The 111,927-nt window shown below is 68.6% G+C and carries 113 protein-coding genes and 2 pseudogenes (1 of these 115 cut by a window edge); 64 read left to right on the plus strand and 51 right to left on the minus strand.

The window, feature by feature from the left end; all coding sequences use genetic code 11:
* A partial coding sequence (locus ACFSJG_RS04375; protein ID WP_378483985.1) for a YdeI/OmpD-associated family protein occupies positions 1-539 on the minus strand: 539 nt, incomplete at its 3' end.
* A 102-nt stretch (positions 540-641) separates the two neighbouring features.
* Between ACFSJG_RS04375 and ACFSJG_RS04380 the strand changes: the two genes are divergently transcribed.
* The 9 genes from ACFSJG_RS04380 (at position 642) to ACFSJG_RS04420 (ending at position 9,180) form a co-directional block, all read left to right on the plus strand.
* A complete protein-coding gene (locus tag ACFSJG_RS04380) occupies positions 642-1,079 on the plus strand; it encodes a VOC family protein (RefSeq protein WP_378483986.1) in 438 nt (145 codons plus the stop codon).
* Positions 1,080-1,093: 14 nt separating this feature from the next.
* On the plus strand, positions 1,094-1,588 hold the full coding sequence (locus ACFSJG_RS04385) for a hypothetical protein (RefSeq protein ID WP_378483987.1): 495 nt from the start codon (positions 1,094-1,096) through the stop codon (positions 1,586-1,588).
* Between the two features lie 100 nt (positions 1,589-1,688).
* The gene (locus ACFSJG_RS04390) at positions 1,689-2,357 is read left to right on the plus strand and encodes a DUF6891 domain-containing protein (protein WP_378483988.1); all 669 of its coding nucleotides are present in this window, start codon (positions 1,689-1,691) and stop codon (positions 2,355-2,357) included.
* A 435-nt stretch (positions 2,358-2,792) separates the two neighbouring features.
* A complete protein-coding gene (locus ACFSJG_RS04395) occupies positions 2,793-4,325 on the plus strand; it encodes a long-chain-fatty-acid--CoA ligase (RefSeq protein ID WP_378483989.1) in 1,533 nt (510 codons plus the stop codon).
* Between the two features lie 106 nt (positions 4,326-4,431).
* Positions 4,432-5,667, plus strand: a complete 1,236-nt coding sequence (locus tag ACFSJG_RS04400) for an ABC transporter substrate-binding protein (RefSeq protein WP_378483990.1) — start codon at positions 4,432-4,434, stop codon at positions 5,665-5,667.
* On the plus strand, positions 5,664-6,509 hold the full coding sequence (locus ACFSJG_RS04405) for an ABC transporter ATP-binding protein (RefSeq protein ID WP_378483991.1): 846 nt from the start codon (positions 5,664-5,666) through the stop codon (positions 6,507-6,509). Before ACFSJG_RS04400 ends, ACFSJG_RS04405 begins: the two co-directional genes overlap by 4 nt.
* Positions 6,506-7,219, plus strand: a complete 714-nt coding sequence (locus ACFSJG_RS04410; RefSeq protein WP_378483992.1) for an ABC transporter ATP-binding protein — start codon at positions 6,506-6,508, stop codon at positions 7,217-7,219. Before ACFSJG_RS04405 ends, ACFSJG_RS04410 begins: the two co-directional genes overlap by 4 nt.
* Positions 7,220-7,234: 15 nt before the next feature.
* Positions 7,235-8,119, plus strand: a complete 885-nt coding sequence (locus ACFSJG_RS04415; RefSeq protein WP_378483993.1) for a branched-chain amino acid ABC transporter permease — start codon at positions 7,235-7,237, stop codon at positions 8,117-8,119.
* The gene (locus ACFSJG_RS04420) at positions 8,116-9,180 is read left to right on the plus strand and encodes a branched-chain amino acid ABC transporter permease (protein ID WP_378483994.1); all 1,065 of its coding nucleotides are present in this window, start codon (positions 8,116-8,118) and stop codon (positions 9,178-9,180) included. Before ACFSJG_RS04415 ends, ACFSJG_RS04420 begins: the two co-directional genes overlap by 4 nt.
* Before the next feature lie 307 nt (positions 9,181-9,487).
* Here ACFSJG_RS04420 and ACFSJG_RS04425 read toward each other — a convergent pair whose 3' ends face one another.
* The 5 genes from ACFSJG_RS04425 to ACFSJG_RS04445 are packed head-to-tail and all read right to left on the minus strand — an operon-like array spanning position 9,488 to position 14,096.
* Positions 9,488-10,426 carry an SMP-30/gluconolactonase/LRE family protein gene (locus ACFSJG_RS04425; RefSeq protein ID WP_378483995.1) on the minus strand — a complete coding sequence of 313 codons (939 nt, stop codon included), beginning with the start codon at positions 10,424-10,426 and terminating at the stop codon, positions 9,488-9,490.
* Between the two features lie 28 nt (positions 10,427-10,454).
* Positions 10,455-11,828, minus strand: coding sequence for a phosphotransferase family protein (locus ACFSJG_RS04430; protein ID WP_378483996.1), 1,374 nt, complete (start codon positions 11,826-11,828; stop codon positions 10,455-10,457).
* A complete protein-coding gene (locus tag ACFSJG_RS04435) occupies positions 11,819-13,003 on the minus strand; it encodes an acyl-CoA dehydrogenase family protein (RefSeq protein WP_378483997.1) in 1,185 nt (394 codons plus the stop codon). Before ACFSJG_RS04435 ends, ACFSJG_RS04430 begins: the two co-directional genes overlap by 10 nt.
* On the minus strand, positions 13,000-13,428 hold the full coding sequence (locus ACFSJG_RS04440; protein ID WP_378483998.1) for a nuclear transport factor 2 family protein: 429 nt from the start codon (positions 13,426-13,428) through the stop codon (positions 13,000-13,002). The genes ACFSJG_RS04435 and ACFSJG_RS04440 overlap by 4 nt, the downstream gene beginning before the upstream one ends.
* 26 nt (positions 13,429-13,454) lie before the next feature.
* Positions 13,455-14,096 (minus strand): TetR/AcrR family transcriptional regulator, encoded by a 642-nt coding sequence (locus ACFSJG_RS04445; RefSeq protein WP_378483999.1) that lies wholly within the window; start codon positions 14,094-14,096, stop codon positions 13,455-13,457.
* Between the two features lie 107 nt (positions 14,097-14,203).
* Between ACFSJG_RS04445 and ACFSJG_RS04450 the strand changes: the two genes are divergently transcribed.
* From ACFSJG_RS04450 to ACFSJG_RS04470, 5 genes are all read left to right on the plus strand, one after another.
* On the plus strand, positions 14,204-14,770 hold the full coding sequence (locus ACFSJG_RS04450) for a VOC family protein (protein WP_378484000.1): 567 nt from the start codon (positions 14,204-14,206) through the stop codon (positions 14,768-14,770).
* A 24-nt stretch (positions 14,771-14,794) separates the two neighbouring features.
* Positions 14,795-15,433, plus strand: coding sequence for a carboxymuconolactone decarboxylase family protein (locus ACFSJG_RS04455; RefSeq protein ID WP_378484001.1), 639 nt, complete (start codon positions 14,795-14,797; stop codon positions 15,431-15,433).
* Between the two features lie 5 nt (positions 15,434-15,438).
* Positions 15,439-16,959, plus strand: coding sequence for an acyl-CoA synthetase (locus ACFSJG_RS04460; RefSeq protein WP_378484002.1), 1,521 nt, complete (start codon positions 15,439-15,441; stop codon positions 16,957-16,959).
* Between the two features lie 129 nt (positions 16,960-17,088).
* A complete protein-coding gene (locus ACFSJG_RS04465) occupies positions 17,089-17,424 on the plus strand; it encodes a DUF1801 domain-containing protein (RefSeq protein ID WP_378484003.1) in 336 nt (111 codons plus the stop codon).
* A 64-nt stretch (positions 17,425-17,488) separates the two neighbouring features.
* The gene (locus ACFSJG_RS04470) at positions 17,489-18,370 is read left to right on the plus strand and encodes an acyl-CoA thioesterase (protein WP_378484004.1); all 882 of its coding nucleotides are present in this window, start codon (positions 17,489-17,491) and stop codon (positions 18,368-18,370) included.
* Here ACFSJG_RS04470 and ACFSJG_RS04475 read toward each other — a convergent pair.
* Positions 18,367-19,071, minus strand: a complete 705-nt coding sequence (locus ACFSJG_RS04475; RefSeq protein WP_378484005.1) for a DUF427 domain-containing protein — start codon at positions 19,069-19,071, stop codon at positions 18,367-18,369. The two genes, ACFSJG_RS04470 and ACFSJG_RS04475, sit on opposite strands and share 4 nt — an antisense overlap.
* A gap of 291 nt (positions 19,072-19,362) precedes the next feature.
* On the opposite strand from ACFSJG_RS04475, the gene ACFSJG_RS04480 reads away from it, so the two are divergent.
* Complete coding sequence (locus ACFSJG_RS04480) at positions 19,363-19,821, plus strand: hypothetical protein (protein WP_378484006.1); 459 nt, start codon at positions 19,363-19,365, stop codon at positions 19,819-19,821.
* 15 nt (positions 19,822-19,836) lie between these two features.
* Here ACFSJG_RS04480 and ACFSJG_RS04485 read toward each other — a convergent pair whose 3' ends face one another.
* The 6 genes from ACFSJG_RS04485 to ACFSJG_RS04510 all read right to left on the minus strand — a co-directional run bounded on the left by ACFSJG_RS04485 (position 19,837) and on the right by ACFSJG_RS04510 (position 27,425).
* Entirely contained in the window at positions 19,837-23,997 is a 4,161-nt protein-coding gene (locus ACFSJG_RS04485) for a molybdopterin-dependent oxidoreductase (RefSeq protein ID WP_378484007.1), read from the minus strand.
* 162 nt (positions 23,998-24,159) lie between these two features.
* Entirely contained in the window at positions 24,160-25,143 is a 984-nt protein-coding gene (locus ACFSJG_RS04490; protein WP_378484008.1) for a pseudouridine synthase, read from the minus strand.
* 56 nt (positions 25,144-25,199) lie between these two features.
* Entirely contained in the window at positions 25,200-25,766 is a 567-nt protein-coding gene (locus ACFSJG_RS04495) for a hypothetical protein (protein WP_378484009.1), read from the minus strand.
* 4 nt (positions 25,767-25,770) lie between these two features.
* Positions 25,771-26,208, minus strand: a complete 438-nt coding sequence (locus ACFSJG_RS04500) for a hypothetical protein (protein ID WP_378484010.1) — start codon at positions 26,206-26,208, stop codon at positions 25,771-25,773.
* 110 nt (positions 26,209-26,318) lie between these two features.
* A complete protein-coding gene (locus ACFSJG_RS04505) occupies positions 26,319-26,588 on the minus strand; it encodes a GlsB/YeaQ/YmgE family stress response membrane protein (RefSeq protein WP_378484011.1) in 270 nt (89 codons plus the stop codon).
* A gap of 57 nt (positions 26,589-26,645) precedes the next feature.
* Entirely contained in the window at positions 26,646-27,425 is a 780-nt protein-coding gene (locus tag ACFSJG_RS04510) for an alpha/beta fold hydrolase (protein ID WP_378484012.1), read from the minus strand.
* Positions 27,426-27,470: 45 nt separating this feature from the next.
* Between ACFSJG_RS04510 and ACFSJG_RS04515 the strand changes: the two genes are divergently transcribed.
* Positions 27,471-29,237 carry a GNAT family N-acetyltransferase gene (locus ACFSJG_RS04515; RefSeq protein ID WP_378484013.1) on the plus strand — a complete coding sequence of 589 codons (1,767 nt, stop codon included), beginning with the start codon at positions 27,471-27,473 and terminating at the stop codon, positions 29,235-29,237.
* A 120-nt stretch (positions 29,238-29,357) separates the two neighbouring features.
* Positions 29,358-30,935, plus strand: a complete 1,578-nt coding sequence (locus tag ACFSJG_RS04520; RefSeq protein WP_378484014.1) for an MFS transporter — start codon at positions 29,358-29,360, stop codon at positions 30,933-30,935.
* Between the two features lie 39 nt (positions 30,936-30,974).
* Here ACFSJG_RS04520 and ACFSJG_RS04525 read toward each other — a convergent pair whose 3' ends face one another.
* Positions 30,975-31,391 (minus strand): hypothetical protein, encoded by a 417-nt coding sequence (locus tag ACFSJG_RS04525; RefSeq protein WP_378484015.1) that lies wholly within the window; start codon positions 31,389-31,391, stop codon positions 30,975-30,977.
* Positions 31,388-31,765 (minus strand): VOC family protein, encoded by a 378-nt coding sequence (locus ACFSJG_RS04530; RefSeq protein WP_378484016.1) that lies wholly within the window; start codon positions 31,763-31,765, stop codon positions 31,388-31,390. Before ACFSJG_RS04530 ends, ACFSJG_RS04525 begins: the two co-directional genes overlap by 4 nt.
* Before the next feature lie 111 nt (positions 31,766-31,876).
* On the opposite strand from ACFSJG_RS04530, the gene ACFSJG_RS04535 reads away from it, so the two are divergent.
* Positions 31,877-32,344 (plus strand): SRPBCC family protein, encoded by a 468-nt coding sequence (locus tag ACFSJG_RS04535; RefSeq protein ID WP_378484017.1) that lies wholly within the window; start codon positions 31,877-31,879, stop codon positions 32,342-32,344.
* 22 nt (positions 32,345-32,366) lie between these two features.
* Here ACFSJG_RS04535 and ACFSJG_RS04540 read toward each other — a convergent pair whose 3' ends face one another.
* Positions 32,367-33,158 (minus strand): phosphatidylethanolamine N-methyltransferase family domain-containing protein, encoded by a 792-nt coding sequence (locus ACFSJG_RS04540; protein WP_378484018.1) that lies wholly within the window; start codon positions 33,156-33,158, stop codon positions 32,367-32,369.
* Between the two features lie 195 nt (positions 33,159-33,353).
* Here ACFSJG_RS04540 and ACFSJG_RS04545 point away from each other — a divergent pair, with 195 nt between their 5' ends.
* Positions 33,354-33,914: a dihydrofolate reductase family protein gene (locus ACFSJG_RS04545; RefSeq protein WP_378484019.1), complete on the plus strand. Its 561-nt coding sequence runs from the start codon at positions 33,354-33,356 to the stop codon at positions 33,912-33,914.
* Between the two features lie 6 nt (positions 33,915-33,920).
* On the opposite strand, the gene ACFSJG_RS04550 is transcribed toward ACFSJG_RS04545, so the two are convergent.
* A complete protein-coding gene (locus ACFSJG_RS04550; protein WP_378484020.1) occupies positions 33,921-34,397 on the minus strand; it encodes an SRPBCC family protein in 477 nt (158 codons plus the stop codon).
* A 2-nt stretch (positions 34,398-34,399) separates the two neighbouring features.
* On the minus strand, positions 34,400-34,732 hold the full coding sequence (locus tag ACFSJG_RS04555; RefSeq protein WP_378484021.1) for an ArsR/SmtB family transcription factor: 333 nt from the start codon (positions 34,730-34,732) through the stop codon (positions 34,400-34,402).
* 174 nt (positions 34,733-34,906) lie between these two features.
* Between ACFSJG_RS04555 and ACFSJG_RS04560 the strand changes: the two are divergent.
* Positions 34,907-35,680: pseudogene (locus tag ACFSJG_RS04560) on the plus strand (ADP-ribosylglycohydrolase family protein); the annotation flags it as partial.
* Between the two features lie 165 nt (positions 35,681-35,845).
* Complete coding sequence (locus ACFSJG_RS04565; protein ID WP_378484252.1) at positions 35,846-36,355, plus strand: O-acetyl-ADP-ribose deacetylase; 510 nt, start codon at positions 35,846-35,848, stop codon at positions 36,353-36,355.
* Positions 36,356-36,375: 20 nt separating this feature from the next.
* On the opposite strand, the gene ACFSJG_RS04570 is transcribed toward ACFSJG_RS04565, so the two are convergent.
* Positions 36,376-36,996 carry a hypothetical protein gene (locus ACFSJG_RS04570; protein ID WP_378484022.1) on the minus strand — a complete coding sequence of 207 codons (621 nt, stop codon included), beginning with the start codon at positions 36,994-36,996 and terminating at the stop codon, positions 36,376-36,378.
* A gap of 197 nt (positions 36,997-37,193) precedes the next feature.
* Between ACFSJG_RS04570 and htpG the strand changes: the two genes are divergently transcribed.
* On the plus strand, positions 37,194-39,131 hold the full coding sequence (gene htpG, locus ACFSJG_RS04575) for a molecular chaperone HtpG (protein WP_378484023.1): 1,938 nt from the start codon (positions 37,194-37,196) through the stop codon (positions 39,129-39,131).
* 60 nt (positions 39,132-39,191) lie between these two features.
* Here the strand turns inward: htpG and ACFSJG_RS04580 are convergent, their stop codons facing one another.
* Both ACFSJG_RS04580 and ACFSJG_RS04585 read right to left on the minus strand, forming a co-directional pair.
* Entirely contained in the window at positions 39,192-40,364 is a 1,173-nt protein-coding gene (locus tag ACFSJG_RS04580) for a PrsW family intramembrane metalloprotease (RefSeq protein WP_378484024.1), read from the minus strand.
* On the minus strand, positions 40,361-41,023 hold the full coding sequence (locus ACFSJG_RS04585; RefSeq protein ID WP_378484025.1) for a hypothetical protein: 663 nt from the start codon (positions 41,021-41,023) through the stop codon (positions 40,361-40,363). The genes ACFSJG_RS04580 and ACFSJG_RS04585 overlap by 4 nt, the downstream gene beginning before the upstream one ends.
* Positions 41,024-41,131: 108 nt before the next feature.
* Here ACFSJG_RS04585 and ACFSJG_RS04590 point away from each other — a divergent pair, with 108 nt between their 5' ends.
* Complete coding sequence (locus ACFSJG_RS04590; RefSeq protein WP_378484026.1) at positions 41,132-42,469, plus strand: WS/DGAT domain-containing protein; 1,338 nt, start codon at positions 41,132-41,134, stop codon at positions 42,467-42,469.
* A gap of 247 nt (positions 42,470-42,716) precedes the next feature.
* Here ACFSJG_RS04590 and ACFSJG_RS04595 read toward each other — a convergent pair whose 3' ends face one another.
* The 3 genes from ACFSJG_RS04595 to ACFSJG_RS04605 all read right to left on the minus strand — a co-directional run bounded on the left by ACFSJG_RS04595 (position 42,717) and on the right by ACFSJG_RS04605 (position 45,227).
* Entirely contained in the window at positions 42,717-43,838 is a 1,122-nt protein-coding gene (locus ACFSJG_RS04595; RefSeq protein ID WP_378484027.1) for a winged helix DNA-binding domain-containing protein, read from the minus strand.
* A 38-nt stretch (positions 43,839-43,876) separates the two neighbouring features.
* Positions 43,877-44,260 carry a nuclear transport factor 2 family protein gene (locus ACFSJG_RS04600; RefSeq protein WP_378484028.1) on the minus strand — a complete coding sequence of 128 codons (384 nt, stop codon included), beginning with the start codon at positions 44,258-44,260 and terminating at the stop codon, positions 43,877-43,879.
* A 64-nt stretch (positions 44,261-44,324) separates the two neighbouring features.
* Positions 44,325-45,227 carry a sigma-70 family RNA polymerase sigma factor gene (locus ACFSJG_RS04605; protein ID WP_378484029.1) on the minus strand — a complete coding sequence of 301 codons (903 nt, stop codon included), beginning with the start codon at positions 45,225-45,227 and terminating at the stop codon, positions 44,325-44,327.
* 74 nt (positions 45,228-45,301) lie between these two features.
* On the opposite strand from ACFSJG_RS04605, the gene ACFSJG_RS04610 reads away from it, so the two are divergent.
* Together ACFSJG_RS04610 and ACFSJG_RS04615 are read left to right on the plus strand one after the other, a co-directional pair.
* Positions 45,302-45,757: a carboxymuconolactone decarboxylase family protein gene (locus tag ACFSJG_RS04610; protein ID WP_378484030.1), complete on the plus strand. Its 456-nt coding sequence runs from the start codon at positions 45,302-45,304 to the stop codon at positions 45,755-45,757.
* Positions 45,758-45,811: 54 nt separating this feature from the next.
* Complete coding sequence (locus tag ACFSJG_RS04615; protein ID WP_378484031.1) at positions 45,812-46,063, plus strand: hypothetical protein; 252 nt, start codon at positions 45,812-45,814, stop codon at positions 46,061-46,063.
* Between the two features lie 103 nt (positions 46,064-46,166).
* On the opposite strand, the gene ACFSJG_RS04620 is transcribed toward ACFSJG_RS04615, so the two are convergent.
* Positions 46,167-47,864 (minus strand): fumarate hydratase, encoded by a 1,698-nt coding sequence (locus ACFSJG_RS04620; protein WP_378484032.1) that lies wholly within the window; start codon positions 47,862-47,864, stop codon positions 46,167-46,169.
* A 124-nt stretch (positions 47,865-47,988) separates the two neighbouring features.
* Between ACFSJG_RS04620 and ACFSJG_RS04625 the strand changes: the two genes are divergently transcribed.
* Positions 47,989-48,720, plus strand: a complete 732-nt coding sequence (locus ACFSJG_RS04625; RefSeq protein ID WP_378484033.1) for a CPBP family intramembrane glutamic endopeptidase — start codon at positions 47,989-47,991, stop codon at positions 48,718-48,720.
* Here the strand turns inward: ACFSJG_RS04625 and ACFSJG_RS04630 are convergent.
* Together ACFSJG_RS04630 and ACFSJG_RS04635 are read right to left on the minus strand one after the other, a co-directional pair.
* Positions 48,707-48,982 carry a PLDc N-terminal domain-containing protein gene (locus tag ACFSJG_RS04630; RefSeq protein WP_378484034.1) on the minus strand — a complete coding sequence of 92 codons (276 nt, stop codon included), beginning with the start codon at positions 48,980-48,982 and terminating at the stop codon, positions 48,707-48,709. The two genes, ACFSJG_RS04625 and ACFSJG_RS04630, sit on opposite strands and share 14 nt — an antisense overlap.
* Before the next feature lie 254 nt (positions 48,983-49,236).
* A complete protein-coding gene (locus ACFSJG_RS04635; RefSeq protein WP_378484035.1) occupies positions 49,237-49,458 on the minus strand; it encodes a maltose regulon activator MalT in 222 nt (73 codons plus the stop codon).
* A 233-nt stretch (positions 49,459-49,691) separates the two neighbouring features.
* On the opposite strand from ACFSJG_RS04635, the gene ACFSJG_RS04640 reads away from it, so the two are divergent.
* Positions 49,692-50,420 carry a DUF1906 domain-containing protein gene (locus ACFSJG_RS04640; RefSeq protein ID WP_378484036.1) on the plus strand — a complete coding sequence of 243 codons (729 nt, stop codon included), beginning with the start codon at positions 49,692-49,694 and terminating at the stop codon, positions 50,418-50,420.
* Between the two features lie 22 nt (positions 50,421-50,442).
* Here ACFSJG_RS04640 and ACFSJG_RS04645 read toward each other — a convergent pair whose 3' ends face one another.
* From ACFSJG_RS04645 to ACFSJG_RS04660, 4 genes are all read right to left on the minus strand, one after another.
* Entirely contained in the window at positions 50,443-50,937 is a 495-nt protein-coding gene (locus tag ACFSJG_RS04645; RefSeq protein ID WP_378484037.1) for a hypothetical protein, read from the minus strand.
* A 202-nt stretch (positions 50,938-51,139) separates the two neighbouring features.
* A complete protein-coding gene (locus tag ACFSJG_RS04650) occupies positions 51,140-51,673 on the minus strand; it encodes a nuclear transport factor 2 family protein (protein WP_378484038.1) in 534 nt (177 codons plus the stop codon).
* Between the two features lie 52 nt (positions 51,674-51,725).
* Entirely contained in the window at positions 51,726-52,061 is a 336-nt protein-coding gene (locus ACFSJG_RS04655; protein ID WP_378484039.1) for a hypothetical protein, read from the minus strand.
* Positions 52,062-52,168: 107 nt separating this feature from the next.
* The gene (locus tag ACFSJG_RS04660; RefSeq protein ID WP_378484040.1) at positions 52,169-52,939 is read right to left on the minus strand and encodes an Rv1157c family protein; all 771 of its coding nucleotides are present in this window, start codon (positions 52,937-52,939) and stop codon (positions 52,169-52,171) included.
* Positions 52,940-53,268: 329 nt separating this feature from the next.
* Between ACFSJG_RS04660 and ACFSJG_RS04665 the strand changes: the two genes are divergently transcribed.
* The gene (locus ACFSJG_RS04665) at positions 53,269-54,618 is read left to right on the plus strand and encodes a mannosyltransferase (protein WP_378484253.1); all 1,350 of its coding nucleotides are present in this window, start codon (positions 53,269-53,271) and stop codon (positions 54,616-54,618) included.
* On the opposite strand, the gene ACFSJG_RS04670 is transcribed toward ACFSJG_RS04665, so the two are convergent.
* A complete protein-coding gene (locus ACFSJG_RS04670; protein ID WP_378484041.1) occupies positions 54,563-54,850 on the minus strand; it encodes a 4a-hydroxytetrahydrobiopterin dehydratase in 288 nt (95 codons plus the stop codon). The two genes, ACFSJG_RS04665 and ACFSJG_RS04670, sit on opposite strands and share 56 nt — an antisense overlap.
* A 15-nt stretch (positions 54,851-54,865) precedes the next feature.
* On the opposite strand from ACFSJG_RS04670, the gene ACFSJG_RS04675 reads away from it, so the two are divergent.
* A complete protein-coding gene (locus ACFSJG_RS04675; RefSeq protein ID WP_378484042.1) occupies positions 54,866-55,282 on the plus strand; it encodes a (deoxy)nucleoside triphosphate pyrophosphohydrolase in 417 nt (138 codons plus the stop codon).
* Between the two features lie 6 nt (positions 55,283-55,288).
* Here the strand turns inward: ACFSJG_RS04675 and ACFSJG_RS04680 are convergent, their stop codons facing one another.
* The gene (locus ACFSJG_RS04680; RefSeq protein WP_378484043.1) at positions 55,289-55,465 is read right to left on the minus strand and encodes a hypothetical protein; all 177 of its coding nucleotides are present in this window, start codon (positions 55,463-55,465) and stop codon (positions 55,289-55,291) included.
* Positions 55,466-55,770: 305 nt separating this feature from the next.
* Here ACFSJG_RS04680 and typA point away from each other — a divergent pair, with 305 nt between their 5' ends.
* The 6 genes from typA to ACFSJG_RS04710 all read left to right on the plus strand — a co-directional run bounded on the left by typA (position 55,771) and on the right by ACFSJG_RS04710 (position 62,678).
* Positions 55,771-57,666, plus strand: a complete 1,896-nt coding sequence (gene typA, locus ACFSJG_RS04685; RefSeq protein ID WP_378484044.1) for a translational GTPase TypA — start codon at positions 55,771-55,773, stop codon at positions 57,664-57,666.
* A 122-nt stretch (positions 57,667-57,788) separates the two neighbouring features.
* Positions 57,789-59,624: an ABC transporter family substrate-binding protein gene (locus tag ACFSJG_RS04690; protein WP_378484254.1), complete on the plus strand. Its 1,836-nt coding sequence runs from the start codon at positions 57,789-57,791 to the stop codon at positions 59,622-59,624.
* Positions 59,621-60,517 carry an N-acetyl-1-D-myo-inositol-2-amino-2-deoxy-alpha-D-glucopyranoside deacetylase gene (gene mshB, locus ACFSJG_RS04695; RefSeq protein ID WP_378484045.1) on the plus strand — a complete coding sequence of 299 codons (897 nt, stop codon included), beginning with the start codon at positions 59,621-59,623 and terminating at the stop codon, positions 60,515-60,517. The genes ACFSJG_RS04690 and mshB overlap by 4 nt, the downstream gene beginning before the upstream one ends.
* 90 nt (positions 60,518-60,607) lie before the next feature.
* A complete protein-coding gene (locus ACFSJG_RS04700; protein ID WP_378484046.1) occupies positions 60,608-61,987 on the plus strand; it encodes a glutamate decarboxylase in 1,380 nt (459 codons plus the stop codon).
* Between the two features lie 81 nt (positions 61,988-62,068).
* A complete protein-coding gene (locus tag ACFSJG_RS04705) occupies positions 62,069-62,224 on the plus strand; it encodes a hypothetical protein (protein WP_193749568.1) in 156 nt (51 codons plus the stop codon).
* A gap of 25 nt (positions 62,225-62,249) precedes the next feature.
* The gene (locus ACFSJG_RS04710) at positions 62,250-62,678 is read left to right on the plus strand and encodes a hypothetical protein (protein WP_378484047.1); all 429 of its coding nucleotides are present in this window, start codon (positions 62,250-62,252) and stop codon (positions 62,676-62,678) included.
* On the opposite strand, the gene ACFSJG_RS04715 is transcribed toward ACFSJG_RS04710, so the two are convergent.
* The 4 genes from ACFSJG_RS04715 to ACFSJG_RS04730 all read right to left on the minus strand — a co-directional run bounded on the left by ACFSJG_RS04715 (position 62,608) and on the right by ACFSJG_RS04730 (position 66,696).
* A complete protein-coding gene (locus ACFSJG_RS04715; protein WP_378484048.1) occupies positions 62,608-63,810 on the minus strand; it encodes a DUF2235 domain-containing protein in 1,203 nt (400 codons plus the stop codon). The two genes, ACFSJG_RS04710 and ACFSJG_RS04715, sit on opposite strands and share 71 nt — an antisense overlap.
* A 131-nt stretch (positions 63,811-63,941) precedes the next feature.
* Complete coding sequence (locus ACFSJG_RS04720) at positions 63,942-64,661, minus strand: uracil-DNA glycosylase (protein WP_378484049.1); 720 nt, start codon at positions 64,659-64,661, stop codon at positions 63,942-63,944.
* Positions 64,658-66,220 carry a PH domain-containing protein gene (locus ACFSJG_RS04725; protein WP_378484050.1) on the minus strand — a complete coding sequence of 521 codons (1,563 nt, stop codon included), beginning with the start codon at positions 66,218-66,220 and terminating at the stop codon, positions 64,658-64,660. The genes ACFSJG_RS04720 and ACFSJG_RS04725 overlap by 4 nt, the downstream gene beginning before the upstream one ends.
* Complete coding sequence (locus ACFSJG_RS04730) at positions 66,217-66,696, minus strand: PH domain-containing protein (RefSeq protein WP_378484255.1); 480 nt, start codon at positions 66,694-66,696, stop codon at positions 66,217-66,219. The genes ACFSJG_RS04725 and ACFSJG_RS04730 overlap by 4 nt, the downstream gene beginning before the upstream one ends.
* 150 nt (positions 66,697-66,846) lie before the next feature.
* Here ACFSJG_RS04730 and ACFSJG_RS04735 point away from each other — a divergent pair, with 150 nt between their 5' ends.
* The 7 genes from ACFSJG_RS04735 to ACFSJG_RS04765 all read left to right on the plus strand — a co-directional run bounded on the left by ACFSJG_RS04735 (position 66,847) and on the right by ACFSJG_RS04765 (position 74,696).
* Positions 66,847-66,999, plus strand: coding sequence for a hypothetical protein (locus tag ACFSJG_RS04735; protein ID WP_378484051.1), 153 nt, complete (start codon positions 66,847-66,849; stop codon positions 66,997-66,999).
* Positions 67,000-67,070: 71 nt separating this feature from the next.
* The gene (locus ACFSJG_RS04740; protein ID WP_378484256.1) at positions 67,071-69,605 is read left to right on the plus strand and encodes a bifunctional FO biosynthesis protein CofGH; all 2,535 of its coding nucleotides are present in this window, start codon (positions 67,071-67,073) and stop codon (positions 69,603-69,605) included.
* Positions 69,602-70,381, plus strand: coding sequence for a hypothetical protein (locus ACFSJG_RS04745; protein ID WP_378484052.1), 780 nt, complete (start codon positions 69,602-69,604; stop codon positions 70,379-70,381). Before ACFSJG_RS04740 ends, ACFSJG_RS04745 begins: the two co-directional genes overlap by 4 nt.
* Before the next feature lie 108 nt (positions 70,382-70,489).
* Positions 70,490-70,813 (plus strand): ferredoxin, encoded by a 324-nt coding sequence (gene fdxA / locus ACFSJG_RS04750; RefSeq protein ID WP_050063124.1) that lies wholly within the window; start codon positions 70,490-70,492, stop codon positions 70,811-70,813.
* Between the two features lie 18 nt (positions 70,814-70,831).
* Positions 70,832-71,929 carry a succinyldiaminopimelate transaminase gene (dapC, locus tag ACFSJG_RS04755; protein WP_378484053.1) on the plus strand — a complete coding sequence of 366 codons (1,098 nt, stop codon included), beginning with the start codon at positions 70,832-70,834 and terminating at the stop codon, positions 71,927-71,929.
* A 167-nt stretch (positions 71,930-72,096) separates the two neighbouring features.
* Positions 72,097-73,740: an L-glutamate gamma-semialdehyde dehydrogenase gene (gene pruA, locus ACFSJG_RS04760; RefSeq protein WP_378484054.1), complete on the plus strand. Its 1,644-nt coding sequence runs from the start codon at positions 72,097-72,099 to the stop codon at positions 73,738-73,740.
* A gap of 2 nt (positions 73,741-73,742) precedes the next feature.
* The gene (locus ACFSJG_RS04765; protein WP_378484055.1) at positions 73,743-74,696 is read left to right on the plus strand and encodes a proline dehydrogenase family protein; all 954 of its coding nucleotides are present in this window, start codon (positions 73,743-73,745) and stop codon (positions 74,694-74,696) included.
* Here ACFSJG_RS04765 and ACFSJG_RS04770 read toward each other — a convergent pair.
* A complete protein-coding gene (locus tag ACFSJG_RS04770) occupies positions 74,659-75,969 on the minus strand; it encodes an oxygenase MpaB family protein (RefSeq protein ID WP_378484056.1) in 1,311 nt (436 codons plus the stop codon). The genes ACFSJG_RS04765 and ACFSJG_RS04770 overlap by 38 nt on opposite strands.
* A 109-nt stretch (positions 75,970-76,078) precedes the next feature.
* Here ACFSJG_RS04770 and ACFSJG_RS04775 point away from each other — a divergent pair, with 109 nt between their 5' ends.
* The gene (locus tag ACFSJG_RS04775) at positions 76,079-76,720 is read left to right on the plus strand and encodes a TetR/AcrR family transcriptional regulator (protein ID WP_378484057.1); all 642 of its coding nucleotides are present in this window, start codon (positions 76,079-76,081) and stop codon (positions 76,718-76,720) included.
* 19 nt (positions 76,721-76,739) lie between these two features.
* The gene (locus ACFSJG_RS04780; protein WP_378484058.1) at positions 76,740-78,140 is read left to right on the plus strand and encodes an acyl-CoA synthetase; all 1,401 of its coding nucleotides are present in this window, start codon (positions 76,740-76,742) and stop codon (positions 78,138-78,140) included.
* A 469-nt stretch (positions 78,141-78,609) separates the two neighbouring features.
* Here the strand turns inward: ACFSJG_RS04780 and ACFSJG_RS04785 are convergent, their stop codons facing one another.
* Together ACFSJG_RS04785 and ACFSJG_RS04790 are read right to left on the minus strand one after the other, a co-directional pair.
* Positions 78,610-79,383, minus strand: a complete 774-nt coding sequence (locus ACFSJG_RS04785) for a hypothetical protein (protein ID WP_378484059.1) — start codon at positions 79,381-79,383, stop codon at positions 78,610-78,612.
* Between the two features lie 423 nt (positions 79,384-79,806).
* Complete coding sequence (locus ACFSJG_RS04790) at positions 79,807-80,055, minus strand: hypothetical protein (RefSeq protein ID WP_378484060.1); 249 nt, start codon at positions 80,053-80,055, stop codon at positions 79,807-79,809.
* A gap of 675 nt (positions 80,056-80,730) precedes the next feature.
* On the opposite strand from ACFSJG_RS04790, the gene ACFSJG_RS04795 reads away from it, so the two are divergent.
* A complete protein-coding gene (locus ACFSJG_RS04795; RefSeq protein ID WP_378484061.1) occupies positions 80,731-82,230 on the plus strand; it encodes a DUF1254 domain-containing protein in 1,500 nt (499 codons plus the stop codon).
* 42 nt (positions 82,231-82,272) lie between these two features.
* On the opposite strand, the gene ACFSJG_RS04800 is transcribed toward ACFSJG_RS04795, so the two are convergent.
* Positions 82,273-82,773, minus strand: coding sequence for a MarR family winged helix-turn-helix transcriptional regulator (locus ACFSJG_RS04800; protein WP_378484062.1), 501 nt, complete (start codon positions 82,771-82,773; stop codon positions 82,273-82,275).
* A 106-nt stretch (positions 82,774-82,879) separates the two neighbouring features.
* Between ACFSJG_RS04800 and ACFSJG_RS04805 the strand changes: the two genes are divergently transcribed.
* The 14 genes and pseudogenes from ACFSJG_RS04805 (at position 82,880) to ACFSJG_RS04870 (ending at position 97,040) form a co-directional block, all read left to right on the plus strand.
* Positions 82,880-84,085, plus strand: a complete 1,206-nt coding sequence (locus ACFSJG_RS04805; RefSeq protein ID WP_378484063.1) for a DUF3089 domain-containing protein — start codon at positions 82,880-82,882, stop codon at positions 84,083-84,085.
* Between the two features lie 300 nt (positions 84,086-84,385).
* Positions 84,386-85,537: a TetR/AcrR family transcriptional regulator gene (locus tag ACFSJG_RS04810; protein ID WP_378484064.1), complete on the plus strand. Its 1,152-nt coding sequence runs from the start codon at positions 84,386-84,388 to the stop codon at positions 85,535-85,537.
* Positions 85,538-85,677: 140 nt separating this feature from the next.
* Positions 85,678-86,871: a lipid-transfer protein gene (locus ACFSJG_RS04815; RefSeq protein WP_378484065.1), complete on the plus strand. Its 1,194-nt coding sequence runs from the start codon at positions 85,678-85,680 to the stop codon at positions 86,869-86,871.
* Complete coding sequence (locus ACFSJG_RS04820) at positions 86,868-87,329, plus strand: MaoC family dehydratase N-terminal domain-containing protein (RefSeq protein WP_378484066.1); 462 nt, start codon at positions 86,868-86,870, stop codon at positions 87,327-87,329. The genes ACFSJG_RS04815 and ACFSJG_RS04820 overlap by 4 nt, the downstream gene beginning before the upstream one ends.
* On the plus strand, positions 87,329-87,739 hold the full coding sequence (locus ACFSJG_RS04825) for a MaoC/PaaZ C-terminal domain-containing protein (RefSeq protein WP_378484067.1): 411 nt from the start codon (positions 87,329-87,331) through the stop codon (positions 87,737-87,739). The genes ACFSJG_RS04820 and ACFSJG_RS04825 overlap by 1 nt, the downstream gene beginning before the upstream one ends.
* Positions 87,740-87,852: 113 nt before the next feature.
* Positions 87,853-88,680: an SDR family NAD(P)-dependent oxidoreductase gene (locus ACFSJG_RS04830; RefSeq protein WP_378484068.1), complete on the plus strand. Its 828-nt coding sequence runs from the start codon at positions 87,853-87,855 to the stop codon at positions 88,678-88,680.
* Positions 88,681-88,690: 10 nt separating this feature from the next.
* Positions 88,691-89,845 (plus strand): acyl-CoA dehydrogenase family protein, encoded by a 1,155-nt coding sequence (locus ACFSJG_RS04835; RefSeq protein ID WP_378484069.1) that lies wholly within the window; start codon positions 88,691-88,693, stop codon positions 89,843-89,845.
* A gap of 25 nt (positions 89,846-89,870) precedes the next feature.
* Complete coding sequence (locus ACFSJG_RS04840; protein ID WP_378484070.1) at positions 89,871-91,400, plus strand: AMP-binding protein; 1,530 nt, start codon at positions 89,871-89,873, stop codon at positions 91,398-91,400.
* Entirely contained in the window at positions 91,393-92,232 is an 840-nt protein-coding gene (locus ACFSJG_RS04845) for an enoyl-CoA hydratase/isomerase family protein (RefSeq protein WP_378484071.1), read from the plus strand. The genes ACFSJG_RS04840 and ACFSJG_RS04845 overlap by 8 nt, the downstream gene beginning before the upstream one ends.
* A complete protein-coding gene (locus ACFSJG_RS04850; protein WP_378484072.1) occupies positions 92,232-93,752 on the plus strand; it encodes an acyl-CoA synthetase in 1,521 nt (506 codons plus the stop codon). The genes ACFSJG_RS04845 and ACFSJG_RS04850 overlap by 1 nt, the downstream gene beginning before the upstream one ends.
* Positions 93,753-93,804: 52 nt before the next feature.
* Positions 93,805-94,659, plus strand: coding sequence for an enoyl-CoA hydratase (locus ACFSJG_RS04855; protein ID WP_378484073.1), 855 nt, complete (start codon positions 93,805-93,807; stop codon positions 94,657-94,659).
* On the plus strand, positions 94,656-95,753 hold the full coding sequence (locus tag ACFSJG_RS04860) for a CaiB/BaiF CoA transferase family protein (protein WP_378484074.1): 1,098 nt from the start codon (positions 94,656-94,658) through the stop codon (positions 95,751-95,753). Before ACFSJG_RS04855 ends, ACFSJG_RS04860 begins: the two co-directional genes overlap by 4 nt.
* Positions 95,750-95,938, plus strand: a pseudogene (locus ACFSJG_RS04865) (MaoC/PaaZ C-terminal domain-containing protein); the annotation flags it as partial. The gene ACFSJG_RS04860 and the pseudogene ACFSJG_RS04865, both read left to right, overlap by 4 nt.
* A gap of 334 nt (positions 95,939-96,272) precedes the next feature.
* On the plus strand, positions 96,273-97,040 hold the full coding sequence (locus ACFSJG_RS04870; RefSeq protein WP_378484075.1) for a hypothetical protein: 768 nt from the start codon (positions 96,273-96,275) through the stop codon (positions 97,038-97,040).
* 105 nt (positions 97,041-97,145) lie between these two features.
* Here the strand turns inward: ACFSJG_RS04870 and ACFSJG_RS04875 are convergent, their stop codons facing one another.
* The 3 genes from ACFSJG_RS04875 to ACFSJG_RS04885 all read right to left on the minus strand — a co-directional run bounded on the left by ACFSJG_RS04875 (position 97,146) and on the right by ACFSJG_RS04885 (position 100,939).
* Positions 97,146-98,075 carry a universal stress protein gene (locus tag ACFSJG_RS04875; protein ID WP_378484076.1) on the minus strand — a complete coding sequence of 310 codons (930 nt, stop codon included), beginning with the start codon at positions 98,073-98,075 and terminating at the stop codon, positions 97,146-97,148.
* A gap of 176 nt (positions 98,076-98,251) precedes the next feature.
* On the minus strand, positions 98,252-100,456 hold the full coding sequence (locus ACFSJG_RS04880; RefSeq protein WP_378484257.1) for a heavy metal translocating P-type ATPase: 2,205 nt from the start codon (positions 100,454-100,456) through the stop codon (positions 98,252-98,254).
* Positions 100,457-100,501: 45 nt separating this feature from the next.
* A complete protein-coding gene (locus ACFSJG_RS04885; RefSeq protein ID WP_378484077.1) occupies positions 100,502-100,939 on the minus strand; it encodes a carboxymuconolactone decarboxylase family protein in 438 nt (145 codons plus the stop codon).
* Between the two features lie 60 nt (positions 100,940-100,999).
* Between ACFSJG_RS04885 and ACFSJG_RS04890 the strand changes: the two genes are divergently transcribed.
* Entirely contained in the window at positions 101,000-102,025 is a 1,026-nt protein-coding gene (locus tag ACFSJG_RS04890) for an NADP-dependent oxidoreductase (protein WP_378484078.1), read from the plus strand.
* Positions 102,022-102,402, plus strand: coding sequence for a DUF2568 domain-containing protein (locus tag ACFSJG_RS04895; RefSeq protein WP_378484079.1), 381 nt, complete (start codon positions 102,022-102,024; stop codon positions 102,400-102,402). Before ACFSJG_RS04890 ends, ACFSJG_RS04895 begins: the two co-directional genes overlap by 4 nt.
* Here the strand turns inward: ACFSJG_RS04895 and kynU are convergent.
* From kynU to dapD, 5 genes are all read right to left on the minus strand, one after another.
* Positions 102,399-103,628 carry a kynureninase gene (gene kynU, locus ACFSJG_RS04900; protein ID WP_378484080.1) on the minus strand — a complete coding sequence of 410 codons (1,230 nt, stop codon included), beginning with the start codon at positions 103,626-103,628 and terminating at the stop codon, positions 102,399-102,401. The genes ACFSJG_RS04895 and kynU overlap by 4 nt on opposite strands.
* The gene (locus ACFSJG_RS04905) at positions 103,625-104,644 is read right to left on the minus strand and encodes an amidohydrolase family protein (RefSeq protein WP_378484081.1); all 1,020 of its coding nucleotides are present in this window, start codon (positions 104,642-104,644) and stop codon (positions 103,625-103,627) included. Before ACFSJG_RS04905 ends, kynU begins: the two co-directional genes overlap by 4 nt.
* A 1-nt stretch (position 104,645) precedes the next feature.
* Positions 104,646-105,500, minus strand: a complete 855-nt coding sequence (locus ACFSJG_RS04910) for a tryptophan 2,3-dioxygenase (protein WP_378484258.1) — start codon at positions 105,498-105,500, stop codon at positions 104,646-104,648.
* A 59-nt stretch (positions 105,501-105,559) separates the two neighbouring features.
* A complete protein-coding gene (locus ACFSJG_RS04915) occupies positions 105,560-106,975 on the minus strand; it encodes an amino acid permease (protein ID WP_378484082.1) in 1,416 nt (471 codons plus the stop codon).
* A 66-nt stretch (positions 106,976-107,041) separates the two neighbouring features.
* Positions 107,042-107,995 carry a 2,3,4,5-tetrahydropyridine-2,6-dicarboxylate N-succinyltransferase gene (gene dapD, locus ACFSJG_RS04920; protein WP_378484083.1) on the minus strand — a complete coding sequence of 318 codons (954 nt, stop codon included), beginning with the start codon at positions 107,993-107,995 and terminating at the stop codon, positions 107,042-107,044.
* Between the two features lie 99 nt (positions 107,996-108,094).
* On the opposite strand from dapD, the gene ACFSJG_RS04925 reads away from it, so the two are divergent.
* Together ACFSJG_RS04925 and ACFSJG_RS04930 are read left to right on the plus strand one after the other, a co-directional pair.
* Complete coding sequence (locus tag ACFSJG_RS04925) at positions 108,095-109,012, plus strand: SMP-30/gluconolactonase/LRE family protein (RefSeq protein ID WP_378484084.1); 918 nt, start codon at positions 108,095-108,097, stop codon at positions 109,010-109,012.
* 106 nt (positions 109,013-109,118) lie between these two features.
* Complete coding sequence (locus ACFSJG_RS04930; protein WP_378484085.1) at positions 109,119-110,063, plus strand: SMP-30/gluconolactonase/LRE family protein; 945 nt, start codon at positions 109,119-109,121, stop codon at positions 110,061-110,063.
* Positions 110,064-110,082: 19 nt separating this feature from the next.
* Here the strand turns inward: ACFSJG_RS04930 and ACFSJG_RS04935 are convergent, their stop codons facing one another.
* Both ACFSJG_RS04935 and ACFSJG_RS04940 read right to left on the minus strand, forming a co-directional pair.
* A complete protein-coding gene (locus tag ACFSJG_RS04935; protein WP_378484086.1) occupies positions 110,083-110,607 on the minus strand; it encodes a carboxymuconolactone decarboxylase family protein in 525 nt (174 codons plus the stop codon).
* Between the two features lie 56 nt (positions 110,608-110,663).
* The gene (locus ACFSJG_RS04940) at positions 110,664-110,963 is read right to left on the minus strand and encodes a hypothetical protein (protein WP_378484087.1); all 300 of its coding nucleotides are present in this window, start codon (positions 110,961-110,963) and stop codon (positions 110,664-110,666) included.
* Between the two features lie 88 nt (positions 110,964-111,051).
* Between ACFSJG_RS04940 and dapE the strand changes: the two genes are divergently transcribed.
* Positions 111,052-111,927, plus strand: partial view of a succinyl-diaminopimelate desuccinylase gene (gene dapE / locus ACFSJG_RS04945; RefSeq protein ID WP_378484259.1) — the 5' portion only. It continues 210 nt past the right edge of the window; 876 of the gene's 1,086 nt are visible here — the first part of the coding sequence; its start codon is at positions 111,052-111,054; its stop codon lies off the right edge, out of view.

Raw genomic sequence — 111,927 nt, forward strand, 5'->3', positions numbered from 1 at the left:
ACGATGCCTGCGATCCGCCGAGTCTTGGTCGCCGGCTGCTTCGCGAACGCGATCTGGCTGAGGGCGAACTTGCGGACGCTCGGCGGCCACGCGTCCCAGTGCGCACGGGCCTGCGGATCGGCATCGAGGGCCGCGGCGAGTTCGGGCGACTCGACGAGCGCCTCGGCGTCGTCGAGCAGCGTCCACAGGCCGCGCTGCTTGGCGTCGTCGATGACGGCCTGACCGGCCGGTTGCATCCGCCCCTCGGAAAGAAGATCCGCGACACGAGCCTTGTTCGAGGCGGCCCACGCACTGTTGCGGCCACGCCGCGTGAACCACATGCCTCGACGGTGCTCGTCGATGGTCCGGGTGTGCCCGTCCACCCAGCCCCAGCACAACGCCTCCCGCACGGCCTGGTCGTAGTCGAGTGGCGTGTTGCCGGACTCCTTGCGCCAGAACACAAGCCAGATTCCGGCTGAGCTGTCGTGGTTCTCGCGCAGCCAGGCCTGCCACTCGTCGAGGGACACGGGGTGCAGGTGTTCGGCGTTCGGGTCGGCCATGAGGCAAGGCTAGGCGGCCACCCCGACAACGGGGCCGATCACGCGCGGAGAAGTCGATGCACGAGCGGGCGCAGGGGCGGCCTGCCCGCTAGCGTGGGCCACATGGCAATCAAACTCGAGAACGTCGGCATCGCCGTGGAGAACCTCGACGCGGCGATCGCCTTCTTCACCGACCTCGGCCTCACCGTCCTCGGCCGCGACACGGTCAGCGGCGAGTGGACGGACACCGCCGTCGGCCTCGACGGCAACCACGCCAACATCGCGATGCTCCAGACGCCGGACGGCCACGGCCGCCTCGAACTTTTCGAGTACATCCACCCCGAGGCGATCGCGACCAGTCCGACCCTTCCCAACGAGATCGGCATGCACCGCGTCGCGTTCTCCGTCGACGACATCGACGAGGCCCTGGCCGTCGCCGCGCGGCACGGCTGCCACCCGCTTCGCGGCGTGGCCAACTACCAGGACGTCTACAAGCTCACGTACGTCCGCGGCCCGAGCGGGATCATCGTGATGTTGGCCGAGGACCTGACGAAGAGCTGAACGCGACGACCACGGTGCGTACCGCCGACGCCTTCATCGACCACCTCGTCTCGGCGGGCTGGACGTTCGAGCCGCCACACGAACCCGCCGTCTCGTCCGCGCTCGCGGCGGTGACCGATGCCGCGATTCCCGCCGCCCACATCGAATTTCTCCGGAGGTTCGGGGCGCTCGCCAGCGGCGACGACTCTCGATGGTTCCTGTCCGCCCTCGACTACGCGGGTCGCACCGACAGTGCCTTCGCGTGGGACGAGTTCCGCGCGATCGGACTCGGCGCGGCGGACACCGTCGCCGACCGCGTGCGTGTCGAGGCGTTCTGGGCGGAGTGCCTGCCGATTCTCGTCGGTGTGTCCGGCGACTACGAGTTCCTCGCGATCAGCCGGACGAGCGGCGCCGTCCTCCACGGCGCCGAGCCCGACTTCGAGGAGGCGACGGTGGTTGCATCGGGGCTTCCGGAGCTGATGGACGGCGTCGTGCGGGGGAGTCTTGTCGTGCCGCTCCTGCGCGGTTGACCTCTCGGGAGCGCTGCGACGGAAGTCTGTCGGCATTCATGGCTACCATCGTCGCCGCCGGGCAGTTGGCCCGATTTCGCTCGAATCCGGAGGTGGCGTTGTGAGTGCGGTGTCGAACAATCCGAATGAGATCCCGTCCTATGCAACGCTGCCCGAGCTTCCGCTCGACGAGGGTGCCCGTGCCGAGCTGACCCAGCAGATCTGGGAACACCTGATCACCGGCCGCGACGACGTCGAGGACTTCCTCGACATCTACGGCGAGGACTACGACCTGACCGAGGAGCAGCTCGCCGCGGCATTCGGCGCACTGCGCACGGCGCGGCTCCGCCAGCAGAAGGAGATCGGCGCGTACACGTCCCGCACGATCGCCGCGTTCGACGAGCTGAATTCCCACGGAGTGGTCGCCCGCGCCAACTTCTCCTGCTGCGGAACCTGCGCGTCCGGCGAGATCTGGGGCGAGCGCGACGACACCCGCCACTGGCAGGGATACACCTACTTCCACCAGCAGGACACCGACCGCCTCGTGGAGAGCGGCGAGACGTACATCGGCTACGGCGCGTTCCCGCCCGCGGACTTCGACGAGGACGCCTACGACGACCTCAGCGAATCGGTCAAGGAAGACCTCTACCGGACCGACGTGCTGCGACTGCTCGACGACGTTGTCTTCCCCGTGCTGCGGCGGCACGGCATCGAGCCGGAATGGAACCGCGACCTGGGCACGCGGGTGCTGCTCACGAACGCGGACTGGTACGACCCGATCGAGGCGTAGCGACGCTCGTCCGCCCGGTCACGCGTGCCCCCTGACGGGGGACCGATCTCGTGGTTCGAATGCCCTCGGGTAACTCACCCGGGGGCATTCGTGTCTTCGAATACGGCTGCGGTGCAGTGGTGTTGACCTGGTTCTCCCGAGTTGGAGATCGGATCGGGGTCGTGTCGAAGGCCACTCCGGTTGATGTGGGCCGGCCCGGTATTGACACGGACAGTGCTGTCGATCACAATCGTCGCAGAAGTTGACATGACTGTCACGTCACAATCGCACCCGCGAGGAGGAGGCACCCATGGCAGTTCCTCTCCGTATGCGCGAGCTCGTCGACGAGGTGGGGGATCGGCGTCGTGTGTTGTCCTGCGGCTTCCATCCGCTCGCGATCCGGTGAGCGCCCTGGCCCTCCGGCTCCACCACCATTGATTTCAAGGAGAGTTCGACATGCTGGTCAGCGACATCGTCGAGTACGGCGCGCGCAAGCATCCCGATCGCATCGCGCTGCGGTTCGAGGACGAGGCGGTCAGCTACCGCGAACTGCGTGACCGCAGCCGCCGGCTTGCGAACGCCCTGCTCGAGGTCGCGGCGCCCGGAGACCGGGTCGCGATCCTGTCGACGAATCGCACCGAGTACTTCGACTGCTACTACGGCGTGCCGATGGCCGGAATGGCCTTGACGATCCTCAACTACCGCTTGCACGCGGAGCAGATCGTCGCACTCGTCGAGCACTCCGGCGCAACGGTTCTCGTCGTCGAGCAGGAGTTCGCCGAGCTGGTCTCCGGAATCCGGGACCGGATCCCGGACGTGCGCACGATCGTCGTGATCGGCGGGTCCGACGACTCGACCTCGTGGGGCACGTTCGTCGGTGGCGCATCCGCCGAGGTGCCGTCGGTGCTCCCGACCGAGGACGACATCGCCTGGATGGTCTACACGAGTGGGACCACCGGCATGCCCAAGGGCGTGATGCTCAGCCACCGGAACCTCGTCAGTGGCATCACGTCGTCGGCGCTGCAGTGGGCGCTGCCCGAGGGCACTGTGTTCCTGTTCTGCTTCCCGCTCTGCCACGTGGGCGGATACGTGACGCTGCTCAACCATCTGATGGGCAGCACGGTCGGCATCCTCCGCGCCTACGACAACGCGACCTTCCTCCGTCTGGTGGAGGAGTGGAAGGTCACCCAGACCGGTCTGGCACCCACGATGATCAACTTCCTGCTGCAGGATCCCGCCCTCGACGACCACGACCTCGGCACCCTCGAGGCGATCGGATACGGTTCCTCGGCCATCCCTGCGCCGGTGCTCCGGGAGGGCCTCGAACGACTCGGTTGCGACTTCTACCAGGGCATGGGCATGACCGAACTGGCGGGCAACGTCCTCCATTTCGACCAGGAGGCGCATCGCAGGGCGGCGAACGGGGAGACCGGACTGCTCGCTGCAGCAGGAAAGCCGATGCGGCTCGCGAACATTCGTGTCGTCGACGATGAACTCGTCGACGTCCCGGTCGGGGAGATCGGTGAGATGATCGTCCGCTGCGACCAGGTGATGGCGGGGTACTGGCGCGATCCCGAGGCCACTGCGGCGGCGTTCACCGACGGCTGGTTCCACACCGGTGACCTGGTGAAGCAGGACGACGAGGGCTTCGTCTACATCGTCGACCGGAAGAAGGACCTCATCATCAGCGGCGGCGAGAACGTCGCATCGCTGTCCGTCGAGCAGGCCCTGTACCGCCATCCCGGCGTCGCCGAGGCCGCCGCGATCGGCGTGAAGGACGACACCTGGGGCGAAATCGTCTGCGCGGTGGTCGTTCTCCGTGACGGCGCCACCGCGACCGCAGAGGACATCGTCGCCACCTGTCGTGAGCAGCTCGGCGGCTTCCAGGTGCCGCGACGCGTCGAATTCGTCGACACCCTGCCCAAGAACGTCACCGGCAAGATCCTCAAGCGCGACCTGCGCGATCGGTTCTCGCCGACACCTGCCTGAACAACCCCACACTGCGACCGCCCCCCTCCACCGCACGTCTCGACGTGCGGCGATCGGTCGCGCCCTCGTGTTCCACCACCCTCACCCCCCGAGTTACGGAGCAACCATGAAACGCACCATCGCCGTGGGCCTGACCGCCCTGTGTGCCACCGCAGCCCTGACCGCCTGTTCCAGCCGCGAGACCACCGCGGCCGCCGGTGACTGCGATCCCGGCATCACCGACACCGAGATCAAGTTCGGTACGAGCCTGATGCAGTCGGTCGCCGGTCCGCAGGCCACGGCCGCCACGGCGCTCTTCGACGAGATCAACGCGGCAGGCGGAGTCGCCATGGGCGACGGCAAGTCCCGCAAGATCTCGTACACCGCGATGGACGACGGCTACGACCCGGCACGAACGGTCGGCAACGTCCGCACGCTCGTCGAGCAGGACCAGGTTTTCGCGATCCAGAACCTCATCGGCACCGCCTCCACCCTCGCGGTCGCCGACTACCTCAACGAGCGGAAGGTGCCGCTCGTCTTCCCGATGACCGGCAGCAACGAACTGCTGGACAAGGTCGACGACTGGCCCGTCGTCGCCGGAGCTGTCACCCCGCAAACCGATTGGGAGGCCTCGGAGGTCGCACGGTGGATTCTCCGCGACCACCCCGCCGGGAAGGTGGCGGTGCTCTACCCGAACGACGCGATGGGCAACGGCAGCCGTGAGGCGCTGAAGTCCGCGCTGGAGGGCAGCGGAGTCCAGATCGTCGCCGAGCAGACCTACGAGCAGACGACACCGTCCGTCGACTCGCAGATGGTCAACCTCGCGAACTCCGGTGCGGACGTGTTCGCGAACTTCGCGACCGCCAGCTTCGTCACGCAGTCCCTCAAGAAGGCGACCGAGCTGAGCTGGAAGCCGGACACCTTCATCTACTCGGGCGCGACCGACACCAACTTCGTTCTGACGCCGGCCGGCCCGGGTGCGGCGGAGGGAATTCATTCCTTCTACTGGATCTACGACGTCAGCAGCCCGAACCACGACGACAAGCCCGGCGTCCAGAAGTGGCGGGCCTTCGCGGACCGCAACTCCGCCAAGATCAAGTCCACCGACACCATCGCTGCGACCGGATACAACACTGCCCAGCTCTTGGTGGCCGCACTCGAGAACACCAAGGGCTGCACCCGGGCCGATTTCCTCGACGCGGTGAAGAACATGACGGACGTGACCACGGACCTGGCGATCGACGGAATCTCCTTCGACACCACCCCCGACTACCCGTACGTGATCACCTCCATGGCACCGATGACGTTCCGCGGAGGCAGCTGGCAGTACGACGCTGTGGTCACCCGCAGCGCGCAGGGATGACCACCGTGCCGAGCGCGTCGGACGACACGGTGCCGAGCGCGTCGGACCGAGCGGTGCCGGGCGCGTCGGTCACCGGCGTGCCCGCCCTCCACGTGGACGAGATCCGCCTCCGGTTCGGTGGTGTCGTCGCCCTGGACGGGCCGTCGTTCTCCATCGAGCCCGGCCACATCGTCGGGCTGATCGGGCCGAACGGCGCGGGCAAGACGACTCTGTTCAACTGCATCAGTCGTCTGTACCAGCCGGATTCCGGTCGGATCACGTTCGGCGACACCGATCTCCTGTCTCTGACCGCGGACGGTGTCGCGGACGTCGGCATCGCCCGGACGTTCCAGAACATCGGGCTGTTCCCGACGATGACGGTGGTGGACAACGTCCTTACCGGCGCGTACTCGCGGACTCGTGCGGGATTCGTCCGAACGGCGCTCGGGTTGCCCTCGAGCCGGACCGAGGAGCGGCGCGAACGCGCCGAGGCCTGGGCGCTGCTCGACTCGATGAACCTCGCGCACGTCGGTCGCGAACCTGCGGGCAACCTGCCGTACGGCACGCTGAAGCGGGTCGAGTTGGCCCGCGCGCTCATGCAGCGTCCGAAGCTGCTGATGCTCGACGAGCCGGCCAACGGACTCATCCACGAGGAGGTGCTCGAACTCGCGGAGACCGTGCGGGCGCTCCGCGACGAACGCGGCTTCTCCGTGCTACTGGTCGAGCATCACATGGCCATGGTCATGTCGATCTCCGACCGCGTGGTGGTGCTGAACTTCGGGCAGAAGGTGACCGAGGGCGAACCGTCCGAGGTCGCCGCTCACCCCGAGGTCGTCGAGGCGTACCTGGGAGGTGCGGCATGAGTGCGAACCTGCTCGGCGTGGAAGGACTCCACGCCCGCTATGGCAGCGCGGAAGTGCTGCACGGCATCGACTTCGTGGTGCCGCAGGGGGAGGTGACGGTCGTCCTCGGCGCGAACGGCGCAGGCAAGACGACCATCCTCCGGTCCATCTGCTCGATGGTGCGGACCAGCGGCCGGATCGTGTTCGACGGCCGCGACATCGCGGGCATGCGGACGGACAGGATCGCCCGCCTGGGCATCGCGCACGTCCCCCAGGGGCGGGGCACGTTCGGTGACCTCACCGTCGAGGAGAACCTGCGGATCGGCGGCTACACGACGTCGTCCACGGCCACGGAACAGGCGATCGACCAGTGGTACGAGTTCTTCCCGCGATTGCGGGAACGGCGCCGCCAGCTCGCGGCCGGGCTCAGCGGTGGCGAACAGCAGATGCTTGCGATCGCCCGAGCGCTCGTCGCGCGGCCGCGACTGCTACTGCTGGACGAGCCGTCGCTCGGCCTCGCACCCCGCATCACCCAGGAGGTGTTCCGCGCTCTCGGTCGGATCAACGAGGACACGGGCACAACGATTCTCGTCGTCGAGCAGAACGCGCACCTGGCCCTCGAGATCGGGTCGTCGGCGGTCCTCGTCGACGCCGGACGGGTCGTCTCCCAGCGCCCCGCCGAGGGACTCGCCCACGACGAGTCGGTGCGGCGCGCCTACCTCGGCTACTGAGCACAGGAGTTCTTCATGCAGGTCTTTCTTCAACAAGTGGTGGACGGGCTGACGTGGGGTGCGCTGTATGCCGCATTCGCGATGAGCATCGTCCTCGTCTACCGGGCGTCCGGGATCGTGAACTTCGCCCAGGGTGAGATGGCGATGATCGCGGCGTTCTGCGCGTGGCAGTTCCATCAGTGGGGAGCCCCGCTGTATCTCGCGATACTCGGTGCGATGGCGGTGGCATTCCTGTTCGGCGCCGCGACCGAACGGGTACTCATCCGTCCGCTCGCGTCCTCCACCAACCACATGCCGCTGGTCATCATCACCCTCGGCCTGATGCTCGTGCTCAACAGCGCGGCGGGGTGGATCTGGGGCGTGCAGAGCAAGGAGTTCCCGACGATCGTGTCGGGGCCCGTGGTCACCCTCGGGCCGGTGGCGATGTCCCGACAGGCCTTGGTCATCGTCGGTGCCGTCGTTCTCGTCGCCGGATTCCTGTTCGTCCTCTTCCAGCGGACGCAGGTCGGATTGGCGATGCGTGCCGCCGCGGGCAATCCGGACTCCGCGCAACTGATCGGCGTTCCGGTGGGCCGGATGCTCATGATCGGGTGGGGGCTCGCCGCAGCAATTGGCGCACTCGCGGCATCCCTGGCGGCGCCCCAACTGTTCCTCCAGCCGAACATGCTCACCGCATCGCTGATCTACTCGTTCGCCGCTGCCGTCCTCGGCGGACTCGACAGCCCCGTCGGCGCGATCATCGGGGGACTGTGCGTCGGCGTCGCGGAGAACCTCGCCGGCACCTACGTCTCGTGGATCGGCCACGACTTCAAGCAGGCCGTCGCACTGGCCCTGATCCTCGGGGTGCTGCTGCTCAAGCCGGAAGGCCTGTACGGCACCAGGAAGGTGGCCAGGGTATGAGAATCCTCGATGCGCTGCGCAGACCGCGCGCGGAACTCGACGCGCCGGTGTGGCTCTCGCGGGCCGCTGTCGTCCTGGTGATCGTCCTCGCGGCGGTGGCGCCGTTGGTGTCCGCGCCGTACGTGAACTTCGACCGCTCCATGGTGCTGGTGTACGTCGTCGTCGGGCTCGGACTGAATCTGTTGACCGGCAACACCGGGCAGATCTCGCTCGGCCACGGCTTCTTCTTCGCGGTGGGCGCCTACCTGAGCGCGGTGCTGATCGAGAACCACGGGGTGCCCTACCTTCTGCTCATCCCGCTGGTCTTCGCGGTCTGCTACGTCATCGGCTACCTCTTCGGGTTGCCGGCGCTGCGGTTGCACGGTCTCCAGTTGGCGCTCGCCACACTGGGACTCGCGCTGGTGACCCCTGCCGTGATCAAGCGGTTCTCCGGTGTGACGGGCGGGCACGCGGGAATCAACATCTTCGGTGCGGAGGCACCCGAGTTCACCGGACTCGCACGCGACCAGTGGGTGTACTACCTGTGCCTGGTCGTGGCGCTCGTCGCCTACGTCGTGGTGCGGCGCCTCTCGATCGGCCGAGTCGGACGTTCGCTGATCGGGATCCGTGACTACGAAGCGGTCGCCACCACCCTCGGCGTCCCCGCGACGCGGACGAAGACGACCGTGTTCGCACTCAGTGCGGCGCTCGCCGGAGTCGGCGGCGTTCTCTACAGCTTCGTGGTCCAGTACGTGGGTCCGGAGGCGTTCGGTCTGCCCCTGGCGATCGCGTTCATCACGATGATCGTGGTCGGTGGCCTGGCCACCGTCCCCGGAGTCGTGTTCGGCGCGTTCTTCGTGGTGTACGTCCCGCAGTGGACCGCGGACATCAACCAGTCGGCGGCCGGCATCACTTACGGCGCCACCCTGATCCTGTTCATCTTCGTGCTCCCGTACGGGCTGATCAGTGTCTTCCGGTGGGTTCTCGGCCCGCTGGTGGCCCGGATCCCCGGACGGCGCAGGGACGTCCGCTCCGTGGTGTCCTCCCGGCCTGACTCGCGGGACCTCGTCACCACCCCCTGACGGGTCGACCGCCGAACATGGGCGCCCCCGGCTTCGGCCGAGGGCGCCCACGTTCGTGTCAGCCGCCGAGCGAGCCGCTGAAGAAGTCCAGTGCGCTGAAGGCGTCGGAGAAGGCGCCGAAGAGTTCGGACAGGTAGCTCAGATCCACAGTGATCACCTTTTCGGTCGAAACGTGTTGCGCTGTTGCGCAGTCACACTGTGCTTTCCGAACCTGGCCGGAGCGTTGGGTGGGCCTGGCATTCGGCTGGCAACGACGAAACAAGGGGCCCGTCCGCATCTGGCGGACGGGCCCTTCGTGTGTGGACGATCAGGCGGTGGCCGTCTGGTGTGGGAGCCCGAGGCCGGCGCGCGGCCAGTCGAAACGCAGGACCTTGCCGGTGCTCGACGCCGTGACGTAGGCAGTGCGCATGCCCTCCCCGCCCCAGCAGATGTTCGTGATGCCGGGGTCGCCGTCGGTGTCGATGGCGACGAACTCGACGAGTTCCCCGTCCGGGCTGATCACGCAGATCCCCGGGGTGGCGAGCGATGCGACGCAGATGTTGCCGTTCTCCTCGACGCCGAGTGAGTCGAAGTACCGGAAGTCGGGCGATCCGTACAGGAAGTTGCCGCCGCCGGAACCGGCGAGCGTCCGACCACCCGTGATCTCACCCGGGGCGGTGACGGTCCACCACCAGACACGGGCGGTGTATGTCTCGCTGACGTAGAGGCGTGATCCGTCGGGAGAGAGCCCGATGCCGTTGGGGCCGTTCATGTCCTCGGCGACCAGCCGGATCGACCGGCCGTCGGCAGTGGCGTAGTACAGCCGTCCTCGATCGCTCGCGGTGCTGTCGCTCTTGCCGTGGTCGGTGAAGTAGAAGCCGCCGTGGGCGTCGAACACGATGTCGTTCGGGCCTCGCAGCTGGCGGCCGTCACACTCGGTGTACAGCGTCTCGATCTCGCCGGTGTCCAGGTCGACGGCCTGGATGCTGCCGCCCGCGTAGTCCTCGGGGATGCCGCCGGCGAAGACGTAGCCGTACACCTCGGTGCCGATCATGCCGCCGCAGTTGGCGACGTAGGCGCGGCCGTCGGGTCCGATCGCGGCGCCGTTGGGTCCGCCACCCACCTCGGCGACCACCGTGGTGGTGCCGTCGGGGGCGATGCGGGTCAGAGTGCCGCCCAGCACCTCGACGACGAGCACGTCGCCGTTCGGGAGCGCTACGGGGCCTTCGGGGAATTTCAGACCTGTGGTGACCACGGTGAAGGACATGGGAACTCCTGGTGTGCGAGGGGTGCGATCAGTGCGACGTCACTGCATGGCGGGGGTTGGCCACCATGAGCCGGGTGAGCACCGCGGTGCCGACGCAACGGCGGACCGCCGGGTCGGTGTAGGGCAGAACTCCTGCTCGAATGCGCTGTGCGAGATCGGCTTCCGACGCGCAGTCCAGCGCGCCGAGCAGGTCGGCGGCCGGGCCGTCCGCACCTGCGTCGAGTTCCCGGCCCGCGATCCCGAGCAGGTTCACGCAGATTCGGAGCAGATACCGCTCGCGTGCGTGGGCCGTGTCGAGTGCGGGGGCGACCTCGTCGGACAGGGTCTCGGCGACGAGCGCGACGATTTCGGTGAGGGCGGGGCGGTCGTGCACCGTCGGGGCCGTGGGCGCAGGCTCGGCCGGTGGGACGGCTTCGCCGAGCAGATCGAGGATGAGCAGCAGGTCGTACTCGGATTCGCAGACCCGTCGACCGATCGCGGCGAGTTCGAGTGAGTGCTCCGCGCCGCTGAGATGCCGGTTGGCCTGGAACCGGCTGAGTACCAGCCAGCGCAGGGTGCCGAACGTCTCCCACCAGTGGAGTTCGGCGTCGCTGGGCCGAACTCCTGTCGCGCGTTCGTAGCCGTCGAGCAGGTGCTCGCGGGTGCCGATCCCCGCCACCGGGGGCTGTGCACCGAACCGCCACGCCCGGACACAGAGCCAGCCGAGGTCCTCGATCGGATCCCCGAGATGTGCGAGTTCCCAGTCGAGGACACCGCGAATTCCGCTCTCGTCGACGAGGACGTTGCCGAGGCGGAAGTCGCCGTGGACGAGCGCCGCGGTCCGGCGAGCCGGGCGGTGCTCACGGAGCCAGCGCAACCCGATCTCGACGGCAGGACGGGGATCGTCCAGGCCGAGGTAGATGTCCTCGAGAGCGTCCAGGGGGTCGCGGTCGTCGAGCATCGTCAGCTCGTCCACCGCGCTGCCGTGGATCTGCCCGAGTACGAAGCCCATCTTCTCTGCAAGTCTCGTTCGCACCTGGGCGAACTCCGGATCGCGTTGCAGCTTCCGGGGAATGGACTCGCCGTCGACCCGCTCCATCAACAGGAACGGGGCGTCGATTCCCGGCGCGTCGTCCGCCGAGGCGAGGAGGGCCGGGACGGGCACTCCGACGGCCGCGGCGGCGCGCAGGCACGCTGCCTCCGCGCGCATGCGGTCCGCGTCGCCGTGACCGGGCGGATCGCGGCGCAACACCACCGGCACCACCGTCCCGTCCGAGGTGCGCGCCTGCGCTGCCCACACCTGCCTGCTGGCTCCGCCGGTGAGTTGGCCCGGCTCGTCGACCGAGACGTCCTCGCCCAGAGCCTCGCTCAGGATCGCACGGATGCCCTCGTGCAGGGGCCGGACGGTGTCGGTCACAGCCACGGCGCAGCCTGGGGATCGCGAAGCAACCTGCGGGCGGTCGACATGCGGTGCACCTCGTCGGGGCCGTCGTAGATTCGCGCGTACCGAGCGTGGCGATACATCTCCTCGAGCGGGGTGTCGCCCGTCAGGCCGAGCGCGCCGTGCACCTGGATCGCGCGGTCGATGACGTTGTGCACCATGCGCGCACCCCAGAACTTGATCAGGCCGATCTGGACCCGGGCATCCTCGCCGGAGTCCAGGACCCGGGCGGCGTCGAGGGTCATGAGCCGGTGCGCGTGGATCTCCGCCGCGGATTCGGCGATGTACCGCTGGATCTCGCCCTTCTCGGCGAGCAGCGACCCGTGTGCGACGCGGGTGTTGGCGCGCTCGCACATCAGCTCGAATGCGCGCTGCGCCTGCCCGAGCCACCGCATGCAGTGGAAGATCCGGCCGGGTCCGAGCCGGTCCTGCGCGATGGCGAATCCCTTGCCTCGCTCACCGAGCAGGCTGGTCGCGGGCACCCGGACGTCGGTGAGCCGAACCTCGTAGTGGTCGCTCGGGTCGTGGCCCATCGTCGGGATCGACCGCACGATCTCGAAGCCGGGGGTGTCGGTGGGCACGAGGATCGAGCTGATCCGGGAGTGCCGCGGTACGTCGTCCGACTCGGTGCGGGCGAAGACCGAACAGTATCCCGCGTCCGCGACACCGGTGGTGAACCACTTGTGTCCGTTGACGACCCACGTGTCACCGTCGAGTTCCGCCGTGGCCTCGATCATCGTGGGGTCGGACCCGGCGGCGTCCGGCTCCGTCAGTCCGACGGACGGCAGGAACTCGCCCGCGACGAGCGGCGGAATCCACCTCGCCTTCTGCTCCTCGGTGCCGTGCTTGCGCAGCATGATCACGTCCTGCATCGACACCGAACCGACCGCCAGCTGGCCGAACTCGGAGCGCCCGATGATCTCGTTCAGGTAAACGAAGTCGAGGAACGGTACTCCGCCACCGCCGACGTCCGCCGGATGCCCGAGTGCCCACAGGCCGAGCTCCTTCGCACGGGAACGCAGGGCGTCGAGGGTCTCCCGGGACGCGTCGTCCTTGCCGGCGAGCATCTTCTCGGCGGGGATCACCTCGCCGTCGACGAACGCGCGCATCCGGTCGCGGAGGTCGGCGATCCGTCCCTCGGCCTGGTTCACTGTCATGCGATTGTTCCTTCGGTCGTGGATGCGAACGGCGTCGCGATGTCGTGTTTCGCGCCGGCCGATGTCGCCAGGAGCGGTGCAATTGCGGCGGAGTCGACGTACTCGTCGATCCGGGTGATCCGGCCGCCCGTGACGCGGACGAACAGGGCCGCAGGTACCTCGAGGAGGCCGTGCCCCGGGAGGACGGCCCGCAGGACGTGCTGCTGGGCGAACCCGGTGGGCAGCGTGTGCCTGCGGACGTCCTCGTACCGGAAGTCCTCGAGTGTGCGTGCGAGCCAACGGAGTACCCGGAGGTTCTCCTGGACGGTCTGCTCCCTGCCGTCCTCGTTGTGCCAGATGCGTGCGTCGGGTGCGTACAGCTCGGTGAGCGTGTCCACGTCACCGCCGCAGACCGCGGCGAAGAAGCTGTCGGCGAGGTCGTCCATACGGAATGCCTCTTTCTGAGATGGTGTTACACGGAATCGATTTCGAGGCCGAGTGCGCCGAGGCACATCAGGTCGAGGGTGTCGAGCAGCGCGTCCTCGTCGGCGTCGTCGCCCTGGACGATCCAGAGGTAGAGCGTGTGGTCGACCATCGCCGCCATTGCTCGCGCCGCGAGGGCCGGGTCGAGCTGGGCTCGCACCAGGCCGTCCTCCTGCCACCGCGCGATGGCCCGTGCCGTCCGTTCGGTCAACTGCTGCCGATGGTTGTGCCGGAGTTCGCGGAACTCGTCGTTGAAGGTCGCGACCTGCTCGACGATCGCCATCAGTCGCGCGTTGCGTCGGTACGCCTGGTAGTAGGACCGGTTCGACGCGACAAGTTTCGCGGCGGGGGAGAGGGCGGCGTCGGACGGGATGCGCTGGTGTACGTCCTCGAACAGTCGGGTGCTCAGCTCCCGGAAGATGTCTTCCTTGGACTCGAAGTAGCGGTAGAACGTCCCGTACGAGACGTTCGCCTCCTGGCTGATCTGCTCGACCCGGGTGTCGGGGAACCCGACGGTCTCGAACACGGTGCGTGCCGCATCGAGCAGGGCGTCGCGGGTCTTGCGGCCGCGCGCCGTCAGGGTCTCGACCGGAGCGGGTGCGGACGACGTGTTGACAGATGACTTGGCCACGTACAAACTATCCAAGAAGATGACATGACTGTCAAGTCACTTTCACGGCCACTCTCGTGTCACGCCGTTCCCACATTCTTCCTCGTCATCGCTCCGAAAGGACCGCAATGAACGCCACAAATCCGAAGTACGAGCTCCGCGGTATCAACCACCTTGCGTTGGTGTGCGCCGACATGAAGCGCACGATCGAGTTCTACTCGGGCACGCTGGGCATGCCGCTGGTCAAGACGCTCGACCTGCCCGACGGGCTCGGCCAGCACTTCTTCTTCGACTGCGGAAACGGCAACACGGTCGCGTTCTTCTGGCTCGCGGACTCGCCGGACGCCGCACCCGGGATCGCCGCACCGAAGGGCCGGCCCGACGAGGGAGAACTCGCCAGTGCGGTCGGTTCGATGAACCACGTCGCCTTCGCCGTGCCTCCGGAGAAGTTCGACGAGTACCGGGCGCGACTCGAGGAAGCGGGGGTGGCGGTCAGTCGCGTCCTCAATCACGACGACAGCCCTTCCGGGGTGTCGCGGGACGTGCATCCCGGCACGTTCGTTCGATCGTTCTACTTCCAGGACCCCGACGGCATCCTCCTCGAATTCGCCTGCTGGACCCGCGAGTTCACCGAAGCCGACGTCGCACACGAGCCGCGGACCGCCGCCGAGCGTCGCGTACCCAGCGCCTCCTGACCGCGACCACCGGAAGGATTCACCATGCCCCGTCTACGGGAGATCCCGCGCGCCGAAGTCACCGACGAGAAGATCCTCTTCTTCTACGACCGGCTGTTCGGCCCCGACAAGGACCCCGCCGTCGATCACGGCACCATTCACGCGACCCCCGGCGACTGGTGGACCGTGTTCGCCCAGTCGCCCGACGTGTTCCGGCACGCCGTGCGCGGCTTCGCGCTGTACCGCAACGCGAGTCTCGACCCGTTGCTGCGTGAACTCGGACAGGGCCGCGCCGGCTACGCGCGCGGCAGTCAGTTCGTGTTCTCCCAGCACTGCAAGCAGATGCGCTCCCTCGGCATGGCCGAGGACAAGATCGCCGCGATCCCGGCCTGGCAGGTGAGCGATCTGTTCTCGCCGCTCGAGCGGGCTGTGCTCGCGTACACCGACGGACTCGTCCACGACGGCGGCCGAGTGGCCGACGAGGTGTTCGAGGTTCTGCGGGCGCACCTGTCGGACCGTGAGGTCATGGAGCTGACCTACATCACGTGCATGTACGACATGCACGCCACGATCTGCCGCGCACTGAAACTCGAGTTCGACGACCGGCCCGAACCGGTCGAGGAGGTTCGGGTCCCCGAGGGCGTCGAGGTGGCGGACCTGTCGGCCGACCTCGCGGGAGCCTGACCGCCGTGTTCACCGACGCCCGACGTGTCGTCGACCCGGACAAGGCCGCGGTCGTCGTGGCCTCGACGGGCGCGACCGTCACCTACGCGGAGCTCGACGCCCGCTCCGCCCGCTTCGCGCGGTGGATGTTCGAGGCGGGACTGCGGCGTGGCGACCACATCGCGGTCCTGTCCGACAACGATCCCGTCGTGTTCGAGCTGTACTGGGGCGCGATCCGTTCCGGCCTCTACATCACCGTCGTCAATCATCACGGCACCAGCGACGACCTCGCGTACGTCGTCGCCGACTCGGGTGCCCGCGTCCTCGTCGCGTCCGCCGCGCTGCGCTCAACCGCACAGGCCCTCGTCGGTCGGATTCCCGACTCGTGTCTACGGCTGGCCTTCGGTGGCACGGTCGACGGGTACGACTCCTACGCGGACGCGGTCGGTTCGGTGTCCGCCGAGCCCCTCCCGACCCAGCCGCGCGGCGCGGACATGGTGTACTCCTCGGGCACCACCGGGCGGCCGAAGGGCATCAAGTCGCCGTTGCCGGACAGGCAGATCCACGAGTCGCCCGGCGACCCGCTCACCGCGATCGTGGAGACGTACTACGGATTCGGCCCGGACACCGTGTACCTCTCGCCAGCGCCGATCTACCACGCGGCGCCACTGCGGTACTCCGCCGCCACACAGTCGCTCGGTGGGACCGTGGTGATGATGGGACGCTTCGACGCCGGCGACGCACTCGCCGCGATCGAGAAGTACCGCGTGACGCACTCGCAGTGGGTGCCCACCCACTTCGTCCGGATGCTCAAGCTGCCCGAGGCGGAACGGAACCGGTACGACCTGAGCTCGCTGCGAGTCGCCGTCCACGCGGCTGCGCCCTGCCCGGTGGAGGTCAAGCAGGCGATGCTCGACTGGTGGGGCGACATCCTGTTCGAGTACTACAGCTGCTCCGAGAACAACGGCTCGACCCTGATCGACAGTGCGGAATGGCGCAGGAAGCCGGGAAGCGTCGGCCGGGACGGCGTGCAGGGCATCGCCCACGTCTGCGGGGACGACGGCCGGGAACTCGGACCCGGTGAAGTGGGGCTGCTCTACTTCGAGCGCGACGACTGGAGCTTCGAGTACCACAACGACCCCGACAAGACGGCCGCCGCACGACATCCCGCCCACCCCACCTGGACGACGGTCGGCGATGTCGGGTACATCGACGAGGACCGCTACCTCTACCTGACGGACCGGGCGACGTTCATGATCATCTCCGGTGGCGTCAACATCTACCCGCAACAGATCGAGAACTGCCTCGCGGTGCACCCCCTGATCTGGGACGTGGCGGTGATCGGGGTTGCCGACGCCGAGATGGGGCAGTCGGTGCAGGCCGTCGTTCAACTCGTTCCGGGCACCGCTCCGTCCGACGACCTGGCACGGGACGTCATCGGGTACGCGCGCGACCGGCTGGCTCACTACATGTGCCCGCGGGAGGTGCGGTTCGTCGACGTGTTGCCACGCACCGAGACCGGCAAGCTCGCCAAACACCGGCTGTAGGCGAGCGGGCACCGCCTACGGGTTCACCGGACCGGGCGCGCGTGACGCCCGTGCACCGGGGGTGTGGAGTCCGGCAACGTTGTTCCCGGGATCCACCTCGTGACGGCCGAGTGGACGTATCGTGACCGCATGGCGGAGGACTGGCGGGGTGAGAGGGTCGACGACGTGCGGCAACTGATCCGGCGTGCGGAGCCGGACGTCGTCGAGGAAGTGAAGTGGCGCAAGCCGTCCAATCCCGACGGCGTCCCGACGTTCTCCCTCGACGGGCTCATCTGCACCGTCGAGACCTACAAGGACAAGATCAAGGTGACCTTCGCGAAGGGCTCCTCCCTGCCCGACCCGGCGGCACTGTTCAACGCCGGCGCCGGGGTCAGGAGGGCGATCGACCTTGCAGAGGGCGACCCCCTCGATGCCGACGCGTTCGTCGCGCTCGTCAGGGCCGCCGCCGAGTTCAACCGAACCTGAGTCGCTTGGACATCGACGGGCGTGCTGCACCCGTCGCCGCCCCGGACTGGAGACGATCCGACACATGAGTCAGAACGCCGTGGACACCCCGTGGACGCTGGAACTCCTCCTCGGCCTGTTCGACGTCACCCCCGCCGACGCCGACCGGTTCACGGCGGACACCGGAATCGCCGGTGACGAGGGCCGTGTCGTCGTCGAGGGCACCCAGGTCCTCGCGCAGGCGATCGTCGCCGCCGCCAAGCGGTTCCCGGACAAGTCGATCCGGTCCGCGCAGGCGGTGTTCGCGCGGGTGGTGACGGTCGGCCCCGTCGTCGTGTTCGACGTCGACGTCGTCCAGGAAGGTCGGTCCACCGCGACCGCCGTCGTCACCGCGAGCCAGAACGGCAAACGGTGCGTGACGGTGACGGTGCTCGCCGACGTCCCGACGGCGGACCTGATCACCCACCACCGCCCGCGTGCGGACGTGGTGCCGCCGGACAGTGCCTTCGACGGCCGGATGCCGTTGCGGGGACGCGACATCCGCGTGGTCGAGGTCGAGGACGTCAACAGCCCGGACGAGGTGGGACCGCCCGAGCTGCACGCCTGGCTGAGGTACGACCCGGTTCCGGACCGCGCCGACCTGGCCAAGGCGCTGCTGGCGCACTTCACCGGCCATCTCGGCATCTCGACGACGATGCGCGCGCACGCCGGGATCGGCACCAGTCAGGCACACGTGACCGTCTCCACCGCACCCATGACCCTCGCGATCAGCTTCCACGAACCGGTCCGATGGGACGGGTGGATCCTGTACTCGCACGAGAGCACCCAGGCCGGCGCGGGAATGTCGTACGTGCGCGGCACGGTGCACACCGAGGACGGGGCACTTCTGGCGTCGTTCGCGCAGGACGGACTCGTCCGCCCGCTGCGGGCTTCCGACTCCGCGGTCGAGTCCACGGCGAGGCTCTAGGGCCGCCCGGGCCGAGGCTCGCGGGGTCGTGCGGGAAGCTCGGCGCGGACCTCGGCCTTCGACGGATCGAAGCTGAGAAACCCGCCGATGGCACTGCTCTCCGGTAGCGCCGATTCGTAACTCCAGGCGACGTTCTCGACGATCGTGTCGCCGACGACCGCCGTCCAGTACGTGGCCGGTCCCTTGTAGTTGCAGTACGTCGTCAGGTCGCTGGGACGCAGATACTCGGTGAGAACGTGCGTCGGCGACACGTAGAGCACCGGATCGAGCGCCGTCTCGAACAGGATGACGGTGTCCGCGGTGTCGACCAACGTCACACCGGCGACGTCGACTCGGAGGGCGCGGGTCGTCGGGCGGCAGTCGACTCGGTGGTACGGGTTCGGTGGGTAGTGAACGAGCTTCCTGCCCTCCTCGTACCAGCTGTCCACGGCGTCCCAGGGCACCCGCACGTAGCCCGGGGCTTCCGGCTCGGGTTCGGTGGGCAGGTCACCGGTCTCGCCGGTGGGGAACACGTAGGCGAGCGCACTGCCCGCCCGGTGCACCATCAGCGCCCGCTCCGTGTCGATGACGGCCTCTCCGTCGCGGACAGCCAGGATGCGTCGCGGATGGGGCTCGACCAACACCAGGCCCTCCGGGACGTCGGCGGAGAACCACCCGGCCGGGTCCGCGCTCAGCGGTCCCCGTCCGGCGGTGAGGGTCATCGGATCCCCTCGGCTCGTGGAGGAAGACCATGTGCCCGAAAACGCTCCTGGATCATCGCCGCTTCACCCTCTCGGATTGGACACCCATGACGGCGTGACGCCGTTCCCTCTCGTGTCGTCACTGTCCGCGCCCACGATATTGGGTGGGTCGCCCGGACGACAGGGCAGTGCCCACGGAGAGCTCGCGGAGCCGGTGGAATCGGAAGCGGCCCGTCGACTGTCGCGACGGGTAACGATGCCTCGGCGGGAACCGACATGACTTGTGCCACGTGTGCGGTGAAAGGCGATCTCATGACGTCACGAGCCCGAGCAACCCGATGGTGTGCAGTCCTGCTGTGCGGACTGCTCGCGGTGGTGTTCCCGGCCACCGCGACCGCGGAATCGATGCCCCGTCACGTGTGGTCCGGGCCTCTGTACACCATCGCGGACGGCCCGCTGTGCGCCGGACCTGTCCGATTGCTGACCACGCCGAGAGGGCCTGACTCCGCCTCCGTTCAGGTCACCGGCGGCTTCTTCGGGGTCTCGGGCACCGGTGCACCGTGCACGGTCGAGGTCAGTGTGCACTGGCGCAATCTCGACACAGGTGGTGGCGGCGTGGAGCGCGGGACGGTTGAGGGTCTCTGGATTCCGTCGGCACCGATTCGCGTCATGTACGCGACCGTCCGGACGGGCCCGGGTCTCGTCGAGATGTGGATGGAACCGCATCGCCCGCACAACCCGATCCCGCCCGTGTATCTACAGGTGCCCTGAAGCGTTGCGGGTGCGTCAGTACACGTCCCGGACGTACCGCTTCTCCGCCGCGAGGGCCTTCACATAGGCCTCTGCGCTGCGGGGTGCGAGCTTGCCGTGCTGCGCGACGATGCCGCACAACGTCTCGTCGACGTCCTTCGCCATCCGGTTCGCGTCACCGCACACGTAGAAGTGGGCGCCGTTCTGCAGCCACGCCCACAGTTCCGCACCGCGGGCCCGCATCCGGTCCTGCACGTACACCTTCTCCGCTTGATCGCGGGAGAACGCAAGGTCGAGTTCGGTGAGGAAACCGTCGGCGTGCATCGCCTCGATCTCGTGGCGGTAGTAGAAGTCGGTGGCCGCGTGCTGTTCACCGAAGAACAGCCAGTTCGGGCCGGTGTGACCGAGGGATCGGCGTTCGTGCAGGAACCCGCGGAAGGGAGCGATGCCGGTCCCGGGACCGACCATGATCATCGGCGCATCCGAGTCGGTCGGGGGCCGGAAGTGGCTCGACTTCTGCACGAACACCCCGATGTCGTCGCCGTCGGCATGGTCGGCCAGGTACGTCGAGCACACCCCGCGCCGCGGCACCCCCAGCAGGTTGTAGCGCACGGGGGAGACCGTCAACTGCACCTCCCGCGGATTCTCCTTCGGGCTCGACGAGATCGAATACAGCCGGGGCTGAAGCGGTTTGAGGACACCGAGCCAGTCCTCCACGGAGGCCCGAACCGGCGACTTCGTGAGCACGTCGAGGGACTGCCTGCCCCACGACCAGTCCTTGAACGCGGACTTGTTCTCCGGCGACAGGAGAGCTTCGAGCTCGTCGTCGCCGGTGCGGTCGTGCACGAACCGCAGCAGGTCGCCGGTGACCCGGGTGATCTCGAGCCGCTCCTCGAGGGCCGTTCGCAGCGACATCGAGCCGTGTCCGGCGATGTCGACGGCCGCGGACCCGTCCAGGCCGGTGCTGTCGAGCCAGGCGTCCACGACGTGATCGCTGTTCCGCGGCCACACGCCGAGCGCGTCGCCCGCCTCGTAGCCGACGGTGCCGTCGGGCAGGTGGAAACCGAGCTGCCGCACGTCCTTCGTCGACCCGGGCAGGGACAGCGTCACGTTCCGGCTCAGGGAGGTGATCAGTGGCGACTTCTTGTTGTACGACGGTCCGCTTCCGTTCGATCCCGCGCCGGAGGGGGCGGTGCGCGGGGTCGGCGTCGTCGACGGACCGGTCGCGGGATCCGAGAAGGGCGCCGACTGCAGTGCGGTGGTCACCGACGCCAGCCAGCCGGCGGCGGAATCCTCGAAGTCGGGTTCGCAGTCGACACGGTCGAGGATCCGGTCGGCGCCGAGTTCCGCGAGCCGGCCGTCGACCTTGCGGCCGTGCCCGCAGAAGTCGTCGTAGTTGGAGTCGCCGAACGCGAGGACCGCGAACCGGGTCCCCGCCAGTCGCGGCGCGTCCGCCGCGGACAGCGCGGACCACAGGGTGCTGCCGTTGTCGGGGGCGTCGCCGTCCCCCGTGGTGCTGGTGACGACCAGCAGTTCCGCGGTCCCGGCCAGCTCCTCGACCGTGAACTCGTCCATGCCCCGCACGGTGACCGGCACCCCGGCCGAGGTCAGCGCAGTCGCGCACTCGGCTGCGAACTCCTCTGCGGTTCCTGTCTGCGACGCCCACAACAACACCACCGGTGCCCGTTCCGGCGCGGGGGCGGTGGCCACTCCGCCCGCAGCCCCCGGTCCACGTGAGAACAGTCCGGCGAGCGTGCCGTCCACCCAGGCGCGGGTGTCCGCTGCGAACGGGGCGGTGGCCGGCAGGACCGGCACACCCACAGTGTCGACGGCGGCGTCGGTGCGCAGCGCGGCGAGGAACCCGGCGAGGTAGGTGCGTTCGGTCGGTGCGAGCTGCGGGACCGGATGGTCGGCGACATCGAAGAGGCCGGTGAGGGTGTCGAGCGGGGACACGGTGACCTCCTGAGTCGACGGTCGGTCGGTCGCGGGCGAGTCGGCGGCGTCCGGTTCGGACTTCGCGGCGGAGGCCACCTTGGTGAGGGTCACCGCGCACGCCTTGAACTCGGGTTGCTGGGAGGCGGGGTCGACGGCGTCGTTGGTGACGGCGTTGATGGCGAGATACTCACCGAAGACGTCGTTCCAGTGGAAGGGGGCGAAGACATCCCCGGGGCGGACACGGTCACTGACCGCGGCGGGCAGCACCGCGCGACCGCGCCGGGACGCGACCTCGATCCGGTCTCCGGTGCGGACGTCGAGGCGAGCGGCGTCGTCCGGGTGCAGTTCCACGAACGGACCCGGGTTCAGCTTGTTCAGCTTGGCGACCTTGCCGGTCTTCGTCATCGTGTGCCACTGGTGGGCGAGCCGTCCCGTGTTGAGCAGGAACGGGTAGTCGTCGTCGGGCATCTCGGCGGGCGGCATGTGCGGCCGCGCGTGGAACACCGCCCGCCCGGTCGGGGTGGGGAAGGCCAGCCGGGGCACGGTGCCGTCCTCGCGGACCAGCAGCGTCTGGCTGACCCCGTCGTTGAGGTAGCGGATCGGGTGCCGGTCGGTGGTGACGTCGGGCGGGCAGGGCCACTGGATCGGCGTCTCGCGCAACCGCGCGTAGCTGATGCCGCGCAGGTCGTAGCCGGTCCGCGGGTTCGAGAACTGCTTGATCTCCTCGAACACCTCCTCGGCGGAGCCGTAGGTGAACGCGTCCGCGTACCCCATCTCGCAGGCGACCCGCGCGATGATCTGCCAGTCCGGCAGCGCCTCGCCGACCGGGTCCAGGGCCTGCGCGAACAGCGTGAGGTTGCGTTCGGAGTTCACCATCACGCCGTCCGCCTCGGTCCACAGCGCCGCGGGGAGGAGGATGTCGGCGTAGTCGTTGGTCTCGGTGTGCAGATAGGCGTCCTGGGTGATCACCAGGTCCGCCTTCTCCAGCCCGGCGAGGACCGTGCGGCGGTTGGCGACGGTGGCAACCGGATTGGTGCAGACGATCCAGCAGGCCTTGATGTCGCCGTCGGCCATGCGGGAGAACATGTCGATCGTGCCGCCGCCGACCTCGGTACGCAGGGTGCCGCGCGGGATGTTCCACGCGTCCTCGACGAACTCGCGGTCGGCGTCGACGAGAACGGCTCGCTGACCGGGAAGACCCGGGCCCATGTACCCCATCTCGCGGCCGCCCATCGCGTTCGGCTGCCCGGTGAGGGAGAAGGGTCCGCTTCCCGTGCGGCAGATCGCGCCCGTCGCCAGGTGCAGATTGCACAGCGCGTTGGTGTTCCAGGTGCCGTGGGTGGACTGGTTGAGGCCCATCGTCCACAGGCTCATCCAGTCGCCGGCCTCGCCGATCCAGCGGGCGGCCGTGCGGATGTCGTCCTCGGGGATGCCGGTGATCTCGGCGACTCGGTGCGGGGTGTGGTCGGCGAGGAACTCGGGCATGGTGTCCCAGCCGTCGGTGAACTCGGCGATGAACTCGGGATCGGTGTGACCGTTCTCCACGATCAGATGGAGGAGGCCGTTCATCAGCGCGAGATCGGTGCCGGGGGCGATCTGCAGGAACAGGTCCGCCTTGTCGGCGGTGGCGTTGCGGCGTGGGTCGACGACGATCAGCCGGGCGCCGGACTTGACCCGTTCCATCATTCGCAGGAACAGGATCGGGTGGCAGTCGGCCATGTTCGCGCCGGTCACGAAGAACACGTCGGCGTGGTCGAAGTCCTGGTACGAGCCGGGCGGGCCGTCGGCGCCGAGGGACTGCTTGTACCCGGTGCCTGCACTGGCCATGCACAGCCGTGAGTTTGCCTCGATCTGGTTGGTGCCGATGAAGCCCTTGGTCAGTTTGTTCGCGAGGTACTGCGCCTCGATGGACATCTGACCCGAGACGTACATCGCGAACGCGTCGGGGCCGTGCTCGTCGACGACAGCGCGTAGCCGGGCGGCGGTCTCCCGGATCGCTGCGGACATCGTGGTCTCGGCGATCGGCCCGCCGCGTTCGGACCGCAGGTGGGGGGCGTCCATCCGGCCGGGGGCGGCGAGCATGTCGGCCGTCGTGTTGCCCTTGGTGCACAGGCGGCCGGAGTTCGTGGGATGGGAGGGCGTGCCCACCGACTTGGCGGCGCGGCGTCGGCCGGTCGCCGGGTCGGTGATGATCTGCAGGGTCAGGCCGCACCCCACGCCGCAGTAGGCGCAGAGTGTGTCGACCGTGTCGACGTCCCCCAACGTGACCTCCCGGAGTTCTGGAGCGGAGCCGTCGGAGCTGTGTGCCCCGATACCGGGAGAGTGTCGGCAACGAATGTTTCCGTTCGACGCGTGAAATATTGCGTGAAGGTGAAACGGTACGAGGATCGCCAGGTCCGGGCCCGTTTTCGAGCGTCGGATCCGTTACCCGGACGGCGGTCGGTCGGCGGGTGCCTCCGCCAGGGTGCGGCGCGTGACGAACCGCCGCGGCGCGCCCGACAGAGGGTCGGTGAACTCCAGTTCCCGCGCGAGCAACTGGAGTGGGAGGGTGTGGTCGTCCGGTGCCTCGGGCAGCAGGTCGGGGTACCAGCGGTCGCCGAGGATCCCGGCGCCGAGCGCCGCCAGATGAACCCGCAACTGGTGCATCCGGCCGGTGCGCGGTCGCAGGAGTGTGTGCAGCACGGCGCGCCCGGAGTCGCTGACCCCACATCCCTGCAGCTCGATCAGTGTTTCCGAGTTGGGCTCGCGGGTGTCGTCGACGACCACCCGCAACCGGCCGCGCATCGATTCGATGTGATTGCTGTAGGTGGTGGGGAGGCTGCGTCCGGCCAGCGCCGGTGCGCCCGGGTCCCAGTCGGGTGGCAGCGCCGACACTGCCTCGTAGGTCTTCGTCACCCGCCGCTGCTCGAACAGCGACTGGTAGGCGCCGCGGGTCGCGGGCCGAGCGGAGAACATGACGAGCCCGGCGGTGGCGCGGTCCAGGCGATGGATCGGCGTGATGTCCGGATTGTCGAGCCTTGTCCGCAACCGTACGAGCGCCGACTCGCGCAGATACCTCCCGCCCGGGGTGGTGGGAAGGAAGTGCGGTTTGTCGATCACGATCAGGTCGTCGTCGCGGTACAGGACCTCCTCGTGGAACGGAACGGGTTCCTCCACCGGCAGATCGCGGTGGTACCACACGAACGTGTGCTCACCCAGCGCTGTCGTGCGGCCGACGGGACGACCGTCGGCACCCACGATCTCGCCGTCGTCGAACCGGCGGTGCAGGTCGGCGGGGTCGAGGTGGTCGAACGTCGCGACGACGAACTCGGCGACCGTCGCCCACGGACCGGACGTCGGGACGCGCAGCCGCGTCGGTCCGACGCCGTCCTTGACGGGCAACGGTGCGGGCATGGGCATGGCTGCCATCCTCCCATCGGCCACGGGCGGCACCCGACGAGGTCGTCGAGTGCGGCGCGGCCCCGTCAGAGACGGGACGGCGGCAGCGGCTCGATGTCGTGCGGCCCGGAGTCGAACAGGCTGACGGCTCGAGCACGGATCAACGGAAGCGCGTCGTGGAGGCTGTCGCCCAGCCGATGGAGCGAACCCAGGGATCGGGACTCCCAGACGGGGAACTCGCCGGCCTCGTCGCGGCTGGCGGTGTCCCAGAGCAGTGCATCGCCGTTTTCGCTCCACCCGAACACGTGCAGGGATGTCGTACTCGACCAGTCGGCGTCGGGCTCCACCATCCAGTCGAAGCCTTCGCTCCGGCCGTCGTCGTATGCGGCGTGGAAACGTGTGGTGAGGTTGCCCGCGCGCCCGTGCCAACCGTCGGCGTATCCGGGAAGCACGGGCGGGTAGACGAGCCAGAGGCCGAAGGATCGACCCCACCCGGCATGGCGGACGAACGCACGGTACGAGTTCGGAAAGCCGCCGCCGTCGGGAAAGCGGAAGGAGTCGAGTGCGGGGAAATCGACGTGCCCGAGGGTGGGTGCGCCGTTCACCGTCAACGTGTGAATTCCGTCGTCGGCCATGTCGTCGAGGCCAGCCATGGCCCTACGCCTCGACGGTGACCACGACAACGCCACCGACCTCGTCGAACCGCACCGCAGGCCAGTAACCGTCGAGGAAGTGCTCGCCGCACGAGTCGTCGAGATGCAGCACCACCTCGCCCCCGAGGTGGACTTCGACGGTGGCCAGGACGAGGTCGTCGGCGGCGTCGTCGAGTTCGGCCTGTGTCGGGTCGTCCTCGCCGAACTGTGTGACGACGGCGTCCGAGGCGCGCCTGTGCCATGCGGCACGGTCGGCGAGGACGTCGCCGAGACGCGGGAGCAGTGCCGTCGCTTCGGTGGCATCGGAGGTGCGGAGCACGAGTTCGGGCTCGCCGTCCACGACGTACCAGTCGTGGACGAGCACGTCGCCGTCCGTGAGCACGGTGACGGCCCGGGTGAAGACGCCCCAGTCGGACCGAACGGGAGGAGAACTGTGAGACACCGGGCGAGCCTAGCGGTCGATCGCGCGGCGAGGGCCGGCCACGAACGTGCTTCTCCCGGAACGAAGGTCGAGGAGGTGCCGTGGAAGCCGCCGCTCGACGACGACCGGTTTCAGTCCACAGACGACGTGGAGCGACTCCTCCACCAGGTCCACCCGGCCGTCACGATGATCGCCCCGGCGAGCGAGCCGATGATGCCGCTGGGACGCAGCGCGAGGCCGTCCCCGGCGAGCAGGCTGATCAGCAGACCGCCCACGAACGAGCCTCCGACGCCCGCCACGAAGGCGAGGGTCCAGTCGACGCCCGACTTCGACTTGCCCAGGATCAGTTGGGCTCCGGCACCGACCAGCAGTCCGAACAGGATCATCCCGAGGATCAACATGGCGGGAGTATATGGCGCCGTTCCTACCGAGCGCCCGATGTCGGGGAGTGCGCGCCGTCAGTCGTGTCGCGCGACGTCGTCGCACAGGATGCTCGGCCACCGCGCGAGATCGGCCGGGGTGTGCGCGACCTCGAGTGTGGCCTTCGGCATCAGGTCCACCAGCGCCTCCGCGGTGGACACCGGATGTGCCGGGTCGTCGATCCAGGCCAGGACCGTGGTGTGCACACCGATCGCGGCGATGTCATCCGGAGTAGGTAGGTCGCTCAGCGCCGCGCCGCGGAACAGCGACGGCAGCAGACGCTCCGTGACGTCCGGGACGGTCTCGGGCGCACCGGTCGTGGCGGGCGGACGGGACACCGCGGTTTCGGCACGGAGGAAGGCGTCGAGCCCCTGCTCCTCGATGATCGTGGCGTTGCGCCGATACGCCTCCGCCTTGGCGACGCGGGTCTTCCACGCGGTCGCGGGCACCAGCAGGGTGAGGCTGCTGAACCGCTCCGGGTCGCGGACGGCTGCGTGCAGGAGCGTCCCGGTTCCCATCGACGGGCCGACGCCGTGGACCTGCTCGCCCGGGAACCAGTGGTCGAGCAGCCGAAGCAGGTCGTCGGCGAGGACCGGCCACCGGTAGTCCTCGGGGACGGCGCGACCCGTCGAATGACCGTGTCCGCGCGCGTCGTAACGGAGGAGGCGCGTCCCGCTCAGCCCGCGGCCGAGGTCGAGTTCCATCAGTCGGTCGCGGTGCCGGCTGGAGGTGAGGCCGTGGAGTTGGACGACGGGGTGGCCGCCCTCGTCGCTGAGTTCCACGTCGAGCTCGGCGCCCGGAACGCTGAAGGTCGGCACGTTTCCCCCTGAGTGGCTGGTGGAGAGAGCGCCTAGGATAGCGCCATGCGGCTGACCAATGTCGCGCACCTGCGCCTGCCGTTCGGCCGTCTGCTGGGTTACGACGTACGCGTCGGGCCGCCGGGCCGAGCACTTCCCGTGTCCTTCGACCAGGGCCGTCATGTCGGTGCGGGGGATCGGGCCGGTTCCTGGATGGCGTTGTCCTTCAGGCTTTCCCGGCCGGTGCCGCCCGACGAACTCGCGACCGCGTGGCTCGCCGTGATCGCGAGGCACGGCACACTGCGGTCGGTGTTCGTACCGGGCGAGGACGGCGAACCGCGGTTGCACGAGGTCGAGATCGGTCCCGGGGAGTGGGCCGAGCATCCCATCGCGCCCGGGCAGGCCGTCAACGAGGCGCTGCGCGACGTGCTCGATCGCGCCTGCTCGCCGTACAGCCGCCCGTCGCACAGGTTGTGCGTGCTCGAGACCGCGGTGGGGCCGACGGTCGTGGTCGCGGCAGACCATTCGCACGTCGACATGTGGTCGATGCTCGTGATCGCGCGGGACCTGCTCGCCGCGCTCACCGCGGTGCAGGACGGGCGGGAGCCCGCGCTACCACCCACACCTGCGTTCGCCGAGCACACGCATGCCCTGCAGGACCGGCCCGCGGCACCCGAGGAGGTGCATCGCCGCTGGGCGGAGGTGCTGGCGGCGAGCGGTGACGTGATGCCGCGGTTCCCGCTGCCGCTCGGCCCCGCGACCCCGCAGCAGGAGCGCGTCGAGGTACGTGACGTGCTCGACGTCGACGACAACGCCGCGTTCTCCGCCCAAGCCCGCGAGGACGGGGTCTCGACGCTGGCGCTGGTGGTGGCCGCGATGACCGAGGTGACGCTCACGCTCGCAGGCACTCCGCTGCGGGCCGTGTTCCCGGTGCACAGTCGGTACGACTCCACCTGGCACGACTCCGTCGGCTGGTTCATCACCAACTCGGTCCTGGAATCGACCGACGCAGACCCCCGTGCGAGCGCCGAGGCGGTCAAGGAAGCCGTGCGGATGGGGTCCTGGCCGCTCGCGGACATTCTCCGTCCGTGGGGTGGGATGCCCGAGGCGCCAGGGATGTTCGCGATCTCGTGGCTCGACCTGCGCCGCTTGCCGGTGCGTGTGGACGCGACCGGGCTGGAGGCGCAGTACGTCGGCGCGACCATCCGGACCGACGGGGTGATGCTCTGGTTCATCCTCGACGAGTCCGGCCTGCACCTGCGGTGCCGCTATCCCGACACCCCCGAGGCCAGGCGTCACGTCGGCACCTGGTTGGACACTCTCATCGCCCACCTGCGTTCGCGTGCACGGGAATCCGTCGGTGGGCGGCTCCGGCTCGGGGATCGGACCTATCGAGTGCAACGGGCACTGCGGACCGACGTCCCGGCCCTTGTCGCGTTGCTCTCCGACGACGAGATCAGCCGCACTCGCGAGGGCGCCGAGATCGCCCGGTACGAGGAGGCGTACGACGCGATCGCCAGGGACTCCTCGCACTACCTGGCGGTGGTGCGCGACGAGGCCGACCGGATCGTCGGCACGATGCAGCTCACCATCATTCCGGGACTGTCGCGCGGTGGCACCACCCGGCTGCAGATCGAGGGGGTGCGAGTGGTGGCACCCGAGCGTTCACGCGGGATCGGAACGGCCATGCTCGAGTGGGCGCACGAGCACGGCAGGCATCGCGGCGCCACACTCGCGCAGGTCACCACGGACCGCGACCGGGCGCGGGCCCACGCCTTCTACGAGCGGCTCGGGTACGAGAACAATCACGTCGGGTTCAAGCGGCGGCTCTGAGACACGGCGCTCGCCCTGGCGGGCGGACGGATCACCCGAGCGATACCCTGCTGACCGGAGCAGTGGTGTGCACGTGCCGAGGCGGGAAACCGCCCTGTCCGTCGAGGTGGTGGGGCCGTCATGGTCGAAGAATCACTCACGGACGGTGCCGGCCGGTTGTCCGGTCGGCGCGGTGTTCTCGCCGTCCTGCTCGCGATGGCGATGTTCGTCCTCGTCGTCGACACGTCGCTGATGAACGTGTCGATTTCTGCGGTCGTGCGGGACCTCGACACCACGGTCAGTGGCGTGCAGTCGGCGATCGCACTCGAAGCGTTGGTGTCGGCCGCCTTCATCCTGATCGGCAGCAAGGTGGGCGATCTGATCGGGCGCAAGCGTGCGTATGTACTGGGCCTCCTCGGCTACGCGACCGGCGCTGCGGCGATGACGTTCGCGCAGAGCCTGACCGCGGTGATGGTGCTCTGGGCCGTCGTCGGCGGGATCGGCGCATCACTGCTTCTGCCGGCAATGCAGTCCCTCGTCCACGGCAACTTCCACGGCGACGCGCAGAAGAAGGTGTACGCGCTGGTCGGTGCGGCGGCTGCGATCGCGGCCGCCGTCGGCCCGCTGCTCGGCGGCTTCGTCACCACCTACCTGTCGTGGCGGGTCGGATTCGCGCTGGAGGTCGTCATCATCGCCGTGGTCCTGTCGGGGATAGGCCTCGTCCGTGACGTGCCGTACACGGGTCCGCGCGGCGTGGATGTCGTGGGTGCTGGACTCTCGGTGGTCGGTATGGGCGGCATCGTCCTCGGCATCCTGGTGTGGCAGGAGGGTGGCGAAGCAGTGGCGGCGCTCCTCGTGATCGGTTCGTCCGCACTGGTCGGCCTCGCCTACTGGCTGATCCGCCGGAAGCGGCAGGGAAGGCCCTCATTGATGGATCCGGACCTGTTCCGCTCCATGGTGTTCCGGCTCGGCGTCACGGGCCAGATGCTGCAGCAGATCGCGCTCGGCGGCACCATGATCGCCCTGCCGATCTATCTGCAGATGGTGCTCGAGTACAACGCGATGCAGGCCGGCCTCTCTCTTGCGCCGCTGTCGCTGAGCATGTTCGTAGTCGCACTCGTGGCGGGGAAGAAGGCAGGAGGCCGCCCTCCCGCCGGCATCATTCGCTGGGGTTTCGCGCTCGTCACCGCCGGCATCGCCGCACTGCTGCCGTTGGTGCCCCGCGCCGAGTTCGGGTGGGCGTTGCTGCTGCCCCTTGTCGTCGCGGGCGCGGGTCTGGGTCTGCTGGTCTCCCAACTGAACAACTACACGCTCGCACCGATCTCCGAGGAACGGGTCAGCGAAGCAGCGGGCACCAACTCCGCAGCCGGCTCGTTCGGGCTGTCGTTCGGGTTGGCGTTCGGGGGTGCCGTCATGCTGGCGACGCTGTCGATCACCTTCACCACGATGGCGCAGTCGAGCACGGTGCTCCCACCCGACGAGCAACGTCAGGTGGCGCAGGTCCTCGAGGAGGATGCCGAGGTCATGAGCAACACCGAACTCGAGGCGCTGCTGACCGGGCAGCCCCCCGAGATCCGTGAAGAGATCGTTCGGATCAACACCGACGCGCGGCCTCTCGCGTTGCAGGTGGCCCTCCTGTTGCCGATCCTCGCCGCGCTGCTCGGGCTGCTCACCTCGTTCCGGATGATCCGGCATCCGGGCGCAGGACAGAGCGGGTGAGCTCGCATCCGCCGACAGCCGCGAGGGCGATGAGGTCGATCAGGGCACATGGAAGGTCGCGAAACCCGGTGTGACCGGACCGCCGGTGACGGAGTTGACCATCACGACGACCTGGCCTGCCCCGGTGTCGAGCGTGACGGCGGGCGGAATGCCGTTCAGTCCGTCCGACAACGTCGCCGTGCCGCGTGCCCCGGTCGAGAGGTTCAGCCACTGCACCGGTGAGGAGAGCAGGCATCCCCAGCCGTCCTGCTTGCCGCCGGTGATCGTCACCGCCCGATCGCCGACGACGGCGGCACACCGGATCGGCGGAACGTCGAAGCTGCCGTTCGGGTTTCCGAAAGGTGCCGGATCGATCTGGAACGGAACGGTGACCGCCGCGGCGGCGTGACCGGCCGTGGGTAGCGCTGCACCGAGGACGATGGCTGCGCAGGCAGCCACGCGACGGAACGGGGTCATGACGCACCTTCCGGTTCGGGGAGTGAATGTGCAGGGGGATGCGCCGGCTCGTACATGAGGACCGACCCCGCGCCCGGAACCACCAGTCGAATGGTTCGTCCCCACGGCTGCTTGCCGACGTCGCCCTCGAAGCTCGCGCCACGCGAGCGGAGTTCGGCGACGGTGGCGTCGAGATCGTCACACATGAACGAGATCTCGTGGTGTTGCCCGGTAGGGGTGTCGGCCGGATGGATCGCCAATTCGCTGGGGCCGGAACGGAATATCAGCCAGCCGCCACCGGCGTCGATGTGGGTCCATCCGAGGACGTCGCGGAAGAAGTCCCGCGCGGCCGCCGGATCCTCCGCGTAGAGCAGCGCATGAACTGCGGTGATCATGCCTCGACGGTAACCGTTCGCGGCATCTCGCGACAGGACGCTCCACGTGACGTGATTCCGTGTGCAGGTCGTCGACGCGCGCCCGGCGTGTCACGCGGCTAGGGTGCACGCATGGCCGACAGCACCTTCCTCGTCGAACGCTCCACGACCATTGGCGCTGGTCCCGAGGTCGTCTTCGACCTGATCGACGATTTTCGCCGGTGGACGGAGTGGTCGCCCTGGGAGGGGGTGGACCCGAACCTGAACCGGACGTACTCCGGGGCCGACCGCGGCGTCGGCGCGTCCTATGCCTGGACCGGCAACCGCAAGGCGGGTGCGGGTTCGATGACGATCACCGAATCGGTACCGGGACGGAAGGTGACGCTGGACCTGGCGTTCCTGAAGCCGTTCAAGGCGACCAACGTGACCACCTTCCTGATCGAACCTGGCGCCGACGGGACCACGGTCCGGTGGCAGATGGCCGGTACGAGGTCCGGACTGATGAAGGTGTTCGGGTTGGTCATGAACATGGACAAGATCGTCGGCAAGGACTTCGAGAAGGGTCTTGCGTCGATGAAGGAGGTCGCCGAGGCCGCCTGACCGGCCGTCGGCGTGGGTCGCGTCAGACCAGGTAGGGGACCAGGGCCTTGCGGTCGGTGGGGTAGTCGGTGAACTTCTCCTGGTACCACCGGTGGGTGGCGAATGCCCGCGGGATCAGGTTCCCGGCGGTGATCAGCAGGATGACGACTCCGGGCAGCGCCCACGTGAGCAGTGCGAATCCGCTCCAGGCGATGAGTTCGCCGAGGTAGGCAGGGCTGGTGACGAAGCGGAAGCCGCCGCCGAACGGGATACGGTACTCGGCGGCCCCGGGATTGTTCTTGTCCCGCAGATTGCGGACGATCGACTCCGAGCTGAGCAGCAGGCCGAAGCCGCAGAGGTAGACGGCGAGGCCGACGAGGAAGCGCGGATCGGTCAGCCAGTCGGTGGTGTACAGGCCGAACCAGTCGTGGCTGAACAGCGCGCCGTTGAGGTAGCCGTGCATCGACGTGACCAGCATGCCCATCACGATGACCGAGGCGTTGAAGGTGCTGCGCTTGCCGGGGACCTGCCGGATCGCGAGGGGGAAGTACCAGCCACGGTTCGCGTAGTGCAGCAGCCAGATTGCGGCGAGCGCCAGTGATGCGGGCTCGAAGCGGTTCGGTCCGGTCAGGTAGAAGACGAGGAACACGACCGTCGCCGGGATCTCCATCAACCACCAGCCCAGCTTGGGGTTGAGGTTGAAGCCGAGGTTGGTGGACGAGAACCGTCCGTACGAGCTCTGCGCGAAGAAGCCGCCGATGATCACGAAGGCGGTGAACGCGAACGCCGCCGTCAAAACCGTGTCGTAGACGGTGTTTCCGGTGTACCAGTGCATCGGACTCCCTCGGCCGGCCGCGCCTGCACGCGACATTTCTGTAACGTGTTCTATCACGGTCATCGGCGGCTGAGGAGCGAAAGCCGTCAACCGATCGGGTTGGCGGGGAGGCATGGCCGGCTCGGCCGGGTTACCGTCGGGTCGTGGCCGCGATGACGCCACGACCCGACCTGTGCTTCGTGGAACGGAGATCCCGTGGGCAGAATCGTCGTCTCGGAATTCGTCTCGCTCGACGGTGTGATGGAGGCTCCGGGCGGTGAGCCCGGATACCCCCACACCGGCTGGACGATTCCGCACCACGGTCCAGGTCTGCTCGCGGCCAAACTCCGGGAGACCCTCGACGCCGAGGCGTTGCTCCTCGGCCGTGTCACCTACGAGTCGTTCGCCGGCGCGTGGCCGACCCGCGACGGCGAGTTCGCCGACAAGATGAACGCGATGCCCAAGCATGTCGTCACGGCGACCGCCACCGACCTCGAGTGGAACAACTCGCGCGCGCTGGCCGGCCCGGTGGAGCAGTCGGTCCCCGCGTTGCGCGATGGGATCGACGGCGAACTCCTCGTCGTCGGGAGTCGGACCCTCGTGCACGCCCTGCTCGCCGCGGACCTCGTCGACGAACTGAGGCTCGCGGTCTTTCCCGTGGTCCTCGGCTCCGGGGCGCGGGTGTTCCCCGACTCCCCGGACCCGATCGCGCTCGAGCTCGTCGACACCCGTCGACTCGAGACGGGCATCGTCGAGTTGACCTACCGACGCGGCTAGGTGCCGCTAGGCCGTCCTGGCGAGCAGCGCGTCGAGTGCGGCATAGCTGGCGTTCATGCCCTCCTCCATGCCCGAGCCGAGCATGCCGTCGCGATCTTCGGCGGTGAGGAAGAGGGACTCGACGACGATCTTCGTGCGCCCGTCGCCGAGGTCGACGAAGTCGACTGCGTCCAACGACGCGTGGGTGGGCATGCCGTCCCACTCGAAGGAGTTGACGAGGCGCTCTTCGGGAACGATCTCCCGGAACCGGCCCTCGAAGCCGTCGCTGGTGCTGTCGTGGTGTTCGACGAACCGCCAGTGCCCGCCGACCCGGAACTCCCACGTGACGACGTCGACGAGGTTCCCACGGCCCCACCACTGGGCGATGAGTTCAGGTTCGGTGTAGGCGGCCCACACGCGTGCTCGTGGGGCGTCGAAGATCCGTTCGACGTGGCAGTCGCGGTCACCGGAGGTGGTGACGGTGGCGGTGTACGTGCTGGTCATGACTACTCCTCAGGATTGGTGTCACGTTCCAGGAACTGTCCGAGATGGTCCAGTCGGTCGGCCAGGGCGCGGCGGTGCCGGGCAATCCAGGCGGTCTCCAGGTCGAGGGTGTTGGCACCGAGCCTGCAGTGCCGGACTCGGCCCCGCTTCTCGGTCACCACCAGCCCGGCCTGTTCGAGGAGGTGGATGTGCTTCGTGATGCCGGTGAGGGTCATCTCGAAGATCTCCGCCAACTCGGTGATCGTGGCCTCCGACCGGTCGAGACGTTCCAGGATCCCGCGTCGGGTGCGGTCCGAGAGCGCCGTGAAGGTCGCGTCGAGCTGATACTGAACCATCAGGTTCAGTGTTTGCCTCGAAAGGTGTCGATGTCAACCTCTGGTCGGAAACGTTCGTGCCGGATCTCGTGGCCGGTTGTCGGGATCGGGCAGTTCGGCTAGGGTTAGCGCAATAATGAGCTATTTGCTCGATCGGTCGGCACGGAGGTTGGCATGAAATTGGATTCGGGTCGGATGGACCGCGCGATCGGCGTCCTGGTGGGCGGCGCCGCAGGAGACGCCCTCGGCGCAGGCTACGAATTCTCCTACCCGTCCGCCGACGCGGTGATCGACATGATCGGCGGTGGAGCCTTCAACTGGGCCGAGGGGGAGTGGACCGACGACACCTCGATGGCACTGGCCATCGCCGAGGTCGCCGCCACCGGCGTCCCGATCGGCCACGGCCGGGGACTCGACGCGATCGCCGCCCGCTTCGTCGCCTGGTTCGACTCCAACCCGCCGGACATCGGCAACCAGACGCGCGCCGTGCTGTCGTCCCGTCCGGCGAGCGCCGACGCGATGCGACGCCGAGCCCAGGAGATTCCAGGTCTCAAGGGCGGCAACGGATCCCTGATGCGGACCGCACCGGTCGCCCTCGCCTACCTCGGCGACGCCCGTGGGTGCCAGGATGCCGCCGCCGCGATCGCCGCACTCACCCACGACGACCAGCGCGCGATCGAGGCGTGCCGACTGTGGACGCACGCCGTCCGGCACGCCGTCCTGCACGGGACGTTCGACGGTGTTCGCGGCTACCTGGTGGAAGCCCCGACGGACGTCGCCACGTTCTGGGGTCCTCTCCTCGATCAGGCCGAAAACGGTTCGCCGAAGGACTTCTCGAAGAACGGCTGGGTCGTGCACGCCCTGCAGACCGCGTGGTGGGCGATCACGTCCACGGACGATTCGGACCCTGTCCACCTGGTGCGCGCACTCGAGGCCGCGGTGCGGGCCGGCGGTGACACCGACACGACCGCCGCCATCGCCGGCGGACTGCTCGGCGCACGCTGGGGCGCCGCCGCTGTGCCCACTCGGTGGCGGCGACAGCTGAACGGCTGGCCGGGCTACGACGCCGGAGACCTGCACCGGCTCGCCACCGCTGCCGTGGAACTCGCCGCCGCACCGACGGCCGCCGGTCCGGTGATCGAGGTCGTTCACGGCGACATCACCACGCAACGGGTCGACGTGATCGTCAACGCCGCGAACTCGTCCCTGCTCGGCGGTGGCGGCGTGGACGGTGCGATCCACCGGGCGGGCGGACCGCGAATTCTCGCCGAGTGCACGCACTTACGTGAGACGACACTGCCCGACGGACTGGCTGTCGGGGCGGCCGTCGCCACCACGGCCGGTGAGCTCCCCGCCACCTGGGTCGTGCACACCGTCGGCCCGCGGCACTCCGCGGCGGAGGACCGCTCGGGGCAGCTGCGGTCCGCGTACACGCGCAGCCTCGCCGTCGCGGACGGGCTCGGCGCGGGCAGCGTCGCCTTCCCGCTGATCTCCGCCGGTGCCTACGGCTGGCCTCGCGAGGACGCGATCCGTCAGGCCGTCGACGCCGTCCGCGGCGCCGACACGGCCGTCCGACGGATCGTCCTCGTGGCCTTCGACGCCGCGACCGCCGAGGAGATCGAGCGGACGCTGCGGCGCGCGTGACCCGGCGAGGGGCGCGCGACTCAGGCCATCTCGGGGACGTGCAGGTGAGCGATAGCGAGGTCGAACATGCAGGTCTCGATCACCGTCGCACCCATCTCGCGGGTCACGGCGGTGCGCATCCCGTCGGCTGCCGCCTGAACGCGTTCGAACGACTCGCGGCTGTCCCAGGTCACCGACACCACCGCGCGTCCGGCGGCGTGATCGATCATCATGCTGGCGCTGCAGAACCCGTCGAGTTCCTCCATGTGCGGCAGGGCGGTCAGCTTGAACACGTCGACCGCGCGGGTCATGTGTCCCGGTTCGAGCTTCAGCCAGGTGACGCGGACGCAGGATCCGCGGGCCGACGGGTGGTCGCGGTGCAGGGCCGCGATGTCCCAACGTTCGACGGTCGCGGTGCCGTGGAACATTTCCGTAGCGCGATCCCGCAACTCGCGGACGCGTCCCTCGCTCCCGCGCAGCGCGTCCTCGTCCATCCACGAACTCGTAGCGATGCAGCGGCCGCTGTCGCGGTCGACGAGGAGTGAGAGTCCCGCGCACCCCTCGTAATCCGCGAGCGCAGGCATGACGGTGTCACTCATGTGTTTGATGCCGGCGTCGATGAAGGACGGGTGCGCCATGATCGTGGTCGAGCGTGCGTACACGACAGAACCCCTTCCACTCGAGGCAGCGCCCCGGCGGCGCCACCGGTTGCCCCCGATCTTCACCATCCTCCGGTCGGGCGCCGGAGGCAATGGCCGGACCGGACCGGACCACTACCGGCCGGTAGGTCTGCCGCCCAGGTGAGGACGGTAAAATCCCGGGCGAACACTCTGCCCGTGAGCAGTCGAAGGGAATCGGATTGAACGCCCACACCGGAGAACGTGAGCAGCTCGAGTTCCAGGCGGAAACCCGCCAGTTGCTGGACCTGATGGTCCACTCGATCTACTCGAACAAGGACTCGTTCCTGCGGGAACTGGTGTCCAACGCCTCGGACGCGCTCGACAAGCTGCGGCTCGCGGCGTACCAGGACAAGGACCTGGACGCCGACACGTCCGACCTGCACATCGAGATCGCGATCGACAAGGACGCGCGGACACTGACGATTCGTGACAACGGCATCGGCATGTCCCGCGACGAGGTCGTCGACCTGATCGGCACCCTCGCCAAGTCCGGCACCGCGGAACTGCGCCGCAAGCTCAAGGAGGCCAAGGACGCGGCCGCGAGTGAGGAACTGATCGGCCAGTTCGGCATCGGCTTCTACTCGACCTTCATGGTCGCCGACAAGGTGACGCTCCTGACCCGCAAGGCGGGGGAGACGCAGGGCACCCGTTGGGAGTCCACCGGCGAGGCCACCTACACCATCGAGGCCGTCGACGACGCCCCGCAGGGCAGCTCGGTGACGCTGCACCTCAAGCCGGCCGACGCCGACGACAACATGCACGACTACACCGACGTGTGGAAGATCAAGGAACTCGTCAAGCGCTACTCGGACTTCATCGCGTGGCCGATCCGGATGGACGTCGAACGTCGCACTCCCGCCACCGACGAGGAGCCGGAGAAGGTCGAGATCGAGACCCAGACGCTCAACTCGCAGAAGGCGCTGTGGGCGAAGTCCAAGGACGAGGTGACCGACGAGGAGTACACCGAGTTCTACCGGCACATCGCGCACGCCTGGGACGAGCCGCTCGAAACCATTCCGATGAAGGCGGAGGGCACCTTCGAGTACCAGGCGCTGCTGTTCATCCCGCAGCACGCGCCCTTCGACCTGTTCATGCGCGACGGCAAGACCGGGGTGCACCTGTACGTCAAGCGGGTGTTCATCATGGACGACGCCGACGAGCTGCTGCCCGAGTACCTCCGCTTCGTCAAGGGTGTCGTCGATGCGCAGGACCTCTCGCTCAACGTCTCCCGCGAGATTCTGCAGCAGGACAGGCAGATTCGTGCGATCCGTCGTCGGCTCACCAAGAAGGTGTTGTCCACGATCGTCGACATCCAGTCGTCGCGGCCCGACGACTACCGCACCCTGTGGAACGAGTTCGGGCGCGCCCTCAAGGAGGGCCTGATCTCCGACACCGACAACCGCGAGACACTGCTGAAGATCTCGTCGTTCGCATCCACGCACAGCGCGGACGAGCAGACCACGCTCGCCGACTACGTGTCGCGCATGAAGGACGACCAGACCCAGATCTACTACGCGGCAGGCGAATCACGTCAGCTACTGGAGAACTCGCCGCACCTCGAGGCGTTCAAGGCGAAGGGCCTCGAGGTCCTGCTGCTCACCGACCCCGTCGACGAGGTGTGGTCCGCGCAGGTTCCCGAGTTCGACGGCAAGACATTCCAGTCCGTCGCCAAGGGAGAGGTCGACCTCGACAGCGAGGAGGACAAGGCCGCCGCCGAGTCCGAGCGCCAGGCGCAGGAGAAGGAGTTCGAGGAACTCCTCGGCTGGATGACCACCACGCTCGACGACCACGTGAAGTCGGTGCGGCTGTCCACCCGCCTGACCACGTCGCCCGCGTGCATCGTCGGTGACGACTTCTCCATGTCGCCGGCGCTGGAGCGGATGTACCGGGCGTCGGGACAGCCGGTCCCGGTCACCAAGCGGATCCTCGAACTGAACCCCGAGCACCCGCTCGTCGTCGCGCTGCGTGCCGCGCACCTCGAGCGACCCGGTGACGAGGCGTCCGCCGAGACCGCCGAACTCCTGTACGGCATGGCGTTGCTCGCCGAGGGTGGCGAGCTGGCCGATCCGGCTCGGTTCACCACGCTGCTGGCGAACCGGCTGTCCGCGGGTATCTGATCCCGAAACGGCGGCGTCCCGGGGGAGATCCCCGGGGCGCCGCCGTTGCTCTCGCACCGATCAGAGGCGCACGGACGGTTCCCCGGCGCGGATTCTGGCGACCTCCGAGCGCGCGTACGCGACCGCCGGTGTCTCGAGCCCTCTCGACGTGGCGACGGCATCGGCGAGATCGGCGATCGCGTCCAGCACGTAGCCGTTGCGCCTGCGGTCCCGTCGGGTCGCACCCGACTTCCGGAACGCCTTGCGTGCCTTGTGGTCGCCCGCCGCAGCGGCGAGTTCGCCCGCGGTGATCGTCCCCGATGCGACCTCGGGTGTCAGGATCTCGGACAGGAACTCCCGCTCCCTCGGTACCGTCGCCCGGAACACTCGCACCGCGATGTACAGAGCCACGAGGACGATGGCAACCATGCAGGGGATGAACACAGCCACGTTGCCCTGGGTGATCGCGGCGAGCGAGTCCCACACTCCGTGTAGAAGCATGGCAGTGGCCATCAGCAGCAGTCCGCGGCCTACACGGCGCGGCTCAGCTGGTCGGCCGAGGAGATACACGAGTCCGGCGCAGAAGATCGCGCTGTACAGGATGTGAGCCGACAGCCCGGTTGCCATCCGCATCCACACGACACCGATGGAGGCCTCGACCTGGTTGGCGCCGAACTGGGTACCCGCCGAGTTGAGGGCGTAGACGATGTCCTCGGCAATCTGGAATCCGAGACCCAGGAACGCGCCGACGATGAACCCGTCGAATGCCGTGCGAATCAGCCGCGGCGCCAATGCGATCAGCAGTACCAGTCCGATGCCCTTGGCGACCTCCTCGGTGAACGGCGCGGCCAGTCCGGCCGACCAGTCCTGTGCCCAGGACTGCCCGAACCACTTCGAGTACAAGCTCATCAGCGCGTTGTTGGCGTTCGCCGCCATCGACCATGTCGCCGCGAAGGCACCCCACACGAACGCGGTCGTGATCAGTTTCGCGGGTTGGCGCGCGTAGCGGTCGATGTGCTGGGTGAACCACCAGAACAGCGCTCCATACACCGTGAACAGCACCACCGAGACGGCGATGGCGCGCCCGTAGGCACCCGCGGACATCGCCAGCATCGAAACGAACGTCAGCGCACCACTGCCGACGAGTGCCAGGTACACCCAGAACGCCGCATTGCGCGGCTGGTAGAACGTGAACGACCTGCTCCACCCTGAATTCTCGATCGCAGTCACACGGGGATCGGTGGCGGTGGTCATCGGGAGGCCTCCTCGACCGGGCGAATGCTGGAGATCATGCGGGCGACCGCGTCCGCCTGGCCGCGTTCGGTGCCCGCCGGGCCGACCGCGGTGACCTGGACGCCGTGGCCGTCGATGACGAACGCCGCCATCGTGCCGTCGACCTGCGAGCTCGAGATTCGGGTGATCACGCCACGCTCGCCCGATGCCGTCGTCGTCTCCACAGCGTTGCCCTCGATCACGAGATCGCTGTCGAGTGCCTTCGAGGTGGAACGGATCTGATCGAGGAGTTCGTATGCGTCACCGTCGAACTCGCCTGTCCGGATGGTCAATGACACCCCGCCGCCTTCGACCACGGCCTGGGGCGGGAACGAACCGGACGCGGGTCGGTCCGCTGCACGGACACCCGAGGTGATTCCCCAGCCTACGGCGGGGTCGAACTCGATGCCTCCGCCCAGCTCCAGCACGTCACCTTCGGCAACTCGGTCGTCGTAAGCGGTCTGCGTGTTCAGCGCGGGCAGGACAACGGCCATGACGAACGCGACGGCGAGGACGACGAGGGCCGGAACCACCGTGGCCCGATCGAGTCCCAGCCACCGCCGGTCGACGGGAACCCATCGGTCACCCGGGTCGTACCACTGATTCGACGGCGATCGCCCCGTCGTAGTGCTATCGATCATTCGACCTGTTCCTCCCGTGTCGGATGGCCGCAACGCTACCCAGCGGATGACATGAGTGCGCGCTGCCCGGCCTGCGGTCTTTCCCGGGTCGCTGCTATCGTCGCCGGAATGCCGCGGATGACCTTCCCCGATGCGCAGTCGTACTGGATCTCCCGCCGCATTCCGACGGACCAGTTCCTGCTGTACTGCTTCGACGCGGCGGAGCCTCTGGACCGGCTCGCTGCCTCACTGCTGGTGCGGGCGAGGCAGATCCCTGATCTCTGCCTACAGATTCGGGAGGTCCCGTTCCGGCTCGACGTCCCGTGGTGGACGCCGATGGAGCCCGACCCGTCTCTGGTCGTGGTGCACGACGGGCCGCGTTCCTGGGAGCAGTGCCGCGGCGACGTCGCCGGACTGCTGACCGATTCCCTCGATCCGACCGAATCGCCTTGGCGTTTGCATCTTTTCGGCCCGGTGTCCGAAGCGCCGGAGGGGAGAGGCGACGCCGTCGTCGCCGTGCTCCAGGTGGCGCACGCGCTCGGTGACGGGCGCCGGACCGCGGAGATCGCCCGACTCCTGTTCACGGACACCCCGCTGCCGCCGTCTCCGACGGTCGGTCGGTGGCGGCCCGCCCTCGCAACTGCCGTGGCGCTCGGTGAGATTCCGGTGAACCTCGCGCGGCTGGTGCTCCGAATGCGTCCGGCCTACCTCGCGCACCGGCAGCGGAATCTCGACACCGAATCCGGCGTCATCCCGGAGAAGCCTTCCAGTAGAAGCACACTGGTCACGAACGGCACTCCCGACTGGCGACGTGAGATTCGGACGGTGGTCGTTCCCTCCGCGGATCTGCGCGGACCGGGGGTCACCGTCACGGTGGGGGTGCTCACCGCCGTCTCGGTGGCTCTGTCCCGGTACGCCGCGGAGGCGGTCGCCGAACACGGTGCGGCCGCGGAGGTCACGGTGGCGCGGTCGGGTCGATCGGCCGCACGCAACCACTTCTGCAACGTCACCGTCGACCTGCACCCGGAGATCGCCGATCTCCGACAGCGGGCACTGACGATCGCGGCCTCCTTGCGGGCACAGCGACTCCGCGCCGACCACCCGTCGAGAGCGGTCGAGGAACGGGCGACGGCGGCGGTGCCTGCGCCACTGCTGCGCCGTGGGATCGACCAGTTCGACTTCACCGCAGTCCCGGACGAGGTCACGGGGAACACCGTGGTCTCCAGCGTGGACCGCGGCCCCGCCGACCTGGCCCTCGGCGGCGGCGCGGTCCGGTTCACCGCCGGATTCCCCGCGCTGTCCGCCTTCATGGGGCTCACCCACGGTGTGCACGGCATCGGTGACCGGGTCACGATCTCGGTTGCCACCTCACCCGCGGTCGTGCCCGACACGGACCGGTACGAAGAATTTCTCCGAGACGCCGTCCGCCAGGTCAGCGCCGCGAACTCGTCGTCGGGCAGCCCGTGATCCGGGCTGAGGTCGTGGCAACGCTTCGAATGCGCCGCTACGGTGGCCGTGGTGGTGCCGAGAACCGGTGCCGGCGCAACGACGAACGGAGTCACCCATGTCGACCTACATCTTCGACGCACTGAAGCCCTACGTCGGCGACGAGGCCGCGGCCGAACTGGCGAGCCTGCTGGCCGTCGGTCCGTAGCGCGGGAGACCGAGTACACGAACCTCGTGAGGCCCGGTGGAGCACACGCTCCGCCGGGCCTCACGGCGTTCGCAGGCCGGCGAACCCGACCCCGCGGAACTCGGCGAGCGCCTCGGCCTGATCCTCGACTGCGGCGTGGACGGCCTTCGATATCGATTGCCACGGCGTCAGCTCGATCGCCAGCTTCTTCCCCGTGGTCCGGGGACGCCACTGTCCGACCAGTTCTCCGCCGACAGCCACCGCCCCGGGCCTGCCGAGCGTCGGCCACAGGGCCTTGCGTCCCGCCTCGTCCGGGACGAGGAGTTCGCGGTCCTTGAGCTGGAGGTACGGGTCGAACGGGCCGAGCAGCCGCACCGAGCCGTCGCGGGGGGATTCCAGCAGTGCCCCGAGATCGTCGGCGAGGATCGATCGTGTCGCGCCGTCGACGGTGACGTCGACGGCATCCTCCGGCCAGTGTGCCTTGACGTCCTTGACCGGTGCATCGATGTACGCGGCCAGCGCCTTCGGTTCGCTGGGCCCGAAGAACCTCAGGTACCCGCGGATCACGTCGAAACGTGGGTCCGCATCCGTGCCCGGCCGCGAGTACGGCTTCGCCCGCCAGCCGGGGATCCGTTCGAGTACGGGCGGCGAGGTGTCCGGTTGGAGTTCGAGCCCCGCCTGTAGGGCGGCGAGTCGGAAGGGCATCTCGTACAAATGAATTGCGTTGCACGGCTTGCAGAAGCGGAGGTAGGGCTCGCTCATCCGGTCCGCGAGTTCCGTGGACATCGCACCCTTGACCGTCGGCTCCCGCACGATGTCGCGCATCTCGGCGGCGACGGCGCGCAACGCGTCGAGTGTCGGGATGCCGGCGGCCTTCAGCGGACGGTTCGCGTCGAAGATCCGTTTCGCCGCATCCGCCTCGGACAACGGCGCCGTCGCCACCGCCACCTGACGCAGGTCCACCCGGCGGTAGCAGTGCGGCGCTCCCCGCAGGGTCCAAGCGAGCGCCAGTTCGTCACCCCGCGCGGGCGGGGCGCCGCGCAGCCGCAGTGCCCACGCCGCACCGTCCGGACCGGTGTTCTGCACACCGAGGTCGAGCACATCGCAGTCGGCGGCATCCGCCGCCGAACCGGGAGCCCGATCCAACTGATGGGCATGCCAGCGGAAGGCCAGCACCTGATCGCGAGACACCTCGGTCGGCATGGGCGCGAGTCTAGGTGCGGACGCCGACACGGGGGCGCTCAGCGGTTGTCCACCTGGTACGACTCGATCCTGCGGATCCTGCCGTCCCGGAAGTGGAAGTAGTCGCTGAAGATGCCGTTCAAGGTGCCGCCGTCCGCGAACCGGGCCTCCACCGTCCCGAGGAGGACGACGACGTCACCCTCCTCGACCATCCGGATCACCGTCAGCGTCGGGGTGCCGGTGAACGCCTCGTTCTCGATCTCCTTGTCGAAGGCGTCCTTGCCGGTGATCGAGAAGTCGCCCGGCATCTCCCAGGTGACGTCGTCGGTGAGCAAGTCGAGGATCGCGCTGTGGTCGCCGGTGCGGAATCCCTCGACGTAGGCGAGTACCGCGCGCTTGTTCGGCGACAGCGACGGGTCGGATTCGGACACTTCGGGGTTCACTGGTTCTCCTTCGGTCGGAGCACGCCGCCCGGCGCATCCCTTCATCGTGGCACCGCGACGGCGCTCACGCACCGGAGCCGAGGACGACGTCCAGGTCGGCGATCGTCCCGGGGTCGGCGACCGCATCGACGGCGACGATCCGGTCCCCGACGATCGTGAACGTGTATACGGCGCGCGGACGGCCACCCGGCGCGTAGGCGACGCCGGTCACGCCGTCGACCACCACGACCTGCGCCCCCTTCGCGCGACCGCTGAACGTCGCCGCGACGGCGAGGGCGCCGTGCATCTCCGGTGCGAGCGGCGGGGCGCCGTGTGCGGCGGCCGCACCGGAGGTGGTGACGGCCACCGCGTCCGCACGCAGCACGACGTCGGGATCGAGCAGATCCAGCAGGTCCTCGAATCGGCCCTCCCGGGAGGCGGCGAGGAACGCCTCGACGACACGGTCGCGTCGTCGGGTGTCGGCGGTGTCGGCCGACCCGCCCTGGACCCGCCGGCGGGCCCGGCTGGCGAGCTGCCGTGTCGCGGCGGGGGAGCGGTCGACGACCCGGGCGACGTCGTCGAACGGCATGCCGAACAGGTCGTGCAGCACGAACGCGAGACGCTCCGCGGGCGCGAGGGTGTCGAGGACGACCAGAAGTGCGACACCAATCGAATCGGCAAGCAGCGCTTCGCTTTCCGGTCCTGTATCCGAGGTCTCGCCGGGTTCCGGAAGCGCCGGCGCATCCAGGGGCACCTCGTGCCGGGCGCTGCGAGCCCGCAACATGTCCAGGCAGACACGGCTGAGCACGGTGGTGAGCCAGCCGCCGAGGTTCGCGACGTCGTCCGTGTCGGAGCGGCTCAGACGCAGCCACGTCTCCTGCACTGCGTCGTCGGCCTCGGCCGTCGACCCGAGCATCCGGAACCCCACCGCCCGGAGGTGGTCGCGATGCTCCTCGAACCGACGTGCCAGATCTTCGGTGTTCGTCACGCTGTCACATTCTCCCGTCTTCATCCGTCAGAGGAATGACGGACACCGAACACCGGATGTGACAGGAGATCGAGATGAAGGCACGGATGAACAACCCGGCGATCGTGCTGCCCGGCGCCGTGGCGGCGCTGCAGGCGGTCGGACGGACCACCGAGAACACGGGACTGCCTGCGAGCACCGTCCATCTGGTGCACCTGCGGGCCAGCCAGGTCAACGGGTGCAGCGTGTGCGTGGAGATGCACTCCGCGGAGCTCGTCGCGGACGGGTTCGACACGACGAAGGTGTTCGCGGTCGGGGCGTGGCGGGAGTCCCCGCACTTCACCGACGCCGAGAGGGCCGCTCTGGCGCTCACCGAATCGGTCACCCGGCTCGCCGACCGGCCCGACGCGGTCCCCGACGACGTGTGGGACGACGCGGCCGACCACTACGACGAACCCCAGCTTGCCGCGCTGATCATGCAGATCGCGCTGATCAACGTGTGGAACCGGCTCAACGCGACGGTAAAACAGCCCGCGGGCCAGTCCTGGTGAGGTGTGGCGCCATGTGGTCACGTTCGACGTGATCCCACAACGTCGGGAGGTGCCGTGGCAGATGCAGCGGAGGAGGTGGTCCGGCGGCGCGTCGATGTCGCGCTCGCCGGCCGAATCGCACTGAACGAGCTGTCCTCCGAAGAAGGCGTGGCGTTCAATGCCGACATCGCGGACAGGCTCGCGGAATCACTCCGTACGGGCAACCATGCCGCCGATCGCGCCGCAGACGGCAGTACGTCCATCGTGTTGGACGAGAACGGTCGCCTTGCCAGGCTTTCGCCGGACGGCTCCCGGACGATCGTGTAGCCCTTGATCACGCTGGAGGTCAGGCGCTTGCCGTGAACGACTCGAGGTACGGCAACGGCCCGGCGGGAGATCCCGCCGGGCCGTTGTCTGGTGCGCTCTCGTGTCAGAGGCCGGGACGCTTGCCCACCGTCAGGGTGACCTCGCCGGTGTGGGCGAAGAAGTCGTTGCCCTTGTCGTCGACGACGATGAACGCCGGGAAGTCCTCGACGTCGATCTTCCAGACCGCCTCCATGCCGAGCTCCTCGTACTCGACGATCTCGACGTTCTTGATGCAGTCGAGGGCGAGGCGCGCTGCAGGGCCGCCGATCGAGCCGAGGTAGAAGCCGCCGTGCGAGTTGCAGGCATCGGTGACCTGCTTGGAGCGGTTGCCCTTCGCGAGCATGATCATCGATCCGCCCGCGGCCTGGAACTGCTCGACGTACGAGTCCATGCGGCCGGCCGTGGTCGGGCCGAACGAACCGGACGCCAGACCCTCGGGGGTCTTGGCCGGGCCGGCGTAGTACACCGGGTGGTCCTTCAGGTACTGCGGCATCTCCTCGCCTGCGTCGAGGCGCTCCTTGATCTTCGCGTGCGCGATGTCGCGGGCGACGACCAGCGGGCCGGTCAGCGACAGCCGCGTCTTGACCGGGTGCTTGGACAGCTCGGCCAGGATCTCCGGCATCGGCTTGGTCAGGTCGATCTTCACCGCGGCGCCCTTGCCGGTGCCCGAGACGCCGGACGTCTCGGCGTCGAGCTGGCTGTCGGTGACCTCCGGCAGGAAGCGGCCGGGGTTGAACTCGAGCTGCTCGAGGAACACGCCCTCCGGGGTGATCTTGGCCTTGGCCTGGCGATCCGCGGAGCAGGACACGGCGATCGCGACGGGCAGCGATGCGCCGTGGCGGGGGAGCCGGATCACGCGGACGTCGTGGCAGAAGTACTTGCCGCCGAACTGCGCGCCGATGCCGATCTTCTGGGTGAGCTCGAAGACCTTCTTCTCGAGCTCGTGGTCGCGGAATCCGCGGCCGGTGATCGCGCCCTCGGTCGGGAGCTCGTCCAGGTAATGCGCCGACGCGTACTTCGCCGTCTTCAGCGCGAACTCCGCAGACGTGCCGCCCACGACGATCGCCAGGTGGTAGGGCGGGCAGGCCGCGGTGCCGAGCGAGCGGATCTTGGCCTCGAGGAACTGCATCATCGAGTCGGGGTTCAGGATCGCCTTCGTCTCCTGGTACAGGTACGACTTGTTCGCCGACCCGCCACCCTTCGCCATGAAGAGGAACTTGTAGGAGTTCTCGTGGCCCTTCGCGGTGTCCGCGTACAGCTCGATCTGCGCGGGCAGGTTGTTGCCGGTGTTCTTCTCCTCCCACATGGTGATGGGAGCGTTCTGCGAGTACCGCAGGTTCAGCCGGGTGTACGCGTCGTACACGCCGCGCGCGATCGACTCCTCGTCGTCACCGGGGGTGAGCACCTGCTGTCCGCGCTTGCCCATGACGATGGCCGTGCCCGTGTCCTGGCACATCGGCAGCACGCCCGCGGCCGCGATGTTCGCGTTCTTCAGCAGATCGAGCGCGACGAACTTGTCGTTGTTCGACGCATCGGGGTCGTCCAGGATGCTCGCGAGCTGCGTCAGGTGATCGCTGCGCAGGTAGTGGGAGATGTCGTGCAGGGCCGTCTCGGTGAGCAGCCGCAGCGCCTCCGGCTCGACCTTCAGGAAGGTGCGCCCGTCCGGCCCCTCGACCGTAGACACCCCCTCGCTGGTCAGCAGCCGGTACTCGGTGGTGTCCTCACCGATCGGCAGCAGGTCCTCGTAGAGGAAGTCGGCCATCGTCGTTTACTCCTGGGCATGGGGTGTGAAGGTCGGGACCCAGGCTAAACCTGCGCGGTGAGTGTGACGAAGCCGGGGATCATACGGGCCCTTCCCTCATCGTGGGGTCCGTACACTGGGCGGGGTGCCTGAAACGATCGCCGTCCACCGCCCGCGGTTCCACGCGTACCTCGACGTCGCGGTCGTGGTCGCCGTGCTGGTGTGCACGAACCTGATCGCGCACTTCACCACGGTGTGGGCGTCGATGGCCGCGGTCCCGATCGCGGCGGCCGTTCTCCTCGGACTCGCGTGGAGCCGGGGACTCGGGTGGGCCGAACTCGGACTGTCGCCGCGCCACTGGCGCCGCGGCACCCTCTACGCGCTCGGCGCGGTTGCGCTGGTCCTCACGGTGGTCGCCGTGGCCATCGCGCTCCCGCTGACGCGCCAGTTCTTCCTCAGCAACCGGTACGCGACGGTGTCCGGCGCGCTCATCGCGTCGATGATCGTCATCCCGCTGCAGACGGTGATCCCCGAGGAGCTGGCGTTCCGGGGGGTTCTGCACGGAACGCTCGAACGCGTCTGGGGCGCCCGCGGCGTGTTCGCCGCCGGATCACTCCTGTTCGGCTTCTGGCACATCGCGTCGTCGCTCGGGCTGACCACCGGAAACCAGGGCCTCACCGGGATCCTTGGTGGCGGAGTGTTCGGGCAGATCGCAGGCATCGCGGGCGCTGTCGTGGCGACCGCGATCGCCGGCGTCGCGTTCACCTGGTTGCGTCGCCGCAGCGGCAGCCTGCTCGCGCCCATCGCGTTGCACTGGTCGCTCAACGGAGTGGGCGCGCTCGCGGCCGCACTCGTCTGGCACGTCACCCTGTCGTGAAGCTGCCGTTCTCGAAGGCGGCGATGTCGCGCTCGAGTTCGCGCTGCATCGCCCAGTACATCGACGGGTGCATCGGCTGATCGGGGATCGCGACCGGTCCGCGCGGGCGGCCGAATGCCAGCCACGCCGCCGAGCCGAACGGCGGCAGCAACGCGATCGCCGCGATCCACCGCCGCCGCGCTCGCACCTCCCAGTCCCGACACGTGACGGCGTCCGTGAGCGTTCCCGCCCAGAGCGGCACGATCACTGCCGCGGCCAGCATCGGCCTGAGGGTGAGTTGTTTCAGCACGTTTCCGGTCCTCCCCGTAGTTGGGCGATCGAGCGCCCGTCGACACGGGGGACTCGAGTCCCCCGTGTTGACCCCCGCAGGGAGGCTACGTGCCACAGGGGCGTCCGGACAGGCTTTCGCGGCCGGAACTTATGGAACCCTCAGATTCGCGCGACTTGGACAGTTGTCCGAGGTCAGGCGGTCAAGAGTTGGACAGTCGCCTGCGCCGGGCGGTCTGCGGTGAGCCGTCACACCTCGAATCGGACCCAACTGCCGAACGGCGGCGGTCCCTCGCCGTGCACCTTGATCCGGTGTGCGGGATCGTCCGGGGCGATGTGCATCCACTCGTAGCCGTGGAGAACGTGCTCCTCGGTTCCCTCGGTGCTCGCGACGACGAGGTCACCGTTGGGGCGTTGTTCGAATGTGAACGGGCTCTCGGGTGCGATCACCCACCACGCTTCCTTCGCCATGGCCCACCCTCCTCGGGGAGGTTGTCGTGCTGGTCGGCTGCCCTTCGGATACGTTCCGAGCCTACCGCCGATCCGTACCGCCGAACCCTCGCAGCCGGTGACGGGAGAGACGGGACGAGCTCCCTGTGGCTGGCGTGCACCACTGTGCTGTGGTGCAATTCACTCGATCGGTTCGGCGCCCGTCGGAGCAGCGCGCCACCAGCTCCGGGCGACTCGACGAAGCGGAGGAACCAGTGCAGGTAAGCCGTCGTGAACTCTTCCGGTACGCCGCAGTGGGCTCGGCCGCGCTCGGCGCGGCGGCACTGGGCGCCACGGCCGTCGGGGCCACCGCGTCCGCGGCCCCCCTCGGCACTCTCGTCGACTACTCCGGCGGGGTGCCGTCCGCCGAGGCGATCCGCGCCGCCGGTCACGTCGGCGCCATCCGCTACGTCTCCGACCGCAGGCCGGGCGCGGAATGGATGCTCGGCAAGCCGATACGCGCCGACGAGGCGTCCGCGCTGACAGCGGCCGGACTGGAGGTCGTCTCCTGCTACCAGTTCGGCAAGGGAGCCACCGCCGACTGGCGCGGCGGCTTCGCGGCGGGTGTCGATCACGCGAACCGCGGGCTCGAACTGCACCGCGCGGCAGGTGGACCCGAGGGACGCCCGATCTACACGTCCATCGACGACAACCCGAGCGGTGTGGACATCGTCGCGAAGGTCCTGCCCTACGTTCTCGGCTGGGAGTCGGTGATCGGGCACGAGAACACCGGCGTCTACGCGAACTCCGGGACCATCGACGCCCTGCGCGCGGTCGGGGCGGGATCGTTCTTCTGGCAGCACGACTGGGGGACACCCGACGGATACGTCCATCCCGCCGCGCACCTGCACCAGTTCGAGATCGACAAGCGGTCCATCGACGGGATCGGAATCGACCGCAACACGATCCTCAAGGCCGACTACGGCCAGTGGTCGCTCGCCTGAGCGACCACCGGCCGGCTGTCGTTCAGCAGAGCGGCTTGGCGATGTTGTAGATCTGCTGCGCCTGCTGCGGCGTTGCCTCGGTGCCGCCGTTGCCCGCGCGGACCTGGAGTTCCGACACCACCGTGGCCTCGTCCACGTTCGCGTCGATCGCGGCGCAGGTCTCGGCGTAGATGTCCTCGATCGCGGCGTCGTCGCGGCCTTCGGCGAGGTCGGAGTAGCCGGCCCGGAACGCCGCGACGAACGTCCCCGCCTGCACGGCGTCGACGGCACCGCTCGCGCGGCTGGTCAGGTTGGCGGCCGCGGACTGCGCGGACGACTTCACCCCCTCGGCTGCCGACTGCGCCGACGAGATGGCCCCCTGAGCGGCGTCGGCGGCCGAACTCACGGCGTCCGACGCGCGGTCGAGGAGGCCCGCCGTGGTGGTGACGGTGTCGCTGCTCTCGCTGTCGGAGGTGCACCCCGCGACGGCGAGGGCGACGGCGGTCGCGGTGAACAGTGCTGCTGCTGCGCGCTTCATGTTCCGAGCGTAGCCCGGCCGTAACGGATGAGGCGGATGTGTACGACGTACGGAGCAGACGTTTCACAATCGAGAGGGAGCCCAACACCGATGGACATCATCATCAATCTCGTCTACGCCGTCGCCGCCAACCTGTACGAGGAGATCTCCGCGGGCTCGAGTGGCGCGGCAGGGGAGCAGCAGAGCGTCTGATCGGTCGCCGTCAGCCGCCGAACTTCGCGAGCCACCGGCGCGCCTCGTCGGGGAGGGTGCCCGCGGCTTCGGCGGCACGGCACCAGTTCTTGGCCATCGTCAGGAACTTCATCGGGTTGTAGACGTCCTCCTCGCACGACCACAGGCCGTCGCCCGCGTAGTGCAGGATCGTCAGGTTCGACGCGGCGTGGCTCGATCCGTCGCCCGGATCGCACATCGGGTTGTCGATCTCGCAGATCACCCAGCCACGGTCCTCGTCGATCGTGTACCAGAGCGCCGGGAACGCTGTCATGTGGCTGCCCGGGAAGCTCGTCATCGTGCGATTGATCCACGGACGGATCTCCTCGCGCCCGGCGAACGTGCCGTACGCGTGCTCGACGTAGTTCGCGTCCTCGGTGAACATCTCCGCGAACAGATCCCAGTTGCCGGTCTCCTTCGCGGTCTCCACCGTGCGCTGGTAGCCGGCGAACGCCTGCTCCAATTCCGCCCTGCTCCAGCGGTCTCCGGTCGGGGCGAGTGTGGCGTCGTTGCCGGGCAGGGTCACGGGTCCTCCATCGGTGTCGGCCGAAACCCGTTGGAAAGACGCGGGATTCGGTTCAGGTTTGAGTGTGGTACAGCGGCGACGCCGCCAGCTCCGGTTCCTCCGCCAGCACGTGCAGTGGCCGGTCTCCGGGGCTCTCGCCGTCGGCCCGCCAGGACAGCACCGACCACCGGGACAGGCCCGACAGCGCGGAACCGAGGCTGCCGAAGGAACCGGAGGACAGTGCGGAACCGGCGGATCCGATCGACCCTATCGAGAGGATAGAGAAGGCGGAGCCGATCGAGAGGATCGAATAGGCGGACCCGATCGACAGGATCGAACCCTCGGATCGGATGGACAGGATCGACCGACTGGACCGGACGGACTTGAGGGAGCGCCTTGGAGTGGCCATGCCTCGGTCTACCACGGTTCCGCGCGGTCCACGACCCGTGTCGAAACCTCCCGGGATGCACGAAGGCCCCCTCGCTGCTGCGAGGGGGCCTTCGTGGAGTTGATCGATCAGGGGACGTACACGGTCCCGACCGTCGGGAGGAAGCTGCACGTGACGGCGGCGCCGCCCTCGGACTCCGTGGTGAGCCCACCGGAGACGACGGCGAGAACGCGGCCCTGGCCGGTCTCGGCGATGCCGGACAGCGTTGCCGGGCCGTCCGGGTTGATCCGCGACGCGGTGGTCAGCTCGGTGCGGCCGTTCTTCGGGTGGTCGATGTTGACCCAGTCGACGACCATCGGGACCGGCTGCTTTTCGGTGGCCTTGCTGGTACCCAGCGCGGTGAACACGAATCCGGCCTCGCCGGCCTTCGGTCCCGGCGGGGGCAGGTGCGCGGGACCGGGCACCGCGAGGGCGGCGCCGATCGAATCGGAGGTGCCGCCGATGCAGCCCTCGCCGATGGTCGGGTACAGGAACTGCGAGATGACCGGGCCGTTCTCCGGGGGCAGCTCGGGGCCGCCACCGCCGCTGCCGTCGAGGAAGGTGATGACGCGGTTGAGCGTCGCCTTGGTCTCCGGCGGCAGGTTCGAGGACGCGAGCAGCGCCTTCGCCTGGGCGAGCAGGTCTGCCTGCGGGCTCGCGATGTCCGTCGCACCGAGGTCGACAGGTCCGGCCGCGGCACCGACGATCGCGGGCGCGAGAGAGGCGAGTGCCTTGATGTCCAGGCCCTCCGGAATCTGCGGAACCGTGGTCTCGGCGGACGCGCTCACGGGTAGCGCGACTGCGGCGGCGGCAATTGCCAGCGCAATGATCGATGTGCGCGTTGCTCGCGTACGAAGCACGGTGTCCCCATCCTTGTCGTCAAACGTCGGCGTCCCTAAGGCGACGACTGGCCCAGCAGGCCCCTCGGTATCGAGGGGTCACTCTATGCAGGGCTTCTGGCGTTGTACAGCGTTTGGCGTTTGTCCGTCTCACATGTGCGAGGGGCGAACACCGCGGAAGTGTACTCACCCGTAGGTTCGGCGTGACCGACGTCCCGACCATAGCGTGTGACGCGTGTGATTCCTGTGGTTGTTGATGCAACTGTTACGAGCGGTGGCCGCCTGGCGCCGGGCACAGCGGTCTCTGCCGTAGGCTCGCCGACGACCGAAACCGGTCGGATCGCCCGACGATCTCGACCGGTCGGCCGGCAGACACACCATCACCACTGGAGAACACGAGCACAGTGTCCGAGACGACCCCCGCGTCGCAGGCGCCCGACGCCGCCGCGGACAGCGGCACCCGGACACGGATCGACAGGGTCCTGCGTTTCGCGCCGCTGCTTCTTCTCGTCTCGGTCGCACTGCGGATGGCGTGGACCCTGCTCAGCGCCAACGGCATGAACCTGGTCGACCTGCACGTGTACGTCGACGGCTCGGCGGCACTCGGGCACGGCAACCTCTACGACTTCACCTACTCGGAGGAGACGCCGGACTTCCCGCTGCCGTTCACCTATCCGCCGTTCGCGGCGCTCGTGTTCTACCCGCTGCACTACCTGCCCTTCGGCCTGGTCGGCATCGCCTGGCAGCTAGCGACGATCGCTGCGCTCTACCTGCTGATCCGGATGAGCATCGAGCTCCTGCACGGCACCCGGACCCCCTGGACCCGGGGTCTCGACCGGCGCTGGACGTCCATCGCCCTCGTCTGGACCGCGATCGGGATGTGGACCGAACCGGTCCGCACCACCCTCGACTACGGGCAGGTCAACGTCTTCCTCGCGCTCGGCGCGATCGTCGCGGTGCGCTCGACGCGCTGGTGGATCGCGGGTGGAATGGTCGGATTCGTGGCGGGCATCAAACTCACTCCGGCCGTCACCGGGTTGTACTTCGTCCTCCGGCGCCGCTGGAAGGACGCGGTGTTCGCCGCGGTCGCGTTCGGTGGCACCGTCGCGGTCAGCTACCTGCTGATCGGTGGCGAGGCCCGCACGTACTTCGAGCAGTTGCTCGGCGACGCCTCACGGATCGGGCCGGTCGGCTCGGTGTGGAACCAGTCCCTGCGCGGTGCCATCAGTCGCGTCGCCGGTCACGACGTCGGCACCGGCCCGGTGTGGATCTGCGCCGTCGTGCTCGCCGCAGCCCTCGCCTGGTTCGCGTGGCGGTCACTCGGCCGCGACGACCTGCTCGGAACCCTGGTGATCGTCCAGCTCTTCGGACTGCTGCTCTCGCCGATCTCGTGGTCACACCACTGGGTGTGGCTGATCCCGATGGCGATCTGGCTGGTGCACGGCCCGCTGTCCGAGAGACTCGGATCGAAGATCCTCGCGGGCGTGTCGATGGCGTCGATCCTGGTCGGCGTGCCGTGGGTGCTCAGCTTCCATCAGGACTCGATCTGGCTGATCTCCCGGCCCGGCCTGTTGGCGTGGCTCGGCGCGGTCGACGTGCTCGGCACGGCGGCCTTCTTCCTGTGGGTGATCTACGCCGGGAGGGTCAGCTCGCGGCGAGGCGATCGATCTCCCGAGCCAGCGACACGTCCAGATCGGTGATTCCACCCTCGGAGTGGGTGGAGCACCGGAACGTGAGCGTGCGCCAGCGGATGTCGATGTCGGGGTGATGGTTCCTCGCCTCGGCGACCTCCGCGACCCGGTCGACGACGGTGATCGCGTCGGGAAACGTGGGTAGTTCGACGGTACGGACGATCATGGCGCCCTCGCGCCGCCACTCGGGCAGCCCGGTCAGTGCGTCGGTGACCTCGGCGTCGCTCAGCAACTCGGCCATGGTCATGATGGTCCCATGGGGACGGGTACGAGCGACAGGGACGACAGGCAGGAAGTGGCCGCGGCCGCTCTCGTGGACTCCGGGCGTCTGCTGCTCGCCCAACGGGTGAGCCCGCCGGTGCTGGCCGGCCGGTGGGAGCTGCCCGGCGGCAAGATCGAACGAGGTGAGACGCCGGCCGAGGGTCTGCGCCGTGAACTGCGCGAAGAGCTCGGCATCGAGACCGTCGTCGGCGCTCGGGTCGGCGTCGAGGTGCCGCTGCCGAACGAGATGGTGCTGCGGGCGTACGTCGTGGAACTGAAGTCGGGGGTCCCGGTCGCGCTCGAGCATGCCGCCGTGCGGTGGGTCGACGCCGCCGAACTGGCGGACGTCGATCTCGTGCCGAACGACCGAGCCTGGCTGCCTGCGCTGGTCGAACTCCTCGCCCGCGGGTAGCCGAGCTCAGGCGGCGCGGGCCTTCTTCAGCCCCTTCTCGAGGTCCTTGCCGGTGACCCCGGCGTTCTCCAGCTTCTTCATCCGCATGATGACGACGGGACACTTCAGGCACCGCTTCTTGCTGCGGCAGCACTTCTTCTTCGGTGTGAGGCCCGACACCTTCTTCGCCTTGACCTTGCCCATGCTCGGCGCGGCCCCTCCTGCCCGTCGCGTGCCCGCGGATGCGGGTCGGGACCCAGTTGACCACCTCGCACGTGGGTTGACAACGCCCTCGTCCGGTCGCCGGATACGACGCGGCGGGACTACCACACGACAGTGATCCCGGTTGCACATTTAGAAGCGATTGGCCTGGGCGGGTAGTATCCAACTGGCCGCAATGCCTGCGCAGACGTTCTGTGCTGCCCGGATTCGCATTCGCGACGCGGCCAACCGAGCCGTGCGATTGCCGTTTCGCGTGGCGGAATCGTCCACAGCCAGGAGAGCACAGCGTGCCCAGCACCACCTTCCGCAATGTCGCCATCGTCGCGCACGTCGACCACGGCAAGACCACCCTCGTCGACGCGATGCTCCGGCAGTCCGGCGCCTTCGCCGAGCGCGCCGAGCTCGTCGACCGCGTCATGGACTCCGGTGACCTGGAGCGCGAAAAGGGCATCACGATCCTCGCGAAGAACACCGCGGTGCACCGCCACAACGAGGACGGCACGGTCACCGTCATCAACGTGATCGACACCCCCGGCCACGCCGACTTCGGCGGCGAGGTCGAGCGCGGCCTGTCCATGGTCGACGGTGTCGTCCTGCTCGTCGACGCGTCCGAGGGCCCGCTCCCGCAGACCCGCTTCGTGCTCCGCAAGGCGCTCGCCGCGTCGCTGCCGGTCATCATCGTGGTGAACAAGACCGACCGTCCCGACGCCCGTATCGAGGAGGTCGTCGCCGAGTCGCAGGACCTGCTGCTCGACCTCGCGTCCGACCTGGACGACGACGCCGCGCAGGCCGCCGAGGCGCTGCTCGACCTCCCCGTCCTGTACGCCTCCGGCCGTGAGGGCAAGGCGTCGCTGAACCGTCCCGAGGACGGCCAGGCGCCCGACACCGAGAACCTCGACGTCCTCTTCGACGTCCTGATGAAGCACGTCCCGGAGCCCAAGGGCGACGAGAACGCACCGCTGCAGGCGCACGTCACCAACCTCGACGCGTCCGACTTCCTCGGCCGCCTCGCGCTGGTCCGCATCCACAACGGTCAGCTCCGCAAGGGCCAGCAGGTCGCGTGGATGCACGCCGACGGCGTGAAGACCGTCAAGATCACCGAGCTGCTCAAGACGGTTGGCGTTACCCGTGAGCCCGGCGAGCTCGCCGTCGCCGGTGACATCGTCGCCGTCGCGGGCATCCCCGAGATCATGATCGGCGACACCCTCGCCGACGCCGAGAACCCGGTCGCGCTGCCGACGATCACCGTCGACGAGCCCGCGATCTCCGTGGTCATCGGCACCAACACCTCGCCGCTCGTCGGCCGCGTCAAGGGTCACAAGCTGACCGCCCGCATGGTCAAGTCGCGCCTCGACTCCGAGCTGATCGGCAACGTGTCGCTGCGCGTCCTCGACATCGGACGCCCGGACGCGTGGGAGGTGCAGGGCCGTGGTGAGCTGGCGCTGGCCATCCTCGTCGAGCAGATGCGCCGTGAGGGCTTCGAGCTGACCGTCGGCAAGCCGCAGGTCGTCACCCGTCAGGTCGACGGCAAGGTGCACGAGCCGTTCGAGGAGCTGACCATCGACACCCCCGAGGAGCACCTCGGCGCGATCACCCAGCTGCTCGCGAACCGCAAGGGCAAGATGGTGCAGATGACCAACCACGGAACCGGCTGGGTCCGTATGGAGTTCATCGTCCCGTCCCGTGGCTTGATCGGTTTCCGTACCGACTTCCTCACCGAGACCCGTGGCACCGGCATCGCCAACGCCGTGTCGCACGGCTACGGCCCGTGGGCCGGCGAGATCCGCGCCCGCCACACCGGCTCGCTGGTCTCCGACCGCTCCGGCTCGGTGACGCCGTTCGCGATGATCCAGCTCGCCGATCGTGGAACGTTCTTCGTCGATCCGGGTGCCGACACGTACGAGGGCATGGTCGTGGGCATCAACCCGCGCGCCGAGGACCTCGACATCAACGTCACCAAGGAGAAGAAGCTCACCAACATGCGCTCGGCGACCGCCGACGCCACGGAGACCCTCGCGAAGCCGATCGAGTTGACCCTCGAGGCCGCGATGGAGTTCTGCGCCGGTGACGAGTGCGTCGAGGTCACCCCCGAGGCTGTCCGCGTGCGCAAGGTGCACCTGTCGCAGACCGACCGCGCCCGCGAGCGGTCGCGCGCGAAGTCCCGTGACAAGGCCGCGCTGTAAAGTGCGCTCTCGCGCCTGTGCGCGTTTTCGGTAGCCAGAGCTACCGAAAACGCGCACAGGCGGCGTAGCCGCATTAGGAAAGGAATTGGTGGGTGCGGGGGATTCTGTCGATCGCGGCACTGATGGTCGCCGGACTCGCCGTTGCGGGATGCACCGCGAATCCGCCCCCGCCGGTGGAGAGCACCGACAGCCCGAAACCCACCACCACGGTTCCCACCAAGAACACGATCGTCGTCGGGATCGACGAGATCGGACAAGGTTTCAACCCGCACCTGCTGTCGGACCAGTCGCCGGTCAACGCGGCCGTCACCTCGATGGTGCTGCCCAGCCCCTTCCGTCCCGTGCCGAGCGACACCGTCGCGGGCGCGACGAACTGGGTTCCGGACGAGTCGCTGCTGGTGTCCGCGGACGTGACCTCGCAGGCGCCGTTCACGATCACCTACCAGCTGCGCAACGAAGCCCAGTGGTCGGACAGCGCGCCCATCGCCGCGGAGGACTTCCGCTACCTGTGGCGGCAGATGATCAGCCAGCCCGGTGTCGTCGACCCGGCCGGTTACGCGTTGATCGACGACGTCGCGTCGTCGGCAGGCGGCAAGACCGTCACCGTCACGATGGACGCGCCGTACCCGGCGTGGCGTGAGCTCTTCACCGACCTGCTGCCGTCGCACCTGGTCAAGGACACCCCGGGCGGCTTCGCTCGCGGACTGGCCGAGAACATCCCGGTGTCCGGTGGACACTTCCACATCAAGAGCGTCGACCGCGGGCGGGACGAGATCCTGCTCGAACGCAACGACCGCTTCTGGGGCGAGCCCGCGACACCCGATCAGATCCTGATGCGGCGCGGCGGCTCGAACGCGCAGATCAGCGATTCCGTGCGGTCCGGTGACACCCAGGTCGTGCAGGTGCGTGGTGCCGGCTCCCTGCAGGAACAACTGTCGGCGATTCCCGGTGTGCGGGCAGGCACGACTCCGCAGCCGCGGGTGCTGGAGTTGACGTTCAACGGTCGCACCGACGTCGCGGGAGACCAGCGGGTGCGGCGCGCGCTCACCGGCGTGCTCGACCCGGACCTGCTCGCGTCGGTCGGTTCGCCGTCGGGTGCGAACGCAACTGTCGCCCGCGCGCAGGTGCTGGCGCCGTCCGCGCCCGGATACGTGCCGACGGCACCGCCTGCGCTCGGCCACGACAACGCGATGCGTCTGCTCGCCGAGGCGGGCTGGGTTCTCGAGGCCCCCGAGGCGGAGGGCACTGCCGACGGCGAGACGCACGAGGTCCCACCACGTCTGGTCCGCAACGGTGAGCAGTTGTCGCTGACGATCGGTGCGACGACCGGCGACGACACGGCGATCGCGGTCGCGAACACGGCAGCCGATCAGTTGCGTGGCGCGGGCGCACTCGTCGACGTCACCACCATGCGGGCCGAGGAACTGTACGGGAAGGCGCTGGTCGAGGGCCGGGTCGACGCGGTCGTCGGCTGGGCACGCGCGGGCGCCGACCCGGCCACGGCACTGGTGTCGCGGTACGGGTGCCCCCTGCCGGAGGTGACGGCGCCGACCGAGGCGACATCGCCCGCGGCGCCCGAGGGCACGGAGCCGGCGACGACAGGCGTCCCGACCCCGGAGGTGACCGGTAACCCGGCTCCGACTCCGATCGCGACCACGGAAGAGGCCGACGACGAGTCCGAGGACGAGCCGAATCCCGAAGCGCCGAGCAACATCTCGGGTCTGTGCGATCCAGGGCTGCAGCAGGGGCTGGACGACGCGCTGCGCGGCGTCGGAGACGTCGGGCAGGTCATGACGCAGGCCGAGCCGCGACTGTGGGAGCTGGCGGCCGTGTTACCGATCATGCAGGACACCACGGTGGTCGCGGCGGGCCCCGACGTGGACGGTGTGACGCTGTCCGGCGCGATCGAGGTCGGCATCTTCGGGGACGCCGCGAGCTGGTCGAGGAATCAGGGATGACGACGAACGACGTGGCCGCCGCCGATTCGGAAGAGCCGGCCCGGCGGCTGCTGCTGGTGCACGCGCACCCCGACGACGAGTCGCTGACGACCGGTGGGACCATCGCCCGGTACGCGGCGGCGGGTGTCGCGGTGACGGTGGTGACGTGCACGCTCGGCGAGGAGGGCGAAGTCATCGGCGACACCTGGGCGGGGCTCGTCGCGGACGAGGCCGACCAGCTCGGTGGATACCGGGTCCTGGAACTGACAGCGGCTCTCGGGCACCTCGGGGTGTCCGCGCCACTGTTCCTCGGGGGCGCAGGACGGTGGCGGGACTCGGGGATGGCAGGGACGCCCGCCGCGCGGAATCCGCGGGCGTTCGTGAACGCCGACTCCGGTGAGGTGATCGCTGCCCTGGTCGAGGTGATCCGGCAGCGTCGCCCCCAGGTCGTCGTCTGCTACGACCCGCAGGGTGGGTACGGGCACCCCGATCACATCCGCGTCCACGAGGTCGTGACCGCAGCGGTGGAGGCGGCCGCGTCGGACGGTGACGCGGGTGAGCCGTGGGACGTCGCGAAGCTGTACTGGACGGTCACCGAGGCCACGTCGCTGAGCACGGGTCTGGAGTGCATCACCGAGTACCCGGAGAGCTGGCGGCTCCCGGAACCCGGTGAGCTTCCGTGCGTTCCGGACTCCGACGTGACGACGACGATCGATGTGCGTGGGCACCTGGCGGCGAAGGTCGCGGCGTTCGAGGCACATGCGACACAGGTGACGGTCGCTCCGAGCGGTACCGAGTACGCGCTGTCCAACGACATCGTGCAGCCGATCCTCGTGGAGGAGCACTACGTCCTCGTGCGCGGCGCGCTCGGCGCGGTGGCCGAAGACGGTCGGGAACGGGATCTGTTCTCGTAGTTTCGCGTACCACCCCGCACCGCACGGGTGTCCCGGTTAGGCTGACGCCGTTGACCGAAGTTCGTGATGACACGTGCGAAGGGACGACCGATGGCGCTGCACCAGGTTCGGGGCCGTGAGGACGACGCGGTCACAGACATCTACTCCACACCGCTGAGCGGGGCGGCGCTTCCCAAGTACCGGGTGCCGGACGACGCCTCGGACCCCCGGGTCGTCTTCGCCCTGATCCGGGACGAACTGGCTCTCGACGGCAATTCCGCGCAGAACCTCGCGACGTTCTGTTCCACGTGGTCCGAGGACGAGGTGCATCGTCTGATGGACCTGTGCATGGACAAGAACATGATCGACAAGGACGAGTATCCGCAGACGGCCGAAATCGAGTCTCGCTGTGTGCATCTGCTCGCGGACCTGTGGAACTCGCCGGATGGGCACGGGACCGTCGGTTGCTCCACGACCGGTTCCAGTGAGGCCGCGATGCTCGGCGGACTGGCCCTCAAGTGGCGGTGGCGGGAGCGTCGCCGGGCCGAGGGCAAACCGACGGACCGACCGAACCTGGTGTGCGGTCCGGTGCAGGTGTGCTGGGAGAAGTTCGCCCGCTACTTCGACGTCGAGCTCCGGCAGGTTCCGCTGGAAGCGGGTGCGACCGGCTTGCAGCCGCACCAGCTGCGAGACTATGTCGACGAGAACACGATCGGTGTGGTCGCGATCCTCGGCGTCACCTACACCTGCGACTACGAACCGGTCGCGGAGATCGCCGCGGAGCTCGACGCGATCCAGGCCGAACACGGCTGGGACATCCCGGTGCACGTCGACGGCGCGAGCGGCGGTTTCGTCGCCCCCTTCCTGCAACCGGATCTGGAGTGGGACTTCCGGATCGAGCGGGTCGCGTCGATCAACGCGTCGGGGCACAAGTACGGACTCGCACCGCTGGGCGTGGGCTGGGTGGTGTGGCGCAACGCGGACTTGCTCCCGGAGGACCTGGTCTTCCGGGTCAGCTATCTCGGCGGCGACATGCCGACGTTCGCGCTGAACTTCTCCCGGCCGGGTGGCGAGATCGTCGCGCAGTACTATCTGCTGCTCCGGTTGGGGCGCGACGGTTACCGCCGGATCCACCAGTCGTGTGCCGACACTGCCCGCGACCTCGCGGACCGGATCGAGGCGATGGGCCCGTTCACCATCCTCTACAACGGCACCGGCGGGTTGCCCGCGGTCTCGTACACCCTGAAGGACCCGGCGTCGGCGGGATTCACGCTGTACGCGCTGAGCGACGAGCTGCGGATGCGTGGTTGGCAGGTTCCGTCGTACCCGTTGCCGCCGAGCCGGGACGACACCGTGATCCAGCGGGTGCTGGTGCGGCACGGCATCTCGCGGGACAAGATCGCGCTGCTCGCGGCGGACCTGGAGGAAGCTGTGCAGCGACTGACCTCGGGTACGGCTCACGAGGAGAGTCGCAGTTCGTTCCACCACTGAGTGTGTGTGACGTGAGCCACAGTTATGGCTAGGCTGTGGCGTACGTCATGACGGCTCGGTCGGGGGAAGTGAGGTGTGGTGGTGAACTGGAGCGTGCAGAACCAGATCGTCGCATTCGTGGACTCGTTGCGGCCCTACTCGCAGATGCACCACGACCAGTACATGGATGCGCTACACGGATTCGTCCACATGCAGTCGAATCTGCTGACGATGCTCGGGTACCCGCCCGTGGGCTGATCGAGGTCCCCCTACGATCGAGGGCATGACCATCGCCGCGACCGATTCCGAGCACGGGATCGTCGACCGTCTGCTTCTGGCGCTGCTGGTGTTCGACGGGTTTCTGACCGCGTTGCTCGCGGTGCTCTTCCTTCCTGCGCACCTCGGCTCGGTGGCGATGCCGGTCAGCGCGCTCGTCGCGGGCGTGGTGAACGTGCTGCTCGCGTGGGGCGCGCGGTCGGTGGGCGGCACCGTCGGGCGGGCGTCGTGGCCGCTCGTCGCCTGGTTCGTCGGATTCCTGGTGTGTATGGTCGGCGGTCCCGGAGGGGACGGACTGCTGCCAGCGGACTGGCGCACCCTGCTTCTCCTCGCCGCCGGCCTGCTCCCGCCGATCGTGCTGCTGTTCAAGTGGGGAGCCGACGCTGCCGTGGTCCGGGGGCAGCAGGTGCGACGGTCGGCGTCGACACGTCCATGATCCGGTCGGAGTCGTCGAGGTACCTGACCAGTCCGCGCGGGGCGTAGCCGGGGAGTTCGAGGCGTTGCTTCGCGGTCGATGCGACGTACTCGGTTTCCTTGAGGCCGGTGCCCAGTGGTCGGCTGTATCCGCGAAGGAGCTTGTAGAAGCCCCGGCGAGATTCGTTCAGCTCGCCGAGTGCGTCGGGGGCGACCGAGGTGTACGCGCGGAGTCGCCATTCTTCCTCGGTGGCGGGTTGACCCTCGTTCGAGGAACGGTCGTCGAACGCCCCGGCGCGGAATTCCAGATGGCAGCGGCGAGCGCGATCGACCATCCATTGCAGAGTGATGTCACTGGCCGAGTGCTTCGCGTAGCCGCCGCCGACGTCCTTGTGCACACCGGCGAACCAGACCTGTTCGATCTGCTGCGGCGGCCGTCCCCTACGTGGGTCGGGAGGCGGAGTGACGTCCTCGCCCGGACCGGTTTTCGTGTCGTCCTTCTTCGGTGCCCACACCGTCGGACGGAAGGGTCTGCGTTTCTCGTCGATCGCAAGCGCATGGAATGCGGAGTCGACGGTCGGGCTCAGCTCGGTGTCGTGAAACTGCCAGCGACGATTGATCAGCCCGCTGAGGCGCCACAGGTTCAACGGAATTCCGAGTGAGCCGACCGTGTCGAACACGCCGACGAACCGGATCCAGGTTTCGTGGGAGTAGGCGCGCCGGAACAGGATCGACTCGATTCCCTCTCGTCCCGCGGACTTCTTCTTGCTCCGGTACAGCGCGTACGCCTCGTCGATCCGGTGGGTGTGTTCCCGACGCAGGATTCCGCATCGTGCGACGAACCCCGCCGTGCTTCGCGCGGTGAAGGCGCCGCGGCTGAATCCGAAGAAGTAGATCTCGTCGCCCGGTTCGAAATTGTCGACGAGGAATCGATACGCATTCCGTACGTCGCGGGACAGGCCCACACCGAATGCTCCGCCGCGGAATCTCTCGTTCTTCCTGGTGCCGACACCCGAGCCGTAGTACGTGCGCTGTTCCTTACCCGAGGCGTCGGAGGGCGCAATCGCCAGCGCAATCTTCGATACGTTCGTCGGATTCTTCTCGTCGGGACTGTTCCAGGTGCCGTCGCAGCACACGACGAGTCGTTTCGGCATGGTTTCCCCTCATCGGCACGGATGGTCGCGGCGATTTCCCGGCCATTGTCACGCCGGGTGACGGTGCCGACAACTCGACATGCATTCGCCCGCAATTCGTGTTCCGAACGAATATCCCGCCCGTGAAGCGCTCAGGGCGTCTCGAATCGGCCGGGCAATCCGGCGGCACGTGCCGCATCTGCGAGAACGGCTTCGATCATCGGTGGGGTGAGGCGGCCGGTGAAGGTGTTCTGCTGGCTGACGTGGTAGCAGCCGAACAGGTGCAGCGGGCGGCGTCCGGCGAGCTCGACGTGCGCGCCGTGCCCGAATCGGGGCGCCGGCCGCGGAACCTGCCATCCGGCGTCACCCAGCACGGGAAGCAGTGCCTTCCAACCGAATCCACCGAGCACGACCACCGCCCGCAGGGTCGGGGCGAGCAGTCGGAGTTCCTCGTCCAGCCAGCTCCTGCAGGTGTCGCGTTCCGTCGGGCTCGGCTTGTTCGCAGGTGGCGCGCAGTGCACCGGTGAGGTGATGCGGGTGCCGCGCAACGCAAGCCCGTCGTCGGTGGACACCGCGGTCGGCTGATTCGCCAGACCCACCGCGTGCAGCGCCGCATACAGCACGTCGCCACTCCGGTCGCCTGTGAACATGCGTCCGGTGCGGTTGGCGCCGTGCGCGGCCGGGGCGAGGCCGACGATCAGCAGGCCGGCATCGGTGGGACCGAAACCGGGAACCGGTCGTCCCCAATATGTCTCGTCGCGGAACGCGGCGCGTTTGTCGCGGGCGACCTGCTCGCGCCACGCCACCAGCCGTGGGCACCGTCGGCAGTCGACCAGGTCCGCGTCCATGGCTGCGAGCGACTGATACCTCATCCGGACTCCGGGGCACGGCGTGCCCAGATGTCACCCGCCCCGGGCGTCACGGTCTCGACCAGGGTCCACGCCCGGTCGGCAGGTATGTCCAGCACCTCGTAGTGCCCCGTCCCGGCGGGGGTCGCGGCGACGACCGTCGCCACCCCGGCGCGGCGCTGGAAGAATGTCTGCCGCACCGTCCACCCGACGATGCCGTCGGCGTCGATGGTGTGCGTCCCCCGGTCGAGCGAGCCGTGCCGGGTGACGAGGCGCCCCGGTGGTGTGGCGTGGCCGAGACCGACCGAGCGGTCGTGGGCGAGCGCGGCAGCCGCTACCGCGACCACCGCGACCGCGGTCCACGCCGGCCAGCCGATCGGCGCACCGAGCGCGTCCGCGACGCCGACCGCGACCGCGACCGCCGCGACCGGCAGCAGGGCGCGGCTGTAGCGACGGCGCCGGGCGGCGGGCCCGTGCCCGATCAGCTTCGGGATCCGCAGTGCGGACAGCACCAGGGACTCCACCCGGTGCACCTCGTGACTCGGCGCCTGGGGGAGCAGCATCGACGAGAACCGCGTGTCGGCGGACACCCCCGTCATGACGGCGTCCAGTCGAGCCGCGCCGGCCAGCCGCAGCAGGAGCGGTTCGCGGACACTGGTGCCACGCAGTCGCGCCCGGTCCAGGGTGGTCTGGCGGGTGCGGAGCAGTCCGTGGCTGACGTGCAGGACACGCCTGTCGTCAGTGACCGTCAGGTTGCCGAACGTCAGGAGGTATCGCACACAGGCGAGCACGCTCGCGACCGTGACGAGAGCGACCACACCGACGGTCACGACCACCGCCGTACCCCAGCCGCGCAGCAGGTCCAGGCCGCTGTCGATCGTGTCGGAGTCCGCGACCCGCTCACCGAGTCCGTACTGGAACGCGAGTCCGACGGCCGCGGCGACGGTGAGCACGCCGGTGGTCGACAGCGGGGCGTAGCGAACCCACGACGGTGACCAGTGCGCGATCTCCACCGCAGGCGGCGCCGACCCGGCCTCGGCCTCCTCGGGCATCGTCGTGGGCCCGCCCGACAGCAGCGCCTCGCGGAGCGCGGGGACCAGGCGGGCGTCGAGGGCGTTCAGCTCGAACCGGGCCGAGTCGCCCGACTTCTCCGCTCGTTGCCCCGTTCCGATCCGGACCACCGACAGGCCGAGAACCCGGTGCAGCAGCCCTGCCTCGACGTCCACCGAACGGATCCGGTTGCGCGGAACCGACAGCACCGTGCGCTGGAAGACACCGGTCCGCAGTTGCACGTGTACCGGTCCGATCCGGTAGCTCGTCGTCAGCCACCGCGCGATCGCGTACACGACCAGTGCGGCCAGGGCGATCAGGCCCCAGTAGTGGTTGCCGCTCTGCGTGCCGAGCACCACGGAGATCAGGAGCACCGGCAGAAATTTGACGGCCTCGTCCACCGGGTGCACGAGCAGCATCCGCTTGTCCAGGCGCAGCCACGGCTGTTCCTGTTCGGCGGCGAGCGCTTCCGGACCCGACTCCTCCGGTGGTGCGGTGCCCGGTGCAGGTGATTGCGGGGCGGGGAAGGTCACGTGGCGTCACCCCGATTCCTCGCAGCGATCTCGGTGAGCCGGGTGACGGTCGCGTCGGCGACGGCGGTGTCGAGAGCGGCGATGCGGACCGCACCCGCCGACGACGCGGTGGTGACCGTGACGGTCGCCAGTCCGAGCAGTCGGTCGATGGGGCCGCGCTCGGTGTCGACGGTCTGGACGCGGGTGATCGGCGCGATCCGGCGTTCCTGCGTGAACCACCCGGTCCGCGTGTACACGGCGGTGTCGCTGACCTCCCAGCGGTGCACCCGGTAACGCCAGCCCGGGACGACGAGCACGTGCGCGAGGGCCAGGGCCGCCGACATCGCGAACGCGGTGACGTGCGGCCAGGTGGTCCACGCGCCGTCGACCACCGCCCACACGATCTGCGCCACGAACACCGGCAGCCACATGAGCGCGGCGTTCACCGCCCACAGCAGCGGGGCCTTGGTGCTCGGCTTCCACTGCGGGTCGGCCATCGTGACGGGGGCCTCGACCGGGATGCTCACCCCTCCACCCTGCCGCACCGGGCACTGCGGCGCTCGTGTGCGTCGTGCGTGTCCCCGAACAGTCGAGCGCGCACGAGCGCCGGAGACGCCTAATCTGGAGTGGAGCGGAAGGAGAGTGCCGTGGACACGGACCCGGTCCTGCCGGAGGACGAGGCGGAGAACGAGGACGAGGCGCCGACGCTGGAGACGGTCGGCACCAAGGAGGTCAACGAGGCCGACGCGGTGGAGCAGTCCCGGGCCGTTCCGGAAGACGACGAGTACCCGCACGGCTGACCTGCTGTGGCGTATGTCTCCGCCGATGGCGCATGATCGACGGCGTGACTGCTGACGACGCCACCCCCTCGATGCTGCCCGACCCGACGATGCCGGTCGCGTCCCCGTCGGCGTCTGCGATGCGGCGGGCGCTGCGCAGGGCCCGCGACGGGGCGACGCTGAACGTGGACGAGGCGACGGTCCTGCTGCACGCGACGGGCGCGGACCTCGACGACCTGAGCGCATCCGCGGCGCGGGTCCGGGATGCCGGCCTCGACGCGGCGGGCCGCCCGAAGACCGTGAGCTACTCGCGCAAGGTGTTCATCCCGCTGACCCGCCTGTGCCGCGACAAGTGCCACTACTGCACGTTCGTCACCGTGCCCGGCAAGCTGCGGGCCGAGGGCCACGGGATGTACCTGGACCCGGACGAGGTCCTCGACATCGCGCGACGCGGCGCGGAACTGGGCTGCAAGGAGGCACTGTTCACGCTCGGCGACCGGCCGGAGGAGCGGTGGCCCGAGGCGCGCGAGTGGCTCGAGTCCCGCGGCTACGACTCCACCCTCGACTACGTGCGGGCGATGTCGATCCGGGTGCTGGAGGAGACGGGACTGCTCCCGCACCTGAATCCCGGGGTGATGAGCTGGGAGGAGATCTCCCGGCTCAAGCCGGTCGCACCGTCGATGGGCATGATGCTCGAGACCACGTCGACCCGGTTGTTCACCGACAAGGGGGAGTGCCACCACGGGAGCCCCGACAAGGATCCGGCCGTGCGACTGCGGACGCTGACCGACGCGGGACGACTGTCGGTGCCGTTCACCACCGGGCTGCTCGTCGGGATCGGCGAGACGATGACCGAGCGCGCCGAGACGATCATGGCGATCCGCAAGTCGCACAAGGCGTTCGGACACGTGCAGGAAGTGATCGTCCAGAACTTTCTGGCCAAGGACGACACCGCGATGCGGGACACGCCGGACGCGGGGATCGACGAGTTCCGCGCCGCGATCGCCGTCACCCGGCTGGTGCTGGGGCCGTCGATGCGGATCCAGTCGCCGCCGAACCTGGTGTCGGCCGCCGAGTGCCTCGCGCTGATCGCGTCCGGTGTCGACGACTGGGGCGGCGTGTCTCCGCTGACCCCCGACCACGTCAACCCCGAACGGCCGTGGCCGAACCTCGACACCCTCGCCGAGATCACCGCGCAGGCCGGGTACACGCTGGTCGAGCGGACCGCCGCGCAGCCGCAGTACGTGCTGGCCGGGTCGCCCTGGATCGATCCGCGCATCTCCGGCCACGTGCAGGCGCTCGCCGACCCGGTCACCGGCATGGCCCGCCCCGACGTGATCCCGGCCGGGTTGCCGTGGCAGGAGCCGGACGAGATGTGGTCCTCGAGCGGCCGTATCGACCTCGACACCGCCATCGACACCGAGGGCCGCCTGACCGAGACGCGGTCCGACCTGGGGAGCGCGTTCGGCGACTGGGAGACGGTGCGGGAGCAGGTGCTCTCGCTCAGCGCGCCGCAGAAGGTCGACTCGGACGTGCTCACCGCGCTGCGCAACGCGGAGCAGGATCCGGCCGGGTGCTCCGACGACGACTACCGGGCGCTGGCGACCGCCGACGGCGCCGGACTCGAAGCCCTCGTCGCGTTGGCCGACGACCTGCGCCGCGAGGCCGTCGGCGACGACGTCACCTACGTCGTGAACCGGAACATCAACTTCACCAACATCTGCTACACCGGCTGCCGGTTCTGTGCGTTCGCGCAGCGCAAGGGCGACGCCGACGCGTTCACCCTGTCGGCGTCGGAGGTCGCGGACCGAGCGTGGGAGGCGCACGTCGCCGGCGCGACCGAGGTGTGCATGCAGGGCGGCATCGACCCGGAGCTGCCGGTCACCGGCTACGCCGACCTGGTGCGGGCGGTGAAGGCGCGGGTCCCGTCGATGCACGTGCACGCGTTCAGCCCGATGGAGATCGTCAACGGGGCCTCCCGCGGCGGGCAGTCGGTGCGGGACTGGCTGACCGAACTGCGCGCCGCCGGCCTCGACACCATCCCCGGCACCGCCGCGGAGATCCTCGACGACGAGGTCCGCTGGGTGCTCACCAAGGGCAAGCTGCCGACCAGCACCTGGGTGGACGTGGTCACCACGGCACACGAGGTGGGCCTGCGGTCGAGTTCGACAATGATGTACGGCCATGTCGACCAGCCGCACCACTGGGTGGGGCACCTGAACGTGCTGCGTGGAATCCAGGACCGAACGGGCGGTTTCACCGAGTTCGTGCTGCTGCCGTTCGTTCATCAGTCGTCGCCGCTGTACCTGGCGGGGGCGTCGCGGCCGGGGCCGACGATGCGGGACAACCGGGCCGCGCACGCGCTGGCACGGGTGATGCTGCACGGACGAATCCACAATATTCAGACGAGTTGGGTCAAACTGGGGATCGAGGGCACCCAGGCAATGCTGCAGGGTGGTGCGAACGACCTCGGAGGCACGCTGATGGAGGAGACCATCTCCCGCATGGCCGGCTCGCAGCACGGGTCGGAGAAGACCGTCGCCGAACTCCGCGCGATCGCGGAGGGAATCGGCAGGCCCGCGCGCGAGCGGACGACCAGTTATGCCCAGCGAGTGGTCGTGTCATGAGCGGCGACCCGATCGGTGACGAGCGCGTCGTCGCGGTCCTCGACCGGGCGGCCTGGGGCGTGAACCCGGTCCTCGACCTCGCCGCCGCCGATCCGTTCGGGATCAAGGCGCGCACCTTCCTGCCGCCGGTGGAGGGCGGGACGGCCACCGACCGGGTCCTCGACGCGGTGGCGTGGCTGCTCGACTTCGCCGAGGTCCCCGGCACGGCTGCGTGGGAGCGCGCGGGCGACGAACGTCGCGCACGGTGGTGGCTCACCCGGTTCGGGACGCTGAACACCATCGCCGTGGCCCTCCCCGGGGTGTTCGGGCCGTTGGCGAGGCGACTGCCGATGCAGGAGGCGCTCGGATTCGCCAACCAGACGCTGGTCCTCGTCGCGGTGGCCCGTGAGCTCGGAGTCACCGACCGGACCGCGCAGGTCGAGATGCTGGCGTCGGTGCTGTGCGGCCGGAAGATCGACGCGCGCACGCTGCTCTCCGGCGGGGAGTCGGACGGCGACACCGCCTCGACGGGCTGGCACCCGTTCGCCGGACTGGGCGGACTGTGGGCGACGGCGCGGGCGCTGCGGGCCATTCCCGACGAGCTGCATCGCAGGCCGCAGCCCGCGCGGGCGTGGCAGGTGCTCGGCCACCTGCCGGTGGTGGGCGCCGTCGCGAGTTACCTCGGTGAGCGTGGAGCCCTGTTCGATGCCGCGGTGCAGGGGAAACGGTGGATCGACGAGCACACGGTCCGGACAGCGGTCGCGGGCAAGGGTGAGCGCGGAATCACCACCGTCTGAGGGCACCCTTACCGGACCGGTCTCCGGCGTAGGGGTGATACTGGTAACCCGGGAACCACACTTCGTGGTGTCCTGCGAAGACAGGTCCGTGTCAGAAAGGCAGCGGCAGTGCCCTACACGATTGCTGAACCGTGCGTGGATGTGCTCGACAAGGCATGCATCGAAGAATGCCCCGTCGACTGTATTTACGAGGGCGGCCGGATGCTCTACATCCACCCCGACGAGTGCGTGGACTGCGGAGCGTGTGAGCCGGTCTGCCCGGTCGAGGCGATCTTCTACGAGGACGACGTCCCCGATCAGTGGAACGACTACGTCTCCGCGAATGTCGACTTCTTCGTCGAACTCGGTTCCCCCGGTGGCGCTGCCAAGCTCGGCAAGGTCGACTACGACCCGCCGTTCATCAAGGCGCTGCCGCCCATGGGCGAGCACTGAGCGTCCGGGTACGCGAACGTGCCACGTAACGCTGTCTCGCGCGGGCTCCCCGATTTTCCGTGGGACTCGCTCGCCGGCGCGAAGGCCAAGGCCCAGTCGCATCCCGACGGCATCGTCAACCTGTCGGTCGGTACGCCGGTCGACCCGGTGGCGCCGCTGATCCGGGATGCCCTCGCGTCGGTGTCGCAGGTGCCCGGGTACCCGACGACGCACGGTGAGCCCGCGCTGCGGGAGGCCGCGGTCGCGGCACTCGCCCGGCGGTACGGCGTCACCGGGATCGACCCGGTGGCCGTGCTCCCCGCGATCGGTACCAAGGAGATGATCGCCTGGATGCCGACCCTGCTGGGGCTCGGCGCGGGCGATCTCGTCGTGATCCCCGAGGTCGCGTACCCGACGTACGAGGTCGGGGCGCTGATGGCCGGGTGCCGTGTGCTCCGCGCGGACGGTCTCACGCGCCTCGGCCCGGAGCGGCCCGAACTGATCTTCATCAACTCGCCGTCCAACCCGACCGGCAAGGTGCTCGGCATCGACCACCTCCGCAAGGTCGTGGACTTCGCCCGTAGCCGGAACGCGATCGTCGTCTCCGACGAGTGCTACCTGGGTCTGACCTGGGAGGCCGAGGCGGCCTCGATCCTGGACCCGCGGGTCTGCGACGGTGACCACACCAATCTGCTTGCGGTGCACTCGCTGTCGAAGACGTCGAACCTGGCCAGCTACCGTGCCGGCTTCGTCACCGGCGATCCGGCCCTGGTCGCCGAACTGCTCGAGGTGCGTAAGCACGCAGGCATGATCGTGCCCTACCCGGTGCAGGCCGCGATGACGGCGGCGCTCGGCGACGACGACCACGAGAACGAGCAGCGCGAGCGGTACCGCAAGCGCCGCGAGATCCTGCTGGACGCGGTCCGTCGTGCGGGTTTCACCGTCGACAACTCCGAGGCCGGCCTGTACCTGTGGCTGACCCGCGAGGAGGCGTGCCGCGACACCGTCGACTGGTTCGCCGACCGCGGCATCCTCGTCGCACCCGGCGACTTCTACGGTCCCGGCAGCCGCCGCCACGTGCGGATGGCCCTGACCGAGACCGACGAGCGGATCGCGGCGGCGGCTTCTCGCCTGTAGGCGTCTCAACCCTTGCCTCCCGAATGGCCCATTCAGTCGTCCTGAACGACCGAATGGGCCATTCGGGTTCACGGCGCAGGCACCCCGGTTGGGTTAGCCTGGACGGCAGTTCCTCGTTGACGGGGTGCGCCCCGCTCAACGGTCGGTGACTCGGGGCAGGAGGCAGCATGGACGCCGTCACGGGAGTTCCCTCGCCGGTCAACGAACCGGTCCACTCGTACGCACCCGGAAGTCGCGAACGCGCGATTCTCGCGACCGAACTGGCCGAGCTCGCGGGCGCGCCGGTCGACCTGCCGCACGTGATCGGCGGGGTGCACCGGATGGGGTCGGGGGAGCGGACAGAGGTGGTACAGCCGCACCGGAGGGCCGCTGTCCTCGGCACGTTCACCGAGGCCACCAACCAGGACGCGGACGCCGCCGTGACCGCGGCCGTCGCGGCGGCCCCGGAATGGCGGGCGCTGCCGTTCGACGAACGCGCCGCGGTGCTGCTGCGGGCGGCCGACCTGCTGTCCGGGCCCTGGCGTGAAACCATCGCCGCGGCAACGATGCTGGGCCAGTCGAAGTCGGTGCAGCAGGCGGAGATCGACGCACCGTGCGAGCTGGTCGACTTCTGGCGGTTCAACGTGCACTTCGCCCGGCAGATCCTCGCCGAGCAGCCGGTGTCGAGCCCCGGGGTGTGGAACCGGATGGAGTATCGGCCGCTCGAAGGGTTCGTATACGCCGTCACGCCGTTCAACTTCACCGCCATCGCGGGCAACCTGCCGACCGCGCCCGCGCTGATGGGGAACACGGTGGTGTGGAAGCCGTCGCCCACGCAGACGCTGTCGGCCTACTGGACGATGAAGCTGCTGGAAGCGGCGGGCCTGCCGCCCGGGGTGATCAACCTGGTCACCGGGACCGGGCCGTCGGTGTCGGACGTGGTGCTGTCCGATCCGCGCCTCGCCGGGATCCACTTCACCGGCTCGACCCGGACCTTCCAGCACCTGTGGCGAGAGGTGGGCACCCACATCGACCGCTACCACGGCTATCCGCGCCTCGTCGGGGAAACCGGAGGCAAGGACTTCGTGGTCGCGCACTCGTCCGCCGACCCGGACACGTTGCGCACCGCGCTGATTCGAGGTGCCTTCGAGTACCAGGGGCAGAAGTGTTCGGCCGCCTCCCGGGCCTACGTGCCGCGATCCGTGTGGGAGGAGATGGGGCAGGACCTTCTCGCCCAGGCGGACGAACTCGCCTACGGTGACGTCACCGACCTGACGAACTTCGGTGGGGCGCTGATCGATCGGCGCGCCTACGACAAGAACGTCGCGGCAATCGAACGGGCCCGCGGCGCCGCGGGGGTGAAGGTCGCGGTCGGCGGAGTCCACGACGACAGCGTCGGCTGGTTCGTGCGGCCGACGGTGCTGCTCGCGGACGATCCCGGTGACGAGTCGTTCGCCACCGAGTACTTCGGGCCTGTCCTGTCCGTGCACGTCTACGACGACGACACACCGACCGCCTTCGCGGAGATGTTGGCCGTGGTCGACCGGACCGCGCCGTACGCCCTGACCGGCGCCGTGATCGCCGACGACCGGGTGGCGGTCGAGAAGGCCTCGGCGGCACTGAGATTCACTGCCGGCAATTTCTACGTCAACGACAAGCCGACCGGGGCGGTGGTCGGGCAGCAACCGTTCGGTGGGGCGCGGGCCTCCGGCACCAACGACAAGGCCGGCTCGCCGCTCAACCTGCTGCGGTGGACGTCGGCGCGCACGATCAAGGAGACGTTCGTGCCGCCGGCCGACCATCGTTACCCACACATGGGGCCGGAGGTGTAGCGATGGCCAATCCGCTTCGTCCCGCGATTCTCGCAGCGTCCCGGTCGCCGCGGGTGAAGAGTGCGATCACCCACGCCCCCGGAACTCGCTCGCTGGTCACCAGGTTCGTGGCGGGGGAGTCCCGCGCCGACGCGCTGGCAGCGACCCGTGCCCTGCTCGACTCGGGACGGTCGGTCAGCCTCGACCATCTCGGCGAGGACACCACCGACATCACGCAGGCCAAGGTCGTCGTGGCCGAATATCGCTCCCTGTTGGGTGATCTCGGCGCGCTCGCGGAGGCAGGCGAGGCAGGGGCGCGCAGACTCGAGGTGTCGGTGAAACTGTCTGCCCTCGGACAGGCGCTACCCCGTGACGGGGACAAGATCGCCCTCGACCACGCGCGTGAGCTGTGCGAGGCGGCGCAGTCCGCGGGGGTGTGGGTCAGCGTCGACGCGGAGGACCACACCACCACCGACTCGACCTTGTCGATCGTGTCCGCGCTGCGCGCTGACTTCCCGTGGGTGGGCGCGGTCCTGCAGGCGTACCTGCGGCGGACCGAGAGCGACTGCCGCGACCTCGCGGGGCCGGATTCCCGAATCCGGCTGTGCAAGGGCGCGTATCGCGAATCGGCGTCCGTCGCGTTCCAGTCGACGGCGGAGGTGGACGACTCCTACCGCCGGTGCCTGACGATTCTGTTCGGCGGTGACGGCTACCCGATGGTGGCTTCCCACGACCCGGCGATGATCGACGCCGCCGGTGCCGAGGCCCGGCGCACCGGCCGCGGGCCCGACCGCTACGAACACCAGATGCTGTTCGGCATCCGGGACGTCGAGCAGCAGCGCCTCGCCGACGCGGGCACCCGCATGCGGGTCTACGTGCCGTACGGCGCGCAGTGGTACGGCTACTTCATGCGCCGGCTCGCGGAGCGTCCCGCGAACCTCACCTTCTTCCTGCGGTCGCTGGCGACGCGGAGCTGAGTGGACGCAGTTCGCCGTCCCGTTCGCGGACGGTGCGTTCGGCGTCGTCGCGTTCATAGGCGCGGGTGCCCAGTCGGGCCTTCATCGCTGTGAGCGCCCGGGTGCGCCGCTCGGTGCCGCGGCGTTCGGCGCGCTTCCTGCCGCCCGCGATGCTCAGCAGGTCGCGGGCGAGGTTGCGCGCGAACCAGACCGGGATCGCGGCCGCGAGCGGACTGAGCCGCGGGATGCCGACGGCGTCCGCGTACTCGGATCCGAACGACAGGCGGGCCAGGTCGGCGTGGAATCGGTGGTAGACCCAGCTGCGGACCCGACTGCCCTCTACGCCGTAGATCTGCGGAACCGCACGGAGCACGGCCTCGGTGAGGGCGCGGGAGGACTCGTCGGGATCGACCTCCGACCACACGGCCAGCCACACGAGGCGCAGCAATTCGTCGATCGAGGTGACCTGCAGCTCGGCGGTGACGCCCATCGTGTGCGCCATGTAGCGGTACAGGTGCACGATCGCGTCGCGCTCGCGCCGCGAATACCAGTGTCCCCCGGCCATTGTCGCGAGCGCGACCCCGACGATGGGGATCATGGTCACGCAGTAGTGGAGCTGGTTCACCGGCTCGCCGTGCGACGCGCTGTCCCAGTCGTCGAGGCCGGACAGCCCGGCGCGGATGTACCCGTGGACGAGCCGGACCCGTGCCGTGTTCTGCAGCCCGGTGCCGAAGCGTTCCATGCCACCGAGCGCGGTGCAGTCCATCGACCACGACACCGTTTCGACGACGCGGGCGGCGGCGCGGCGGTCGAGGTCGCCGCCGCGCAGCAGGACGTCGTTGACGCGGGGCGAGACGTAGCTGCCGGGGAAGGCGATGGCCGCGGTGAACGGCATGAGCGTGCTCATCGGGAGGCGGGCGATCGCGCGCGCCGCAACGTCGAGTTTGTCGTAGTCCACCCAGAACGGCACGTCGTCGAGCGCCGCGATGAACGCTGCGAGCTCCGGTTCGGGGTTCGCGACCGTCTCGATGCCACCGGTGAGTGCCTGCTCGAACCGGGCGCGGATGGCGGCGCGGTCGCCGCGGCGCATCGCGGCGACCAGGTCATCGGCGACCGGGTCGCAGGCGTTCGCGAACTTGGCGAACGCCCGGGCCTGCGCGTGGGTGGGGCGGACGCTGTCGCCTCCGAGGAGCCCCATCGCCAGTTTCGGGGCGCCCTGGCTCAGGATCGATTTCGGTGCCGGCCGGGCGGTCCGGTCGTGCAGTCTCGCGGTCGACGGAGCGTCGGTCGGCATGGATTCCCCCAGTCGTGGTCGGTGCGGCGAGGCGACTATGGCACATCGGTGAACGTTTGATTCCGGAATTGGACGTTTCCGTTGTGGGAGCTGTGCCAGACTGACGCTCATGCCTGCAGTTCGCGTCTACGGGGGTGTCTCGCCCGCGGACCGGCGTGCCGACCGACGTGCCCGGCTCGCCTCTGCCGTCGTCGACATCGTCGGTGAACAGGGCTGGTCGGCGGCGACGGTGCGGCACGTTGCCGCGACGGCCGGGGTGGGCGCGCGGTTCTTCTACGAGAGCTTCGCCGACATGACCGACCTCGTGATCACCGCCTACGACGAGCTCGGTGCCGAACTGCTCGCGGGCGCCGTCGAGGCGATCGCCGCGACCGCGACGACCGGCGAACCCGACCGCGACCTGCACGCGAAGGCCAGGGCCGCCGTCGGAGCCATCGTCGACGGCGTCGCCGAGAACCCCCGGCGGGCGCGGTTCCTGCTCACGGACGCCCCGGTCCTCGCCGAACGCAAGAGCGCGGTGTTGCACATGGTGGCGCAGGAACTCGCCCGCCAGAGCAGCGAGGCGGGCGCCGCACTCGACCTGCGGCAGGCGCAGCTGTGCGCGACGGTCGTGATGGCGGGCGCCGTCGAACTCGTGCGTGGTTGGGTCGACGGCACCCTGGACGTGGGGCCCGACGAGCTGACCGCGATCGTGGCGAGCACGCTGTCCACGCTCACGGCGACCATGCCGGACATCGTTCGGCGAAAATGACATGTGAGACGCTGGGCTCGTGCTGCTCCGCTCTCTCGATGCCCTGGCCGTCGCGCGTGGCGACGACGTGCCCGATGCCGTCACGATCGACGGTCGGGTCCTGTCCCGCAGTGACCTCGTCGGTGCGGCCGGTGCGCTGGCTCGCCGCATCGCCGGCGCCCGCTGCGTCGCGGTCCTCGCCGAGCCCACGGCCGCGACCGTCGTCGCGATCGTCGGCTGTCTGTTCGCCGGGGTCACCGTCGTCCCGGTGCCGCCGGACTCCGGGCCTGCGGAGCTGAACCACATCCTGACCGACTCGGGTGCGCAGGCGTGGCTGGGGAAGGCGCCGGAGGGTTCGACACTTCCCGTCGTTCCCGTTCGGGTGAATGCCCGCGACTGGCACGGACATCCCGAGCCGCACCCGTCGTCGACGGCGTTCGTCCTCTACACCTCCGGCACGACCGGCGCACCGAAGGGCGTGCTGCTGTCGCGGCGTGCCATCGCCGCCGGGCTCGACGCGCTCGCGCGGGCGTGGGAGTGGACGTCGAAGGACACTCTGGTGCACGGACTCCCGCTGTTCCACGTGCACGGCCTGATCCTCGGGCTGCTCGGGCCGCTGCGCGTCGGCAGCCGGCTCGTGCACACAGGCAAGCCGACCCCGGCCGCCTACGCCGAGGCGCACGGGACCCTGTACTTCGGTGTGCCGACTGTGTGGTCGCGCATCGTGGAGGACGAGGACGCGGCGAAGGCGCTGTCCGGTGCCCGGCTGCTGGTGTCCGGTAGTGCGCCGCTTCCGGTTCCGGTGTTCGAGAAGCTCGCCACGCTGACCGGTCTCACGCCCATCGAGCGGTACGGGATGAGCGAGACGATGATCACCCTCAGTACCCGCGCGGACGGTGAGCGTCGGCCGGGTTGGGTGGGTCTGCCGGTCGAGGGTGTGGAGACGCGGCTCGTGGCCGAGGACGGAACCCCGGTCCCGCACGACGGTGAATCCATCGGCGGTCTCCAGGTCCGTGGCCCGATGCTCTTCGACGGCTACCTGAACCGACCCGACGCCACCGCCGAATCGTGGACGGAGGACGGCTGGTTCGTCACCGGCGACGTCGCCGCGATCGACGCGGGCGGGTTCCACCGGATCGTCGGCCGCGCGTCCACGGACCTCATCAAGTCGGGCGGTTACCGCATCGGCGCGGGTGAGGTGGAGACCAGCCTGCTCGGCCATCCCAGCGTGCGGGAGGTCGCGGTTGTCGGACTGCCCGACGACGACCTCGGGCAGAAGATCGTCGCGTTCGTGGTCGGCGCGGATGCCGATCCAGACCAACTGATCGCCCACGTGGCGGGGGAGTTGTCCGTGCACAAGCGTCCGCGGGAGGTGCGCCTCGTGGAGTCGTTGCCCCGCAACGCGATGGGGAAGGTGCAGAAGAAGCTGCTGGGGGAGTAGGGATGTGAACCCGAGCGAGGTGAAACCCGGAAGGCGTTTGGGCAGTGATTCTGTCGCAATATTCGCTAGCGGTTCTGAAAGATGACCAATTTCGTCACGTCCTCAGCTGCTTTACCCGGGTCGCGCGGAACGAGTATCCGTCCTGTTCCCTTTGTTCCCATTCGAGGTCGACCACCTCACCTACGGTTAACCCGCGGAATCCGGTCCCGTCGATGTTGCTGTAGTGCGCCCAGCATCCACCCGGTGTTTCGGTGGAGTCCAACACGCCCCAGCCCAACTCGGCGTGCCACTCGCGCACCGTTCCAGTTGTTTCCACGACATGACGATCTCACGGTCCAGTCAAGGGCCGCCCGCTGAACGGGGTGTCGGCGTCGATTCGAGGGCACCTGATGGAAGAGGTTGTCGACGTAGATGCTGGCGGAAGCGCAGTGGCCGGCAGGCCGAATTCGTCACAGTCGAACACGTCGGATTACCACTGGAAAGTCGATCCGCAGCTGACGTCGCCGGAGTCGCGAAAACCCCTGTGCACAAGGCTTTTCTTCGGTGCGCAGGGGTTTTGCGCGTGCAGTACGGGTGTGTGTGGCCGAAGACGGGTGTGAACGACCTGCGTCCGCCAGCGACTGTCAGGCGCCCGGAAGGACCTCGACCGTGGCCTCGTCGAACTCCGGCAGGTCGAGCGGATCACCGAACGGTGGTACGTCTTCACCTGGAAGCCGTCGTCCTCCTTCACCAGATAGCCGGCGTCGTTGATCCAGTAGTGCATCCTCGACGGAATCTCCGATCTGAGGGCCTCGCGGACATCCGTACCCGACGGCTTCATGGCTTCGGGCAACGCCTCCATGGCCAGGTCGACCATCGCCTCGGGGTCGGGAGTCACAAAGAAGTGAGTCGCGAAGACACCGCCTCCGATGTCCTCGCGGCCGTTCTGGACGATCGCCGTGGAGCTCATGATCATCCTCTTCACCCCGTCGGGGTCGAAGGAGTTCGCCAGCACCTGCGTCGCGCCTTCTTCGTCCGGGAGGAGATCGCAGGTGCCGGGCTCCAAGTCATCGGCGGCGCCTTCCCCGCGCAGTACGTACATGACGTCGCCCCGCGTGAGGAGCTTCTGAATGGGGGAGGACGGGTCGCCGATCGAGATGCATACGACTCGCTGCGAGTAGTCGACTTGAGCCTCCATGACGGCGCCGCCGGTGTCGGACGTGACCCGGGTCGGTCCCGCGCTCAGAGTCTGCGCGACCGCCACTTTGAGCTTCTCGGCAGGCGACGCGGGGGCCCACCGTTCAGCGACAGGGGTAGGTTCCGCGGACTGCGCGGCGCCGGGGGCGTCGTCACCGCACCGTTGCCGCCCACGGCGACCGCGCCGGCGAACAGGGCCATGGCAAACAGGCGTCGAAGCGGAAAGTGCGTGCTCATTCGTTCTCTTTCGGTGGGTGGGTTGTCGAGTGTGCGCATATCCGTGGTGAGCAAGAGATGTCGCGACGGAAGTGCACTCTCGCACGGGCTTGCGGGGTGCGCTCATCCGCCCGTGGCGTTGAGCGCGGCGGTGTTGTCGTCCTCGGTGGGTCGGGTACATCGAGTGGATACGGGTGAACACGTTGCACGTGTCGGTAACCACGGCGATCGGTCGGCTGCGGAGCCAAGCATCGGTACGTCATCCGGGGTCGCCTCAGGCCGGGGCGATACCGAGTTCCGCACCCACGTACGACATGTCGTCGACGCCCTGGAGATTCGAGAATGCCTTGAAAGCAAGATCTTTGGACAGCCAGATCGGCGCGTCGACAGCCCCGAGATGACCGGGCGCCCACCGCCACCCGAGAACGCCCATCAGCCGGTCGATTTCCTTCAGGTCCGAACCTGCCAGATCCCAGAACATATACTCGCTGTCGATGTCACCACCGGAGTTGTGGAACTGCACGAACTGATTGTTCGGTCCTTGTCGAGAACATCCAGGATGACAACGCCCAGCCACGGCAAAGTCGACAGAACCCACTCGAACCGCGTGACGCACTCGTCCCACCCTGCGCACCCGCCGCACTCCGAGCTGACCAAGCCGCCGCCTGACACCACGCTGCAGTGCCGACGCCTGGTTGTCCTGATTCTCAGGAACGAAACGGCGGCACCCCGCGAGATGGCCCCCGCCCAGCCCGCCGAGGGTCGCAGGCAAACCGCAAACCTGGATCGATGCGATAGCCGTACTCACCAGCAGTGAACGACGGCCAAATTCATCTGATCCATGGACTCGCCACTGCCGGCCAATCGCTGCCAAAAGCGGCTGCGGCGCATAGTGTCGGGTTCACCACGGCGTGCCATCGAGCGCGGAGGTCAGCGTGACAGGATCAAGACCCAACGATCTTCCTGCCTGCGAGCAACCTTGTTGCAGCGATGTCGGCTCCCCGCACGCCAGCCGCGCTGGCCACGCCGAGCAGGTTTCGCTGCGGTGCAGCTCAGCCAGTCCCCGAGGCACGCTGCACGCCGTCGCGCGCGAATTACCGGTTCGACCAGACCTGGATCCCCGACGACATCGTGAAGATCAGCTGACCGCGATCGATCAACCGAGCCACCCGACTCCCACCACATCGAGGAGCATTCCATGAGCGATACCCGTTACGGGCTGAGCACCGACCAGGCCGCCCAATCGTTCGTCCCGGCGCACACCGACCTGCCCCATTCCGGTGGGGTGCCCGCACTCAATGCCGCCGACGCGTTCGTCGAGTCTCTCGGACGGGTCGTGTTCTACTGGGCCTACCCCGGCGTCGACACGTTCGGCCGCACCAACATGTGGACGATCATGGACGGCCAACGAGGCACCATGCTCGGCATCCTCCCCGCCGGCCCCAAGAACCACACCGGCGGCATGGCCGACTACATGGGCCCCGCTCAGCGGTGGGTGGTCACCCCCAACAACGACACCATCTACGGTGCCGGCTTCGCTGATCTCACCACCGAAGCCGTCGTCCTCCAAACCCCCACGAACACTCCGGAGGGTCACTACTGGACGATCCAGGTGACGGACGTGATGACCAATGTGTGGCACCAGCTCGGCTCTGCATCGGCCACCCCGCCGGGCAAGTACCTGCTCGTCGGCCCCAGCTGGGACGGCCAGCTCCCCGACGGGTTCCTCGACGTCCTCCGGGTGCCCACCAACGTCGCCGGGGTGTTCCCCCGCAGCTTCGCTGCGCGCTCGGAGTCCTCCAAGCAACAGGCCCGGGAGGTCCTCGACCAGATCGGCATGTACCCCCTCTCGGAGGACGAACCGGGCCCGCACGACTTCGCCTACAGCAAGTACGCCGACCACGCCGTGTTCCCTGCCGGAGTGACCGCGGAGATGATCGCGGCGAACCCCGAGGCCAGCCGACCCGACTGGGTCAAGCCCCACTCCTTCTGGGCCGATCTCGACGCCATGTTGGCGTTCAACCCGCAGCTCGCCGACGCAGACACCGCACTGGCCGACCAGGCCCGCGCGTTGGTCGAGTTGCACCGCACCGACGAGCGCGCCCGCGCCATCCTCGACCGCGTCGCCCTCAACGCCTACACCGAACTGCACTCGCTGGCCACCTACACCCACGCCGGCCTCGACGCCGGCAACGGCTGGCGCCGCCAACCCGACGGCGGCCTGTGGGGCAGCGACTTCTACGGACGGGCCATCGCCGCGGTCATCTACATCTTCGTCAACGACTTCCACGAAGCCGTCTACTTCACTCGCGGCACCGACGACGCAGGTCTGCCCCTCAGCGGCGGCAACGCGTACACGATGACCTTTGCCGCCGACGCCCTTCCCCCAATCGATCGCAGTCGGGGCGGCTTCTGGTCACTGACCATGTACAACGGCGACATCTTCATGCTTGCCGACTCCCCGAACGGCCGGGTCAATATCGGCACCGTCAACCTCGACGCCGACGAGCTCACATTCAACGACGACGGCACTCTCACCCTCCACCTCGGTGCCCACGAACCGACCGAACCTGCAGCGAAGGCGAACTGGCTGCCCGCCCCCGACGGGCCGTTCTGCATGGCGCTACGTACCTACGTTCCCGAGACGTCGGTCCTCGACGGCACCTACCGCTTCCCGGACGTCGTGCGAACCACCTAGCAGCTGTCGACCGGTCACTGCCGACGAGGACTCTTCTGCGGCTCAGCCACGCAGACCGTCGAGGAGGCCCGCGAGGGCAGTGCCGGTGTTCAGCGCCCCGAGAAGATCTGCGAGGTCTCGAGACTGCGTAGTGCTCAGATCGGTGAACATTTCGCGGCCGAGTCGTTCGATGAGTGCGTCGGCTCGGCCTGCCGTCGCTGATCCGTCATCGGTGAGCGCAACCGACCACCGACGGCGATCGGCCTTGTCGCGGGTGCGGGTCGCGAGACCAGCCTTCTCCAGGTCGTCGACGGTGGCCACGATCGTGGTCGCGTCGATTCTCGTTCGCCGACCGAGCTCCAGCTGCGACAGGGGTCCGTCCGCTGCAAGGACCTTGAGCAGCGTGTAGTGCCGAGTCCTCAAGCCGAGTTCTCCCAGCCGCTGCTCGGTGAGCCGGAATGCGACCTGTCCGAGCTTGAGCAGTACGCATCCGGGGTGTTCCGCCACCGACGCCGGAACCAACGACTCGTTCACATTGCCTGCCTTCCCAGTGTCTCGTGGCACCGACCCGAATTTATTGCGCCAAACCGATAGTCAGCACTACCGATTATTTGTATGGTGTGCCTCACACTATCCGCTGTTGTTGGCGGCACACACTCGGGGAGGGGTCGTGGTCGTGGGACTGACGTGGAACAACGCTCGACAGACAGGCGGATCGGCGGCACGGGCCGGGCTCGCCGGAGCGCTCGCCGTCGCGATCGGGGTCGCGGTCCTCGGCATCGGCCTCCCCGGCGTGGCCGCGGCAGACCCGGCCGCCCGCACGACGGAGTGGCTGTGCAACCCCGACGATCCCTCCGACCCATGCGATCTGCCTTCGGACACCACCGACCAGCTCACCGGCCAGACAACCGGCGCGACCGCTCGTGTTCCAGAGCATGACAAGCCGGTCGACTGCTTCTATGTCTATCCCACGGTGAGCAACCAGGTCGCCCTCAACGCCGACCTCGTCGCCTCGCCGGAAGTCGAATCGATCGCCCGATTCCAGGTCGCCCGCTTCGCGGACACGTGTCGAGTGTTCGCGCCCGTCTACCGGCAGGTTCCCCTGCTCGGCCTGCCCGCCGCCCTGGCAGGTCTGGAAGGCCCGATCGATCTCGCCTACAGCGACGTTCTCGCCGCATGGAACGACTACCTCGCCCACGACAACCACGGGCGCGGGGTCATCTTCATCGGACACTCCCAGGGCACGATGATGCTCCGGAAACTCATCCGCGAGCAGATCGATCCCCATTTTCAACTACGCGAACAGATGGTCGGCGCCTTCCTCATGGGCGGCAACGTCACCACAGAACGCGGAAGCACCGTGGGCGGTGACTTCACGAACATCCCCCTGTGCACAACACAGGGCGAATCCGGTTGCGTCACCGCGTACTCCACCGACCTGATCGGCCTTCCCTCCCTCTTCGGCAACAGCTCCTACGACCTGATCACCGCTCGTCTGGGCCTACCGACCGGCCCGGGCTATCAAGTCGCCTGTACCGACCCTGCCGTCCTCAGTGGCAACCCCGACCCGGTCGGGGCGACCGTCCCGAGTGCGCCGTACTCGTTCGGCATCATCTCGGTTCTGATGGATTACACGACCTTCCCGGAACCGCTCCCCACGTCGACCTCGACGTGGACCACAGGTAAGGGCCGGGGCACGGGGCAGTGCGTAGACCCGGACGGATTCCACCGCTACCGCATCCAGATGACCGTCCCGCAAGCCGTCAACGAGCTACCGCTGTTCGACACCCACCTGCTCGACATCAACTTCGGACTCGAGCGACTCGTCGACATCGCCAACCAGCAGAGCGCCGCCTGGCAGATGGCACACACCTGACGTTTTGCTGCCTCGACGACCCTCCGTGGCGGGAGGGCCATGTTCATCCGAGATGTTCGTTTCGCACCGCTCGCCGTTGGGCTTGGCTCCAGTGCAGGCGCGTGAATCAGGTGTGCCGATCGCGCTCGCCGAGGCTGTCGACGACACCGAGAACCCGTTGGATGCGCACAGGTCAACAAGGCAGTAGGCAGTTCGCCGTGAACCGACACCGCCTCAGCCGATGACGCCTGTCTGCACGCGGCCTCGAAGTGCGAACCTTATGCTTTACCGACGTTTACATCGATGCGTGAAGAGGTTCTCATGCCCACCGACCTGTCCACGGTCCGGCGACGGCCGAAAGATCGCAAGGCGCAGATCCTCGAGGCTGCGCGCGTGCTGATGGTCGAGGTCGGGTACCGGAACGTGTCGATGGCGATGATTGCGGACCGGGTCGGGATCACCGCGGGCGCGCTGTATCGGCATTTCGCCAACAAATCGGTACTGCTCGGCGCGGTGATCGAGCAGAGCTTCGACGAGGTGACACCGACGTTCGGGTCGCGGGCGAAGTTGGTCGACGCGCTGGCGGAGAGCTGTGAACGTGCGGTTGCCCATCAAGATGTCGGTGCATTGTGGTGGCGAGAAGCACGCAATCTGCCGGACGAGAAGCGGGAAGAACTGTCGGGGCGCCTGCGTGGGATCAACAGGCGGTACGCCGACCTGATCGCCGCCGAGCGCCCGGAGCTTCCAGGAGAGCAGGCCGAGGAGCTGGCGTGGGGGGTTCAATCGATTCTGGCCAGCCCCAGCTCGCACAAGTCTCGGATTCCTGAGTCGGACTACGCTGCACTGCTCATCGCGGCCTGCGCGGGGTTGTGCGCGACGCGATTGCCCACCCCGTCGCTTGTGGTGGAACAGACGGTGTCGCGGTTGAAGCCGGTGTCGAAGAGGGAGGCACTGCTCGGGCACGCCATCGTGTTGTTCGGCGAGAAGGGTTACGAAGCCACCGGGCTCGACGAGATCGGCGCGGTTGCCGGGGTGTCCGGCCCGAATCTGTACAGCTATTTCGACAGCAAGGCCGATCTGTTGCAGGCGGCCGTCGAGCGTGGCACGAGCGCGCTGTGGTTGCTGCTGCACACGGTGCTGCGGGAGAATTCCGCCCCGCAGGACGCACTGGCAGCCTTGGTGGCCGGTTATGTCGAACTGGCTTCGAACAAAACGATTTTGACGTCGTTGCTGCAGACGGAGCAGGCGACGCTGTCCGATGAGGCGCGGGTCCGCCAACGCGAGTACGTCGCCGAGTGGACGGCGCTGTTGGGCGCCTGTCGGCCGCAGCTGGACCACGCGACTGCGCGGGTGTTGGTGCACACCGGCCTCGGCGTGGTCCACACGCTCGCCCGGATCGAGCACCTGCATACGAACGCCACCCTGCGCGCCGATCTCGAGGCGATGACGCTGGCGGTGCTCTTCTCCGGGTGAACCGGATCCGGCGGCCGCGGCACCGTGGGCGGGACGCCATCTCACTGAACTGAAGTTTACATTCGCGGAATATACCCCTTCCCAATGAAGTGAACTATGGTTAAGGTGACTGTCATCACTTGAGAGTTGAGAGGATGGCAATGGTCACCGATGTTCACGTAGCCGGCGTGGGGATGATTCCCTTCACGAAGCCGGGAAGAAGTGCTACTTACTCGGATATGGGCGAAGCGGCGGCGCGTGCCGCCCTCGCGGATGCGGGACTCGATTACACGGCGGTGCAACAGGCGTTCGTCGGCTATGTATATGGCGATTCAACATCGGGTCAGGCCGCGCTGTACGGGTTGGGCCAGACGGGGATCCCGATCGTCAACGTCAACAACAACTGCTCCACGGGGTCCTCGGCGCTGTGGCTGGCACGCCAGGCAGTGGCGAGCGGGACCGTCGACTGCGCGCTCGCGCTCGGGTTCGAGCAGATGGTGCCCGGGGCTCTGGGCTCGGTCTTCTCCGATCGGCCCGGACCGATGGCGCGGCAGGAGGCGGCACGAGACGAACTGCAGGGCGTCGATCCGCAGGCCCCGATGGCCGCGCAGTTCTTCGGCGGCGCCGGCCAGGCCTATGTCGACGAATTCGGCATCGACCCGGCGATCTTCGCCGAGATCTCCGTCAAGGCCCGCAAGCACGCCGCGAACAACCCGAACGCGGTGTTCCGCACCCTGGTCACCGCCGAGGAGGTGCTGGCGTCGCCGAAGATCTACGGACCACTGACGCGGCTGCAGTGCTGCCCGCCGACCTGTGGCGCCGCCGCCGCCGTGGTCTGCACTCCCGAATTCGCCCGCAAGCACGGACTGAATGCAGACGTGGTGATCCGCGCGCAGTCCCTCACAACCGACACCCCAAGCACGTTCGAGTCCAAGGACATGCGGCAGGTCATCGGCTACGACATGGCCGCCGCAGCCGCCAGCAACGTCTACGAGTCAGCCGGGATCGGCCCGGAGGACATCAGGGTGGTCGAGCTCCACGACTGCTTCACCACCAACGAGTTCCTCACCTACGAGTCGCTTGGCCTCACCCCGGCAGGCACGGCGGAGAAGTTCATCCGCGACGGCGACAACACCTACGGCGGCCGGGTCGTCACAAATCCGTCCGGCGGCCTGCTCTCGAAGGGGCATCCTCTCGGCGCGACCGGCCTCGCCCAGTGCGCGGAGCTGGTGTGGCAGCTGCGCGGCCAAGCCGGAGCCCGGCAGGTCGAGGGCGTGAATCTCGCGCTCCAGCACAACCTCGGTCTCGGCGGTGCCTGCGTGGTCACCCTCTACCAGAAGGTGGACGCGCGATGAGTCTGGATCGTTCGGTTGTCGGACGCGAGTTCGCTCCCGTGTCCCTGCTGGTCACTCGCAGCCGGTTGCAGAACTTCGCGAAAGCCACCGGCCAGTCAGACCCGATCTACACCGACGTCGATGCAGCGAAGCAGGCCGGTCACCGTGACCTGCCGGTACCGCCGACGTTCGTGTTCGGCATCGAACTCGAGGCCCCGAACCCGTTCGCATTCCTCGAGGACCTCGGGGTGGACCTGCGCACCGTCCTGCATGGGGAGCAGCAGTTCGACTACCCGCAGATGACGTATGCGGGTGACGAATTGACGGCGTCGAGCCGGATCACCGATATCTACGAGAAGAAGGGCGGGCTTCTCGAGTTCATCGTCAAGGAAACCACTGTCACCAATCAGGACGGTGCCCGCGTCGCGGTGATGCGCAGCGCCACGGTGGTGCAGCACAGGCCCCGAAAGGACACCTGATGACCACGTTCGCCCCCGAGGTCGGCACGCAGCTACCGCCGCTGCACATCGACCCGATCTCCCGCACCACCCTCGCGTTGTTCGCCGGCGCCTCCGGTGATCACAACCCGATCCACATCGACCTCGACGTCGCGAAGAGCGCGGGATTGGACGACGTCTTCTCCCACGGCATGCTGTCGATGGCCTACCTCGGTCGCCTGCTCACCGATCTCCTTCCACAGCAACAGCTTCGCTCCTACAAAGTGCGATTCGCCTCCATCACTCCGGTGCATGGGAAGCCGACCTGCACCGCCGCCGTGACCCAGATCGACGAGGACGGCGGCGAACGTCTGGCCACCCTCGAGCTGAAGGTCACCCTCGCCGACGGCACCGTCACCCTGCTCGGTGAGGCCGTCGTCGCCCTCGACTGACCACACGAAACAACGTCGCACCCCGCCTCGGGGCGCGGAGACATAGCCCCATTCTCGGCGCCGCATCCCCGGTGCAGCCGAATCACCTTCTTATGCAAAGGAAAACAAACATCATGGGTAAGCTCGAAGGAAAGACCGCGATCGTCAGCGGATCCGGGCGCGGAATCGGCCGCTCCATCGCCCTGACCCTCGCCCGGGAAGGCGCCAACGTCGTCGTCAACGACCTCGACACCGCACCCGCGCAGGCCGTCGTCGACGAAATCACCGCCGCGGGCGGCAACGCCGTCATCTGCGCAGGCAACGTCACCGCCCCCGACTTCGGCGAGCGCTTCGTCGGCACCGCCACCGGCGAGTTCGGCGGCCTGGACATCATCATCAACAACGCCGGTTACACCTGGGACACGGTCATCCAGAAGATGGGCGACGATCAGTGGGACGCCATCCTCGACGTCCACCTCAAGGCGCCGTTCCGGATCCTGCGGGCCGCGCAGCCGGTGATCAGCAAGGCCGCCAAGGCGGAGAAGGAAGCCGGGACCCCGGTGTACCGCAAGGTCGTCAACATCTCCTCCATCGCGGGCCTCTACGGCAATGCCGGCCAGGTCAACTACTCGTCGGCGAAGTCCGGGATCATCGGCATGACCCGCACCCTGGCCAAGGAGTGGGGCCGCTACAACGTCAACGTCAACGCGGTTGCGTTCGGTTTCATCGAGACCAGGCTCACCGAGGTCGCCGCAGACGGTGACGCAACCATCGACATCGAGGGCCGTGAGATCAAGGTCGGCGTCAACCCGCACCTGCTCACCGCGATGAAGGCGATGATTCCGCTCGGCCGACCGGGCACGCCCGGCGAGGCCGCGGGCTCAGTCGTGATGCTGACCTACCCCGAGTCCGACTACGTCAGCGGCCAGATCATGGTCACCGGCGGCGGATACGAAGGATAGGACGACAGCGATGCCCTCCATCACCTACACCTCGTCCTGGCGCGACACCGACACCACCGCACTCGGCGAGCTCGCCGACAAGTTCTTCGCCCGGGAACTCACCCCGCACCGCGAGAAGTTCGAACAGCAGCACTACGTCGACCGGAACGTCTGGACCAAGGCCGGCGAACTCGGGCTGCTGTGCTGCTCCATCCCCGAGGAATACGGGGGTGGCGGAGGGACGTTCGCGCACGACCTCGCCGTCGTCGAGGCCCAGGCCCGCGCCCTGGACACCGGGTTCGGCAACACCGTCCACAGCGGCATCGTCGCCCACTACCTTCTCGCGTACGGCACCGAGGACCAGCGTCGCCGCTGGCTGCCGAGGATGGCGACCGGCGAGACGATTGCCGCGGTCGCGATGACCGAACCCGGCGCCGGATCCGATCTGAAGAACATCAAGACCACCGCGCTCCGGGACGGGGATCACTATGTGATCAACGGTGCGAAGACGTTCATCTCCAATGGATCCCAGGCCGATCTGATCGTTGTGGTCGCCAAGACCGACCCCACCGCCGGGGCGAAGGGGGTGTCCCTGCTCGTCGTCGAGACCGCCGAGGCCCCCGGCTTCACCCGTGGACGGATCCTCGACAAGGTCGGTCAGCACGGCGCCGACACCTCGGAGCTGTCCTTCCAGGACGTCCGGGTGCCGACGGCGAACCTGCTCGGCGGCGATGAGGGCCGCGGGTTCGGTCAGCTGATGACCCAGCTGGCGCAGGAGCGACTGCTCATCGGGGTCACCGCGGTGGCCACCATGGAAGCCGCGGTGACCGAAACCGTGGCATACACCAAGTCCCGAAGCGCATTCGGTCAGAGCATCTTCGACTTCCAGAACACCAAATTCGTGCTCGCCGAGTGCGAGACCGTGACCCATGCCGCCCGGGTGTTCATCGACTCGTGCATCGAACGGCACCTCAGCGGTGAGTTGGACCCCACGACCGCGGCGATGGCCAAGTGGTGGCTCACCGAGCAGCAGTGCCAGGTGATCGACCAATGCGTGCAACTGTTCGGCGGCTACGGATACATGCGCGAGTACCCCATCGCCCGCATGTACGCCGACGCCCGGGTCCAGAAGATCTACGGCGGTTCCAACGAAGTCATGAAAGACCTCATCGCGCGCTCGCTCTGAGCCGAACCCCCCAACGGAGGCAGAAATGAGTTCGTCCCCGGTCATCCGGTGCGGTACGGCGGTCCGCGCACACGCCGACGTGAGAATCCGGGCCGCGCGGCTCGCGAGCGCGCTCGCCGCGATGGGCGTCGAGCACGGCGACCGCTATGCGATCGTTCTGCGCAACGACATCGCGTTCGTCGAGGCCACCCTTGCGGGCGCGGCGATCGGGGCCGTTCCGGTCCCGGTCAACTGGCACTGGACCGGGGACGACCTCGCCTATCTGCTCGCCGACAGCGGCAGCAAGGTGGTCCTGGTCCACACCGATCTCCTGCCCTCCGTCGAAGCGGTGCTCCCGGCCGGGGCAGCGGTGATCGAGGTGGGCGTCCCCCACGACGTCGCCGCCGCGCACGGCTTCACCCGCCCGGAGTTGACCAGCCGGCATCCCGACATGGACACCCTGATCAGGGCCCACGCTCCGGTCACCGCCCCGGTCACCGATCCACCACTCGGGGTCATCTACACTTCGGGCACCACAGGAAGACCCAAAGGTATCCTGCGGCAACCCGTTCCGGCCGAGCATGCGGGCCGGCTCACGGAACTGGTCGTCGAGGGGTTCGCCTTCGGGTCGGCGACATCGACGCTGATCCCGGCCCCGCTCTATCACACCGCCCCCAACACGCACGCGGTGTTCGCCCTCGCTCTCGGACTCGACCTCGACATCCCACCCCGCTTCGACGCCGAGGGCCTGCTCGCTCTGATACAGGAGCGGCGGATCGAACACCTTCAGATGGTGCCGACGATGTTCGTGCGATGGCTGAAACTGCCCGAGGACGTCCGCGCTCGGTACGACCTGTCGTCGCTGAAGTCGATCGTCCATGCGGCGGCTCCGTGCCCGCAGGAGGTCAAACGCGCAGTCATCGACTGGCTGGGCCCGATCGTGCACGAGTACTACGGCGGCTCCGAGACCGGCGCCGCGGTCACCTGCACCAGCGAACAATGGCTCGAACACCCCGGCACGGTCGGCCGCCCGTTCGCCGACGTCGAGGTGAAGATATTGGGCGACGACGGAACCGAACTGCCACCGGGCCGGGCGGGGGAGATCTACCTCAAACCGTTTTCCGTCTGGCCGGACTTCACCTACCTCGGCAACGACGCCAAGCGGCGAGAGATCGAACGCGACGGATTCCTGTCGGTCGGCGACGTCGGCTACCTCGATACCGACGGATACCTCTATCTCAGCGATCGCCGCAACGACATGGTGATCTCCGGCGGAGTCAACATCTACCCCGCCGAGATCGAGGCCTGCATCATCACCGTGCCCGGGGTGCGCGATGTCGCGGTGTTCGGCATCCCGGATCCCGACTTCGGGGAGGCCCTGGCCGCGCACATCGAACTCGAGCCCTGCGCAACGCTCGGCGCCGACGACATCCGCACCCACGTCACCGGCCACCTCGCGAAGTACAAGGTCCCGAAGGTCATCGTCTTCGACGACGCCCTGCCCCGCGAAGACACCGGAAAGTTGTTCAAACGCAAGCTCAAAGAGCCCTACTGGCAGGTGCGGATCGATGCCTGACCGGACCGCGACCGGGCTCGTGCGCACACAGGTGCGCACCGACGGCGTCGGAATTCTCACACTGGACCGGCCGGACAAGCTCAACGCGCTCACCGGGACGATGTTCGCCGATCTGGAACAGGCACTACGCGAACTCGGCAACACCCCGAGCTGCCGGGTGGTGGTGCTGTGCGGGGCGGGCCGGGCCTTCTGCGCGGGAATGGACCTGCGCGTCGGCCTGGTCCAGGACACCGGAGATCGCATGGCCGCGTCCTACGCGGCCATGCGCCGAGCAGTGTCCGCGATGACCGCGATACGGGAGATACCTCAACCCGTCGTCGCGGCGGTCCAGGGACACGCGGTTGGGGCCGGGTTCGCGCTCGCCGCCGCGGCCGACATCCGACTCGCCGCCGCCGACGCCCGCTTCGACGCCGTGTTCGTCAAACTCGGGATGAGCGCCGGCGACCTCGGGCTGTCGTGGCTGCTGCCGCGGCTCATCGGCCCGGGCCATGCCGCCGAACTCTTCTACACCGGCGGCGCCCTGTCAGCAGCGCGCGCCGAACACCTCGGCCTCGTTCAGGCCGTCGTGCCCGACCCCCTCACCGCGGCACTCACCCTCGCGGCGACCATCGCGTCGATGCCGCCGATGGGTGTGCAACTGACCAAGGAACTGCTCGACGCGAGCAACTCATCCAGTGGTTTCCGCGAACACCTGGAACTCGAGTTGCGCTCGCAGGTCATCGGCCTCAACACGGCCGACCACACGGACGCCGTCGCCGGATTCTCGGCCGACCGCCCCGCCCCACACCGTCTGACCTCACCCTTGTCGTCACTCGAGCCCGAGGACCACTGATGCATCTGACCCAACCGCTGCACCGCAACCGGCAACAACGCCCCGACGCGGTCGCCACCATCTGCGGTGACCGCAGCCTCACCCACACCGAAACCTACGACCGGGTCGCGGCCCTCGCCGGGGGACTCCGCAGCCTCGGCACCGACACCGACGAGCGGATCGCCCTTCTCGCCCTGAACTCCGACCGCTACCTCCACATCATCCTCGCCGTCGCCTGGGCGGATGCGGTCATCGTGCCGGTCAACACCCGGTGGTCGGTCAAGGAGATCGCGTACTCGCTCGACGAGGCCGGTGTCCGTGTGCTCTTCCTCGACGACGCATTCGCCGCCCTCTCCGCCGAACTGCAGGCATTGTGCCCGAACCTGACGACCGTGATCCATTGCGGCGACGGCCGCACCCCAGACGACATGTTGGCGTTCGACGCGCTGGTGACCGAGTCGACCCCGGTACCCGACGCCCGCCGCCGCGGCGACGCCGTCGCCGGGATCTTCTACACCGGCGGCACCACCGGCTTCCCGAAGGGGGTGATGCTCAGTCACCGCAACCTTTTCGCCTCCGCCACCGGATGCGCTGCCACGGGCGCCTGGTCCACCGCCGGGCGGGCCCTGCACGCCGCACCGATGTTCCACCTCGCCGACCTCGCCTCGGTGATCGGGCACATGCTGCTCGGCGGCACCCATGTGATGATTCCGGCATTCGACCCGGTCGCCACCCTCACCGCGATCGCCGACCACCGAATCACGGACGCCCTGCTCGTGCCGACCATGATCCAGATGACGGTCGATCATCCCCGGCTCGCGGAGTTCGACCTGTCGAGTCTGCGCCACATCATGTACGGGGCGTCCCCGATCTCCGAGTCCCTCCTCGACCGCGCCCGCAACGCCTTCCCGTCGGCGGCTTTCCTCCAGGGTTACGGCATGACCGAGCTGGCCCCGGTCGCGAGTCTTCTGCACGACGAAGACCACGACCACCCGGTCCGACGCCGCTCCGCCGGACGCGCTGCCCCGCATGCCCTGATCAAGATCGTCGATCCGGACGGAAACGAGGTACCACGCGGTGACTTCGGTGAAATCGTGGTTACCGGCGACCACGTAATGCTGGGCTACTGGAACAAGCCCGACGAGACCGCGGCCGCGGTCCAGGCCGGCTGGATGCACACCGGCGACGGCGGCTACATGGACGAGGACGGGTTCGTGTTCGTCGCGGACCGAATCAAGGACATGATCATCTCCGGCGGCGAAAACGTGTACTCCATCGAGGTGGAGAACGTCGTCGCCAAGCACCCCGCCGTGACCCAGTGTGCGGTGATCGCCGTCCCGGATGCTCAGTGGGGCGAACGCGTCCACGCTGTCGTCAGTCTGGTTCCGGGCACCACGCTGACGCTCGAGGAACTGCGCGAGCACAGCAAGAAGGAGATCGCCGGCTACAAGGTTCCCCGTAGCCTCGCCGTCGTCGACTCCTTCCCCACCTCCGCCGCAGGAAAGATCCTCAAGCGCGACCTCCGACAGCAGTACGTGTGATGTCCGGACCTCACACCCATTCACGAACCACGGAAAGCGCGGTACGAACAACGTGATCGAGACAACGACCTACATCCGGCGGGAAGATCCAGCTCCCGGCGTGGCACGCATCGTGCTGGCCCGACCGGAAACCCGCAATGCCCAGAGCCCGGAGCTGCTCTATCAACTCGACGCGGCTTTCGCCCACGCGGCTGCCGACAACGACGTCAAGGTGATCGTCCTGTCCGCGGACGGCCCGGACTTCTCGTCCGGCCACGACCTGAAGGCCGGGTTCACCCTGCCTTGTTCACCGGTCGCCACGCTGCAGTCAGGCCTCGACGCGGGCGGCGCCGAAGGCCACTACGCATTCGAATGTGAGGCCTACCTCGGGCTGTGCAAACGGTGGCGCGACATTCCGAAACCGACCATCGCCCAAGCCCAGGGCCGGACCATCGCCGGCGGCCTGATGCTGCTGTGGCCAATGGACATCATCGTCGCCGGACACGACGCCACCTTTTCCGACCCGGTCACCGCATTCGGCGTCAACGGAATCGAATACTTCACCCACGCCTGGGAACTCGGTGCCCGCAAGGCCAAGGAGGTCCTCTTCACAGGACGGGCGCTGACCGCGGCCGAAGCCCGTGACGTCGGGATGGTCAACCATGTCGTCGCTGCCGCCGAACTGGACGCCTACACCCTCGAGCTCGCCGCCACCATTGCGGCGCGCCCGACATTCGGGCTGCGCCTGGCCAAGGAGAGCATCAACCGAAGCCTCGACGCACAAGGACAGTCCGTCGCCCTCGATGCGGCGCTTGCCCTGCACAACCTCGGCCACGCCCACAACCTGGGCCAGCACGGTCAGATCCTGGACCCCACCGGAGCGGATGTCATCCGCGCCGGCGCAAAACGAAAGGAAGCCATCGCATGACCGGACCACTCACCGGACTGCGCGTCGTCGAACTCGCCGGCATCGGCCCCGGCCCGCACGCCTGCATGCTCCTGGCCGACCTCGGCGCCGAGGTCGTCCGGGTCGAACGCCGCACACACACCGATCGACCCGGCATCACCATCGACGCCGACACAGCCCTCCGCGGCCGCAACATCGTCGAGGCCGACCTGAAGAACACCGCAGACCGTGACCGGATCCTCGAGCTGATCGAGCATGCCGATGTCCTCGTCGAGGGCTTCCGACCCGGTGTCACCGAACGGCTCGGCCTCGGACCCGATGACTGCGAGGCCGTCAATCCCCGGCTGATCTACGGCCGCATGACCGGCTGGGGGCAGAGCGGCCCGTTCGCCGACCGCGCCGGCCACGACATCAACTACATCTCCCTCACTGGGATCCTCGACAACATCGGCCGCGCGGGCGACCGGCCGGTGCCACCGCTGAACCTGGTCGGCGACTTCGGAGGCGGGTCGATGTTCCTCGTTGTCGGCATTCTCGCAGCGCTGTTCGCACGCGAATCCTCCGGTCGCGGTCAGGTCGTCGACGCCGCCATGGTCGACGGTGCCAGTGTGCTGGCCCAGATGATGTGGTCGCTGCGCGGCAACCGAACCTGGGCCACCGGCCGGGGCGAGAACCTGCTCGACGGCTCCCACCCCTTCTACGACACCTACGAATGCTCCGACGGAAAGTACGTCGCAGTCGGTGCGATCGAACCGCAGTTCTACACCCAACTGCTCAACGGCCTACAACTTGACCCCGCCCGGTTGCCCGAACAGTGGAATCGGAAAGGGTGGGCGCAACTGCGGGCGGAGTTCGAGATCGCGTTCAAATCCCGTGCTCGCGACGAATGGGCCCGGGTTTTCGCGACCACAGACGCCTGTGTGACTCCTGTCCTGACCTACGACGAGGCTCTCCAACACCCCCACATGACCGCCCGCGACACGTTCGCGACAGTCGCGGGAGTCGATCAGCCGGCGCCCGCGCCCCGCTTCTCGGGCACACCCACAACCACCCCGCCGCAACCGCGTTCACTCGGCCTGCACGAACAGATCCGTCAGTGGATCGCTCGGCGATGATCACTGTCTACGGTCGTGACCCACGCGTCAGTGATCGGTTCGGTCTCGGCTCGCATGCGGTCACCGAAACCGAAATCATCGACTTTGCGGCCATGTGGGATCCACCGACCTTCCACACCGATCGCCACACCGCCGCCGAGGGCTACTTCGGAGGGATCATCGCCAGCGGAATCCACACCCTCGGAATCTTCCAACGTCGTGGTACATGTCTCGGCCGCCGATGGTCTTCGCCACCCACAGGTCGATCGGATCAGGCACAGCCGGGCCCCGGCCGTGCAACTCCGTCCGAACTGTCCGTTCACAAGCGTCCGCGGGAGGTGTGGCTCGTGGAGTCGTTGCCCCGCAACGCTTTGGGGAAGGTGCAGAAGAAGCTGCTGAGGTAGCGGCCATGTGAACCGTTCGGTCGGGTGGCGTCTATCCCCACCCTCGGGTGGCTGTCGGCGGCGCGGCGCCGGGCGGACGCTGGTCTGGACCAGGACCACCCGACGAGGTGGCCTCCGGACCGGAAGGACACCGCACATGTCGCACATCGTCGATTCCACCGTTCCCGACGAGCAGGACCACGTTCTGCCGGCGACCGGCACGGTCCGCCACCATTGGGCGTTCACTCGCATCGGGCTGTACCTGCTCCTGGCGTCGTTGCCGTTGCTGGCGATCTCGGCGCAGGTGTTCGGGGTGGTGTCGATGAACGCGACGGGTGCACTCGTGATCATCCCGCTCGCCGCGATCCTCGTCGTGCTGTGTGTCTTCGCGCCGCACCCCGTCGACCGGATCGTCGGACACGGCCTCTTCTGGGGCATGTTCGCGTGCCTGGTGTACGACGTGTTCCGCCTGGACACCGTGTACCTGCTCGGATTGTGGGGCGACTTCATCCCGCGGATGGGCACGTGGGTGCACGCGGGCAGCGACCCCCGCACCGGCGCGATCGTCGGTTACCTGTGGCGGTACCTCGGCGACGGCGGCGGGATCGGAATCGCGTTCTTCCTCCTGGCCCTGGCCTTCGGCTTGCAGCACCGGTCGCGCCGCACCGTCCTGGTCGCGTTCGTCACCTTCGCGGTGGCGCCGGTGTGGGCCGGGCTGATCGGCACTGTCGCATTCTCGCCGGGAGGGCAGCAGAAGATGTTCCCGCTGACTCCTACCACGATCACGCTGTCGCTGATCGGGCACCTGATCTTCGGGCTCGTCCTCGGCCTCGGATTCCTGCGGGCCCGCGCGCGTCTCGCCCGGCACTGGCCGTGGCGGCCACTGTTGCCTGCTCGTTTGGCCACAGCCGCCGAGACACCCTGAATGATGCATGGGCCGGGCCGCGCCCAAGCGCAGTCCGACGATCGTCCCGTCGGCCGTGCCGACCGCATGTGGGATCTCCCCGCTGTCGAGCCGACAGCGCTCCGCCTAGATCGGGTCCGGATCGCGGTGGACGATGACGGTCCTGTCGGCGCGATGCAGCAGGTTCTGGCTCGTCGAGCCGAGCAGGGCCGCTGCGACGCGGCCGAAGCCCCTGCTTCCCACCACGGCCAGCTGGCCGTCGTCGAGGGCACGCAACAGTTCTCGGGGTGCCGATCCGCGTGACGACACCGCGTTGACGGTCACGCCGGGGAAGCGGTCCCGGAACGGGGCGAGGACGTCCGCCAGTCGCTGCTCCTCGGCGCGAGCGACGGCCTCCCAGTCGACCAGTAGGGCCGTCGGTCCCGACTGGCGCAACATTTCGGGGGTGGCCACACCGATCGCGTACTCCTCCGTCCAGGAGCGCACCGCGGTGACGGGTGCGCCGAGCAGGTCCGCGAATGCGAACGCCAGCTCGGTTGCGGCCGCGGAGGTGGTGCTGCCGTCCACGCCGACGACGAGCGGGCGGGTGTCTGGTCCGGGATCGGCAGGGTCGCCCCGCCAGACGGCGACAGGGCAGGAGGCCTGGCTGGCCACCCGCACCGCGGTCGATCCGAGCAGCCACCGCTCGACGGTCCCTCGTCCTGTGGCACCGAGCACGATCATGGTGGCGCCCTTCGCGGCAGCGAGCAGTGTCGCCCCGGCGGGCTCGTTGTCGAGCTCCGTCGTCAGACGAATGTCGGAAACATGTTCGCGGATGGTCTCGACCGCAGAGGAGAGAACCTCGGCTCCCTCCGCGTCGAGACTGTCGATCAACTGTTGCGAGGGCGATGGTTCACCGTGGCCGGACCTACGACCGGGTTTCGGCGCCGAATGCACGACATGCAGGGGCTGCCCCAGTTTTCCGGCCACCACGGCGGCCCATTTCGCGGCTCCCAGTGAGGTGTCGGATCCGTCGACCCCGACCACGATGCGTGTTCCGGCGTTCACGAGCGGCATGTTTTCCTCGTTTCGGCAGAAGGTCACCTTTCGACGCTGCGCCGCGGTCCATCGCGTGAATCGCGACACGAGACGACCCTACTGCGCTGGCGGCAGGACCGGGACCCACGTGAACTCCGTGCGTACCGCGCCGGTACAGAGGAGGTCGCTGTCGGCCTCGGATGCCGACGGTCCGGTCACCGGGAGCCGCGACCGTCTGCACGGACTCCGCCCCGCCCGACGAACCGGTCCGTGCTGTGCTCCGGCGTCAGGTCGAGACGTCGCAGCAGTTGCGCGTTGAGCGCGACAACCACCGTCGACGCCGACATGAGGATCGCGCCGACGCTCATCGGCAGGACGAAGCCGATCGGGGCGAGGACGCCGGCGGCCAGCGGCACCGAGATGAGGTTGTAACCCGCTGCCCACCACAGGTTCTGCTCCATCTTGCGGTAGCTCGCCCGGGACAGTTCGATCACCGACAGCACCGACCGCGGGTCGGACGACGCCAGGATCACCCCCGCCGACCCGATCGCGACGTCGGTGCCCGCGCCGATGGCGATGCCGACGTCGGCTTGGGCGAGCGCCGGGGCGTCGTTGACGCCGTCACCGACCATCGCGACCTTTCGGCCCTCGTGTTGGAGCTCGGCGACCTTCGCCGCCTTCTCCTCGGGTCGCACGCCGGCGTACACGCGGTCGATGCCGAGTTCCGCCGCGACGCTCTCGGCGACGGCCTGTGCGTCACCTGTGATCATCACGACCTTCGCTCCGGCCGCGTGCAGCGCGTCGACGGCGTCCCGCGACTCGGGGCGGATCTCGTCGGCGAGGCGCAGGGCACCGATCACGTCGTCACCGGACAGGACGTGCAGGATGATCGCACCGGACCGGCGCCACTCGTCGGCCACGGGGAGTTCGGTGCGACCGTGCTCGGTGAGCAGGTGCGGGCCACCGACCCGGATCCGCTTGCCGTCGACGGTGGCCGTCACTCCGACCGCGGGCGACGACGTGAAGTCCGACGACGCCGGCACGGTGATGCCGGTCGATTCGGCCTTGCGGACGATGGCCTTCGCGAGGGGATGCTCGCTGTCGGACTCGGCTGCGGCCGCGAGGGCGATTACCCGGTCCGGGGTGTATCCGTCGACGGGCTCGACGGCGATCACCGAGGGCTCACCCTTGGTGAGTGTGCCGGTCTTGTCGAAGAGCACCGCGTCGACGGTGCGCATCGACTCGAGCGCCAGGCGGTCCTTGACGAGAACGCCTCCGCGAGCAGCACGTTCGGTCGCGATGGACACAACGAGCGGAATCGCGAGACCGAGGGCATGGGGGCAGGCGATGACGAGGACGGTGATCGCCCGGACGACGGCGGAGTCGGGCATCCCGATCGCGGTCCACACGACCGCGGTGATCGCGGCGGCGCCGAGGGCGAACCAGAACAGCCACCCTGCGGCGGTGTCGGCGATGCGCTGCGCCCGTGAGGACGACGCCTGCGCGTCGGCGACCAGCCGCTGGATTCCGGCGAGTGCCGTGTCGTCTCCCGTGGCCGTGACCCGAACTCGCAGACCCGAGTCGGTGGCGACGGTGCCGGCGACGACCGTGTCGCCGGTGTCGCGCCGGACCGGCTTCGACTCGCCCGTCACCATCGACTCGTCCATGCTGGCGGTGCCGTCGACGATGGTGCCGTCGGCGGGAACAGATGCCCCGGGTCGCACGATCACGATGTCGCCGACCTCGAGTTCGGCGGGCGGCACGGTGACCACGTCGTCCCCGACGAGCTTCTCCGCCTCGTCGGGCAGTAGTGCCGCAAGCGAATCAAGCGCGGATGTGGTCTGTGCGAGAGAGCGCATCTCGATCCAGTGGCCGAGGAGCATGATCACGACCAGAAGCGCGAGCTCCCACCAGAAGTTCAGTTCGTGGTGGAGCAGTTCCAGCGTCGAACCCCACGAGGCGACGAACGCGACGGTGATCGCGAGGGCGATCAGGAGCATCATTCCCGGCTTGCGCGAACGGATCTCGCTGACCGCGCCGGTGAGGAAGGGGCGACCACCCCAGAAATAGATGATCGTGCCGAGAATCGGCGAGACCCACCGCACCCACTCGGCGTCCGGCAGTTGGTAGCCGATGACGTCCGCGAACATGTCGTTGAACGCGACCGTCGGGACGGCGAGGACCAGCATGATCCAGAACAGCCGGCGGAACTGGTCGACGTGACTGCCGTGTCCGGCGTGGCCTCCGTGTCCGCTGTGATCCTCGTGTTCGGTGTTTCCCGCGCCGTGATCGTGCGGGATGTTCGGCGTGCCGTGCCCGGCGTCTTCGTGACCGGAATGGTCGTGGGAGGTGTGCTCGTGGTGGGTCTCGGCATCGTGGTGCGTGTGCGCGGCGGCCGAGACGGGGTGTTCGGGTCGCATGCTCATGCCTCGACCATACCCCCAGGGGGTATTAAACGCCAGGCTTCACGGACCCACCGGGTAGTGACTCGTGATCGCGACGCGGTTCCAGGCGTTCATCGCGACGGCCAGCCAACTGATCGCCGACACCTGCGCATCGGTGAGCGATCCGTCGTCCCAGTCGTGACCCGCAGGCACCGGGAGGTCGGTGACCTCCTCGGCGAGCGCGAGCGCGGCCCGCTCCTGCGGGCTGAAGTACTGCGATTCCCACCAGGCGGCGACCACGGCCAGCCGGTCGGTCGTCTCTCCCTTCTGCACGGCGTCGCGGGTGTGCATGCGCAGGCAGAAGGCGCATCCGTTGATCTGGGACACCCGGATCTTGACGAGTTCGGCGAGCAGCGGATCCAGTCCCGCCTCCGTGACGGCGGCGTCGGCCTGGGTGCTCAGCGCCAGCAATGCCTGGTAGACGGTCGGATGCTGCTTGCTCAGATTGACGGCGTTCATCGGCGGTCCTTCCCGCGCGTCGAATGCGACCTACCTCACAGGAGACTAGCCTCGACAGACATGAGCCTGCCTGCCGAGAACACCCGCATCGCGCTCGCAGCCCGGCCGGACGGAGAGCCGACGCCGTCCGACTTCCGGGTCGAGACGGTGCCGATCCCGGTACCTGCCGAGGGTGAACTGCTCCTGGAGATCCTGTACCTCTCGCTGGACCCGTACATGCGCGGTCGCATGAGCGAGGCCGAGTCGTACGCCGACCCGATCGCACTCGGTGACGTGATGGTCGGCGGAACCGTCGGGCGGGTGATCGAGTCCAAGGATCCGTCGTTCGCGAACGGGGATGTGGTGCTGTCGTTCTCGGGATGGCAGACCCATGCCGTCGCAGACGCCAGGCACGTGCGGAAGCTGGACCCGCACGCGGCACCGGTGCAGACGTCGCTCGGCGTTCTCGGCATGCCTGGCTTCACCGCGTACGCAGGCCTGCTGGAGATCGGCAGACCGGAGCGAGGGGAGACGGTGGTCGTGGCGGCGGCGACCGGGCCCGTCGGCTCCGCGGTCGGACAGATCGCCAAGATTCGGGGCGCCCGGGCCGTGGGCATCGCCGGTGGGCCCGACAAGGTCGCCCACCTGCGTGAGCTGGGCTTCGACGCCGCGGTCGACCACCGCGACCCGGACTTCGCCGCACAGCTGAACGCGGCCTGCCCCGACGGCATCGACGTGTACTTCGAGAACGTCGGCGGCAAGGTCTGGGACACCGTGCTTCCGCTGCTCAACACCTACGCTCGGGTGCCGGTCTGCGGCCTGATCGCCAACTACAACCTCACCTCGGCGCCGGAAGGACCGGACCGCGCACCCGCACTGATGAGCCGAATCCTGACGAAGAGCCTCACCGTGCGCGGCTTCATCCAGTCCGAGTTCGTGAAGGACCAGTTCGTGCACTTCCTCGCCGACATGTCGGGTTGGATCGCCGACGGTCGGGTGCGGTACCGGGAGGACGTCGTCGACGGACTCGAGAATGCACCCGACGCGTTCATCGGACTGCTGAAAGGTCAGAACTTCGGAAAGTTGCTGATCAAGGTCGCGCAATGACCAGCGCGGGGGTGCCACCGGCGACGGGCGGTCATCAGCACGTCGTGACCGGAGTGCTGTACGCCGCGTCGTTCCTGCTCGAACTGACGATGCTCACCGTCCTTGCCCTGTCCGGTGCCGCGGTAGGCGAGAGTCTCCTCGTCCGCGTGGCGGCCGGGATCGCGCTTCCCGTCGCCGCGGCGGCCGTCTGGGCCGTGTGGATGGCGCCGACGTCCACTCATCGGCTCGCCAATCCACGTCGCCTGGTGGCGCAGGTCGGTCTGTTCGCCCTGACCGGGCTGCTCGCCGCCGGACTCCTCGCGCCGTGGGTGGGTGCGGCGTTCTTCGTGGCGGCAACGCTGGTGTTCGGCGAACTCGCCCGACGCGAGAAGCGTTAGCGTCCCAGCTCTTCCGCGATCGCCCGAACTCCCACCAAGGCCTCGGCGAAGCTGGTGCTCAGCGGGCTCGGGCCGAGCCGGAGCCCCTGCGGCGCCCGGAAGTCGGGGATCACGCCACGCGCCCACAGCCGCTGCGTCACGTCGCGGAACGCGGGGTGGTCGAGGGTGATGTGACCGCCGCGGCGCTCGGCGCCCACCGGGGACGCGATCCGCACCCCGGGGAGCAGTTCGCCGGTGAGATCGATCAGGTACTCGGTCAACAGCACCGACTTCTCCCGGACCGCGCCGATCCCCGCCCGCTCGATCAGGTCGATCGTGGACTGCATTGCCACCATCCCCAGAATCGCCGGAGTACCGCTGACGACCCGCCGGATGCCCTCCGCGGGAACGTAACCCGGCCCCATCTCGAAGGGGTCCCGCCTGCCCATCCAGCCCTGGATCGGCTGCCGGAACACGTCGAGGTGCTCGGCGGCCACATACGCGAACGCGGGCGACCCCGGACCTCCGTTCAGGTATTTGTAGGTGCATCCGACCGCGAAATCGACGTTCCACGAGTCGAGTTCGATCGGGACGCTGCCCACGGAATGGCACAGGTCCCACAGGACCAGAGCGCCGGCGTCGTGCGCGACCCGAGTGATCGCCTCGGCGTCGGCGAGGTAACCGGACCGGTACGCGACGTGGCTGAGCACCACCAGCGCGGTGCGCTCGGTGATCGCCTCGCGTGCGGCGTCGAGTTCGACACCCGACGCGGGATCCACGGTGATCCACCGCAGGTCGAGTCCCAGCTCGTTCGCAACACCCTCCAGGACGTACCGGTCGGTGGGGAAGTTGTCGGTGTCCAGGACGATCTCGGTCCGGCCCGGACGCATCGCGAGAGCGCCACGGGCGAGCTTGTAGAGCAGGACCGTCGTCGAGTCGCCGACCGTGGTCTGCCCGGCGGCGGCGCCGAGCACGACCGAACCGATCCGGTCGCCGATCGTCAGCGGCAACTCCATCCACTGCTCGTCCCAGCCACGGATCAGCCGCCCCGACCACTGCGCGACGGCCGCGGTGATCGCCTCGGTCGCGGCGATCGTCGGCCGGCCCAACGAGTTGCCGTCCAGGTACGACACCACGTCGGAAGCGGGGTCGTCGGCGCCGTGGAACAGGGACCGGTACTCCCGCAACGGGTCCGCGGCGTCCCGGGTAGCGGCGGCCTGCTGGAGTTCGTGGACGTCGACGGTCATCGGGATGTCTCCTGGAGATCGGTGACGGTGACGACTCGCGCCCGGGTGAGCCAGTCGGCGAAGTCGTCGTCGTTCGGGGGTGGGGTGTCGGGAACGAAGGTGATCCGGTCGAGGCCGGCGGCGAAGCGCGCGGCGGAGTCGCCCTCGGTCATGGCGGCGACGACGTGGTCGCGGCCCAGACCCGCGGCGAGCAGCGCCCGGACCTCCGACGCGTTCGGGCCCTGCGGCAGGTCACCGTTGCCGAGGTCCGTTCCGTACCGGACCGTTCCGCCGGCGGCGTGGAAGCGCCGCAGATTGTCCACGGCGACATCGAGTTCCGGTCCGCAGTGGATGGCCAGGGTGCTGATCCAGACCGTCGACCGGGCAGCGGACTCGATCAGCGCGTCGTCGAGGGTCTCGGTCCACGGCGTGTGGGCGAGGACGTCGACCCCGGCAGCGACGGCCCGGGCACTCTGCCCGGCACCCTCGACGTGCGCGACCGCCCGCAGTCCCGTCGCGTGCGCGGCCGCGACCACCGCGGCGAGCGTGTCGTCGTCGAACACAGGACCGGCCACGGAGTTCAGGGTGAGTTTGACGAACGCCGCGCCCGCGTCCGCCTGCTCGCGGACCGCGTCGGCGGCGTCCCTGGCGGAGGTGACCTCGCGGACGGATCCGTGTGGCGCCCACGCCCGGTCGCTCGGGTAGCCGCCCGGTGCGGTGAGGAACTGTCCGGCGAAACGCACCCGCGGCAGTCCGGCGGCGGGACCGTTCGGGCTCGGCCAGGTCGCAGCCGCTTCCAGGCCGGCCCCCAGGTCGTGCACCTCGTCGAGGCCGCCCGCGTACAGCGCCCGCGCATCGGTGAGTTCGAGGTGCACGTGCGCGTCGCGGAATCCGGGGAATACGGTGCCGTCGAGCGTGACGTCCGCGGCCGGACCCACCGCGCCCGGCCGCATCCGTTCGTCGTCGAGGGTGAAGCCGGTCGGTCCGGTCCACCGCCCGCGCCACGACTCGGCAGCCGCGATCGTGCGCGCCGACACGTCACCGCCCGACTTCGGTGCGAACCGCGAACAATTCGGGGAAGAAGGTCAGGTCCAGTGCCCGCTGCAGGAACCCGACGCCACTCGACCCGCCGGTGCCCGCCTTCGTGCCGATGGTGCGCAGCACCGTCCGCATGTGCCGGAACCGCCACAGCTGGAAGTTCTCCTCCAGGTCCACGAGCTCCTCGAACGACTCATACGCCGCCCAGTGCTCGTGGGGGTGCTCGTACACCTGCTTGATCAGCGGGATCAGCTCGGTGTTCGAGGTGTACGGCGCGCTCACGTCCCGGGTCAGCGCCGACTCGGGGACATCGAGGCCGGCACGGCTCAGGTGCCGCCAGAACTCGTCGTAGAGGCTCGGCTGCGCCAGCAGTCGCGACAGCAGCTCGTGCGACGGCGGATCCGACTCGAACACGCGCAGTGCGTCCGCGTTCTTGTTGCCGAGAACGAACTCCACCGCCCGGTACTGGCAGGACTGGAAACCCGACGCGTTGCCGAGAAATCCGCGGAACTGCGAGTACTCGGTCGGGGTGAGCGTCGCCAGCACCGACCACTGCTCGGTCAGCGACTTCTGGATGTGCTTGACCCGGGCGATGCACTTGAGCGCCACCGCGACGTCGTCGCGGGCCAGCGCCGACGTCGCGCCCTCCAGCTCGTGCAGCGTCAGCTTCAGCCACAACTCACTGGTCTGGTGGGCGATGATGAACAGCAGCTCGTCGTGGTGGACAGGGGTGCTCACCGGGTGCTGTGCGGAGAGCAGGGTGTCCAGATCGAGGTACGACGCGTAGCTCATCCGGTCCCGGAAGTCGGTGACGATGCTCGCCTCGAGGGGGCGGATGTTCTCGTCGGCGCCCATGTCTCGACCCTGCCGCACCGCAGCCGATCCGTCCACCGCGGACGAGTCGGATCGACCGGTCACGACTCGATCCCTGCGGCCTCCGCGGCGCGGCGACGTCGCGTGTTCAGCACCGACAGTCCGGCGATCACCAGCGTGAGGATCGCAGTCGAGATCAGCTGCTTGCGGGCATCGGCGTCGGTGAGCATCAGCAGGATCAGGCCACCGAGCGCGGCGAGCGTCAGCCAGCTCAGGTACGGGAAGCCCCACATCTTCACGGTGAGCTTGCCGTCGGCCTCCAGCCGGCGGCGCAGCCGCAGCTGCGCGACGACGATGAAGATCCACACCACGAGCAGAGCCGCGCCGACCGCGTTCAGCAGGATCGACAGCAGCGAATCCGGCAGCAGCCAGTTCAGCAGCACCGACACGAAGCCGAAGAACACCGACACCAGGACCGCGTTGGTGGGGACACCGTTGGCGGACAGCTTCGACAGCCATGCGGGGCCGTCACTGTCGCGTGACAGCGCGAACGCCATGCGGGAGGTGCCGTAGACGTTGGCGTTGAACGCGGACAGCAGTGCGACCACGACGACTAGTTCCATGAACCCGGAGACGTACGGCAGGCTCGCCTCGTTGAGGACGGCCACGAACGGCCCGGACTGCAGGTCCTCGGAGTCCCAGGGGAGGACGAGCACCATGATCGCGATCGAGCCGAGGTAGAACAGGCTGATCCGCCACACGACGCTGCGCACGGCCGACGCGATGGACTGTTCGGGGTTCTTCGACTCCGCGGCCGCGATGGTCACGATCTCGATGCCGCCGAAGGCGAACGCGACGACGAGCAGGCCGGCCGCGATACCGGCGATTCCGTTCGGCATGAAGCCGCCCTCGCCGAGCAGGTTGGTGGTGCCGACCGGATCGGTGTCGGGGAGCAGACCGAACACCAACAGCACACCGATCACCAGGAACGCGACGATGACGGTCACCTTGATCGCGGCGAACCAGAACTCGAACTCGCCGAAGTTGCGGACCTTCGACAGGTTCACGACGGCGAAGAAGGTGACGAACACCAGCGCGAACACCCACTGCGGGATGCCGGGGAGCCAGCTGTGCACGATCGCCGACGCGCCCGTGATCTCGGCGCCGAGCACCATGATCAACATGAACCAGTACAGCCAGCCGAGGGTGAACCCGGCCCACTCGCCGATACCGATCCGGGCGTAGTGGCTGAACGAGCCGGACGCCGGGATCGCCGCGCCCATCTCGCCGAGCATGCGCATCACTGCGATAACGATGATGCCTGCGATGGCGTAGGAGATCAGGACGGCCGGACCGGCCTTGGCGATGCCGACGCCGGTGCCGAGGAACAGGCCGGCCCCGATCGCGGACCCGAGACCCATCATCGTCAGATGACGGACCTTGAGGCCGTGACCGAGGTGCGAGGTGTCCCCCTCGTCCGGTGTCGTGGTGGTCGAGGGGGCCTCAGGGTGATTCATGGAAAACCGGTATTTCAGTGGTGCGGGTGAGACGGGTGGAGCTGGTGGAGAACGTGTGACGCGACGTCAGTCGTTGGCGTGCAGGGCGGCATTCAGTTCGATGCCGGTGCCGGACTTGGCGACGACCTCGACCCCGCCGGTGACGGAGTTGCGACGGAACAGCAGGTTGGACTTGCCGCTCAGGTCCTTGGCCTTGACGACGGTGCCGTCCGGTCCGGTGACCTTGGTGCCCGCGGTGACGTACAGGCCGGCCTCCACGATGCAGTCGTCGCCGAGCGAGATGCCCAGGCCCGAGTTCGCGCCGAGCAGGCAGCGCTTGCCGACGGAGATGACCTCCTTGCCGCCACCGGACAGGGTGCCCATGATCGAGGCGCCGCCGCCGACGTCGGAGCCGTCGTCCACGACGACACCGCCGGAGATGCGGCCCTCGACCATCGAGTTGCCCAGGGTGCCTGCGTTGAAGTTCACGAAGCCCTCGTGCATGACGGTCGTGCCGGACGCCAGGTGCGCGCCGAGGCGGACCCGGTCGGCGTCGCCGATGCGGACACCCGACGGGATCACGTAGTCGACCATGCGCGGGAACTTGTCCACGCTGTACACGGTGACCGGGCCGCGGGCGCGTAGCTTCGCGCGGGTGAGCTCGAAGCCCTCGACCGCGCACGGTCCGAAGTTGGTCCACACGACGTTCGCGAGCAGGCCGAACACGCCGTCGAGGTTCAGGCCGTGCGGCTGCACGAGGCGGTGGGAGATGAGGTGGAGACGCAGGTAGGCGTCGTGCGCGTCGACGGGTGCTGCGGACAGGTCGGCGATGGAGGTGCGGACCACCACGCGGGTGACGCCGCGGTCGGTGTCCTCGCCGGTCAACGCAGCGAAATCGGCGGGCACGTCGGCGCCGGTGAGGACGACGGTGCCGGCCTCGGCGGCCTCGCCGAGGGCGGGCTCCGGATACCAGGTGTCGAGGACGACCCCGCCCGTGGTCACGTTGGCAATACCGACTGCGGTAGCTCCCTGAATGCTCACGGGCGTCCAGGTTACCGTCCGGCCAGGTGAACCTGTGCGGCGCCGTGTTTCTGTGCCACGCTTCGGAGAGGTACCGCAGCCCGGAAGGACGTGGAATCCATGCGCAGAATCGCACTTCGCCGCACCGCAGCACTCGCAGCGTCGGGCACCGTCCTCGCCGCCGTCGTGGCGACCGCGGTCCCCACCGCGTCCGCGGCGCCCGCCTGCCCCGACAGCAGATCGCCCGCCCTGGTCGGGCGCGTTCCCGGCGCGGTGCTCGAAGGTGCCGCCGTCGACGGGGCCGGCCGGATGTACGTGACCGATCTGGTGTCGGGTCGCGTGTTCCGCCTCGACCGTCCGGGTGCGCCCGCGGTCCCGATCGCCACCGTCCCCAGCGGCGGCGCCGGGGCACTGGCCTGGGCGCGGGACGGATCCCTGCTGGTCGGGTACGGCGCCGACGCCCGTGTGTTCACCGGCGACGCGACCCGGTCCGCGGGGATCGTCGCGGTCGACGTGAACACGGGCGCGGTCCGACCCTTCGCGTCCGGGCTCAGCGCGGCGAACGGACTCGCGGTCGCCCGGGACGGGACCGTGTACGCCACCAACGACTTCGGTTCGCTCGTCGGTCGCGTCCTGCCGAACGGGGTCGTACAGCCGGACTGGGCGGTGCTGCCCAGCGCCAACGGTGCGGCGCTGAGTGCCGACGACCGCTACCTCTACGTGTCGCGGACCTTCACGAATCCGGGGGTGAGCCGGATCCCGACCGCGAACCCCGCCGCGCCGGAATCGGTCGTGACGTTCGCGGGGGCCGACGTGTTCGCCGCGCCCGACGGTCTGGTCCTCGACCCGCAGGGCCGCCCCGTCGTCCCGACCGACGTGTCGGGTCAGATCCTCCGCGTCGACGGGCCCGAGCGGTTCTGCGTGCTCGCGTCGGGGCTGCCGATGTCGAGCGTCCTCACCTACGGCAGCGGAGGCACCGGTTTCTCCGCCGGCCGCCTGTTCCGCGCTGGCTTCGACGGCGAGATCTACGAGGTGTAGGCGATTCGCGCCCGCTCACCGGTGCGCTCGTTCGGCCCGGCCGCCGGGTGGATTCGTGCCACGCTGTTCCCGCTGATCACAGGTGAAGTGCGGGAAAGGTGCGGACATGCGCAGGATTGCGGCGGGATGCGGGACCAAGGCCGGTCGAGGGCTACGGGCGACCGCAGGGTCGATCGTGGCGGCGACCGCCGTGGTGGGTGCCGTGATCACGGCACCGTCCTCGTCGGCGGCACCGCTGTGCTCCGCCTCCGGTGCGTCCCCTGTCCTCGTCGCGCAGGCTCCCGGTGCGGCACTCGAGGCGGTCACGGTCGACCGGTCGGGTCGCCTCTACGCGACCGACCTGCTGAGCGGCCGGATCCTGCGATTCGACGGCCCGGGGTCGCCTGCGTCGGTCGTCGCGACGGTGCCCGGCGGGGGAGCCGGGGGACTGGCGTGGGCGCCGGACGGCGACCTGCTGGTCGGCTACGGAGCGCAGACCGCGGCCACCGGTGACGCGATGCGTGCGGCCGGGATCGTGAAGGTGAACGTCGCGACCGGGGCGGTCGTGCCCTTCGCCACCGGCCTGAGCGCGGCGAACGGACTCGCGGTCGGCCCCGACGGAACCGTGTACGCGACGAACGACCTCGGTTCGCTGATCGGTCGGGTGTCGCCGGACGGCACGGTGCAGGCGGACTGGGCGACGCTGCCCAGCGCCAACGGAGCGGCGGTGGACGCGGACGGCCGCTACCTGTACGTCTCCCGGAGTTTCGTGGATCCCGGCGTGAGCCGCATCCCCGTGTCGAACCCGTCGGCTCCCGAGTCGCTCGTCACGTTCGGCGGAGTTGACGTGCTCGCGATCCCGGACGGGCTGACCCTCGACGGCCGGGGCCGACCATTGGTCCCGGCGGCGGGGACGGGACAGTTTCTCCGGGTCGACGGACCGAATGCGGTGTGCGCAGTGGCGAACGGACCGCTGCTGTCGAGCGCCGTCGCCTACGGTGCCGGCCCGACCGGATTCTCCGCGGGCCGACTGTTCCGGGTGGGCTTCGACGGCGCCGTCTTCGAGGTGTGAGAGCGACGGGTTCCGGTCCCTACTTGTAACCCCGCTTCAGCAGGTACTTCGCGCCCGCGGCGAAATCCTCGGGGGCCAGCAGCTCGAAGTCGAATGCGTCCGCGAGCCGATTTGTGACGTCGAACGCGGTGCACACCGCGAGCGCGTCCTCGATCTTCCGGTGCGAGACGCCCGCGGCCAGGACCGCGCGCATGTCGTCGGCGGTGACGGTCCCGGTCCGGGTCAGCGTGCCGAGCATGCGGAGCGTCGCCCGGAGTCCGTCGTCCACGGGTGCCGTCTCGAGATCGGCGAGGACGCCGCGGACCCGTGCTCGGTCCCCGTCCGCCCGCATCGCTGTCGCGGTGTGTGCGGCGATGCAGAACGGGGACCGGTTCACCGTCGACACGTACGCCGCCATCAGTTCCCGGTCGGCGATCGACCAGTCGGACTCACCACGCATCGCCTCGTGGGTGAACTCCTTGGCTCGCCTGCCGTAGAAGTCAGGTCGGTGGAACACGATGCGCGCGGCGTCGGGTACCGGATGCCGCGAGAACAGCCGAATCATCGCGAAAATCGCCCTCGTTCTCGCGTCGTATCCGTGGTTCAGGACATCGGGTCGCATCAGGTGTCCGCCTCGTCGAGCGCCGCGAGCGCCGACTCGTACATTCGGGTCGACCGGCCGACGGCCGCGCACACCACCAGCTCGAACAGTTGATCGTCGGCCAGTCCGGTCGCCGCGAAGTCGTCGTCGGTGATCTGCGTCGGATCGGTGACCACCTTGTCCAGCAGCGGCTTCACCGACGGCTGCAGGCCGGCGCCGGCGAAGGCCCGGGAGCGCAGGTCCACCGCTGTACACCCGGGTCCGGTGAGGATCCGGTCCACCAGCGCGCGCTGCGCCGCCCGCTTCGCGTCGTCGGGCATGTAGCCAGCGTAGGCGCCTCCTCGGCGCGGGAACCACCACAGACATGCACGGGTGGCGCAGCCGCATAGTCTTGGGTCCGTGACCGCGCTGCCATACCTGGACCTGCATGCCGACCCGATCGACCTGACCGCCGCGCTCGTGGACATTCCGAGCGTGTCGCAGGACGAGGCGCTGATCGCGGACGCCGTGGAGCTGGCGCTGCGGGAGCAGACGATCGGCTTCGAGGTGATCCGCAGCGGCAACGCAGTCCTCGCGCGTACCAGCCTGGGACTGCCGAGCCGGGTGATGCTCGCCGGGCACCTCGACACCGTGCCGATCGCCGACAACGTCCCGAGCCGCCGCGAGGTGAACTCGCCCGAGGGGGACGTCCTGCACGGCTGCGGGACCGTCGACATGAAGTCGGGGGACGCGGTGTTCCTGCACCTCGCCGCCACGATCGAGGAACTTGCGCACGACCTGACGCTGGTCTTCTACGACTGCGAGGAGATCGCCGCGAAGTACAACGGCCTCGGTCGTATCGAGCGGGACCTGCCTGACTGGTTGCGGGCCGACGTCGCGGTTCTGGGTGAGCCGTCCGGCGGGTTCATCGAGGCCGGCTGCCAGGGCACGCTGCGGGTCAGGCTGACCACCACGGGAACGCGGGCGCACTCGGCGCGCTCCTGGCTGGGCGACAACGCGATCCACAAGTTCGGGCCGCTGCTGCAGCGGCTGTCCGAGTACGAGGCGCGGTCGGTGGACATCGACGGCTGCGTCTACCGCGAGGGCCTGTCCGCGGTCCGGATCTCCGGCGGGGTCGCGGGCAACGTCGTCCCCGACGCCGCGGAGGTGGACGTGAACTTCCGCTTCGCGCCCGACCGCAGCACCTCGCAGGCCGTCGAGCACGTCCGCGAGGTCGTCGACGGTCTCGGCCTCGGATTCGAGGTCACCGACAGTTCGGCAGGCGCGCTGCCGGGACTGTCCGCG

The organism is Rhodococcus gannanensis, from assembly GCF_042681175.1.
Classification (GTDB): Bacteria; Actinomycetota; Actinomycetes; order Mycobacteriales; family Mycobacteriaceae; genus Rhodococcus_G; species Rhodococcus_G gannanensis.

Excerpts from the sequence above, each read along its gene's own strand:
- ACFSJG_RS04700 (WP_378484046.1), top strand. The coding sequence starts at position 60,608 with ATGGCGCTGCACCAGGTTCGGGGCCGTGAGGACGACGCGGTCACAGAC.
- ACFSJG_RS04535 (WP_378484017.1), top strand. The coding sequence starts at position 31,877 with ATGGCCGACAGCACCTTCCTCGTCGAACGCTCCACGACCATTGGCGCT.
- ACFSJG_RS04415 (WP_378483993.1), top strand. The coding sequence starts at position 7,235 with ATGCAGGTCTTTCTTCAACAAGTGGTGGACGGGCTGACGTGGGGTGCG.
- ACFSJG_RS04690 (WP_378484254.1), top strand. The coding sequence starts at position 57,789 with ATGGTCGCCGGACTCGCCGTTGCGGGATGCACCGCGAATCCGCCCCCG.
- ACFSJG_RS04400 (WP_378483990.1), top strand. The coding sequence starts at position 4,432 with ATGAAACGCACCATCGCCGTGGGCCTGACCGCCCTGTGTGCCACCGCA.
- ACFSJG_RS04870 (WP_378484075.1), top strand. The coding sequence starts at position 96,273 with ATGTCGCACATCGTCGATTCCACCGTTCCCGACGAGCAGGACCACGTT.
- ACFSJG_RS04880 (WP_378484257.1), bottom strand. The coding sequence starts at position 100,456 with ATGCGACCCGAACACCCCGTCTCGGCCGCCGCGCACACGCACCACGAT.
- ACFSJG_RS04885 (WP_378484077.1), bottom strand. The coding sequence starts at position 100,939 with ATGAACGCCGTCAATCTGAGCAAGCAGCATCCGACCGTCTACCAGGCA.
- ACFSJG_RS04620 (WP_378484032.1), bottom strand. The coding sequence starts at position 47,864 with ATGGCCGACTTCCTCTACGAGGACCTGCTGCCGATCGGTGAGGACACC.
- ACFSJG_RS04910 (WP_378484258.1), bottom strand. The coding sequence starts at position 105,500 with ATGGGCGCCGACGAGAACATCCGCCCCCTCGAGGCGAGCATCGTCACC.
- ACFSJG_RS04830 (WP_378484068.1), top strand. The coding sequence starts at position 87,853 with ATGGGTAAGCTCGAAGGAAAGACCGCGATCGTCAGCGGATCCGGGCGC.
- ACFSJG_RS04530 (WP_378484016.1), bottom strand. The coding sequence starts at position 31,765 with ATGATCACCGCAGTTCATGCGCTGCTCTACGCGGAGGATCCGGCGGCC.
- ACFSJG_RS04850 (WP_378484072.1), top strand. The coding sequence starts at position 92,232 with ATGCATCTGACCCAACCGCTGCACCGCAACCGGCAACAACGCCCCGAC.
- ACFSJG_RS04425 (WP_378483995.1), bottom strand. The coding sequence starts at position 10,426 with ATGTCCTTCACCGTGGTCACCACAGGTCTGAAATTCCCCGAAGGCCCC.
- ACFSJG_RS04395 (WP_378483989.1), top strand. The coding sequence starts at position 2,793 with ATGCTGGTCAGCGACATCGTCGAGTACGGCGCGCGCAAGCATCCCGAT.
- ACFSJG_RS04720 (WP_378484049.1), bottom strand. The coding sequence starts at position 64,661 with ATGAGGTATCAGTCGCTCGCAGCCATGGACGCGGACCTGGTCGACTGC.
- ACFSJG_RS04655 (WP_378484039.1), bottom strand. The coding sequence starts at position 52,061 with ATGGCCACTCCAAGGCGCTCCCTCAAGTCCGTCCGGTCCAGTCGGTCG.
- ACFSJG_RS04435 (WP_378483997.1), bottom strand. The coding sequence starts at position 13,003 with ATGACAGTGAACCAGGCCGAGGGACGGATCGCCGACCTCCGCGACCGG.
- ACFSJG_RS04550 (WP_378484020.1), bottom strand. The coding sequence starts at position 34,397 with ATGACCAGCACGTACACCGCCACCGTCACCACCTCCGGTGACCGCGAC.
- ACFSJG_RS04925 (WP_378484084.1), top strand. The coding sequence starts at position 108,095 with ATGCGCAGAATCGCACTTCGCCGCACCGCAGCACTCGCAGCGTCGGGC.
- ACFSJG_RS04745 (WP_378484052.1), top strand. The coding sequence starts at position 69,602 with ATGAGCGGCGACCCGATCGGTGACGAGCGCGTCGTCGCGGTCCTCGAC.
- ACFSJG_RS04540 (WP_378484018.1), bottom strand. The coding sequence starts at position 33,158 with ATGCACTGGTACACCGGAAACACCGTCTACGACACGGTTTTGACGGCG.
- ACFSJG_RS04860 (WP_378484074.1), top strand. The coding sequence starts at position 94,656 with ATGACCGGACCACTCACCGGACTGCGCGTCGTCGAACTCGCCGGCATC.
- ACFSJG_RS04475 (WP_378484005.1), bottom strand. The coding sequence starts at position 19,071 with ATGACCCTCACCGCCGGACGGGGACCGCTGAGCGCGGACCCGGCCGGG.
- ACFSJG_RS04765 (WP_378484055.1), top strand. The coding sequence starts at position 73,743 with ATGGCCAATCCGCTTCGTCCCGCGATTCTCGCAGCGTCCCGGTCGCCG.
- ACFSJG_RS04715 (WP_378484048.1), bottom strand. The coding sequence starts at position 63,810 with ATGCCGAAACGACTCGTCGTGTGCTGCGACGGCACCTGGAACAGTCCC.
- ACFSJG_RS04580 (WP_378484024.1), bottom strand. The coding sequence starts at position 40,364 with ATGACCACCGCCACCGATCCCCGTGTGACTGCGATCGAGAATTCAGGG.
- ACFSJG_RS04555 (WP_378484021.1), bottom strand. The coding sequence starts at position 34,732 with ATGGTTCAGTATCAGCTCGACGCGACCTTCACGGCGCTCTCGGACCGC.
- ACFSJG_RS04480 (WP_378484006.1), top strand. The coding sequence starts at position 19,363 with ATGACGTCACGAGCCCGAGCAACCCGATGGTGTGCAGTCCTGCTGTGC.
- ACFSJG_RS04675 (WP_378484042.1), top strand. The coding sequence starts at position 54,866 with ATGGGGACGGGTACGAGCGACAGGGACGACAGGCAGGAAGTGGCCGCG.
- ACFSJG_RS04405 (WP_378483991.1), top strand. The coding sequence starts at position 5,664 with ATGACCACCGTGCCGAGCGCGTCGGACGACACGGTGCCGAGCGCGTCG.
- ACFSJG_RS04670 (WP_378484041.1), bottom strand. The coding sequence starts at position 54,850 with ATGGCCGAGTTGCTGAGCGACGCCGAGGTCACCGACGCACTGACCGGG.
- ACFSJG_RS04595 (WP_378484027.1), bottom strand. The coding sequence starts at position 43,838 with ATGCCGACCGAGGTGTCTCGCGATCAGGTGCTGGCCTTCCGCTGGCAT.
- ACFSJG_RS04930 (WP_378484085.1), top strand. The coding sequence starts at position 109,119 with ATGCGCAGGATTGCGGCGGGATGCGGGACCAAGGCCGGTCGAGGGCTA.
- ACFSJG_RS04680 (WP_378484043.1), bottom strand. The coding sequence starts at position 55,465 with ATGGGCAAGGTCAAGGCGAAGAAGGTGTCGGGCCTCACACCGAAGAAG.
- ACFSJG_RS04815 (WP_378484065.1), top strand. The coding sequence starts at position 85,678 with ATGGTCACCGATGTTCACGTAGCCGGCGTGGGGATGATTCCCTTCACG.
- ACFSJG_RS04825 (WP_378484067.1), top strand. The coding sequence starts at position 87,329 with ATGACCACGTTCGCCCCCGAGGTCGGCACGCAGCTACCGCCGCTGCAC.
- ACFSJG_RS04490 (WP_378484008.1), bottom strand. The coding sequence starts at position 25,143 with ATGGCAGCCATGCCCATGCCCGCACCGTTGCCCGTCAAGGACGGCGTC.
- ACFSJG_RS04495 (WP_378484009.1), bottom strand. The coding sequence starts at position 25,766 with ATGGCTGGCCTCGACGACATGGCCGACGACGGAATTCACACGTTGACG.
- ACFSJG_RS04585 (WP_378484025.1), bottom strand. The coding sequence starts at position 41,023 with ATGATCGATAGCACTACGACGGGGCGATCGCCGTCGAATCAGTGGTAC.
- ACFSJG_RS04630 (WP_378484034.1), bottom strand. The coding sequence starts at position 48,982 with ATGCTGGCCGCGGCAGTGATCGTGCCGCTCTGGGCGGGAACGCTCACG.
- ACFSJG_RS04450 (WP_378484000.1), top strand. The coding sequence starts at position 14,204 with ATGAACGCCACAAATCCGAAGTACGAGCTCCGCGGTATCAACCACCTT.
- ACFSJG_RS04730 (WP_378484255.1), bottom strand. The coding sequence starts at position 66,696 with ATGGCCGACCCGCAGTGGAAGCCGAGCACCAAGGCCCCGCTGCTGTGG.
- ACFSJG_RS04465 (WP_378484003.1), top strand. The coding sequence starts at position 17,089 with ATGGCGGAGGACTGGCGGGGTGAGAGGGTCGACGACGTGCGGCAACTG.
- ACFSJG_RS04840 (WP_378484070.1), top strand. The coding sequence starts at position 89,871 with ATGAGTTCGTCCCCGGTCATCCGGTGCGGTACGGCGGTCCGCGCACAC.
- ACFSJG_RS04775 (WP_378484057.1), top strand. The coding sequence starts at position 76,079 with ATGCCTGCAGTTCGCGTCTACGGGGGTGTCTCGCCCGCGGACCGGCGT.
- ACFSJG_RS04420 (WP_378483994.1), top strand. The coding sequence starts at position 8,116 with ATGAGAATCCTCGATGCGCTGCGCAGACCGCGCGCGGAACTCGACGCG.
- ACFSJG_RS04845 (WP_378484071.1), top strand. The coding sequence starts at position 91,393 with ATGCCTGACCGGACCGCGACCGGGCTCGTGCGCACACAGGTGCGCACC.
- ACFSJG_RS04795 (WP_378484061.1), top strand. The coding sequence starts at position 80,731 with ATGAGCGATACCCGTTACGGGCTGAGCACCGACCAGGCCGCCCAATCG.
- ACFSJG_RS04895 (WP_378484079.1), top strand. The coding sequence starts at position 102,022 with ATGACCAGCGCGGGGGTGCCACCGGCGACGGGCGGTCATCAGCACGTC.
- ACFSJG_RS04380 (WP_378483986.1), top strand. The coding sequence starts at position 642 with ATGGCAATCAAACTCGAGAACGTCGGCATCGCCGTGGAGAACCTCGAC.
- ACFSJG_RS04820 (WP_378484066.1), top strand. The coding sequence starts at position 86,868 with ATGAGTCTGGATCGTTCGGTTGTCGGACGCGAGTTCGCTCCCGTGTCC.
- ACFSJG_RS04740 (WP_378484256.1), top strand. The coding sequence starts at position 67,071 with ATGCTGCCCGACCCGACGATGCCGGTCGCGTCCCCGTCGGCGTCTGCG.
- ACFSJG_RS04440 (WP_378483998.1), bottom strand. The coding sequence starts at position 13,428 with ATGGACGACCTCGCCGACAGCTTCTTCGCCGCGGTCTGCGGCGGTGAC.
- ACFSJG_RS04940 (WP_378484087.1), bottom strand. The coding sequence starts at position 110,963 with ATGCCCGACGACGCGAAGCGGGCGGCGCAGCGCGCGCTGGTGGACCGG.
- kynU (WP_378484080.1), bottom strand. The coding sequence starts at position 103,628 with ATGACCGTCGACGTCCACGAACTCCAGCAGGCCGCCGCTACCCGGGAC.
- pruA (WP_378484054.1), top strand. The coding sequence starts at position 72,097 with ATGGACGCCGTCACGGGAGTTCCCTCGCCGGTCAACGAACCGGTCCAC.
- ACFSJG_RS04890 (WP_378484078.1), top strand. The coding sequence starts at position 101,000 with ATGAGCCTGCCTGCCGAGAACACCCGCATCGCGCTCGCAGCCCGGCCG.
- ACFSJG_RS04505 (WP_378484011.1), bottom strand. The coding sequence starts at position 26,588 with ATGTTGATCCTCGGGATGATCCTGTTCGGACTGCTGGTCGGTGCCGGA.
- ACFSJG_RS04610 (WP_378484030.1), top strand. The coding sequence starts at position 45,302 with ATGAAGGCACGGATGAACAACCCGGCGATCGTGCTGCCCGGCGCCGTG.
- ACFSJG_RS04770 (WP_378484056.1), bottom strand. The coding sequence starts at position 75,969 with ATGCCGACCGACGCTCCGTCGACCGCGAGACTGCACGACCGGACCGCC.
- ACFSJG_RS04635 (WP_378484035.1), bottom strand. The coding sequence starts at position 49,458 with ATGGCGAAGGAAGCGTGGTGGGTGATCGCACCCGAGAGCCCGTTCACA.
- mshB (WP_378484045.1), top strand. The coding sequence starts at position 59,621 with ATGACGACGAACGACGTGGCCGCCGCCGATTCGGAAGAGCCGGCCCGG.
- ACFSJG_RS04455 (WP_378484001.1), top strand. The coding sequence starts at position 14,795 with ATGCCCCGTCTACGGGAGATCCCGCGCGCCGAAGTCACCGACGAGAAG.
- ACFSJG_RS04875 (WP_378484076.1), bottom strand. The coding sequence starts at position 98,075 with ATGCCGCTCGTGAACGCCGGAACACGCATCGTGGTCGGGGTCGACGGA.
- ACFSJG_RS04515 (WP_378484013.1), top strand. The coding sequence starts at position 27,471 with ATGCGGCTGACCAATGTCGCGCACCTGCGCCTGCCGTTCGGCCGTCTG.
- ACFSJG_RS04525 (WP_378484015.1), bottom strand. The coding sequence starts at position 31,391 with ATGACCCCGTTCCGTCGCGTGGCTGCCTGCGCAGCCATCGTCCTCGGT.
- ACFSJG_RS04810 (WP_378484064.1), top strand. The coding sequence starts at position 84,386 with ATGCCCACCGACCTGTCCACGGTCCGGCGACGGCCGAAAGATCGCAAG.
- ACFSJG_RS04710 (WP_378484047.1), top strand. The coding sequence starts at position 62,250 with ATGACCATCGCCGCGACCGATTCCGAGCACGGGATCGTCGACCGTCTG.
- ACFSJG_RS04590 (WP_378484026.1), top strand. The coding sequence starts at position 41,132 with ATGCCGCGGATGACCTTCCCCGATGCGCAGTCGTACTGGATCTCCCGC.
- ACFSJG_RS04935 (WP_378484086.1), bottom strand. The coding sequence starts at position 110,607 with ATGATTCGGCTGTTCTCGCGGCATCCGGTACCCGACGCCGCGCGCATC.
- ACFSJG_RS04645 (WP_378484037.1), bottom strand. The coding sequence starts at position 50,937 with ATGAAGCGCGCAGCAGCAGCACTGTTCACCGCGACCGCCGTCGCCCTC.
- ACFSJG_RS04520 (WP_378484014.1), top strand. The coding sequence starts at position 29,358 with ATGGTCGAAGAATCACTCACGGACGGTGCCGGCCGGTTGTCCGGTCGG.
- ACFSJG_RS04835 (WP_378484069.1), top strand. The coding sequence starts at position 88,691 with ATGCCCTCCATCACCTACACCTCGTCCTGGCGCGACACCGACACCACC.
- ACFSJG_RS04410 (WP_378483992.1), top strand. The coding sequence starts at position 6,506 with ATGAGTGCGAACCTGCTCGGCGTGGAAGGACTCCACGCCCGCTATGGC.
- ACFSJG_RS04470 (WP_378484004.1), top strand. The coding sequence starts at position 17,489 with ATGAGTCAGAACGCCGTGGACACCCCGTGGACGCTGGAACTCCTCCTC.
- ACFSJG_RS04915 (WP_378484082.1), bottom strand. The coding sequence starts at position 106,975 with ATGAATCACCCTGAGGCCCCCTCGACCACCACGACACCGGACGAGGGG.